The 111,798-nt window shown below is 67.7% G+C and carries 111 protein-coding genes and 2 pseudogenes (2 of these 113 cut by a window edge); 67 read left to right on the forward strand and 46 right to left on the reverse strand.

The features are described 5' to 3' along the window. The 4 genes in view from DFS13_RS22635 to coxB are tightly spaced (at most 13 nt apart) and all read right to left on the reverse strand, a layout consistent with a single transcriptional unit that may run on beyond the window. Window positions 1-243: the 5' portion of a cytochrome c gene (locus DFS13_RS22635; RefSeq protein WP_111442155.1), read on the reverse strand. Its footprint begins 1,341 nt before the window's first position; only the first 243 of its 1,584 coding nucleotides appear in the window; its start codon is at window positions 241-243; its stop codon lies off the left edge, out of view. After that, on the reverse strand, window positions 234-635 hold the full coding sequence (locus tag DFS13_RS22640; RefSeq protein WP_048987230.1) for a hypothetical protein: 402 nt from the start codon (window positions 633-635) through the stop codon (window positions 234-236). The genes DFS13_RS22635 and DFS13_RS22640 overlap by 10 nt, the downstream gene beginning before the upstream one ends. Further along, the gene (gene ctaD, locus DFS13_RS22645; protein ID WP_111442188.1) at window positions 632-3,271 is read right to left on the reverse strand and encodes a cytochrome c oxidase subunit I; all 2,640 of its coding nucleotides are present in this window, start codon (window positions 3,269-3,271) and stop codon (window positions 632-634) included. The genes DFS13_RS22640 and ctaD overlap by 4 nt, the downstream gene beginning before the upstream one ends. Window positions 3,272-3,284: 13 nt before the next feature. Continuing rightward, window positions 3,285-4,346, reverse strand: coding sequence for a cytochrome c oxidase subunit II (gene coxB, locus DFS13_RS22650; RefSeq protein WP_111442156.1), 1,062 nt, complete (start codon window positions 4,344-4,346; stop codon window positions 3,285-3,287). Window positions 4,347-4,638: 292 nt separating this feature from the next. Between coxB and DFS13_RS22655 the strand changes: the two genes are divergently transcribed. Together DFS13_RS22655 and DFS13_RS22660 are read left to right on the forward strand one after the other, a co-directional pair. Continuing rightward, window positions 4,639-5,622: an SDR family oxidoreductase gene (locus DFS13_RS22655; RefSeq protein ID WP_111442189.1), complete on the forward strand. Its 984-nt coding sequence runs from the start codon at window positions 4,639-4,641 to the stop codon at window positions 5,620-5,622. A 5-nt stretch (window positions 5,623-5,627) separates the two neighbouring features. After that, window positions 5,628-7,406 carry a glycoside hydrolase family 15 protein gene (locus DFS13_RS22660; protein WP_111442190.1) on the forward strand — a complete coding sequence of 593 codons (1,779 nt, stop codon included), beginning with the start codon at window positions 5,628-5,630 and terminating at the stop codon, window positions 7,404-7,406. Between the two features lie 28 nt (window positions 7,407-7,434). Here the strand turns inward: DFS13_RS22660 and DFS13_RS22665 are convergent, their stop codons facing one another. Further along, window positions 7,435-9,279: a thiamine pyrophosphate-requiring protein gene (locus DFS13_RS22665; protein ID WP_111442157.1), complete on the reverse strand. Its 1,845-nt coding sequence runs from the start codon at window positions 9,277-9,279 to the stop codon at window positions 7,435-7,437. Window positions 9,280-9,410: 131 nt separating this feature from the next. Between DFS13_RS22665 and DFS13_RS22670 the strand changes: the two genes are divergently transcribed. The 9 genes from DFS13_RS22670 to DFS13_RS22710 all read left to right on the forward strand — a co-directional run bounded on the left by DFS13_RS22670 (window position 9,411) and on the right by DFS13_RS22710 (window position 16,945). Further along, a complete protein-coding gene (locus DFS13_RS22670; RefSeq protein WP_111442158.1) occupies window positions 9,411-10,511 on the forward strand; it encodes an enolase C-terminal domain-like protein in 1,101 nt (366 codons plus the stop codon). A gap of 19 nt (window positions 10,512-10,530) precedes the next feature. Continuing rightward, window positions 10,531-11,382 (forward strand): hypothetical protein, encoded by an 852-nt coding sequence (locus tag DFS13_RS22675; RefSeq protein WP_111442159.1) that lies wholly within the window; start codon window positions 10,531-10,533, stop codon window positions 11,380-11,382. Continuing rightward, complete coding sequence (locus DFS13_RS22680; protein ID WP_006483455.1) at window positions 11,379-12,044, forward strand: gluconate 2-dehydrogenase subunit 3 family protein; 666 nt, start codon at window positions 11,379-11,381, stop codon at window positions 12,042-12,044. The genes DFS13_RS22675 and DFS13_RS22680 overlap by 4 nt, the downstream gene beginning before the upstream one ends. Then, window positions 12,031-13,701: a GMC family oxidoreductase gene (locus tag DFS13_RS22685; protein ID WP_084752633.1), complete on the forward strand. Its 1,671-nt coding sequence runs from the start codon at window positions 12,031-12,033 to the stop codon at window positions 13,699-13,701. The genes DFS13_RS22680 and DFS13_RS22685 overlap by 14 nt, the downstream gene beginning before the upstream one ends. Before the next feature lie 91 nt (window positions 13,702-13,792). Then, window positions 13,793-14,176: a DUF305 domain-containing protein gene (locus tag DFS13_RS22690; RefSeq protein WP_060214508.1), complete on the forward strand. Its 384-nt coding sequence runs from the start codon at window positions 13,793-13,795 to the stop codon at window positions 14,174-14,176. Window positions 14,177-14,298: 122 nt separating this feature from the next. After that, a complete protein-coding gene (locus tag DFS13_RS22695; protein ID WP_111442160.1) occupies window positions 14,299-15,039 on the forward strand; it encodes an FRG domain-containing protein in 741 nt (246 codons plus the stop codon). A 150-nt stretch (window positions 15,040-15,189) separates the two neighbouring features. After that, window positions 15,190-15,696 (forward strand): low affinity iron permease family protein, encoded by a 507-nt coding sequence (locus DFS13_RS22700; protein WP_006483457.1) that lies wholly within the window; start codon window positions 15,190-15,192, stop codon window positions 15,694-15,696. Between the two features lie 173 nt (window positions 15,697-15,869). Beyond that, complete coding sequence (locus DFS13_RS22705; protein WP_034204031.1) at window positions 15,870-16,349, forward strand: BON domain-containing protein; 480 nt, start codon at window positions 15,870-15,872, stop codon at window positions 16,347-16,349. A 113-nt stretch (window positions 16,350-16,462) separates the two neighbouring features. Further along, window positions 16,463-16,945 (forward strand): DUF1641 domain-containing protein, encoded by a 483-nt coding sequence (locus DFS13_RS22710; protein ID WP_111442161.1) that lies wholly within the window; start codon window positions 16,463-16,465, stop codon window positions 16,943-16,945. Here DFS13_RS22710 and DFS13_RS22715 read toward each other — a convergent pair. Both DFS13_RS22715 and DFS13_RS22720 read right to left on the reverse strand, forming a co-directional pair. Beyond that, on the reverse strand, window positions 16,920-17,393 hold the full coding sequence (locus DFS13_RS22715; protein ID WP_062886059.1) for an NUDIX hydrolase: 474 nt from the start codon (window positions 17,391-17,393) through the stop codon (window positions 16,920-16,922). The genes DFS13_RS22710 and DFS13_RS22715 overlap by 26 nt on opposite strands. Before the next feature lie 196 nt (window positions 17,394-17,589). Beyond that, window positions 17,590-17,793 (reverse strand): hypothetical protein, encoded by a 204-nt coding sequence (locus tag DFS13_RS22720; protein ID WP_006483461.1) that lies wholly within the window; start codon window positions 17,791-17,793, stop codon window positions 17,590-17,592. Window positions 17,794-17,960: 167 nt separating this feature from the next. On the opposite strand from DFS13_RS22720, the gene DFS13_RS22725 reads away from it, so the two are divergent. From DFS13_RS22725 to DFS13_RS22735, 3 genes are all read left to right on the forward strand, one after another. Beyond that, window positions 17,961-19,349, forward strand: coding sequence for an HlyD family secretion protein (locus tag DFS13_RS22725; RefSeq protein WP_111442162.1), 1,389 nt, complete (start codon window positions 17,961-17,963; stop codon window positions 19,347-19,349). 85 nt (window positions 19,350-19,434) lie between these two features. Next, complete coding sequence (locus DFS13_RS22730; protein ID WP_006486261.1) at window positions 19,435-21,027, forward strand: DHA2 family efflux MFS transporter permease subunit; 1,593 nt, start codon at window positions 19,435-19,437, stop codon at window positions 21,025-21,027. A 1-nt stretch (window position 21,028) separates the two neighbouring features. After that, window positions 21,029-22,678: an efflux transporter outer membrane subunit gene (locus DFS13_RS22735; RefSeq protein ID WP_111442163.1), complete on the forward strand. Its 1,650-nt coding sequence runs from the start codon at window positions 21,029-21,031 to the stop codon at window positions 22,676-22,678. A 67-nt stretch (window positions 22,679-22,745) separates the two neighbouring features. Here DFS13_RS22735 and DFS13_RS22740 read toward each other — a convergent pair whose 3' ends face one another. Next, a complete protein-coding gene (locus tag DFS13_RS22740; protein WP_006490672.1) occupies window positions 22,746-23,456 on the reverse strand; it encodes a response regulator in 711 nt (236 codons plus the stop codon). 588 nt (window positions 23,457-24,044) lie between these two features. Between DFS13_RS22740 and DFS13_RS22745 the strand changes: the two genes are divergently transcribed. Together DFS13_RS22745 and DFS13_RS22750 are read left to right on the forward strand one after the other, a co-directional pair. Next, window positions 24,045-24,377, forward strand: coding sequence for a hypothetical protein (locus DFS13_RS22745; protein ID WP_006498255.1), 333 nt, complete (start codon window positions 24,045-24,047; stop codon window positions 24,375-24,377). A 23-nt stretch (window positions 24,378-24,400) separates the two neighbouring features. Continuing rightward, the gene (locus DFS13_RS22750; RefSeq protein WP_006490674.1) at window positions 24,401-24,622 is read left to right on the forward strand and encodes a hypothetical protein; all 222 of its coding nucleotides are present in this window, start codon (window positions 24,401-24,403) and stop codon (window positions 24,620-24,622) included. A gap of 22 nt (window positions 24,623-24,644) precedes the next feature. Here the strand turns inward: DFS13_RS22750 and DFS13_RS22755 are convergent, their stop codons facing one another. From DFS13_RS22755 to DFS13_RS22780, 6 genes are read right to left on the reverse strand one after another with little or no spacing between them, the layout of a single operon-like run. Next, entirely contained in the window at window positions 24,645-25,184 is a 540-nt protein-coding gene (locus tag DFS13_RS22755) for a GNAT family N-acetyltransferase (protein ID WP_006490675.1), read from the reverse strand. Window positions 25,185-25,216: 32 nt separating this feature from the next. Beyond that, window positions 25,217-26,029, reverse strand: a complete 813-nt coding sequence (locus DFS13_RS22760) for a DeoR/GlpR family DNA-binding transcription regulator (RefSeq protein ID WP_012493748.1) — start codon at window positions 26,027-26,029, stop codon at window positions 25,217-25,219. A 34-nt stretch (window positions 26,030-26,063) separates the two neighbouring features. Next, the gene (locus tag DFS13_RS22765; RefSeq protein ID WP_059722945.1) at window positions 26,064-27,038 is read right to left on the reverse strand and encodes an N-acetylglucosamine kinase; all 975 of its coding nucleotides are present in this window, start codon (window positions 27,036-27,038) and stop codon (window positions 26,064-26,066) included. Further along, window positions 27,035-28,216: an SIS domain-containing protein gene (locus DFS13_RS22770; protein WP_080324494.1), complete on the reverse strand. Its 1,182-nt coding sequence runs from the start codon at window positions 28,214-28,216 to the stop codon at window positions 27,035-27,037. Before DFS13_RS22770 ends, DFS13_RS22765 begins: the two co-directional genes overlap by 4 nt. A 22-nt stretch (window positions 28,217-28,238) precedes the next feature. Then, the gene (locus DFS13_RS22775; protein WP_111442164.1) at window positions 28,239-29,534 is read right to left on the reverse strand and encodes a D-tagatose-bisphosphate aldolase, class II, non-catalytic subunit; all 1,296 of its coding nucleotides are present in this window, start codon (window positions 29,532-29,534) and stop codon (window positions 28,239-28,241) included. Next, on the reverse strand, window positions 29,531-30,433 hold the full coding sequence (locus tag DFS13_RS22780) for a DMT family transporter (RefSeq protein ID WP_012493745.1): 903 nt from the start codon (window positions 30,431-30,433) through the stop codon (window positions 29,531-29,533). The genes DFS13_RS22775 and DFS13_RS22780 overlap by 4 nt, the downstream gene beginning before the upstream one ends. A gap of 363 nt (window positions 30,434-30,796) precedes the next feature. Here DFS13_RS22780 and DFS13_RS22785 point away from each other — a divergent pair, with 363 nt between their 5' ends. The 3 genes from DFS13_RS22785 to DFS13_RS22795 all read left to right on the forward strand — a co-directional run bounded on the left by DFS13_RS22785 (window position 30,797) and on the right by DFS13_RS22795 (window position 35,242). After that, the gene (locus DFS13_RS22785) at window positions 30,797-32,932 is read left to right on the forward strand and encodes a glycoside hydrolase family 36 protein (protein WP_111442165.1); all 2,136 of its coding nucleotides are present in this window, start codon (window positions 30,797-30,799) and stop codon (window positions 32,930-32,932) included. A 125-nt stretch (window positions 32,933-33,057) separates the two neighbouring features. Continuing rightward, the gene (locus tag DFS13_RS22790) at window positions 33,058-33,939 is read left to right on the forward strand and encodes an endo alpha-1,4 polygalactosaminidase (RefSeq protein WP_080331479.1); all 882 of its coding nucleotides are present in this window, start codon (window positions 33,058-33,060) and stop codon (window positions 33,937-33,939) included. Window positions 33,940-34,114: 175 nt separating this feature from the next. Beyond that, window positions 34,115-35,242, forward strand: coding sequence for a porin (locus tag DFS13_RS22795; RefSeq protein WP_034204030.1), 1,128 nt, complete (start codon window positions 34,115-34,117; stop codon window positions 35,240-35,242). Window positions 35,243-35,261: 19 nt separating this feature from the next. Here DFS13_RS22795 and DFS13_RS22800 read toward each other — a convergent pair whose 3' ends face one another. Together DFS13_RS22800 and DFS13_RS22805 are read right to left on the reverse strand one after the other, a co-directional pair. Further along, complete coding sequence (locus tag DFS13_RS22800; RefSeq protein WP_006489160.1) at window positions 35,262-35,483, reverse strand: hypothetical protein; 222 nt, start codon at window positions 35,481-35,483, stop codon at window positions 35,262-35,264. 65 nt (window positions 35,484-35,548) lie between these two features. Next, window positions 35,549-35,812, reverse strand: a complete 264-nt coding sequence (locus DFS13_RS22805; RefSeq protein WP_227739741.1) for an HPr family phosphocarrier protein — start codon at window positions 35,810-35,812, stop codon at window positions 35,549-35,551. A gap of 351 nt (window positions 35,813-36,163) precedes the next feature. Between DFS13_RS22805 and DFS13_RS22810 the strand changes: the two genes are divergently transcribed. Then, window positions 36,164-36,517 carry a zinc ribbon domain-containing protein YjdM gene (locus tag DFS13_RS22810; protein ID WP_006498247.1) on the forward strand — a complete coding sequence of 118 codons (354 nt, stop codon included), beginning with the start codon at window positions 36,164-36,166 and terminating at the stop codon, window positions 36,515-36,517. A 67-nt stretch (window positions 36,518-36,584) separates the two neighbouring features. Beyond that, a complete protein-coding gene (locus DFS13_RS22815; RefSeq protein WP_062886054.1) occupies window positions 36,585-37,421 on the forward strand; it encodes a hypothetical protein in 837 nt (278 codons plus the stop codon). Window positions 37,422-37,481: 60 nt separating this feature from the next. Here the strand turns inward: DFS13_RS22815 and DFS13_RS22820 are convergent, their stop codons facing one another. After that, the gene (locus tag DFS13_RS22820; protein WP_006489181.1) at window positions 37,482-37,667 is read right to left on the reverse strand and encodes a ribbon-helix-helix protein, CopG family; all 186 of its coding nucleotides are present in this window, start codon (window positions 37,665-37,667) and stop codon (window positions 37,482-37,484) included. Between the two features lie 89 nt (window positions 37,668-37,756). Further along, window positions 37,757-38,515, reverse strand: a complete 759-nt coding sequence (locus tag DFS13_RS22825) for a YoaK family protein (protein ID WP_006489179.1) — start codon at window positions 38,513-38,515, stop codon at window positions 37,757-37,759. 242 nt (window positions 38,516-38,757) lie between these two features. Between DFS13_RS22825 and DFS13_RS22830 the strand changes: the two genes are divergently transcribed. Together DFS13_RS22830 and DFS13_RS22835 are read left to right on the forward strand one after the other, a co-directional pair. Then, a complete protein-coding gene (locus DFS13_RS22830) occupies window positions 38,758-39,108 on the forward strand; it encodes a hypothetical protein (protein WP_006489163.1) in 351 nt (116 codons plus the stop codon). Continuing rightward, entirely contained in the window at window positions 39,105-39,317 is a 213-nt protein-coding gene (locus DFS13_RS22835; protein ID WP_006489184.1) for a twin transmembrane helix small protein, read from the forward strand. The genes DFS13_RS22830 and DFS13_RS22835 overlap by 4 nt, the downstream gene beginning before the upstream one ends. A gap of 111 nt (window positions 39,318-39,428) precedes the next feature. Here the strand turns inward: DFS13_RS22835 and DFS13_RS22840 are convergent, their stop codons facing one another. The 6 genes from DFS13_RS22840 to DFS13_RS22865 form a co-directional block, all read right to left on the reverse strand. Then, entirely contained in the window at window positions 39,429-41,108 is a 1,680-nt protein-coding gene (locus DFS13_RS22840; protein WP_111442167.1) for an ABC transporter ATP-binding protein, read from the reverse strand. Further along, complete coding sequence (locus DFS13_RS22845) at window positions 41,105-41,974, reverse strand: ABC transporter permease (protein WP_006489166.1); 870 nt, start codon at window positions 41,972-41,974, stop codon at window positions 41,105-41,107. Before DFS13_RS22845 ends, DFS13_RS22840 begins: the two co-directional genes overlap by 4 nt. Window positions 41,975-41,987: 13 nt before the next feature. Then, window positions 41,988-42,998 (reverse strand): ABC transporter permease, encoded by a 1,011-nt coding sequence (locus DFS13_RS22850; RefSeq protein ID WP_006489154.1) that lies wholly within the window; start codon window positions 42,996-42,998, stop codon window positions 41,988-41,990. Between the two features lie 61 nt (window positions 42,999-43,059). Beyond that, entirely contained in the window at window positions 43,060-44,700 is a 1,641-nt protein-coding gene (locus tag DFS13_RS22855) for an ABC transporter substrate-binding protein (RefSeq protein ID WP_111442168.1), read from the reverse strand. A 77-nt stretch (window positions 44,701-44,777) separates the two neighbouring features. Beyond that, complete coding sequence (locus DFS13_RS22860) at window positions 44,778-45,353, reverse strand: GNAT family N-acetyltransferase (RefSeq protein ID WP_006489149.1); 576 nt, start codon at window positions 45,351-45,353, stop codon at window positions 44,778-44,780. Continuing rightward, the gene (locus DFS13_RS22865) at window positions 45,350-46,489 is read right to left on the reverse strand and encodes an MsnO8 family LLM class oxidoreductase (RefSeq protein WP_069352356.1); all 1,140 of its coding nucleotides are present in this window, start codon (window positions 46,487-46,489) and stop codon (window positions 45,350-45,352) included. Before DFS13_RS22865 ends, DFS13_RS22860 begins: the two co-directional genes overlap by 4 nt. A gap of 334 nt (window positions 46,490-46,823) precedes the next feature. On the opposite strand from DFS13_RS22865, the gene DFS13_RS22875 reads away from it, so the two are divergent. The 9 genes from DFS13_RS22875 (at window position 46,824) to DFS13_RS22920 (ending at window position 56,591) form a co-directional block, all read left to right on the forward strand. After that, on the forward strand, window positions 46,824-48,131 hold the full coding sequence (locus DFS13_RS22875) for an NtaA/DmoA family FMN-dependent monooxygenase (RefSeq protein ID WP_058903637.1): 1,308 nt from the start codon (window positions 46,824-46,826) through the stop codon (window positions 48,129-48,131). A gap of 177 nt (window positions 48,132-48,308) precedes the next feature. Next, complete coding sequence (locus DFS13_RS22885) at window positions 48,309-49,112, forward strand: transporter substrate-binding domain-containing protein (RefSeq protein ID WP_006498236.1); 804 nt, start codon at window positions 48,309-48,311, stop codon at window positions 49,110-49,112. 4 nt (window positions 49,113-49,116) lie between these two features. Further along, the gene (locus DFS13_RS22890; RefSeq protein WP_111442169.1) at window positions 49,117-49,851 is read left to right on the forward strand and encodes an ABC transporter permease; all 735 of its coding nucleotides are present in this window, start codon (window positions 49,117-49,119) and stop codon (window positions 49,849-49,851) included. After that, entirely contained in the window at window positions 49,848-50,615 is a 768-nt protein-coding gene (locus DFS13_RS22895) for an ABC transporter permease (protein WP_060214325.1), read from the forward strand. The genes DFS13_RS22890 and DFS13_RS22895 overlap by 4 nt, the downstream gene beginning before the upstream one ends. Window positions 50,616-50,641: 26 nt before the next feature. Further along, window positions 50,642-52,024, forward strand: a complete 1,383-nt coding sequence (locus DFS13_RS22900; protein WP_006498234.1) for an LLM class flavin-dependent oxidoreductase — start codon at window positions 50,642-50,644, stop codon at window positions 52,022-52,024. A 102-nt stretch (window positions 52,025-52,126) separates the two neighbouring features. After that, window positions 52,127-53,689 (forward strand): sugar ABC transporter ATP-binding protein, encoded by a 1,563-nt coding sequence (locus tag DFS13_RS22905; RefSeq protein ID WP_111442170.1) that lies wholly within the window; start codon window positions 52,127-52,129, stop codon window positions 53,687-53,689. Further along, window positions 53,686-54,747 carry an ABC transporter permease gene (locus tag DFS13_RS22910; RefSeq protein WP_111442171.1) on the forward strand — a complete coding sequence of 354 codons (1,062 nt, stop codon included), beginning with the start codon at window positions 53,686-53,688 and terminating at the stop codon, window positions 54,745-54,747. The genes DFS13_RS22905 and DFS13_RS22910 overlap by 4 nt, the downstream gene beginning before the upstream one ends. Window positions 54,748-54,914: 167 nt before the next feature. Next, a complete protein-coding gene (locus DFS13_RS22915; RefSeq protein ID WP_111442172.1) occupies window positions 54,915-55,985 on the forward strand; it encodes a substrate-binding domain-containing protein in 1,071 nt (356 codons plus the stop codon). A 60-nt stretch (window positions 55,986-56,045) separates the two neighbouring features. Beyond that, window positions 56,046-56,591: an OsmC family protein gene (locus DFS13_RS22920; protein ID WP_006498228.1), complete on the forward strand. Its 546-nt coding sequence runs from the start codon at window positions 56,046-56,048 to the stop codon at window positions 56,589-56,591. Between the two features lie 127 nt (window positions 56,592-56,718). On the opposite strand, the gene DFS13_RS22925 is transcribed toward DFS13_RS22920, so the two are convergent. Then, window positions 56,719-57,639 (reverse strand): AraC family transcriptional regulator, encoded by a 921-nt coding sequence (locus DFS13_RS22925; protein WP_060214315.1) that lies wholly within the window; start codon window positions 57,637-57,639, stop codon window positions 56,719-56,721. 139 nt (window positions 57,640-57,778) lie between these two features. Between DFS13_RS22925 and DFS13_RS22930 the strand changes: the two genes are divergently transcribed. Then, window positions 57,779-58,744 carry an SDR family NAD(P)-dependent oxidoreductase gene (locus tag DFS13_RS22930; RefSeq protein WP_111442191.1) on the forward strand — a complete coding sequence of 322 codons (966 nt, stop codon included), beginning with the start codon at window positions 57,779-57,781 and terminating at the stop codon, window positions 58,742-58,744. A 69-nt stretch (window positions 58,745-58,813) separates the two neighbouring features. Here the strand turns inward: DFS13_RS22930 and DFS13_RS22935 are convergent. Both DFS13_RS22935 and DFS13_RS22940 read right to left on the reverse strand, forming a co-directional pair. Further along, window positions 58,814-60,116 (reverse strand): annotated as a pseudogene (locus DFS13_RS22935) (HipA domain-containing protein). Continuing rightward, the gene (locus DFS13_RS22940; RefSeq protein ID WP_006489165.1) at window positions 60,106-60,390 is read right to left on the reverse strand and encodes a helix-turn-helix transcriptional regulator; all 285 of its coding nucleotides are present in this window, start codon (window positions 60,388-60,390) and stop codon (window positions 60,106-60,108) included. Before DFS13_RS22940 ends, DFS13_RS22935 begins: the two are co-directional and overlap by 11 nt. Before the next feature lie 493 nt (window positions 60,391-60,883). Here DFS13_RS22940 and DFS13_RS22945 point away from each other — a divergent pair, with 493 nt between their 5' ends. The 3 genes from DFS13_RS22945 (at window position 60,884) to DFS13_RS22955 (ending at window position 62,388) form a co-directional block, all read left to right on the forward strand. After that, the gene (locus tag DFS13_RS22945; RefSeq protein WP_034203575.1) at window positions 60,884-61,594 is read left to right on the forward strand and encodes an MgtC/SapB family protein; all 711 of its coding nucleotides are present in this window, start codon (window positions 60,884-60,886) and stop codon (window positions 61,592-61,594) included. A 72-nt stretch (window positions 61,595-61,666) separates the two neighbouring features. Continuing rightward, complete coding sequence (locus DFS13_RS22950; protein WP_006489155.1) at window positions 61,667-62,092, forward strand: CBS domain-containing protein; 426 nt, start codon at window positions 61,667-61,669, stop codon at window positions 62,090-62,092. Between the two features lie 26 nt (window positions 62,093-62,118). Next, window positions 62,119-62,388, forward strand: coding sequence for a DUF2934 domain-containing protein (locus tag DFS13_RS22955; protein WP_171984009.1), 270 nt, complete (start codon window positions 62,119-62,121; stop codon window positions 62,386-62,388). 61 nt (window positions 62,389-62,449) lie between these two features. On the opposite strand, the gene DFS13_RS40370 is transcribed toward DFS13_RS22955, so the two are convergent. Beyond that, window positions 62,450-62,596, reverse strand: a complete 147-nt coding sequence (locus DFS13_RS40370) for a hypothetical protein (RefSeq protein ID WP_006489171.1) — start codon at window positions 62,594-62,596, stop codon at window positions 62,450-62,452. 286 nt (window positions 62,597-62,882) lie between these two features. On the opposite strand from DFS13_RS40370, the gene DFS13_RS22960 reads away from it, so the two are divergent. The 7 genes from DFS13_RS22960 (at window position 62,883) to DFS13_RS22990 (ending at window position 69,782) form a co-directional block, all read left to right on the forward strand. Then, a complete protein-coding gene (locus DFS13_RS22960) occupies window positions 62,883-63,167 on the forward strand; it encodes a hypothetical protein (RefSeq protein ID WP_012493736.1) in 285 nt (94 codons plus the stop codon). A gap of 63 nt (window positions 63,168-63,230) precedes the next feature. Then, window positions 63,231-64,235 carry an SDR family oxidoreductase gene (locus DFS13_RS22965; protein ID WP_006498215.1) on the forward strand — a complete coding sequence of 335 codons (1,005 nt, stop codon included), beginning with the start codon at window positions 63,231-63,233 and terminating at the stop codon, window positions 64,233-64,235. Between the two features lie 218 nt (window positions 64,236-64,453). Then, window positions 64,454-65,380 (forward strand): TauD/TfdA family dioxygenase, encoded by a 927-nt coding sequence (locus DFS13_RS22970; RefSeq protein ID WP_006493985.1) that lies wholly within the window; start codon window positions 64,454-64,456, stop codon window positions 65,378-65,380. A gap of 49 nt (window positions 65,381-65,429) precedes the next feature. After that, window positions 65,430-66,461 carry an ABC transporter substrate-binding protein gene (locus DFS13_RS22975; protein ID WP_006487511.1) on the forward strand — a complete coding sequence of 344 codons (1,032 nt, stop codon included), beginning with the start codon at window positions 65,430-65,432 and terminating at the stop codon, window positions 66,459-66,461. A 67-nt stretch (window positions 66,462-66,528) separates the two neighbouring features. Then, window positions 66,529-67,518 carry an ABC transporter ATP-binding protein gene (locus tag DFS13_RS22980; protein ID WP_006498212.1) on the forward strand — a complete coding sequence of 330 codons (990 nt, stop codon included), beginning with the start codon at window positions 66,529-66,531 and terminating at the stop codon, window positions 67,516-67,518. Further along, window positions 67,515-68,402, forward strand: coding sequence for an ABC transporter permease (locus tag DFS13_RS22985; RefSeq protein ID WP_006487501.1), 888 nt, complete (start codon window positions 67,515-67,517; stop codon window positions 68,400-68,402). The genes DFS13_RS22980 and DFS13_RS22985 overlap by 4 nt, the downstream gene beginning before the upstream one ends. A gap of 162 nt (window positions 68,403-68,564) precedes the next feature. Further along, window positions 68,565-69,782, forward strand: a complete 1,218-nt coding sequence (locus DFS13_RS22990) for an acyl-CoA dehydrogenase family protein (RefSeq protein WP_006498211.1) — start codon at window positions 68,565-68,567, stop codon at window positions 69,780-69,782. A gap of 54 nt (window positions 69,783-69,836) precedes the next feature. Here the strand turns inward: DFS13_RS22990 and DFS13_RS22995 are convergent, their stop codons facing one another. The 4 genes from DFS13_RS22995 to DFS13_RS23010 all read right to left on the reverse strand — a co-directional run bounded on the left by DFS13_RS22995 (window position 69,837) and on the right by DFS13_RS23010 (window position 74,185). Beyond that, entirely contained in the window at window positions 69,837-71,024 is a 1,188-nt protein-coding gene (locus DFS13_RS22995) for an LLM class flavin-dependent oxidoreductase (RefSeq protein WP_048987293.1), read from the reverse strand. Window positions 71,025-71,100: 76 nt separating this feature from the next. Next, window positions 71,101-71,625, reverse strand: a complete 525-nt coding sequence (locus DFS13_RS23000; protein ID WP_111442173.1) for a c-type cytochrome — start codon at window positions 71,623-71,625, stop codon at window positions 71,101-71,103. Continuing rightward, window positions 71,618-72,874, reverse strand: coding sequence for a sulfite dehydrogenase (gene soxC, locus DFS13_RS23005; protein WP_111442174.1), 1,257 nt, complete (start codon window positions 72,872-72,874; stop codon window positions 71,618-71,620). Before soxC ends, DFS13_RS23000 begins: the two co-directional genes overlap by 8 nt. Before the next feature lie 126 nt (window positions 72,875-73,000). Beyond that, entirely contained in the window at window positions 73,001-74,185 is a 1,185-nt protein-coding gene (locus tag DFS13_RS23010) for a porin (protein WP_111442192.1), read from the reverse strand. Window positions 74,186-74,678: 493 nt separating this feature from the next. Here DFS13_RS23010 and DFS13_RS23015 point away from each other — a divergent pair, with 493 nt between their 5' ends. Beyond that, a complete protein-coding gene (locus tag DFS13_RS23015; protein WP_006481897.1) occupies window positions 74,679-75,023 on the forward strand; it encodes a DUF3088 domain-containing protein in 345 nt (114 codons plus the stop codon). 51 nt (window positions 75,024-75,074) lie between these two features. Then, window positions 75,075-76,064 (forward strand): ABC transporter substrate-binding protein, encoded by a 990-nt coding sequence (locus DFS13_RS23020; RefSeq protein ID WP_111442175.1) that lies wholly within the window; start codon window positions 75,075-75,077, stop codon window positions 76,062-76,064. 71 nt (window positions 76,065-76,135) lie between these two features. Here DFS13_RS23020 and DFS13_RS23025 read toward each other — a convergent pair whose 3' ends face one another. After that, entirely contained in the window at window positions 76,136-76,456 is a 321-nt protein-coding gene (locus DFS13_RS23025; RefSeq protein ID WP_062911637.1) for a hypothetical protein, read from the reverse strand. A 1,675-nt stretch (window positions 76,457-78,131) separates the two neighbouring features. On the opposite strand from DFS13_RS23025, the gene DFS13_RS41225 reads away from it, so the two are divergent. From DFS13_RS41225 to DFS13_RS23040, 4 genes are read left to right on the forward strand one after another with little or no spacing between them, the layout of a single operon-like run. Continuing rightward, entirely contained in the window at window positions 78,132-79,172 is a 1,041-nt protein-coding gene (locus DFS13_RS41225) for a hypothetical protein (RefSeq protein ID WP_249197006.1), read from the forward strand. Between the two features lie 44 nt (window positions 79,173-79,216). After that, window positions 79,217-80,374: a hypothetical protein gene (locus DFS13_RS39955; protein WP_134163159.1), complete on the forward strand. Its 1,158-nt coding sequence runs from the start codon at window positions 79,217-79,219 to the stop codon at window positions 80,372-80,374. Between the two features lie 37 nt (window positions 80,375-80,411). After that, on the forward strand, window positions 80,412-80,912 hold the full coding sequence (locus DFS13_RS39960) for a hypothetical protein (RefSeq protein WP_134163160.1): 501 nt from the start codon (window positions 80,412-80,414) through the stop codon (window positions 80,910-80,912). A 5-nt stretch (window positions 80,913-80,917) separates the two neighbouring features. Further along, window positions 80,918-81,283 (forward strand): hypothetical protein, encoded by a 366-nt coding sequence (locus DFS13_RS23040; RefSeq protein WP_077189025.1) that lies wholly within the window; start codon window positions 80,918-80,920, stop codon window positions 81,281-81,283. A gap of 47 nt (window positions 81,284-81,330) precedes the next feature. Here the strand turns inward: DFS13_RS23040 and DFS13_RS23045 are convergent, their stop codons facing one another. After that, window positions 81,331-81,543, reverse strand: a complete 213-nt coding sequence (locus DFS13_RS23045) for a hypothetical protein (protein WP_034203560.1) — start codon at window positions 81,541-81,543, stop codon at window positions 81,331-81,333. Between the two features lie 343 nt (window positions 81,544-81,886). Here DFS13_RS23045 and DFS13_RS23050 point away from each other — a divergent pair, with 343 nt between their 5' ends. The 3 genes from DFS13_RS23050 to DFS13_RS23060 all read left to right on the forward strand — a co-directional run bounded on the left by DFS13_RS23050 (window position 81,887) and on the right by DFS13_RS23060 (window position 84,832). Continuing rightward, window positions 81,887-82,717: an FkbM family methyltransferase gene (locus tag DFS13_RS23050; protein WP_034203559.1), complete on the forward strand. Its 831-nt coding sequence runs from the start codon at window positions 81,887-81,889 to the stop codon at window positions 82,715-82,717. A gap of 114 nt (window positions 82,718-82,831) precedes the next feature. Then, window positions 82,832-83,011, forward strand: a complete 180-nt coding sequence (locus tag DFS13_RS23055) for a hypothetical protein (RefSeq protein ID WP_034203558.1) — start codon at window positions 82,832-82,834, stop codon at window positions 83,009-83,011. A 231-nt stretch (window positions 83,012-83,242) separates the two neighbouring features. Beyond that, window positions 83,243-84,832 carry a tetratricopeptide repeat protein gene (locus DFS13_RS23060; protein WP_111442177.1) on the forward strand — a complete coding sequence of 530 codons (1,590 nt, stop codon included), beginning with the start codon at window positions 83,243-83,245 and terminating at the stop codon, window positions 84,830-84,832. Between the two features lie 53 nt (window positions 84,833-84,885). Here the strand turns inward: DFS13_RS23060 and DFS13_RS23065 are convergent, their stop codons facing one another. Genes DFS13_RS23065 through DFS13_RS23075 form a run of 3 tightly spaced genes read right to left on the reverse strand, consistent with a single transcriptional unit; the run spans window position 84,886 to window position 87,099 of the window. Further along, window positions 84,886-86,148 carry a glycosyltransferase family 9 protein gene (locus DFS13_RS23065; protein ID WP_052105983.1) on the reverse strand — a complete coding sequence of 421 codons (1,263 nt, stop codon included), beginning with the start codon at window positions 86,146-86,148 and terminating at the stop codon, window positions 84,886-84,888. A 40-nt stretch (window positions 86,149-86,188) separates the two neighbouring features. Beyond that, a complete protein-coding gene (locus DFS13_RS23070) occupies window positions 86,189-86,551 on the reverse strand; it encodes a hypothetical protein (RefSeq protein ID WP_060264581.1) in 363 nt (120 codons plus the stop codon). Between the two features lie 17 nt (window positions 86,552-86,568). Then, complete coding sequence (locus DFS13_RS23075) at window positions 86,569-87,099, reverse strand: hypothetical protein (protein WP_060264579.1); 531 nt, start codon at window positions 87,097-87,099, stop codon at window positions 86,569-86,571. Here DFS13_RS23075 and DFS13_RS23080 point away from each other — a divergent pair. Beyond that, window positions 87,077-87,415: a hypothetical protein gene (locus tag DFS13_RS23080; protein WP_034203555.1), complete on the forward strand. Its 339-nt coding sequence runs from the start codon at window positions 87,077-87,079 to the stop codon at window positions 87,413-87,415. The genes DFS13_RS23075 and DFS13_RS23080 overlap by 23 nt on opposite strands. A 371-nt stretch (window positions 87,416-87,786) precedes the next feature. Here the strand turns inward: DFS13_RS23080 and DFS13_RS23085 are convergent, their stop codons facing one another. From DFS13_RS23085 to DFS13_RS23095, 3 genes are all read right to left on the reverse strand, one after another. Further along, the gene (locus tag DFS13_RS23085) at window positions 87,787-89,484 is read right to left on the reverse strand and encodes a M4 family metallopeptidase (protein ID WP_006498196.1); all 1,698 of its coding nucleotides are present in this window, start codon (window positions 89,482-89,484) and stop codon (window positions 87,787-87,789) included. 606 nt (window positions 89,485-90,090) lie between these two features. Continuing rightward, a complete protein-coding gene (locus DFS13_RS23090; RefSeq protein WP_034203554.1) occupies window positions 90,091-90,822 on the reverse strand; it encodes a LytTR family DNA-binding domain-containing protein in 732 nt (243 codons plus the stop codon). A 1-nt stretch (window position 90,823) separates the two neighbouring features. Then, window positions 90,824-91,897 carry a sensor histidine kinase gene (locus DFS13_RS23095; RefSeq protein WP_034203553.1) on the reverse strand — a complete coding sequence of 358 codons (1,074 nt, stop codon included), beginning with the start codon at window positions 91,895-91,897 and terminating at the stop codon, window positions 90,824-90,826. Window positions 91,898-92,124: 227 nt separating this feature from the next. Here DFS13_RS23095 and DFS13_RS23100 point away from each other — a divergent pair, with 227 nt between their 5' ends. Continuing rightward, window positions 92,125-92,658, forward strand: coding sequence for a hypothetical protein (locus DFS13_RS23100; RefSeq protein ID WP_006498193.1), 534 nt, complete (start codon window positions 92,125-92,127; stop codon window positions 92,656-92,658). A 191-nt stretch (window positions 92,659-92,849) separates the two neighbouring features. Here DFS13_RS23100 and DFS13_RS23105 read toward each other — a convergent pair whose 3' ends face one another. From DFS13_RS23105 to DFS13_RS23120, 4 genes are read right to left on the reverse strand one after another with little or no spacing between them, the layout of a single operon-like run. Beyond that, complete coding sequence (locus tag DFS13_RS23105; protein ID WP_006498192.1) at window positions 92,850-94,112, reverse strand: hypothetical protein; 1,263 nt, start codon at window positions 94,110-94,112, stop codon at window positions 92,850-92,852. A 3-nt stretch (window positions 94,113-94,115) separates the two neighbouring features. Next, entirely contained in the window at window positions 94,116-94,901 is a 786-nt protein-coding gene (locus DFS13_RS23110; RefSeq protein WP_006498191.1) for an outer membrane lipoprotein-sorting protein, read from the reverse strand. Window positions 94,902-94,916: 15 nt separating this feature from the next. Then, a complete protein-coding gene (locus tag DFS13_RS23115; RefSeq protein WP_034203552.1) occupies window positions 94,917-96,317 on the reverse strand; it encodes an ABC transporter permease in 1,401 nt (466 codons plus the stop codon). Then, a complete protein-coding gene (locus DFS13_RS23120; protein WP_162838542.1) occupies window positions 96,314-97,021 on the reverse strand; it encodes an ABC transporter ATP-binding protein in 708 nt (235 codons plus the stop codon). Before DFS13_RS23120 ends, DFS13_RS23115 begins: the two co-directional genes overlap by 4 nt. Window positions 97,022-97,464: 443 nt before the next feature. On the opposite strand from DFS13_RS23120, the gene DFS13_RS23130 reads away from it, so the two are divergent. The 13 genes from DFS13_RS23130 to DFS13_RS23190 all read left to right on the forward strand — a co-directional run bounded on the left by DFS13_RS23130 (window position 97,465) and on the right by DFS13_RS23190 (window position 109,301). Next, complete coding sequence (locus DFS13_RS23130) at window positions 97,465-97,848, forward strand: hypothetical protein (protein ID WP_006498188.1); 384 nt, start codon at window positions 97,465-97,467, stop codon at window positions 97,846-97,848. Continuing rightward, on the forward strand, window positions 97,845-98,216 hold the full coding sequence (locus DFS13_RS23135) for a hotdog fold domain-containing protein (protein WP_006498187.1): 372 nt from the start codon (window positions 97,845-97,847) through the stop codon (window positions 98,214-98,216). Before DFS13_RS23130 ends, DFS13_RS23135 begins: the two co-directional genes overlap by 4 nt. After that, window positions 98,213-98,941, forward strand: a complete 729-nt coding sequence (locus DFS13_RS23140; RefSeq protein ID WP_006498186.1) for an SDR family NAD(P)-dependent oxidoreductase — start codon at window positions 98,213-98,215, stop codon at window positions 98,939-98,941. The genes DFS13_RS23135 and DFS13_RS23140 overlap by 4 nt, the downstream gene beginning before the upstream one ends. 25 nt (window positions 98,942-98,966) lie before the next feature. Continuing rightward, window positions 98,967-99,323 carry an acyl carrier protein gene (locus tag DFS13_RS23145; protein WP_006498185.1) on the forward strand — a complete coding sequence of 119 codons (357 nt, stop codon included), beginning with the start codon at window positions 98,967-98,969 and terminating at the stop codon, window positions 99,321-99,323. Window positions 99,324-99,395: 72 nt separating this feature from the next. After that, window positions 99,396-100,493 carry a beta-ketoacyl synthase N-terminal-like domain-containing protein gene (locus tag DFS13_RS23150; protein WP_034203549.1) on the forward strand — a complete coding sequence of 366 codons (1,098 nt, stop codon included), beginning with the start codon at window positions 99,396-99,398 and terminating at the stop codon, window positions 100,491-100,493. After that, window positions 100,490-101,764 (forward strand): beta-ketoacyl-[acyl-carrier-protein] synthase family protein, encoded by a 1,275-nt coding sequence (locus DFS13_RS23155; protein WP_006498183.1) that lies wholly within the window; start codon window positions 100,490-100,492, stop codon window positions 101,762-101,764. Before DFS13_RS23150 ends, DFS13_RS23155 begins: the two co-directional genes overlap by 4 nt. After that, window positions 101,761-103,227, forward strand: coding sequence for a class I adenylate-forming enzyme family protein (locus DFS13_RS23160; protein WP_006498182.1), 1,467 nt, complete (start codon window positions 101,761-101,763; stop codon window positions 103,225-103,227). The genes DFS13_RS23155 and DFS13_RS23160 overlap by 4 nt, the downstream gene beginning before the upstream one ends. 25 nt (window positions 103,228-103,252) lie before the next feature. After that, window positions 103,253-104,488 (forward strand): hypothetical protein, encoded by a 1,236-nt coding sequence (locus DFS13_RS23165; protein WP_006498181.1) that lies wholly within the window; start codon window positions 103,253-103,255, stop codon window positions 104,486-104,488. Further along, window positions 104,481-105,908, forward strand: coding sequence for an MATE family efflux transporter (locus tag DFS13_RS23170; RefSeq protein WP_006498180.1), 1,428 nt, complete (start codon window positions 104,481-104,483; stop codon window positions 105,906-105,908). The genes DFS13_RS23165 and DFS13_RS23170 overlap by 8 nt, the downstream gene beginning before the upstream one ends. 44 nt (window positions 105,909-105,952) lie before the next feature. After that, on the forward strand, window positions 105,953-106,624 hold the full coding sequence (locus tag DFS13_RS23175) for a class I SAM-dependent methyltransferase (RefSeq protein WP_006498179.1): 672 nt from the start codon (window positions 105,953-105,955) through the stop codon (window positions 106,622-106,624). Between the two features lie 14 nt (window positions 106,625-106,638). Continuing rightward, the gene (locus DFS13_RS23180; RefSeq protein WP_006498178.1) at window positions 106,639-107,811 is read left to right on the forward strand and encodes a citrate/2-methylcitrate synthase; all 1,173 of its coding nucleotides are present in this window, start codon (window positions 106,639-106,641) and stop codon (window positions 107,809-107,811) included. 47 nt (window positions 107,812-107,858) lie between these two features. Further along, window positions 107,859-108,728 carry a class I SAM-dependent methyltransferase gene (locus tag DFS13_RS23185; protein ID WP_006498177.1) on the forward strand — a complete coding sequence of 290 codons (870 nt, stop codon included), beginning with the start codon at window positions 107,859-107,861 and terminating at the stop codon, window positions 108,726-108,728. Between the two features lie 9 nt (window positions 108,729-108,737). Then, the gene (locus DFS13_RS23190) at window positions 108,738-109,301 is read left to right on the forward strand and encodes a GNAT family N-acetyltransferase (RefSeq protein ID WP_034203547.1); all 564 of its coding nucleotides are present in this window, start codon (window positions 108,738-108,740) and stop codon (window positions 109,299-109,301) included. 188 nt (window positions 109,302-109,489) lie between these two features. On the opposite strand, the pseudogene DFS13_RS23195 reads toward DFS13_RS23190, so the two are convergent. Then, window positions 109,490-109,756 (reverse strand): annotated as a pseudogene (locus DFS13_RS23195) (IS3 family transposase); the annotation flags it as partial. A 314-nt stretch (window positions 109,757-110,070) separates the two neighbouring features. Further along, window positions 110,071-111,798, reverse strand: partial view of a hybrid sensor histidine kinase/response regulator gene (locus DFS13_RS23200; RefSeq protein WP_241308529.1) — the 3' portion only. Its footprint extends 1,227 nt past the window's final position; 1,728 of the gene's 2,955 nt are visible here — the last part of the coding sequence; the start codon falls outside the window, past its right edge; the stop codon is at window positions 110,071-110,073.

Consider the following 111,798-nt stretch of genomic DNA (forward strand, 5'->3'; position numbering starts at 1 on the left):
CACGCGCGCGGACATCGACGCAGCGGCATCGGCCGCTGACGCACCGATCCGCACGAACCGCCAGCCCGACGCGGGCTCGGGCGCTTCCGCCGCCGACGCGGCGTCGGCCGCATCGCCCGGTGCGGCCGCGTTGTCGTCGCGCTGCATGTCGCATCCGCAGAGCGCGACGCACACGGCGAACGCGACGCGCGCGCGGCGGCCCGGAACCCGGAACGGCAACGAAGCGAGCGAGATCAGCGCCATGGACTGCAAGGCCCCACGAAAGCGGTGACGATCCCCGTGAATACGAGACCGATCACGAAGCCGAGCGCGGCGAGCATCCCGCAGCGCGCGAGAAAGCGGGTACTGTCGTCGCGGGTCGCGGCCGGCGCATCGGCATCGTGCCGGCGCCGCCACGCGCGCGTGAGCCACGTCGCGCAGGCCGCGGCCAACGCGAACGCGCCCGCGGCGATCAGCGCAAGCCATACGCCGACGTGCGCCCAGCGCGGCGCGGCCTGCGCGACGCCGAGCGGATAGCACGCGGTGGACGCGAGCGTCTCGGACACCAGCATCTGCGCGAACCACAGCGCGGGCGCGCCGACCAGGCCGGCGGCGATCGCGAGCAGCGGTGTCCACGTGCGTCGTGCATCGTTCATCCGGTGCTCCTCAGCCAGAACGGCGACACGTACAGCGCGGTGAAGATGAACAGCCACACGATGTCGACGAAGTGCCAGTAGAGCCCGCCGACCGTCAGCGCGACGCGCCGTTCGCGGCCGAAGAAACCGGCGGCCGTCCACCCGGCGAGCAGCGCGAGGATCGCGAGACCGGCGACGACGTGCGCGAGGTGGAACCCGGTGATCGTGAAGTAGAGGCTGCCGTATAGATGCGCGGTTGGGCCGTACGGATGGTCGCGCCATTCGTGGAGCTGGACCAGCGCGAACGCGGTGCCGAGCACCAGCGCGACGACGAGCATCGCGACCGCGCGCGCCTGCCGGTCGGCCTGCACCGCACGCTCCGCAAGCCACACGAACACGCTGCTCGACAGCAGCACGACCGTGTTGACGGCCGCGAGCCCGATCTTCGGCATCCCTTCGGGCGGCCACGGCGCAGGCCATTGCGACTGCAGGTAGAAGTAGCAGAACAGCAGGTAGCCGAATAGCCCGGCCTCGGTCACGATCAGCGTGAGCACGCCCCACCAGCCGCCCGCTCGCTCGCCGCAACTGCCGACCGGCAGCGGCTCGATGCACGCGGCCGGCGCGGCGGCCGGCGCCGTCGCCGACGGCGGCTCGTCCGGATGAAGCCCGGCGGCCGCGGCGGGCGCCTGCGTGTCGGCGCGAGCCGGCAGCCGCGCGCGTTGGCCGAGCGTGCGGCGCGGCCACAGCCACGCGGCGGTGGCGATCGCGCAACCGGCGACGGCCACGCAGACGAGCGTCGGCGAGCGCGCGAGCATCGCCGCGAACACGGCGGTCGCGAGCAGCGCGAGCACGAACGGCACGCAACTGTCCTCGGGCATTTTCAGGATCGCGCTCGGCGTCGCGGCGAGCGGCGTGACCGCGAGCGCCTCGCGCCCGTCCGCGAGCCGGTAGCCGACCCGCAGGCTGGTGCGTTGCGGATCGTCGCGCGTTTCCCACAGCGGATGCCGCGACGCGACGAGCGGCAGCACCGCGAAGTTGTACACGGGCGTCGGCGACGCGACCGACCATTCGAGACCGGCCGCGCCCCACGGGTTGTCGCCGGCGCGCACGCCGCGCCGCGCGCTCACCAGCGCGTTGACGACGAACATCACGATGCCGATCCCGAACACGAACGAGCCGATCGTCGTCAGCAGGTTCGACGTGTCCCAGCCCATCCCGGACGGATAGGTATAGATGCGGCGCGGCATCCCGAGCAGCCCGGAAATATGCATCGGAAAGAAGCCGAGGTTGAAGCCGACCAGCACGACCCAGAAGGTCCAGCGGCCGAACCGCTCGTTCATCATCCGCCCGGTGAATTTCGGGAACCAGTACGCGACGCCGCCGAGCACCGGAAACACGTTGATGCCGAGCAGCACGTAATGCAGGTGCGCGACGACGAAGTACGTATCGGTGAGCTGCCAGTCGAGCGGCACGGCCGCGGTCATCACGCCCGACACGCCGCCGACCACGAACATCAGCACGAAGCCCGCGAAATACAGGAACGGCGTGCGGAACACGGGGCGCCCGGTCCAGATCGTCGCGATCCACGCGAACACCGCGACCGCGCTCGGAATCGAAATCAGCATGCTCGCGGCGCCGAAGAACGCGAGCGCGAGCGGCGCGATGCCGGTCGCGAACATGTGGTGGACCCACACCTCGAAGCCGATCAGCATCGTCGCCACGGTCGACACCGCGACGGCCTCGTATGCGACGAGCGGCCGCCGGCAGAAGGTCGGCAGCGCGTCGGACACGATCCCCATCGCCGGCAGCACGACCACGTAGACCCACGGATGCGCGAACATCCAGAACAGGTGCTGCCACAACAGCGGCCGGCCGCCGTGCGCGACGTCGAAGAAGTGCGTGCCGGCATTGCGGTCGAGCCACAGCAGCAGGAACGCGAGGCTCACCGACGGCACCGCGACCAGGTTCGCGACCGACGCGGTCAGCGTGCCCCACACGATGATCGGCAGCCGGTCGATCGACATCCCGTGCGCGCGCATCCGCAGCAGCGTGACGACGAAGTTCGCGGCGCCGCCGGTCGTCGAGATGCCGAGCAGGATCATCCCGAGCGCATAGATGTCGATGTTCGCGCCGGCGCTGTAGTCGAGCGACGTGAGCGGCACGTAGTTGAACCAGCCGCCGTCCGGCACCGCGCCGAGCGGAAAGCTCGCATACAGGAACAGCCCGGCGAACAGGAACGCCCAGTACGAGAACGCGTTCAGCCGCGGGAACGCCATGTCGCGCGAGCCGAGCATCAGCGGCCACAGGTAGTTCGCGAAACCGGACAGCACCGGCAGCGCGTACAGGAAGATCATCGTGACGCCGTGCATCGTGAACAGCGAATCGTATTGCGCGGGCGTCAGCACGGTCGCGTTCGGCCGCGCGAGCTGGATGCGCATCACGAGCGCCTCGACGCCGCCGAGCAGCAGGAACACGAATGCGGTGACGATGTAGCGCAGCCCGATGCGCTTGTGATCGACGGTGCCGAGCCAGCCGCGCCAGCCGGGTGCCGATTCCCACAGCTCGGCCAGCGCGCGCTCGTGCGCGGAACCGGGCGGCGCGTCGCCGAGATCGGGTACGCGGCTGAGCGGGGTGGGCGTGTCGCGGGCAATGGCCATCGGCATCCTCCGTTCAGTGCAGCGTCGCGAGATACGCGGCGAGATCGTCGGCGTCGCGCGGCGCGAGCGCGATCGACGGCATCAGCGATTGCGGCTTGACCTGCTGCGCATGCGCGATCCAGCGGCGCAGGTTGTCGGGCGTGTTGTCCAGCGTGCCGGCCGCGAGCAGCCGGCGCGTGCCGACGTGCGTGAGATCGGGGCCCGCGTCGCCCGCGGCGTCGGTGCCGCGCACCGCGTGGCAGCCCGCGCAGCGCGCGGCGAACACGCGCTGGCCGCGGCGTTCGGCGTTGGCGCCCGCCGCGGGTGCCCGGGCCGGTTGGCGCTGCGCGGCGAGCCATGCGTGAAACGCGGCCGGCGGCTCGGCCACGACTTCGAACGCCATGTGCGCATGTTGCGCGCCGCAGTACTGCGAGCATTGGCCGCGATAGATGCCGGGCCGGTCGGCCTGCAGCCATTGGCGGTTGGTCTGGCCGGGAATCGTCTGGGTCTTGCCGGCAAGTTGCGGCACCCAGAACGCGTGGATCACGTCGGCGCTCTTCAGTTCGATCGCGACGGGCTCGCCTACCGGAATATGGATCTCGTTCGCGGTGACGAAGGCCGGGCCGCCCGCATCGTCCGGATAACGAACGGCCCACCACCAGTCTTGTGCGGTCACGGTGATCGTCAGCGCGGGCGGGCGCGGCGGTGCGGCGACCATGCCCAGCACGCGCAGCATGTACACGAGCGCGCCGAACAGCAGCAGGATCGAGATCGCGGAGCCCACGGTCACGATCGTCAGGCCGCTGCCGTGGCCGCCGCCTGCCCGTGCGCGACGACGAAACAGCGCGATCAGCAGCAGCACGGCGATCGCGATGCAGACGAATGTGCACAGCGCGAGCAGCGCCCAGCCGAGCACGAACACCGGCTGCGCGGCGGGGCCGGCCGCGTGCACGACGTACGCGAGCGGCAACGGCGCGGCCGGATCGCCGGGCGCCGCAGGCGCGGCGGCCGCGTACGCGACGCTTGGCGCGACCGCGCACGCGAACGGTGCGACGCGCGCGATATGACGCGTTTTGCGGGACAGCGGAACGAGCAACGAGACTCCTTGCCGGACGCACCGGCATGACGACAGCCGTTCGCGGCGGAGCAAATTTCGTGCGCGTGCGGCCGGCGCGGAGGCGGCCGCGAGGTGGCGGGATTGCGCGCACGACGGCCGGCGCGTTACAGCCGGCTTGTAAATTGGGCGACCGTTCACGGCTCGCGCCGAGGCCACACGGCCCCGGCGGCCGACGGCATGTCGTTTGCTGCGCCGATCGCGTTCCGGCACGTTGCGGCGCGAAAGCTTCGACGGCGTGCCGGCCATCATCGAAAAACGGGAGGACTCGACCGTGAAGACCGTCGCGATCACGGGTGCAAGCGCGGGCGTCGGTCGCGCGACCGCCCACGCGTTCGCGCGACTCGGCGCGAACGTCGCGCTGCTCGCTCGCGATCCGCGCGCGCTGCACGACACCGCATGCGAAGTGCGCGCGTATGGCGTCCAGGCGCTGCCGATTGCCGTCGACGTCAGCGATGCGGCTGCGCTCGACGCGGCGGCCGAGCGGATCGAACACGAACTCGGGCCGCTCGACGTGTGGGTCAACAACGCGATGGTGACCGTGTTCGCGCCATTCGACGCCATCTCGCCGGAAGACTATGCGCGCGTGACGGCCGTCACCTACCTCGGCTGCGTGTACGGCACGCGTGCCGCGCTCGCACGGATGGCCCCGCGCAACCGCGGCACGATCGTGCAGGTCGGCTCGGCGCTCGCATACCGGTCGATTCCGTTGCAGGCCCCGTACTGCGGCGCGAAACACGCGATCCGCGGCTTTACCGACGCGCTGCGCTGCGAGCTGCTGCATGCACACAGTCATGTGCGCGTGACGATGGTGCAATTGCCCGCGATCGACACGCCGCAGTTCGACTGGGCCGAATCCGTGCTGCCGCATGCACCGCGTCCGGTCGCGCCGGTCTATGCGCCGGAGGTGGCGGCCGGTGCGATCGTGCACGCCGCGCGGCATCCGTGCCGCGAGCGCTGGGTCGGCTGGTCGTCGCTCGCGGCGATCGTCGCGAACGGCCTTGCCCCCGGCTGCTTCGACCGCTATCTCGCGCGGACGGCCGTGCGCGGCCAGCAGCGCGCGGCGCGGGCCGGCCCGCGCCCGTCGAACCTGTGGGAGCCGGTGCCGGGCCGGCATGCGACGCGCGGCGCGTTCACCGACGAAGCGCGCCGCACCGGCGCCGAGGCCGGGCTCGGCGCGTCGCGCGCGCTCGCGTTCGGCGCGGCCGTCGCGGTGCTCGCGGCTGCCTTTTCCGCCGCGCGCAAATGGCATCGGTGAGCGCGATGCGGATCGAGGGTTACGCGCTTGTCGGCGACGGACGCAGCGCGGCGCTCGTCGCGCGCGACGGCAGCATCGACTGGCTGTGCTGGCCGGACTTCGATTCGCCGCCGTGCTTCGCCGCGCTGGTCGGTACGCCGGACAACGGCCGGTTCCGGATCGCGCCGCGCGAGCACGATGCCCGCGCCACGCGTCGCTATCTGCCGGGCACCGCGATACTCGAAACGACGTTCGACACCTCGTCGGGCCGCATCACGCTCACCGACTGGATGAGCTGGAACGCGCCCGATCCATGCCTGATCCGCAGCGTGAAGGGCGAGCGCGGGACGGTCGACGTCGATATCGACCTCGGCGTGCGCTTCGACTACGGCAGCGCGCTGCCGTGGTGCCGGCGTTTCGGCCGGCGCTGGCGGATGATGACGGGCGGCGATGCGATGTGGCTCGACACGGATGCGCGGCTCGACGTGCAGAGCGACCGGCTGGTCGGCACGCGACGGATCGCGGCGGGCGAGCGGGTGGATTTCTGCATCAGTTACGCGCGTTCGTTCGACCCGGCGCCGGCCGTGCCCGACGCGTACGCGTCGCTGCGCGACACGCAGGCGTTCTGGCGCGTCTGGTCGGATTGCAACGCCGCCGAGGGCCCGCATCGCGACGCGATCGAGCGCGCACTGATCACGGTGAAACTGCTGTCGAGCCTGCGCACCGGCGGCATCGTCGCGGCGCCGACCAGTTCGTTGCCCGAGCGCTTCGGCGGCAAGCGCAACTGGGACTACCGGTTCTGCTGGTTGCGCGATGCGAGTTTTACGCTGCGCGCGCTGGTGCGCTGCGGCTATCGCGACGAAGCCGCGCGTTGGCGCGACTGGCTCGTGCGCGCGATCGCCGATCATCCGTCGCAACTGCAGGTGCTGTATGCGGCCGACGGCGGCCGGCGTGCGGCCGAGTGGGAAGCCGCGCATCTGGCCGGTTACGAAGGCGCGCAACCGGTGCGCTTCGGCAACGCGGCAGCCGACCAGTTGCAGCTCGACGTGTACGGCGAGGTGCTCGGGGCGCTGTACCAGGCGCGCCGGCACGGGCTGCCGCCCGACGACGACGCGTGGACGCTCGAACGGCGCCTGCTCGAACATCTCGCGACGATCTGGCGCGAGCCGGACGAAGGGATCTGGGAGGTGCGCAGCGGCCGGCATCCGTTCACGTCGTCGAAGGTGATGGTATGGGCCGCGGTCGAAAGCGCGTACCGTTCCGCGCGCGCATTCGGCCACCACGCACCGCTCGACGTGTGGCGGCGCTGGGCCGACGCGGTGCGCGCGGAGGTGCTCGAGCACGGTTATCACGCGCAGTTGGGCCGCTTCGTCGATCGCTTCGACGGCGACGGCATCGACGTGAGCCTGCTGCTGATTCCGCTGACCGGGATGCTCGACGCGTCCGATCCGCGCGTGGTCGCGACGGTCGCCGCGATCGAGCGCGAACTGGTCGACGACGGCTTGCCGTTCCGCTATCGGCCGCCGCGTTTCGCGGACGGTTGCGAAGGCGACGAAGGCGCGTTTCTCGCGGCCGGCTTCTGGCTCGTGCAGGTGTACCGGATGCAGGGGCGCGACGACGACGCGCACGCGCTGTTCGAGCGGCTGCTCGGCTTGCGCAACGACGTCGGGCTGCTGTCCGAGGAATACGACGTGCACACGCGGCGCCTGTGCGGGAATTTTCCGTTCACGCTCGCGCAGGTCGGGCTCGTGAATGCGGCGCTCGCGCTGCAGGGCGACGGGCGGGACGACGTCGACATCGGCTAGGATGACGCGCCGTCCGCGCGTGCGTTGCCTACGATTCGCCTTTCCCGCCCTTGCTGCCTTTGCCGGCCTTGTCGCCGTGTTCGCCGTTGCCGGGCAGCACGGCCGACAGCACCTGCCGCGCGGTCTCGACGATCACGTTGGCTTCGCGCGCGTCGCCTTTCACCAGCGTTTCGGCGAAATGCTTCGCCTGCTGCAGCGTCACGTGCGGCGGCAGCGGCGGCACCTCGGGGTCGCTCTTCACTTCGAGCACGACCGGCCGGTCGGACGCGAGCGCTTCGTCCCATGCGGCGCCGAGCTGTTCCGGATCGTCGACGTAGATGCCCTTGAGGCCGAGCAGCGTCGCGAAGCGGTAGTACGGCACGTTCGGGATCTGCTGCGACGCGTCGAACTTCGGGTCGCCTTCCATCACACGCTGCTCCCACGTGACCTGGTTCAGGTCCTCGTTGTTCAGCACCATGCAGATCCAGCGCGGGTCGGGCCACTGGCGCCAGTATTTGGCGACCGTGATCAGTTCGGCCATGTTGTTCATCTGCATCGCGCCGTCGCCGACCATCGCGATCACCGGGCGCACCGGGTGCGCGAATTTCGCGGCGATCGCGTACGGCACCGCGGCGCCCATCGACGCGAGCCCGCCGGACAACGACCCCATCATCCCGCGCCGCATCATCAGGTCGCGCGCATACCAGTTCGCGCAGGAGCCCGAATCGCTCGTCAGGATCACGTCGTCGGGCAGGCGCGGCGACAGCTCGGTAAACGCGCGCTGCGGGTTCACGCCGCGCCCCGCGCTGGCTTTCGCGGCCGCGCGGGCGGCGAGCGTCTCGTGCCAGTCGTGGTTCCATTTCGCGATCCGGTCGCGCCATGCGGTGTCGCGACGCTCGTTCAAGAGCGGCAGCAACGCGCGCAGCGTCTCGGCGCTGTCGCCGACGAGGTTGACTTCCATCGGGTAGCGCAGGCTCAGCATGTCGGCCTTCAGGTCGATCTGCACGCCGCGCGCCTGGCCTTCCTTCGGCAGGAATTCCGAATACGGAAAACCCGAGCCGACCACCAGCAGCGTGTCGCATTCGGTCATCAGCTCGTAGCTCGGCTTGGTGCCGAGCAGCCCGATCGAACCGGTGACCCACGGCAGGTCGTCCGGCAGCGCGGCCTTGCCGAGCAGCGCTTTCGCGGCGCCCGCGCCGAGCCGGTCGGCCACCGCGATGACCTCGTCGGTCGCCTTCAGCGCACCGGCGCCGACCAGCAGCGCGACTTTCGATCCCGCGTTGAGCACGTCGGCCGCGTGCCGCAGGTCGTCCGCATACGGCACGACTTTCGGCGCCGTGTAGCCGACCCCCGAATGCACGGTGCCGTGCGCGCGCTTCGGCGGCGCGTAGTCGAGCTCCTGCAGGTCGTTCGGCAGCACGAGCGCAGTGACCGTGCGCGCGCCGAGCGCGGTGCGCACCGCGCGATCGACGAGGTGGCGCACCTGGCCGGGCACCGTTGCCAGCTGAACGAATGCACCCGCAACGTCCTTGTAAAGCGCCGGTAGATCCACTTCCTGCTGATAGTGGCCGCCGAGCGCCGCGCGCGCCTGCTGGCCGACGATCGCGAGCACCGGCATGTGGTCGAGCCGCGCGTCGTACAGGCCGGTCACGAGGTGCGCGGCGCCGGGGCCCGAGGTCGCGACGCATACGCCTAGCTCGCCTGTAAATTTTGCATGCGCGGACGCCATGAAGGCCGCCATCTCCTCGTGGCGCGCCTGGATGAATTCGATCTTGCCGTCCGCGCGGTTCAGCGCGCCGAAAAAGCCGTTGATGCCGTCGCCCGGGTAGCCGTAGATGCGGCGCACGCCCCAGTCGTACAGCCGCTCGACGATGAAATCCGCCACTGTCGCCATGCCGTTTCTCCTTGGTTCGGGATGAGCCGATGCGAGGCTGCCGCGCAAGGCACGTGCCGCGCCGCAGAAGCCGGGCACAGCGGTTGCACGCCGCATCCGCAAGCAACACGCAAGCTGACCGGAGCGCAACGATGGCACTTTCCGCCGCGCCGGCGATCGACGACGTGCGCGCCCGCGCGTACCGCGTGCCGACCGACCGGCCCGAAGCCGACGGCACCTACGCATGGACCGCGACGACGGTCGTCGTCGTCGAGATCGACGCGGGGCCCGTGACGGGGCTCGGCTATACGTACACGGACGCGAGCGCCGTGCCGCTCGTGACGTCGCTGCTGGCCGGCGTGCTGCGCAACCGGCCGGTGGTGGACCTCCCGGCCGCCGTCGACGCGCTGTGGCGCGCGGTGCGCAACGTCGGCCGCGGCGGAATCGCGGCGACCGCGATCTCGGCGCTCGACGCCGCGTTGTGGGACGCAAAGGCAAAACTCGCCGACGTGCCGCTCGCGCTGCTGCTCGGCCGCTTGCGCGAGCGCGTGCCGGTGTACGGCAGCGGCGGTTTCACGACTTACGATGCGCCGACGCTCGCCGCGCAGCTCGACGGCTGGCGCGCCGGGCACGTACGCGCGTGCAAGATCAAGATCGGCTTGGAGGATGCGCGCGATCCGTCGCGCGTGCGTGCGGCGCGCGACGCGCTCGGGCCGGGCGTCGACCTGTTCGTCGATGCGAACGGCGCGTATGCGCCGCGCACCGCGCTCGCGTTCGCGCAGGCCGCCGCCGATTGCGACATCCGCTGGTTCGAGGAGCCCGTCAGCAGCGACGACGTCGACGGGCTGCGGTTCGTGCGCGAGCACGTCGGCGCGCGGGTCGACATCGCCGCCGGCGAGTACGCGTATACGCCCGACGATTTCCGGCGCTTGCTGGAAGGCCACGCGGTCGACGTGCTGCAGGCCGACGCGACGCGCTGCGGCGGCGTCAGCGGCTTTCTCGCGGCCGCCGCGCTTGCCGATGCGCATCACGTCGACCTGTCCGCGCATTGCGCGCCCGCGCTGCACCGGCACATCGGATGCGCGGCGCCGCGCCTGCGCCACGTCGAGTGGTTCCACGATCACGTGCGCATCGAGCGGATGCTGTTCGACGGCGCGCCGCGGCTCGTCGACGGCGCGCTCGAGATCGACGCGACGCGCGCCGGGCTCGGCCTCGAATTGCGCGTCGCCGATCTGCTGGATCTCGCGCTTTGAATCCCGACCAGGAGGAACGATGCGACACCCCCGACATCGCGCCGCCGAGCGCGACAGGTTGCTCGCCGACGCCGCGCGGCTGCTGAACCGCAGCGCGCTGCTGCTGGCCGGCTCGGTGCTCGCGGACAGCGGCGTCGAGCACTATCGCGGCACCTTTCACAATCGCGCGATGCTCGCGCCGCTCGCGATGTCGACGCTGTCGGTGATCGCGAGCGTGCACGGCCACGCGGACGACACGCCCGCGCGCCACCGGCTGCGCGACGCGGTACACGTCGCAGCGGCCGCGGTCGGCGTCGCCGGTTCCGCGTTCCACCTGTACAACGTGACGAAGCGACCGGGCGGGTTCAGCTGGCACAACCTGTTCTATGGCGCGCCGCTCGGTGCGCCGTTCGCGCTGCTGCTGTCGGGCGCGCTGGGGGCGGCGGGCGAGCGGCTGCGCGAGAGCCCGGCCGACGCGCCGCGGCTCGCCGGACTGCCGGCCGGGCGCGCGCTGGCCGGGCTCGTCGCGGCGGGGCTCGTCGGCACGCTCGGTGAAGTCGGGCTGCTGCATTTTCGCGGCGCCTTCCAGCATCGCGCGATGTTCGCGCCGCTCGTCGTGCCGCCGGTGGCCGCACTGGCGACCGCGCAGCTCGCGCTGTCGCGTCCGCGCGCCGACCGGCGGTTCTGCCGCGGCTGGCTGCGCGCGACGGCCGTGCTCGGGCTCGTCGGCGTCGCGTTTCATGTGCGCGGCGTCGCGCGGCAGATGGGCGGCTGGCGCAACTGGTCGCAGAACCTGCTGTCGGGCCCGCCGCTGCCGGCGCCGCCGAGCTTCACCGCGCTCGCGATCGCGGGGCTCGCCGCGACCGCGCTCGCCGAACGGGAGGCGCCATGAGCGATACGAACCGCAACGCGGTCGCGCTGCCGCGCTATCCGGGCTACGACGTGCTCGCCAAGCGCGACACGCCATCGTGGAACGATGCGACGCGGCGCGCAATCGATGCGCGCCTGCGTGTCGCGGCCCATGCGCCACGCTATCTGGATGCCGAACGATTCGCGACGCTCGGCGCGTTGTGCGCGCGCATCGTCCCGCAGCAGCCGGGCGGCGCGGGCGCGATCCCGACCGCCGCCTTGGTCGACGCGCGGCTCGCGGCCGACGACGGCGACGGCTATCGCGATGCGCGCCTTCCGCCGCTGCGCGTCGCGTGGCAGACGGGTCTCGCCGCGCTCGACGCGATGGCGCGGCACGCGCATGGTTGCCCGTTCGCGGCGCTCGGCGCGCGCGACGCCGATGCGTTGCTGCACGCGGTACAGCAAGGCGACGTCGACCGGCAGCTGGAACCGGCGTGGGACGGCATGGACCCGCGCACGTTCTTCACGAAGCGCGTGCTGATGGACGTCTGCGGCGCGTACTACGGCCATCCGTTCGCGTGGAACGAGATCGGCTTCGGCGGACCCGCGAGCCCGCGCGGCTACGTGCGGATGGACTTCAACCGCCGCGACCCGTGGGAAGCGGACATGCGCATGGAGGAGGGCGATCGCGATGGCCGCCGATGAACCGCTGTCCGCCCCGACGCCGCGCGGCCGCGACGGCCGTGCGCCCGATCCGTTTCGGGTCGGCGGCTGGTCGCCGATGCGGATGTTCCGCGACGACGATGAGGTCGACTTCGTGATCGTCGGCACCGGCGCGGGCGGCGGCACGCTCGCGTGCAAGCTCGCCGAATACGGCTTTTCGGTTGTCGCGCTCGACGCGGGTGCATGGTGGCGGCCGCTCGAGGAATTCGCGTCGGACGAGACGCATCAGCACAAGCTGTTCTGGACCGACGAGCGGATCTGCGACGGCGCCGATCCGCTCACGCTCGGCACCAACAACAGCGGCCGGGCGATCGGCGGCAGCACGGTGCACTTCGCGATGGTGTCGCTGCGATTCAGGCCCGAGTGGTTTCGCTCGCGCAGCGCGCTCGGCTACGGCGTCGACTGGCCGCTCGACTGGCGCGAGATGTGGCGTTACTACCGCGAGGTCGAACAGGCGTTGAAGATCAGCGGGCCGGTGAATTACCCGTGGGGCCCGCCGCGGCCGCGCTATCCGTATCGCGCGCATGAACTGAACGCGGCCGCGCTCGTGCTCGCACGTGGCGCGGAGGCAATGGGCATCGACTGGACGCCGACGCCGCTCGCGACGCTGTCCGCGCCGCGCGGCCGCGCGCATCCGTGCGTGTATCGCGGCTTCTGCATCGCCGGCTGCGCGACCAACGCGAAACAGAGCGCGCTCGTCACGTGGATTCCGCGCGCGGTCGCGGCCGGCGCCGAGGTGCGCGATCTCGCGATGGCGCTGCGGATCGAGGCCGCAGGCGATCGCGCGACCGGCGTGCACTACCGGCGCGATGGCCGCACGCATTTCCAGCGCGCGCGCAACGTCGTCGTCGCCGGTTACGCGATCGAGACGCCGCGCCTGCTGCTGCTGTCCGCGAACGGGCGGCATCCGCAGGGGCTCGCGAACCGTTCGGGCCTCGTCGGCCGCTATCTGATGGCGCAGCTCAACCAGGCGTCGTGGGGGACGATGGACGACGAAGTGCGCTGGTACAAGGGCCCGCCGTCGCTGTCGATCACCGAGCACTGGAACTACGCGGACGAAGGCAAGGATTTCTTCGGCGGCTACTGCTGGATGAGCCAGGGGCCGCTGCCGATCGAATGGGCGCGCAAGGTCGCCGCGCGCGGGCTGTGGGGCGATGCGCTGAAGCGCGAGATGGCGCGCTACAACTTCCAGGCCGGCCTGAAGATCGTCGGCGAGACGCTGCCGCGCGCGGACAACCGCGTGACGCTCGCCGACGAACGCGACGCGTTCGGGCTGCCGGTCGCGCGCGTCACCTATTCGTACGACGACAACGATCGCCGGATGATTCGCCATGCGCTCGCGCAGATGGGCCGTTCGCTGGAAGCGGCCGGCGCGCGCGACATCTGGCACGAGGAGGACGACACGTGCCATCTCGCCGGCACCGTGCGGATGGGCGACGACCCGGCGACGAGCGTCGTCGATGCCGATTGCCGCAGCTGGGACATCCCGAACCTGTGGGTGTGCGACGGCTCGGTGTTTCCGACCGTCGGCGGCGTGAATCCGTCGCTGACGATCCAGGCGATCGCGTGCCGCACCGCCGACCGCATCCGCGCGCTGGTCGCGCGCGGCGACGCGCATGCGCGTGCGCGATGGCGGTGACGCGTGCCGCGCGGCCTCCGTCGTCGCGATGCATGCGAACGAGAGGAGAGCCGCACGCGAACCGTTCAATCTCTTAGCGAGGATTCGTCTCATGTCTGCATTCAACCGTTCATCCCTGCGCCGCGGTGCCGCCTGCATCCTGCTGGCCGTGTGTGCGTCGGCGCTGCCCGCGGCGGCGCAGTTGCGCCCCGCCAATCCGGCCAGCGTGCCGGATTCATCCACGCAGGCATTCAAGCGTGCCGACCGCAAGATGATGGAAGCGATGGAAAGCGCCCCGTACACGGGCGACGCCGATCGCGATTTCGTCTCGCACATGGCGCCGCATCACCAGGGCGCGATCGACATGGCGCAGGTCGAGCTGAAATACGGCAAGGACCCGACGCTGCGGCAGCTCGCGAGCCGGATCGTCGCCGCGCAGCGCGACGAGATCGCGCTGATGGAACGCTGGCAGAAGGAGCACGGCAAGACGCCGTGAATCGCGGGGCGGGACGGGATGCGCGGTCGGCCGTACCGGCGGCTGCGCATCCGGTCAGCGGCGACAGCGGACACGTACCGACGCGACGGCGGCGCGTACCGGCAACCGCGACAGGAGGGGTGATGGATGGTGAACGTGACGCGGCAGATCGCTCGATCGACAGCGTGGCCGACTACATGGCGGTGATCGGCGCGCAGCGGCAGACGATGGCGCTGCGCCTCTTTCGCGGCCAGTGCAATGCCGGCTGGCCGCTCGTGCCGGGCATCGCGCGACAACGCGCGTCGCCCGACGTCGAAGCGCGGATGCTCGACGAATTCACGCGGCGCGCGCTGCCGCACCTGGAACCCGGACAGAACCTCGATGCGTGCGACTGGCTCGCGCTCGCGCAGCAGCACGGGATGCGCACACGGCTGCTCGACTGGTCCGGCAACGCGCTCGCCGCGCTGTGGTTCGCGGTCAGGCGCGCGGGCGAAGCGGGCGGCGACGGCGTGGTGTGGTGCCTCGCGCACGACGCCGACGACGTCGCGACCGCCGCCGAGCGGCGCGCCCCGCTGGAAGTTACGCGCACCAAGGTGTTCCGGCCGCGTCACGTGATGCCGCGGATCACCGCGCAGGACGGCTGGTTCACGATTCACGGCTACGACACCGGCGCCGAGCGCTTCGTGCCGCTCGACGAGCATGCGGATTTCGCCGGCCGCCTCGTCCGCATCGTCGTGCCGGGCGCGCGGTTCGCGACGATCCGGCAGGAACTCGCCGGTGTCGGCGTGAGCGTCGCGACGATCTTTCCGGATCTCGACGGCATCGCGCAGCTGACCGACACGCGCTATTTCCCGGACGACGAGGACACGCACGCGCCGCGGTAAAGCCGCCGCCGCACGGGCACGCGCGATGCTTGTTTCGACGGCGCGCACACGGGACCGGCCCCCGGGCGGCCCTGCATGCGTCCGGTTCGCGGCGGGCGGCGACGCGGTTCATGCGCACATTCCAACCAACCATCGAATCCGGAGGCTGTCATGCGCGAACCCAACGAACCACCGAGCGACCGTCGCGACACGGCGTGCAAGCCCGGCGCCGGTTCCGCGCCGAGCGGGCACGCGGTCACCCGCGCGTTCGAACGTTTCGCGTCGGGCGTGACGACCTGGGCCGGCTCGCCTGTCGCGTTCGGCAGCGCGGTCGCCATCACCGTGCTGTGGCTCGTGAGCGGGCCCGTGTTTCACTACTCCGACGCATGGCAGTTGGTGATCAATACTGGCACCACGATCATCACGTTCCTGATGGTGTTCCTGCTGCAGCGCAACCAGAACCGCGACAGCGTGGCGCTGCACCTGAAGCTCGACGAATTGCTCGCGGTCACGCGCGCGGCGAGCGACCGGCTGATCGGGATCGAGGATGCGTCGGAGGAGGAATTGCGCGCGCTGGCGCAGACCTACGTCGAAATGGCGCAGCGCGCGGCCGAGCGCGGCGAGGACGAGCCGGGCGGCACACGCGCGGAAACGGCCGATACGCCGCCCGAATCCTGATCGCTTGATCGCTTGATCGCGCGATGCGCGGCCCGATGATTTTTCAAACGCTTGTCGTTTCCGGCGTCGCATCGCGGCAGACCGGCGTGCCCATGACGCTCGCAGCGGGGAACGGCACGTGCTGCAACCCGAAACGAAGCCCGGTCGTTCCGGGTATTGCCTACGGTGCTTCCATGAACTCCAGAACCCCTTCGAATCCGCTGTTGAATCTTGCGGTGGCCGTCGCCTGCGGCGCGGCCGCGATGTACTTCCTCGATCCGTCGTCCGGCCGGCGCCGGCGCGCGTATCTGCGCGACAAGGCGGTTGCGGGCCGGCACGGCGTGGCCGATTATGCGAATACGCAGGCGAAGCGGGCGGCCGACCATGCGCGCGGCGCGATCGCCGGCCTGCGGGCGGACTGGCTCGCGGGCGATGCGAGCGACGTGCAGGTCGCCGAGCGCGTGCGTGCGGCGCTCGGCCGGCTCGTCGGTCGCCCGCGCGACATCGACGTGAGCGTCGAGCGCGGCAACGTGTGCCTGACCGGACAGGTCGAGGAGGCCGAACGGCAGGCGCTGATCGACGGCGTCGCCGCGCTGCATGGCGTGCATCACGTCGAGGACGCGATGGGCGCGCGCAGCGAATACAAGGCGCCGCCCGGCGGCCATTCGCACTGACGCGGCCGCGGCTGCCCGCACCGGCGGGGGCCGGTGAACGACTACGACACGCATTCGGCGCACGCACGGCTGCCGGCACGACGGCAGCCTGGCGCCCCAACCGGAGCAAGCCCATGACCGACCGCCAGCCCCCCGATACGACGCCTCCGCATCCGGAGCCCGGCGCGCACGACGCGCTCGAACACCTGCTCGGCAGCCTGCATCGACACGGCTTCCTGCGTTTCGCGAACGAGGTCGTCACGGCGAACGCGCGGCTGGCCGACACGTTCGTCGACGTGCTCGACAAGCCCGGCATGCAGAGCGGCATGCAGAATCTCGCGATGCTCGTGACGGCGCTGTCGCGCATTCCGCCGGAACAGTTCGGTCGCGCCGCGTTCGCGGCGGCCGACGCGCTGCATCACGTGGGCGCCTGGCAGCCGGCGCAGCATGAGCAGGTCGCGCCCGGCGTGCGCGGCGTCTACCGGCTGCTGCACGACGAGGCGCTGTGGGAGGCGTTGACGCCGCTGCTCGAAGGACTGAAAGTCTTCGCGCAAGGGCTCGCGCGTGATGCGCAGCCGCCGGTCGCCGGGCTCAACGAGGCGACGAAAGACGCTTGACCGGCGCCGGTGACAGGCCGCACGCGGCGCACAGGTCCGCGAACTGGCGGATGATGCGCTGCGTCGGCGCGCTCGCCGGCCAGTGCGGCACCGCGTCGATGCCGACCCAGCGGCACAGCGCGATTTCCCGGCCCGGGCACGCGTGCGCGCCGCGCGGCAGGCTCGCGACGAACACGTGATGGCGTTTCACGCTGCCGTCCACGTAGAAGAAATACGCGAGTTCGAGATCGACGAGCCCCGTTTCCTCCCGAAGCTCGCGATGCGCGGCGTCGAGCGCCGATTCGCCGCGCCGAATCACGCCGCCCGGCAGCGTCCAGCGCGACGACGGCCGTCGGGCAACCAGCAGCACGCGCTGGTTGCGATGGCAGACGATCGTTGCGCGTTCTTTCGCCAGCGGCGCCAGCGGCACCGCGCGAACAGGGAAATCGGACGGGTCGGGGAGCGTCATGCAGGGCAGGCGACGGGTGAATGAAAGATCCATTACCCCGTACAGCAACCTGCATTCCTGCTTCGCCGCCGCGCCTGCCGGCGCGTGAGCGTTTCGGGGCTGCGTGCCGGCGGGCGTCCGCGATTTTTCAACGGCTTGTCATTTATGCCGCCGCCTGTCGCGGCCGACCGCGCGCGCGGTGCGGCGCAATGCGCGGCTATCGCGCGTCTTCGCGCTTGCGGGATGGTGCGCGATCCTGCGGCGTGCCGTTTTCCGGCTCGTCCGGCTTGCCTTCGGCGGGATCGTGCGCGCTGCGCGGCGGCGGCGTGGCCGTGCCGGGGCGTTTGCCTTCGGGGCCGGGCGTGCTGTTGCCGCGATCTTCGTCGCGCGTGTCGGTGTCGAGTGAGGTCGAGCGTGTCATGGTTCGCGAGTCCTGTCGGGGCCGTCGAAACGTACGCGTCGCGCATCGGGCGTGCCGGTCGGCTGGAACCAAGCCGAACCACGTTGCCGGGCCCGCTGTTTGCTTGATCGCGCGCTTGAGGTCCGTGCGGGCAATGACGCCCGCGGCCGCCGCCCGGAGTCCCGTTCATGCCCGATGCGATCCTGTGCCCGTTGTCCGTTCGTGAGCGATTTGGCGTCGCGGTCCGGCGCGCGCTGACGCCCGGACCGCGCGGCACCGGCGCGCCAGACGCGTTCGTGTCGGCGGCGGCCGGTGCCGCGCTGTCGACGCCGCTGCACGTGCGCTGGCCGACCGTGGTCGCGCGCGCAGGCGATGGGCCGTCCGGTGGCGGCAGCGGCGCGGGCCCCGCGCCGGGCCGCAACGACGGCGAGCATCCGACCGACGCGCCGGGCGGCGGCGGTGGCGACGACCATCCGCACGACGATCGCGGCGGTCGCACCGGCGGAGACGGAGACGGCAACGACGGCGAAGGCGAACGCAAGCGACCCGGCAAGAAAACGCTGATCATCCTCGGCGCGGTGCTGATCGTGCTGCTCGTCGGCGGCCTCGTCTGGTGGCTCGCGACGCGCAACCAGGAAAGCACCGACGATGCGTACACCGACGGCAACGCGGTCGCGGTCGCGCCGCACGTGTCCGGCTACGTGACGCGGCTGGCGGTCGACGACAACACCTTCGTGCGGCGCGGCGACGTGCTCGTCGAGATCGATCCGCGCGACTACCGCGCGCAGGTCGACGCGGCGCAGGCGCAGCTCGGTCTCGCCCAGGCCCAGCTGGATGCGGCGCGCGTGCAGCTCGACATCGCACGCGTGCAGTATCCGGCCCAGTACCGGCAGGCGCGCGCGCAGATCGAATCGGCGGAAGCCGCGTACCGGCAGGCGCTCGCCGCGCAGGCGCGGCAACGCGCGGTCGATGCGCGCGCAACCTCGCAGCAGACGATCGATGCGGCCGACGCACAGCGCGCGACCGCCGACGCGAACGTCGCGATGGCCCAGGCGCAGGCGCGCACCGCGAGCCTCGTGCCGCAGCAGATCCGGCAGGCCGAGACGGCCGTCGAGGAGCGCCGCCAGCAGGTGCTGCAGGCGCGCGCGCAGCTCGAGACGGCCAACCTGAACCTGTCGTACTGCGAAATGCGTGCGCCGTCCGACGGCTGGGTCACGCGGCGCAACGTGCAACTGGGCTCGTTCCTGCAACCGGGCACGTCGATCTTCTCGATCGTCACGCCGCGCGTGTGGATCACCGCGAATTTCAAGGAGTCGCAGCTCGAACGGATGCGCATCGGCGACCGCGTCGACGTGTCGGTCGACGCGTATCCCGATCTCGACCTGCACGGCCACGTCGACAGCATCCAGCTCGGCAGCGGCTCGCGCTTCTCCGCGTTCCCCACCGAGAACGCGACCGGCAACTTCGTGAAGATCGTGCAGCGCGTGCCGGTGAAGATCGTGCTCGACGGCCCGCTGCCGACCCGTCCGCCGCTCGGTCTCGGCCTGTCGGCCGTGCCGACCGTTCACCTGAAATGACCGGCCGCCGCGCCGCGGCCGGTGTCGACCGGAGCGATCCGATGCCCGATACCCGCACGTCATTCCCGTTTCGCGAGGCCCGCCGATGAACCGGCCGCCCGAGCGCAACGGCGCGTCCGGCGGCGCATGGCGACCCGCCGCGAACCCGTGGCTCATCGCGATCGTCGTCACGCTCGCCGCGTTCATGGAAGTGCTCGACACCACGATCGTCAACGTCGCGCTGCCGCACATCGCCGGCACGATGTCGGCGAGCTACGACGAGGCGACCTGGACACTCACGTCGTACCTCGTCGCGAACGGCATCGTGCTGCCGATTTCGGGCTTCCTCGGGCGCCTGCTCGGCCGCAAGCGCTACTTCCTGCTGTGCATCGCCGCGTTCACCGTGTGCTCGTTCCTGTGCGGCGTCGCGACCAACCTCGGCGAACTGATCGTGTTCCGCGTGCTGCAGGGGCTGTTCGGCGGCGGGCTGCAGCCGAACCAGCAGTCGATCATCCTCGATACGTTCCCGCCCGAGCAGCGCAACCGCGCGTTCTCGATCTCGGCGATCGCGATCGTCGTCGCGCCGGTGCTCGGGCCGACGCTCGGCGGCTGGATCACCGACCATTTCTCGTGGCGCTGGGTGTTCCTGCTCAACGTGCCGATCGGCGCGCTGACCGTGCTCGCGGTGATGCAGCTCGTCGAGGATCCGCCGTGGCGGCGCGATGCCGAACGCGGGATCTCCATCGACTACATCGGCATCGGGCTGATCGCGATCGGGCTCGGCTGCCTGCAGGTGATGCTCGATCGGGGCGAGGACGAGGACTGGTTCGGCTCGAACTTCATCCGCATCTTCGCGGTGCTGTCCGCGCTCGGGCTGATCGGCGCGACGCTGTGGCTGCTGCGCACGAAGAAGCCGGTGGTCGACCTGTCGTGCCTGCGCGACCGCAATTTCGCGCTGGGCTGCGTGACGATCGCGACGTTCGCGGCCGTGCTGTACGGCAGCGCGGTGATCGTGCCGCAGCTCGCGCAGCAGCATCTCGGCTACACGGCGACGCTCGCGGGGCTGGTGCTGTCGCCCGGCGCGCTGCTGATCACGCTCGAGATTCCGCTCGTGAGCCGGCTGATGCCGCACGTGCAGACGCGCTATCTGGTCGGGTTCGGCTTCGTGCTGCTGTGCGGCGCGCTGATCTATTCGCGCACGCTGGTGCCGAACATCGATTACACGCACCTCATGATGATTCGCTGCGCGCAGTCGCTCGCGATCGGCTTCATGTTCGTGCCGATCACGACGCTCGCGTACCTGACCGTGCCGCAGCGGCTCAACGACGACGCGTCCGCGTTGTTCACGATGTTCCGCAACGTCGCGGGCTCGATCGGCATCTCGGTGTCCACCGCGCTGATCCGCGAACGCACGCAGGCGCGCATGGCGCATCTGTCCACGCACATGTCGACGCTGTCGCAGAACTTCCAGGATGCGTTGCAGGAGAACGCACGCGCGATCGGCGCGTTGACGGGCGCGCCGCCGTCGGCCGCATTGCAGACGGCCGGCGGGCGGCTGTACGAGACCTTCATCGCGCAAGCGACGATCCTCGCGTATATCGACGTGTTCGCGATCCTCGCGGTGTTCTGCGCGTTCAGCATTCCGCTGACGTTCCTGTTCTCGCCGGCGAAGGCCGCGCGCGCCGCGGGAGGGCATTGAGATGAACGCACGTCGGGACAATCGCAATCGCCGCGTGATTCGCAGCCTCGTACGCCGCGCGGTGACGATCTTCACCGGATGCGCGGTGGTCGCAAGCTGCACCGTCGGGCCCGACTACCAGCCGCCGCACGCGGACGTGCCGGACACCTGGCATGCGATGCGGGCGGACGGACAGGCGGCGTCTCACGCGTCGGACGCGGCCGCACGGTCGTCGCCGACGGTCGACGCCGATCCCGATCCGCGCTGGTGGCGCGCGTTCGGCGATCCGCTGCTCGACCGGCTCGTCGAGCGCGCGGCGCACGACAACCTCGACGTGCAGGCGGCCGTGCTGCGCATCGCGCAGGCACGCGCGCAGGTTCGCGCGGCCGCCGCGCAAGGTTTGCCGGACGTGCGGGCGACCGCCAGCTATCAGCGCGAGCAGCTCGGCCTGAAAGGTATCGTCGAGGAGCAGGGCATCGACCAGCGGGTCGATCGTCTCGGCGCGCCGGGCTCGCCGCTCGACCGGTTCGGGCCGGGCACCGGCGCGCGCGTGCAGCAGGGCGCGCGTAGCGCGATCGATGCGCTCGAAGCGCCGGTCAACCTGTGGCAGGCCGGCTTCGACGCGTCGTGGGAGCTGGACCTGTTCGGGCGCGTGCGCCGCTCGGTCGAAGCGGCCGGCGCGCAGACGAGCGCGGCGATCGCGAGCCGCGACGACGCGCTGCTGTCGCTCGAGGCGGAGGTCGCGCAGACCTATCTGCAACTGCGCGGCGCGCAAGCCCAGCGCGCGCTGGCCGACGACCTGCAACGCGCGCAGCGCGAACTGCTCGACCTGACGCGCGAGCAGGCCGCGCACGGTCTCGCGAGCGATCTCGACGTGCGCAGCGCCGACGCGCGGCTCGCGCAGATCCGCGCGCAACTGCCGCAGTTCGACCAGCAGATCGTGTTGTTGCGCAACGGTCTCGCGTATCTGGTCGGCGGCGCGCCGGGCGCGCTCGACGACTGGCTTGCCGCCCCGCGCGCGCTGCCGGACGTGCCGCCGGCCGTGCCCGTCGGCCTGCCGTCGACGCTCGCGCGCCGGCGTCCCGACATCCGCCGCGCGGAGGCCGAGCTGCATGCGGCCACCGCCGACGTCGGCGTCGCGGTCGCGCAGTTCTATCCGGACATCTCGTTGACCGGGCAAGTCGGGTTGCGTGCGTCGCACGTGCGCGAGCTCGCGCACTGGTCGCACCTGTTCTATTCGTTCGGGCCGGCCATCTCGCTGCCGATCTTCTCCGGCGGGCAGCTCGTGTCGAACTTGAGGCTGTCGCAGGCGCGCCAGGCCGAGGCGGCGCTCGCCTACCGGCAGGCGGTGCTCGTCGCGCTGCGCGACGTCGACAATGCACTGGCCGTGTACCGCACCGACCAGGCGCGCGCGGCCGCGCTCGACGATGCGGTGAAGGCCGAACAGGGCGCGCTGGACCTCGCGCGCGATCGCTACCGGAAAGGCTTGTCGCCGTTCCTCGACGTGCTGGACGCCGAGCGGCAATGGTCGGAGGGGCGGCAGCAGGCGCAGCAGGGCGCGTTGCAGACGACGACCGATCTCGTCGCGCTGTACAAGGCGCTCGGCGGCGGATGGCAGGCGGAGCCGGGCACGCATGCGAATCCGGATGCCGGTACGGCCCGCGCGCAATAGCCGCGAACGCACGCCGGACATCGCGGGCCCCGCTCGCGCCACGCCGCTCGCCGGCCCGCACGCGGCGTCAATCCCACGCGTGCTTGCTGAACTGATAGCCCTTGGAGCGGATCGTCTTGATCCGTTTCGGTTCGGCCGCATCGTCGCGCAGCTTGCGGCGCAGCTTCGAGATGCGACCGTCGATCGACCGGTCGAGGCCGTCGAACGCGATGCCGCGCAGCAGCAGCGTCAGGTCTTCGCGGCTGACCACCTCGCCCGCGCGGCACACGAGCGCCCACAGCAGGTCGAATTCGGTCGACGTCAGGCGCGGCATGCTGCCGTCGGGAAGATGCACGCGGCGATCGGCCCGGTCGATCGAGAATTTGCCGAACACGTATCGCTGCGGCGAATCCGGCGCGGGCTCGCCCGCCGGCACGCGCGTGCGCCGCAACTGCGCCTTGATCCGCGCGAGCAGCAGCCGCGGCTCGACCGGCTTGCGGAGAAAGTCGTCCGCGCCGAGTTCCAGGCCGAGCAATTCGTCGAACGGTTCGTCGCGGCCGGTCACCATGATCACGATGCCGTCGTACTGCATGCGCGCCTCGCGGCAGATCTCGAAGCCGTCCTTGCCCGGCAGGTTGACGTCGAGCAGCACGAGGTCGGGGCGGTTGGCGACGATCGCCGGCACTGCGCCGGCGCCGTCGAACAGCGTGTCCACCTGGTAATGATGCTGGCGCAGATAGTCGGCGATCAGCGCGGACAGCGGGGCGTCGTCTTCGACGAGCAGGATTCGGATGGGCATCGCTAAACGAAGGGGGCAAAACGGGAAGGTGGCGAGCGGTCAGGCCCAGTCCGAACGCGTCGTAGCCGAAGCGACGTGGATGATACTGCGCAACATTCCGGTGGAATGTGGCGAAATCTGAATCGTTCGGTGAGCTTAGCTATGGGCCAATCGCCGCCGCCGGGCGGCAGGTACGGGAAGCGCGAGGCGGGGTCGCGCGCGGGGCAGAAACGGTTCGGGGCGAGGGCCGGCGCGGCGCTTGCGACGTTGCGCGGCCGCGCATCCTTCAGACGAAAACGTTTGCGCCAGGCCCCGGTCGCGAACCGCGCTCGCACCGGTCAAACCCAGGCCAGGCAAGGTTAGTCGACATATCATTACAAAATATTACCGACGTGGGCGGGTGCCGCTCCCTACAATCTGCGCAGCTGACTCGCGCGCATCGCGCACTGCGATGGCATCGTTTCCCGATCGTATCGACTGCCGGTTTCGACGACACGTCGAGCCATGTCGCTCGCGTGCGGAACCGGATGCGCGCGGGTCGGCGCGACGCCGCGCCGGCGCCTGACGGGCGGGCAAGCGGATGGTACGAACGATTGACGGGGAAATGAAATGACGCCGTTGCAAGTCGTCCAGCGTCTCGAGGCACTCACGCAGGCGATCGAAGCCGCGGTCGCGCGCGCCGACTGGAACGAAGCCGTCCGCGCGGCCGAGATGCGGTCGGCGTTCGTGCTTGCGCTTGCGCCCGATCAACCGGCCGAGGTCGTGTCGGCGTTGATGCGCATGCAGGAAATCGATGTCCGGATTTCCACCATCGCGCGCGACACGCTGGAGGCGCTCATCGCGGAGGGCTGGACGGCGTTGCACGCGACCCGGTTGGCCACCCACGCGCTGAGGGTGCGGCAGCGATCGCTCGACGCCGGCGCCGCGGCCACGCGACATTGAAATTCGTTTCTGCAGGTGACGGGATGAGATTCAGAAAACGCACCAGTCACGTCGATGCGACACGGTGGTTCGCCGACGGCGATCATGAACGGGTAGAGCGCCGTGACGGGAAGTGGGCGGTCGCGACGCCGGAAGGCTGGCGGCCGGTGCAGCCGGGCGACTGGATCGTGCGCGATGAAGGCGGCAACTGCTGGCCGATGGAAGACGGCCTCTTCGTGCGTTGCTACGAACCGGCAGCCGACTGACGCGGCCGCCGGCTCGCCGCGCTTATCGGCTCTTGCGCGAAAACATCAACGAATCGGCGTCGTTGAAACGGATAGGCCGCGGCTCGCCGTAACCGGCTTTCTCCGCGACCCGGATCGATGCGACATTGGTCGGCGCGATCAGGCACACGCTGCGCTCGAACCGCTGCTGCGCGTCGAGCCATGCGAGCGCGGCCGCGAGCGCCTCGGTCGCATAGCCGCGGCCCTGCGCCCACGTCGCCAGCGCCCAGCCGGCTTCCGGCACGCCGCGGATCGGCGGTTCGATGTTCCGGTGGAAATCCGCGAAGCCGAGATCGCCGACATAGCGGCCCGACGCCTTTTCGCGAATCGCCCAGTAGCCATAGCCGAGCAGCGGCCACAGCCCGCGATACGCGAGCATGCGCATCCACGAGTCGCGCGGCGCGGACGGCTCGCCGTTGAAGATGTGCGCGACGACGCCGGGTTCCGCCCACATGGCGGCGAGTGCGTCGAAGTCGCCGAGCGGATGGCCTTCGAGCACCAGGCGCGGCGTATCGAGAACGGGCGGGGACGAGACGGGTGGCATCGGGTGTCCGGAAAGAGGGGAAAGTCGGGCGGCTAGACCGTCAGCACGTCGATGCCGCGCTGGCGCAGGTCGTCGACCACGGCTGCGTCGGCGCCCGTATCGGTGATCAGCATGTCGAGCTGCTCGACGCTCGCGATTACCGAGAGATTGCGCTTCATCAGCTTCGACGAATCGGCGACCGCGATCACCTGGCGCGAGATCTTCAGCATCTGCGCGTTCAGTTGCGCTTCGAGCAGGTGCGGCGTCATCAGGCCGATCTCGGGATCGAGGCTGTCGACGCCGAGGAACAGCCGGTCCGCGTACAGCCCCTGCAGCGCGACGACGGCCTGCGGCCCCGACAGCGAATACGAGTTCGGCCGAAGCTGCCCGCCCGGCATGATCAGGTTGATGTGCGGCGCGGCCGCGAGCAGCACGGCCACGTTCAGCGCATTGGTGATCACGTTCAGCGATTGCAGCTTCATCGCGAGGATCTGCTTCGCGATTTCCTCGGTCGTGCTGCCGGAGTCGAGCAGGATCGTTTCGCCGTCGCCGATCAGCGCGGCGGCGGCCGCCGCGATCCGCACCTTCTCCGCGTGACGGAGCTTCTGCTTGACCGCGATCGGCACCTCGTCGCTTTCGCGCAGCACCAGCGCGCCGCCGTGGGTGCGCAGCACCGCGCCGGCCGCCGCGAGCGCGTTCAGGTCGCTGCGCACCGTGACGAGCGAGATGCCGAACCGCTCGGCCAGTTCCTCGACGGTGACCTTCTCCCGCTCGCGCACCAGCTCGCAGATCAGGCGGCGACGTTCTTCGACAAGCAGCGGCGCGTGATCGACGGCAGGCGACGGAGGCACTCGGTGAGCGGGCATGTCCATTTCGGCAAGACAGGGAGCCGAAATGATATCAAAACCCCTGGCCGGGCTGGAGCGCATGCAAGGCCGGCGCGTCGAGCGGCATGCCCGCCAGCCGGGCCGCGTGGACCGCCGCGCCGACGTGGGGCCCGAGCCGCGGCGCGGTGAGCACCGCATCCGGCACGCGGCGCGCGAGCGCGTCGCGCAGCGGCTCGAGCACGCGCGCGCCGGCGTTGAACACGCCGCCGGAATACGACACCGGCAGCGGTTCGCCGGGCGGCCAGCCGAGGGTGCGCGCGACGCCTGCCGCGAGTTGCGCGAGCTCGTCGGTCGCGCGGTCGATCAGCGCGTGCGCTGCGGGGTCGCCCGCGTGCGCCGCATCGATCACGAGCCGCGACAGCTGCGCGAAGCGGCTGCGCACCGCGCCCGCATTCACGGCCGCGCACAGGTCGAGATCGTGTTCCAGCGCGAAGTGCGCGCGCACGATGTCGAACAGCGGCCCGCGCGCGGCGCGGCCGTCCGCCATCCGCGAAAACGCGGCGAGCCCTTCGCGCGCGAGCCAGTAGGCCGAGCCTTCGTCGCCGAAGACCTCGCCCCAGCCGCCGCAACGTGCGGCGCGGCCTTCGCGTTGCCCGTACGCGATCGATCCGGTGCCGGCGACGATGCTGATGCCGTCGCCGCCGGCCAGCGTGCCGGCCCAGCTGCACACCATGTCGTTGCCGATCCGGTAGCGCTCGCGCGCGAACAGCGGCGCGAGCAGGCCGTCGAGCTCGGGCAGCAGGCGGCTGTCCTCGCCGTACGCGGGCAGGCCGGCGAATGCGTACGCGACGTCGTCGCGCGCGACGTTCGCCGCGGCCAGCACCGCATGCACGCCGTCGGCGAGCAGCGTGCGCAGCGCGTCCATGCCGATCTCGAGGTAGTAGCTGGTGGTCGTTTCGTGGCGCGCCCGCACGCGGCCTTGACGGTCGATCACCATGAACGCGGTTTTCGTGCCGCCGCCGTCGATGCCGAGAAAGAGTGGAGTCATGTGGGCTGCCCCGCGTACGGATGAATGGTGACGCCGGCCACGACGCGGTTGACGGTGCCGGACGCGCTCGGGTTGTCGGGCGTGAGCCCGAGCCGCAGCGACGCGAGCAGCGCGAAACACTGCGCGAGGACCAGCGCGACGGGCGCGAGCGCGAGATCGGGCAGGCCGGGCGGCAGCGGCACCGTCAGGTCGTCGCCGGACGGTGACGGCGTGCCGGTGTCGCCCGCGTCGTCGGCCGGCGCGACGCCGACCGACAGTATGCCGGCCGCGCGGTTTTCGCGCCGCAGTTCGCGCAGCAGGTCGAGGTCGTAGCGGCGCGTATGCGGATCGCCGGACAGCAGCACGACGACGAGCGTGCGTTCGTCGAGGAACGTTTTCGGGCCGTGCCGGAAGCCGAGCGGCGATTCGGCCATCGCGACGATCAGCCCGTCGGTCAGTTCCAGCAGTTTCAGCGCGGCTTCGCGCGCGAGCCCGAGCAGCGTGCCGCTGCCCAGATACACGACGCGCTCGGGCAACTGCCGCACGTGCGCGGCGAGCCGCGACGCGTGGTCGCGCAGCAGCGTGCGCGCGGCGTCGGCCAGCGGCCCGACCGGCATGCCGGCCACGCCGAACGCCCAGGCCGCGCCGAGCAGCATGCCGCTGAAACTGGACGTCATCGCGAACGCCTGGTCGTGCGTGGCCTCGGGCAACAGCACGACGTGCGCGCGCGGATGCGTGCCGAGGCGGCGGTTCAGCATGCCGTCGGCCGCGCACGTGAACGCGAGGTGGCGGCAGCCGTCGACGAGGCGATCCGCCAGTTCGACGGCCGCGACGCTTTCGGGGCTGTTGCCGGAGCGCGCGAACGACACCAGCAGCGTCGGCACGCCCGGCTGCAGCGTGTCGCCGGGGTTCGCGACGATGTCGGTGGTGGCCACCGCTTCGACGCGGCCGCCGAAGCGGTGCCGCAGCGCGGGCGCGAGGCACTGGCCGATGAAGGCCGAGCTGCCCGCGCCGGTCAGGACGATGCGCAGGCGGGGATCGGCGAGCAGCGGCGCGAGAAACGCGTCGAGCGCCGCGCGCTGCGCGTCGACGACGGCATGCACGTCGGGCCAGACGTCGGGTTGCTGGGCGATTTCGCGTGCCGTGTGGGCGGCGTGGCGGCGGTTGAGGTCGGCGGGATCGAGGTCGAAAAATTCCATGAGCAGATCTGAGGAGAGTCGGTCACGCGGCACACGCGTGGAGATACGGACGGACGGCCGCGGCCGTGCCGTCTTGCAACAGGGCGCCGGCGCGCAACGCGAGCCGTCCTTCGCGGACGGCCTCGTACTGGCGCGGCAGATGCTGGCTGACGAGCGTGAGCGGCGGCGGCGACGCATCGAGGCGCGCGAGCAGGTCGGCGCACGCGCGTTGCACGACGGGATGGGCCCAGTAGTAGCGGATGCGGTCGCTCAGGCTGTACGCGAGATCGAGTTCGAGTCGCGCGCCGGCCGGGTAGTAATCGCGCCAGTGCGCCGGTTCGTTGCGCATCACGCCGAGCACGGTCGCGATGAACCCGTCGTCGCCGCCGAGCCATTCGCGCTCGATCGCGGCGAGCGACCACAGCGTTTCGCGCATCGCGAAGGTCACGCCGGGGCCGACCTTCAGGATCGCGAAGTGGTCGCGCACGAGTTGCTCGAGGTTGTCGGGCGTCTGGTAATCGGTCGAATGCGCTTCGAACACGAGCGCGGGTTCCGTTTCGATGAATGCGCTCAGTTCACGCGCGTTGCCGGCGTCGTAGTCGATCACCTTGTGATGATCGAACTCGACGCCCGGCTGCACGACCATCGCGATCACGCGCGACCACGCATCGTCGAGGCCGGCGCGCGCGAACGCGTCGCGGTGCAGCGCGAGCGTCGAGCCGGCCGCTTCGGGCGTGGTGACCGCGACCGCGTCGAGCGTCTCGTGCGCACCGCCGGGCACCGGCACCTCGGTGCCGATCACGTAGACGGGCGCGTCGCCGCGCGGCGCACCGGCCGCCCACGCGGCCTCGGCGGCGCGGCACAGGCGCACCGCCCGCGCGGCGATCTCGGCTTCGGGCAACGGCTGCGGATCGTCCGCGCACGACATCGAGCAGTCGAGATGCAGCTTGCGGAAGCCGGCCGCCACGTACTGCGCGACCATCGTCTCGGCCTTGTCCATCGCGTGCGCGGCCGGCAGCCGGCGCCATGCGTTCGGGCCGAGATGGTCGCCGCCGAGCAGGATCGCATCGGGGCTCACGCGCTCGCGCGCGGCGATGTCGAATACGTGGCGACGGAAGTCGTGCGGCGTCATGCCCGTATAGCCGCCGTCCTGGTTGACCTGGTTGCAGGTCGCCTCGATCAGCGCGGGGCGTTCGCGCGCCGCGCATTCGCGCAGCGCGGCGGCGATCGCGACCGGATGCGCGGAGCACACGGACGGGATGCCGATCGCAGGTGTGCCGGGCGGCGCGTGACGCGACGATTGCTTGTGACGGCGGACGAGATCGAGCAGCGGGTTCATGCCGATTCCCCCGCCGTGTGGGTTGCCGCGGCGCCTTCCGGCTGCAGCGCGAGCAGCAGCGCGGCCAGCAGCGCCAGCGCGATGCCCGTGAGCTTGCTGCCGGTCGGCGTCGCACCGGTGACGATCATCGAGATCACCGACGTCAGCAGCGGCGCGCCCGCGTTGACGAGCGGCGACACGACGATCGCCTTGCCGAAGCGGAACGCATAGACGAGCGTCAGCGCGCCGATCGCATTCAGCACCTGGATCACGGCGGCGAGGCCCGGGCCGCCGATCCCGTAGTTGATCGTGCGGCCGAAGTCGGTCATCCACAACGCGAACGGCACGCAGAGCAGGCCCGTCAGCGCCATGTAGAAGAAGATCGATTCCGCGTCCATCGTCGCGTTCGCGATCTTGATGAAATACGCCTGCAGCCCCCATGCGACGAGCACCAGCAGCGCGAGCGCGAACCACAGCCCGAACCGCGCGGGGCCCTGGCCCGACTGGAAGTCGAACAGCGGCAGCGAGCACAGCGCGAGCACGATGCCGGCCACGCCGAGCTTGCCGGTGCGTTCGCGCAGCAGCAGGAACGACAGCGCGATCGTCAGCGCCGGCGACAGCGACACGATCGGGAACACGAGATACGGCGGCCCCGATTCGACCGCGCGGAACAGCAGCATCTGCCCGCCCGCGCCGAGCAGCCCGATCGCGAGCCCGAGCGCCAGCGAACGGCCATCGCGCCGCACACGCCAGCCGGCGCGGCCGAGCGCGACCAGCGCCGGCGGAATCATCGTGAACGCCCAGACCACGTAGATCAGCGTGTCGGGGAAGCCGTGTTCGGCGGGCAAGCCGGTGAATGCGCCCCACACGCCCCAGAGCAGGGTCGTGACGAGCGCGTGAACGAGCCAGTTGTTTTGCATCGGTCGCGTCTTTCGAAGTGGGTTCTGATCCGTCGAATGCTTTCGTTTGATGCCGTGCAAGGCGAAATCGGAGGCGTTCGGCGGGCGAGCCCGACGACGTTCCAGCAGAAATCGGCAGAAACGTGCGTCGGGAGCGGCCAATCTATGATCTTTCGTTTTCTTTCGTTATTAGTGTAAACCACAAACGAAAGAAATCGAAAGATCGACTAGATTGCCGATCTGCGCGAGACGGATGCGTCGGCGCACGGCCCTTCTTCACGAGGAATTCCGTATGAACGCTTGCTTTTCCTTTCGATTTCCACTGCCTGCCCGGCGTGCCGGCAGCGCGGCGCGCTGTGTGCCGTTGCGTCGCGAGGTGCGTCCATGACCACCCGGCGCGCGTTCGTGCAGTGGCTGGCCGCCGGTGCGGCGAGCCCGATTCTGGTCGGCGTCGGCGTGCGCGATGCCCGCGGCGGCGAGCCGTCGCGCGTCGCGCTGCGTGACGACCGGCTCGTGATCGAGTTCGATCCGGCGATGCGCAGCCGGCTGGCCGTGCGTCGCGGCGGCGGCACGCGTGCGCTGACCCGCTTCGATGCGAGCGAGACGCTCGAGCAACTGATCGGCCCGGCGCCGGCGCCGACCTCGGACGGCCCCGCGCCCGACACGCGGCCGGTGCGCACGATCGATCGCTTCGCGCTCGTCGACGCCGCGCATGCGGACGTCTCCACCGCCTTCGGCGCGGGCCGGCAACTGCGGCTGGTGGGCCGGTCGGCGCACGGCTTCGAGAAGACGGTGCGCATCACGTTGCTCGACGCGCGGCCGGGCGTCGCGCTGCTCGACACGCAGTTCCGCAACGTCGGCATGCAGCCGACCGACGTCCGCGCATGGAACGTCGCCGCGCACCGGCTGCTGCCGGCCGCGGCCGGCGCGGGCGGCTACTGGACCTATTCGGGCGCGAGCCACGCGGACCGGCGCGACTGGGTGCAGCCGGTCAAGGCCGGCTTCGATCAGCGCAATTTCATGGGCATGAACGCGTCGGACTATGGCGGCGGCACGCCGGTCGTCGACGTGTGGCGGCGCGACCAGGGCATCGCGCTCGGTCACCTCGACATCGTGCCGCGCCTCGTATCGCTGCCGGTGAAGGCGGTGCGCGACGAAGTCTCGCTCGGCCTGCGCGGCGAGCAGACGGTCACGCTCGCGCCGGGCGCGACGCTCGATACGCCGACCGCCTTCGTGATGCTGCACGACGGCGACTATTTCGTCGCGCTCGATACGTACCGGCAGATGATGGGCGCGCAGGGTTTCCATGCGCCGCGGCCGCCGGCGAGCGCGTACGAGCCGATCTGGTGCGCGTGGGGCTACGAGCGTCAGTTCAGCCTCGACTACGTGCGCGCGACGCTGCCGAGGGTGCAGGAACTCGGCTTCAAGTGGGCGGTGCTCGACGACGGCTGGCAGCGGCGCACCGGCGACTGGGTGCCCGACCGCGCGAAATTCCCGGCCGGCGACGCGGACATGAAGGCGCTCGTCGACGACATCCATGCGCGCGGCCAGAAGGCGCGGCTGTGGATCGCGCCGCTCGCGGTCGCGCCGGGCAGCGACGAACTGCACGACCACACCGACATGCTGCTGCTCGACGCGGACGGCGCACCGCAGGCGATCACCTGGTGGAACAGCTTCTATCTGTGCCCGGCCTACGAGAAGACGCAGGCGCACATCGCCGCACTGATGAAGAAGGTGATCGGCGAGTGGGGCTTCGACGGCGTGAAGATCGACGGCCAGCACCTGAACGGCGTCGCGCCGTGCTACAACCCCGCGCACCGGCATGCGCGGCCGGAGGATTCGGTCGAGCACCTCGCCGATTTCTACCGCGTGTTCCATGACGCCGCGCATGCGATCAAGCCGGATGCGGTCGTCGAAGTGTGCCCGTGCGGCACCGCGTACGCGTTCCACAACATGCGCTACATCGACCAGGCGCCGGCGTCCGATCCGCTGTCGAGCTGGCAGGTGCGCCACAAGGGCAAGACGCTGAAGGCGCTGATGGGCGCATCGTCCGCGTACGCGGGCGATCACGTCGAACTGAGCGACGGCGGCCGCGATTTCGCGTCGGCGGTGGGCGTCGGCGCGGTGATCTCGACGAAGTTCACGTGGCCCGTCGATCCGAAACCGAAGGACTCGTTCCTGCTGACGCCCGAGCACGAGCAGGCATGGCGGCACTGGGTCGAGGTCTACAACGCGCACCGGCTCGCCGAGGGCCGCTATCGCGGCGAGCTGTACGACATCGCGTTCGACAAGCCCGAGGCTCACGTCGTGGAAAAGGACGGCGTGCTGCATTACGCGTTCTACGCCGAGCGCTGGAGCGGCCCGGTCGCGCTGCGCGGCCTGCAGCCCGGCCGGGCGTACCGGATCGTCGATTACGCGAACGGCAATCGCGAGGTCGGCCGCATCGCGCCGGGGCACGACGCGATCGCATTGCGCTTCGAGCATGCGGCGCTGCTGCGCGCCGAGCCGCTCGACGCGTGAGCGTCACCCCGCAACACCGCGTACCACCGCCCGGGCCACGTGTCGTCGCGCATCACCGGGCAACCGGCAGTTCCGCAACGCGCAGTTCCATTCGTCATTCCGATCCCTCCACTGGAGATGCTTCGATGAAAAAAATTGCACGCAACCTTTCCGGTGTCGCGGCGCTCGCGCTGTGCGCCTCGATCCTGCAGGCCTGCGGCGACGGGTCGTCCGATCCGTTGTCGGCGAAGGCCTTTGCCGCGTCGCCGCCGGCCGTGGCGGCGCCCGCGCGCGCCGCGTCGCACTGGACGCCGGCGGTGGGCGATACGTGGCAATGGCAGCTCAAGGGCAAGCTCAATACGTCGTACAACGTGGCCATCTACGACATCGACCTGTTCGATACCGACGTGGCGACGATCGCGGCGCTCAAGCAGGCCGGGCGCAAGGTCGTCTGTTATTTCTCCGCGGGCAGTTCGGAGAACTGGCGGCCCGATTTCTCGAAGTTCAAGGCGTCCGACCAGGGCAACAAGCTCGACGACTGGGAAGGCGAGCGCTGGCTCGACATCCGTTCGAGCAACGTGCGCGAGATCATGACGGCCCGCCTCGACCGCGCGGTGGCGAAGGGATGCGACGGCGTCGAGCCGGACAACGTCGACGGCTATGCGAACGACACCGGTTTCCCGTTGCAGGACACCGATCAGTACGCGTTCAACGTGTTCATCGCGAACGAGGCGCACAAGCGCAATCTGGCGGTCGGGCTGAAGAACGACGTCGATCAGCTCGTGGCGCTCGAACCGTCGTTCGACTTCGCGGTGAACGAGGAGTGCAACGAGCAGAAGGAGTGCGACGGCTACACGGTGTTCACGTCGAAGAACAAGCCGGTGCTGAACGCCGAGTATGCGGGCAAATACCGGACGTCGAGCGGGCAACGCACGCTGTGCAATGCGGCGCGCGCGCTCAACATGCGCACGCTCGTGCTGGCGAAAAAGCTCGACGACAGCTACCGGTTCAGCTGCGACGGCGCCTGATCGAACCGCGCCCGTCGTGACGGGCGAACCTGTGTGACCGGTGTCCGCGCGCGCACGCTCCGTGCCCGGGCGTGCGCGTCGCGCGCATCGGATGCCGCGATCCGGCGCGCGATGCATGGCCGATGCCGCATCGACGTCCGTTCAAATCGATTCGCACTACTTATTCAACAATACGATGAAAAATTGCATGCTGATTGCAGGCGCTGCCGTGGCGGCCGCGCTTTCCGTCGCCGCGCGCGCGGAGGGTTCGGTCACGCTGTACGGCACGATCGATACGGGTGTCGCGTATCTGAACCACGCGGAAGGCGGGAAGTCGCGCGTATCGATGTCGTCGGGCGCGTTGTCGGCGAACGAATGGGGATTGACCGGCAGCGAGGCGCTCGGCGGCGACATGAACGCGATCTTCACGCTCGAGAACAATTTCGACGTCGGGACCGGCCAGCTCGACGGCGGCCGGCTGTTCGGCTCGAAAGCGTTCGTCGGCGTCGCGTCCGCGACGTGGGGCACGCTGACGCTCGGCCGGCAGAACGATCCGGTGACGGATCTCGTGCAGCCGATCACGGCCGACGCGTTCAGCGGGCTCTTCGCGCCGCCCGGCGACGTCGACAACTACGACAGCAGCGTGACGTTCAGCAACGCGGTCAAATGGACGAGCGCGGCGTGGCACGGCGTGACGGTTGCGGCGATGGTGTCGCCCGGCGGCGTGGCCGGCGCATCGGGGTCGGGGCTCGCGTATGCCGGCGCATTCGGCTATGCGGACGGTCCGCTGAGCGCGGCGGCCGGCTACCTGCACGTCGACAACGGCAACGCGCTCCGTTCGACGCGCGGCGCATCGTCGGCCGATTCGTTCTTCAACAGCGCGGTGAACCGCGCGTATGCGTCGGCGCGGTCGATCGAAGTCGCGCGCGCCGGGGTGCAGTATGCGATCGGCAACGTGACCGTCGGCGCGGCGTTCAGCTTCAGCGAATACCGGCCCGACGCGTCGTCGACGTTCGTGCACGCGCAGCGCTACCGGAACGGTTCGGCGTTCGCGCAATGGCAGGCGCTGCCGTCGCTGCTGACGATCGTCGGCTACAACTTCACGTGGTCGGGCGGCGATTCGTCCGCGCGCTATCACCAGGTCAATGCCGGCGTCGACTATCTGCTGAGCAAGCGCACCGATCTCTATACGACGGTCGGCTACCAGCACGCGAACGGCTTCAACGGAACCGGGCCGGCCCAGGCCGTGATCGGGTCGTACAACGTCGATGCCGGCACGAATTCGCAGTTGCTCGCGATCGTCGGCATCCGGCACCGGTTCTGAGCCCGGTTGCCGGCGCGCGTTATTTGCGGCTTTTCAGGAAGGAGCGTCCTTCGGCCGTGATCGATGCGCCGGAGCGGCCGTGCGCGGGATGGCTGACGAACCCGGCGCTGACGAGTTCCCGCGCGATCGACCAGCCGAGCGCCGGCGCGTCGCGGCCGTAGCGAACATCGGCGAGCCGTTCGAGCGCCCAGATCGCGGAGGCCGACAGGTTGGGGGTGTTGGACGTGAGATTGTCGTTCATCGCTTCCTCGGGAAATGGGGTGTCGGGGTGGACGGCGCATGGCCGCGGGATCGGCGGCGCAGGCGTCAGCTTGCCTGCAGCAACGGCAGCAGCGCCTGCAGCGCGGCCTCCTCGTCGGGGCCGGTGGCGAGCACCTGGGCCGACGTGCCGCCGTGAACCTGCAGCGACGCGATCGCGCCGCCGTCTTTTGCGTTGCTGCTGTGCCCGTTCGCGATCAGCTGGATGTCGCTGTCGAAACGGCGTGCCGCGGCGACGGTCGCGTCGCGCGCGGCGCGGCCGCGATTGCGGTTCCATGCGGGGCCGATTTGAACGTACACAACGATTGCCACGATGCTGGAAAGCCTCCGGACAGGTGGGCGGGGCGGTGCGCGCCATGCACGGTTGCGCACGTGTTGCGGACATCGGACGGCCGGTATTCACGATTTCTCCCGCAGGGTCGCGGGCACCGGCCGGGCGGAGTGCGCGCGCCATCCGGCGCGAACATGCCGACATCCGCTGCGAAGGCGCATTCAAGTGCGCGGATTGTCGGGAAGTGCGTGATTATAATGCATCGGCCAGATCATGTGAATTGCATTATAATGCGGTGTGCGCCGATGCCGGCCCGCGGCGTTGCCGGCGGGCGTGTCGCCCGCATCCGGGCGCGCAACCTGCTCGCCCGGCATCATCGAACTCCTCCCCGAATGGAAGCCGCAATGAATGCCCCCGCCTGCCCGCAATGTGCAATGGAAAACACTTACCCGGACGGTGCGCTGACCGTCTGCGCGGACTGCGGCCACGAATGGTCGGCCGACGCCGGCGCCGAGGCCGGTGACGAACCGGCGGGCGACGTCGTCAAGGACGCGAACGGCAACGTGCTGTCGGACGGCGATTCGGTCGTGCTGATCAAGGATCTGCGTGTGAAGGGCTCGTCGATCACGCTGAAGATGGGCACCAAGGTCAAGAGCATCCGGCTCGTCGGCGGCGATCACGAAGTCGACTGCAAGACCGACATGGGCGGCTTCATGCTGAAGGCGTGCTACCTGAAGAAGGTCTGAGCACGCGGTTCAGGCGACCGTTGCCTTCGCGTTTTCATCCGCCGCGTTTTCATCCGACTACCCGCACATGGCCGAGGATCGAACTTCCTATGACGCGTTCGTCAGGTTCCTGGCGACGCCGCTGAACGACGGCCGGCCTTTCGTGCTGCGGACGCAGCACGCGGTGTCGCTGCACTTCGATCATTTCGGCACGCAGAGCTTCATGTCGCTGCGCGATCCGATGCGGCTGGAGCTGGGTTATACGCGCGTGATGATGGGTTTCCTGCTGCTGCAGCCCGAGCCTGCACACATCTGCATGCTCGGGCTCGGCGGCGGTTCGCTCGCGAAGTACTGCTACCGTCACCTGCCCGGCACGACGATCGATGCGGTCGAGATCAATCCGGACGTGATCGCGCTGCGCGACGTGTTCAGGATTCCTGCCGATGATGCGCGGTTCTGCGTGGTATGCGCGGACGGCGCGGATCATCTGGAGCGGGCGGACGTCCGGACCGACGTGATCCTGCACGATGCGTTCGTCGCCGACGGTATGCACGGCCGCTGTGCCGGCGGCACGTTCCTCGACGCGTGCCGCGCGCGCCTGAGCGCATCCGGCGTGCTAGCGATCAATTTCATGGACGACGATCCGGCGTTGCCGCAGCACCTCGAGCAACTGCGGTCGGTATTCGGTTCGTCGTATGCGCTGCTGCCGTGCGGCGACGACAACAACTTCGTCGCATTCGCATGGAAGGACGGCAGCCGGCTGCCGTCGTTGCGTATCCTGCTGGAGCGGGCGCTCGCGTGCCCGCAGGCCGGCGAACTGAAGCTGGCTGCCACCGCGAGGCGCATGAAGCACGGCGAGGGCATCGATCCGCGGCGGCTGGTCTGGCGCGCGCAGTCGCACGAACGTTGGGAGATCGGCGCGTAACAGTACCGGGCGGTACCGGGCCGGCGAGGCCGGCGCCGCGCGCGGCCGGTGCGGCCGCGCTTACTTCACGCGCTTGCCGATCGCGCTCCGGGTCTTGTACGTGACGCCGTGCCGGTCCAGATATTCGCGGATCAACTGCCGTACGACTTGCGACGGCGTAAGATCCTGCTCCGCGCAGAGCATCTCGAAGGCTTCCTTCTTCGCGGGATCGATCAGGACGGTCAGGCGGGCGGTTTTCGTTTCCATGACGGGGCGAGGGTGGTCGATATGTTAATCAAATTATAATCGATCCGCTTTCGGCGTTACCGCGCGCGAGCGCTGCCTGTCGCGCACGATCAGCGTTTGCTGCGCAGCAGCGCGAGCAGGTCGTCGATCACCGGCACGATGGCGAGCGTGACGAGCACCGCGGCGAGCGGCACGGTCGACACGTAGCCCACGCGCTTGAAGCCGATCGCGCCGGCCAGGCCGCCGACGAAGAACGACGAGAGCATCGTCGCGTGAATCCGCAGTTTCGAACGGTTGGCGATCACCGCGTGCGCGTCGACGTCGATGGCCGACCGGTTCCAGTAGAACAGCTTGCCGAGCTCGATGCCGAGGTCGGTCACGATGCCCGTCATGTGCGTCGTGCGGATCTCCGCGCCCGACAGTTTCGTGATCGTCGCGTTCTGCAGCCCCATGATGAAGCACAGCAGCGTCACGGTCACCGGCACGAAGAAGGTTTCCCACAGGGCCAGATGGCTGCCGAGCAGCCCGAACAGCAACAGCAGCGCGGCTTCGACCAGCAGCGGCAGCATGAACTGGCTGTGCAGCCCGCGGCGGCGCCCCCAGTTGACGAGGACCGCCGAGCACGCGGCGCCGATCAGGAACGACCCCAGCGAGCTGATGCCGGCGAGCGCGAGCCGCACGTCGCCGAGCGCCGTCTGGTCGGCGATCGCCGACACGATGCCGCTCATGTGCGACGTGTACTGCTTGACCGCGAGAAAGCCGCCGGCATTGGCCGCGCCGGCGACGAACGCGAGCGAAAACCCGAGCTGGCGGTTCGCGGTCGCGCTGCGGTGTTTTCCCGTCAGGTTTCGAAAGTACTGCGCTGGCATAAGGGTGTCGCTCGATCGTCGCGGATTCGCGGTCACAGGCCGAAACCGGTGCCGGACGCCGCGACGGGCACGCCGCTTGCACCGGATACCGGGGCTGTCGAATCATGTGATGAACATGATAATGTCATTATCATACTCTGTTGGCCGGATGGTGCTTTCAGTACAATGATGGAAGGCGCCGCCGGCTGGCTGTTTCGCCGCTGCGCGGCGCGCGCTTGCGATTCCCTTCTGCCCACCGCTTCATGACCCCGATCAAGTTCATCCTGCGCTACACGGCGATCCCGTTCACGGCCATCGTCGCCGTGGTGATCTGGACTGTCATACCATCGTCGAAAGAGATCGATGCGAGACAATATGCGGCGCTGTCGCGCGCGTACGCGAGTTTCCCGCTGCCGTTCCGGCGCGAGATCTCGGACACGATGGAGCACGGCACGATCAACGACCGGCGCTATCAGGCGCTCGTGCGCGATTCGCTGGGCAACGGCGTCGCGCTGGACTGGCCGGCGTCGGGCGTCGGCGGCGTCGCCGACGAGCGGCAAAAACTGGCCGAACTGATTCAGGCCGATTCGGATCTTCAAAGGCAACGGCAATGAAAACCCTGCTGGTTTCTGTGGCATTCGCGATGATCATCGCGAGTTTGATCTTCGCGCTGTACTTCATGAATCACGATCGCGGCAAGTCCAAGCGGATGGCGTGGTCGCTCGCCGCGCGCGTCGGGTTGTCGGTCACGCTGTTCCTGTCGCTGCTGATCGCGTACAAGCTCGGCTGGATCGAACCGACCGGGTTGCCGATCGGGCGCTGACGCGCGATTGCCGCGCGGTACGATCCCGCGTGATCGCGCCGAAGTGGACTTGACGGCGAGAATCGGCGGTCGATCAGCCCGTGACGGCGGTTCGACGGGGGCAGGCAGCCGTCATGCGAGCGCGGTGAGGGTTGGGGCGATGACCGCGCTGCCGGGCAGCGTGGGCAGTGCGTCGAGGAGCGACGCGGTATACGGGTGCGACGGCGCGTCGAATACCTGCGTAACGGGCCCGCTTTCGACCACGCGGCCCCGCCGCATCACGAGAATCCGGTCGGCCACGTGATGCACGACGCCCAGGTCGTGCGAGATGAACAGCATCGCGGTGCCGTGTTCGGCCTGCAGATCGGCGAGCAGGTCGAGCACCTGCGCCTGGATCGACACGTCGAGCGCGCTGACCGGTTCGTCCGCGACGAGCAGCGCCGGGTTGGACGCGAACGCGCGCGCGATCGCGACGCGCTGGCGCTGGCCGCCGGACAATTCGCGCGGGTAACGGTCGAAGCACGCCGCGCCGAGCTGCACTTCGTCGAGCAGTTGCAGTACGCGGCGGCGGCGTGCGTCGCCGTGGAGTCCGGCCACCTCGAGCCCTTCGCCGATGATCCGGCCGACCGAATAGCGCGGATCGAACGAACTGTACGGGTCCTGGGCGATCAGTTGCAGCCGCGCCCGGCGGGTGCGCCGCGCGGCTTCGGGGATGCCGTTCCATGGCCGGCCGTCGAGCGTGACGGTGCCGGCGTCGGGTTCGACGAGCCCGAGCACGATGCGTGCGACCGTCGATTTGCCGGAACCGGATTCACCGACGATGCCGAGCGTCTCGCCGCGCGCGAGGGAGAACGACACGCCGTCGACGGCGGCAGGCGCATCGCGCTCGCCGTAGCGTTTCGTCAGCGCGTCGACGGCCAGCACCGGTGCCTGCGTGTCGATGCGCTTCGGCGGCAGGGGGACGCGCTCGGCGCTCGCCAGCCGGAATCCGCGCGACGCGGCGGTGGGAATTGCCGCGAGCAACGCACGCGTGTACGGATGCGCCGGTGAGCTCAGCACGTCGCGTGCCGGCCCCTGTTCGACGACCTGTCCCGCGCGCATCACGAGCACGCGGTCGGCCAGATCGGCCACGACCGCGAGGTCGTGGCTGATCAGCAGGATCGCGTCGCCGGCGTCCCGGCGCGCACGCAGCAGCGACAGGATCTGGCGTTGCACGGTCATGTCCAGCGCCGTGGTCGGCTCGTCGGCAATCAGCAGCGATGCACCGCCCGCGATCGCGGTGCCGATCAGCACGCGCTGCCGCAAGCCGCCCGACAACTGATGCGGATACTGCGGCAGCCGCCGCTCGGGATCATCGATGCCGACCGCGCGCAGCAGGTCGGCGCTGCGCGCGGCGACATCGTGCCGGCGCGTATCGTGCAACGCCTCCGCGACGAGGTCGCGCACGCGCCACAGCGGGTCGAGCGACACCAGCGCGTCCTGCAGCACGTAGCCGATCCGGCGGCCGCGTATCGTGCGCCAGTCGCGCTCGCGATGGCCGCGCGCATCGATGCCGGCGATCTCGAACCGGGCGGCATCGATCACCGCGTGCGGACCGCTCAGTCCGACGAGACTGCGCGCGGTGACCGACTTGCCGGAGCCCGACTCGCCGACGAGCGCGACGCATTCGCCGGCATGCACGGCCAGGTCGAGCGGGCCGACGACGGCCTGGGTGCCTCGCGGGCCGCGAAACCCGATCGTCAGACGCCCGATGCGGACCAGCGGCACGGCGGCGTCGGTCGTTGCGCTCGCAACGGTATCGCGCGTGCTCATGCTGTCTCCCGGTGCTCGAAGCGCGCCTGCCAGTAGCCGCCGAGCGCATTCACGGCGATCACGGCCGCGGTGATCGCGAGGCCGGGCCACACCGCGATCCACCACGCGTTGTACAGATAGTTGCGGCCCTCGGCGAGCATCAATCCCCATTCCGCCGCGGGCGGCTGCGGCCCCATTCCGAGAAAGCTCAACCCCGACGTGCCGATGATCGCGGTGCCCAGCCCGATCGTCGCGAGGACCGGCACCTGCGCGATCGCATGCGGCAACACGTGCCGCCACACCAGTACCGCCGGCGCGAGGCCGAGGGTGCGCGCGTGCTCGACATAGCCGGACGCCGCGACGACGAAGGTCTGCGCCCGCACCACGCGTGCGAAGCGCGGCACCGACGCGATGCCGAGCGCGAACACGAGGTTGACCGCGCCGGGGCCGGTGAACGAGATCAGCATCAGCGCGAGCAGCAGGTCGGGGAAGGCGGACACGACGTCGAGCACGCGCGTGATCAGCTCATCGAGCCAGCCGCGCGCGAGGCCGGCGCACAGCCCGAGCGCGGTGCCGAACAGCGTCGCGACGCCGATCGCGGCCGCGCTGATCGACAGCGAGTAGCGGGCGCCATGCACGACCCGCGAGAAGATGTCGCGGCCGAGCTGGTCGGTGCCGAGCCAGTGCTCGGCGCTGCTGCCGAGCTGCGCGGACAGCGGATCGGCCGCCAGCGGGTCGTAGTGCGCGAGCCAGCCCGGTGCGACCACGGCGATCGCGTTCAGCAGCAGATACACGGCGGCGAGCGCGAGGCCCGGATGGCGGCGCAGCCAGCCGGCGGCGGCGAATGTGGCGGGCGTGCGCAACGTGAAGTCGATGGGCGTGGACATCGAAGTCTCCGGTTCAGCGCGCTGCGCGGCGGTCGCGCAGGCGGGGATCGATCAGCAGGTACAGCAGGTCGACGGCCGTGCTGAGCGTGACGTAGATGGCCGCCGACAGGATCGCGATCGCGAGGATCACCGGCATGTCCTTCGACAGCACCGCGTCGACCGTCACCTTGCCGAGGCCCGGCCGGCCGAACACCTGCTCGGTGATCACCGCGCCGCTCAGCAAGCCGCCGACGAGCCAGCCGGCGAGCGTGACGGCCGGCAGCGCCGCGTGGCGCAGCGCATGGCGCACCCGCAGCGCGAGCCCGCCGATGCCCCACGAACGCACCGTCAGCGCGTACGGCTCGTCGAGCGCGCGCTCGATGCCTTGCCGCAGCACGCGGCCGATCACCGCGCCCTGCGCGAGCCCGAGCGACAGCGCGGGCAGCACGAGCGACGCGAAGCCGCGATCGCCGGCCACCGGGAACAGCTTCAGCGTGAAGCTGAACACGAACAGCAGCATGATGCCGAGCCAGAACGACGGCGTCGACGCGAGCAGCAGTTCGACGCCCGATGCGGCGCGGCCGGCCCAGCGTCGGCCGGCGGTCAGTACCGCGAGGCCGACCGCGAATACGATCGTCACCACCAGCGCCGCGCCCGTCAGTTTCAGCGTCGGCCATAGCTGGCCGAGCACGAGCGGCGCGACGTCGGTGTTGAGGATGTACGAGCGGCCGAACTCGCCGTGCAGCACGCGCCACAGGTAATGCAGGTATTGCAGCGCGAGCGGCTCGTCGAGCCCCCATTCCTGGCGGATCGCGGCCTCGATCTCCGGCGTACTCAACTGCTCGCCGATCAGGATGCCGACGATATCGCCCGGCGCGAGATGCACGGCCGCGAACGACAGCGTCACCGCGGCCCACAGCACGAGCGCGCCGGTGGCGAGCCGCGTCGCGACCGGCGAACGCAGCCAGCGGCGCCACGCAGCCGGCGGCGCAGCGGCAGGCCGCGCGTCCGGGACGGCGACGAAAGCGGACGACGGACGGTTCATGGTCGATTCTCCTGTCGGGGCGGCGCGATGGGCGAGGCGAAGCAGGCCGGCACGCGTCGGCTTACTTCTTCACCCACACGTCGTACGGGTTCTCGGGCATCTGCGCGAACGAGCGGAAGCGCAAGCCCTGGACCGCCTTCGCGGCGGCGATCTGGTCTTCCGGCTCGTACAGCGGCAGCGCGTACGCCTGTTCGTCGATCGCGAAGCGCTGCAACTCGCCGTACAGCTTCTTGCGCTCGGCGACGTTCTGCGTGCGCGCAGCCGCCTGCAGCCAGCGCGTCAGCTCGGGCGCCGCCGCACGGCTGTAGTTCAGCGCGCCGCCGCGGTCGACGGGCAGGTAGTGGCCTTCGATGTCGATGCCGTCCGGCGGCGTGTTCGAGTTCGCGATCGAACCGAACTTGCCGCTCTTGCGCGCCTCGACGTACGTGCCGTCGTCGACGTACTGAATCTTCAGGTCCACGCCCAGTCGTTGCCGCGCTTGTGCCTGCAGCGCCTGCAGCAGCACGTCGCGCTGGTCGCGCACGGTCGCCTGCGCCTGGACGACCGCGATCGTCAGCCGCTCGCCGTGCTTCGTGCGATAGCCGCCGCTGTCGCGCGCGCTCCAGCCGGCTTCATCCAGCAACTGGTTCGCGAGCTTCGGGTTGTTGCCGTAGGTCTTTTCGATCGACGCGTCGTAGAACGGATCGATCGGCGACGTGATGCCCCAGGCGCGCGTGCGCTCGCCGCGGTAGATCGACTGCACGATGCCGGTCGTGTCGAGCCCTTCGAGCAGCGCGCGGCGCACCTTCACGTCCTGCGTCGGGCCGTAGCCGACGTTCAGGAACAGCGAGTACGGCGTGCCGGTATTGAGCGCGCGGCGGTAGGTGAAATCGGCGTTCTTGCGGATCAGCGCGGCGTCGTTGCCGGACACGCCCTCGATCACGTCGACCTGGCCGGACAGCAGCGCGCCGGTGCGGACCGACGATTCGGGCAGGAACCGGTAGACGACCCGGTCGAGATACGCGGGGCCTTGGTGGCCCGCGGTCGGCGGCGCCCAGCGATAGTCGGGATTCTTCGCGAACTCGATTTCCTGGCCCTTCACGTAGCGGCGCAGGATGAACGGGCCGGTGCCGGCGATGTCGGGGCCGCCGGATTTCAGGCCGGGCCGGTCGAACGCGTTCGGCGACAGCAGCGGCAGCCGGCCCGCGAACGTCAGGAACGGCGCATACGGCGCGTCGAGCGTGATGACGACGGTGTGCTCGTCCGGCGTCTTGACGTCGGCGACGTGCGAGATCAGCCGCGCAAGCTGGCTGCCGGCCGCATACGACAGTTCGCGCGCGTTCAGGAAATTGCGGGCGACGGCCTTCGCGTCGAACGGCGCGCCGTCGGTGAACTTCACGCCGTCGCGCAGTGTGAACGTGTAGGTCTTGCCGTCGGCGGAGACCTTGTAGCCGGTCGCGAGCCACGGGACGTAGCTGCCGTCGGGCTTCTGCGCGAGCAGGCTTTCATACGCGTTGCGCAGCAGCAGCTCGACCTTGTCCTGGCCGTTCAGTTGCGGGTTCAGCGTGCGGGGCTCGGTTTCGACGCCCCAGGTCAGCGTGCCGCCCGCGACGGGCGCGCCCTGGGCGAACGCCGCATGCGGCAGCGCGAGCGCGAGCAGCAGCGCAGCCGATACGATGCGGCGCGACGCGTGCGGCGCGGAATCCGGAAATGCGAATGTCATGCGAGAAAGCCTTTTACGAGGTGGATAGCGGTGGATGCGGTTCGCGTCGTTTATGTGGGCCGGCGCGGCACGTCACGTCATGCGTTCGCGTGGATGCGCTCGTGGTCCCGGGCGGTATCGTCCGCTGTCGGGGCCGGGTAGAGATCCGGGATCAGGATTTTTCTCAGCCAGACGAGCGGCGTGCCGAGCGCATTCGTCGAGCGGTCGAACGGCTGATAGCCGCTGCGCTCGTAATACGACGGCAGCCATGGATGGTTGGTCGCGGTCGCGAGATACGTCGCCGGCGCCTTCACCTGCGACGCCAGGAACTGCGTCTCGACGTGCGCGATCAGCGCGTGTCCGAATCCCTGCCGCTTGAACGCTGGGGCGACCGCGAACCAGTGCAGGAACGGATAGGGCGTGCGATGGCGTTCGCCGGATACCCACGGAAACCGCACGGTCAACGTGGCCGCGAGGGCGGTACGGCCGTCGGGTGTCGCGTGTTCGAGCACGAACGTCGTTTCGCGCGCGATGGTCTGCGCGACGCGTTCGATCGGCGAGCGCGTGATCGTGAAGTGCACGCCCTGCGCCGCGAGCGGCGCGTAGGCGTTCTGCAGCAGCGCATAGACGGCCGGCACGTCGTCCGCGCCGGCGATGCGGATCGTATCGGTCATGGCGCGGTGCCTTCGAAGTGCGGTTGATGCGTGGTCGTGCGCGCGTTCCACCCGTCGCGCGCCGTCGCGGCGTCGTGATCGTCGGCGGGCGCGCCGGCCAGCAACCGCAGCGACGCAATCCGCGGTGCGGCATCGGCGAGTGGCGTGTCGACGACGAATTCGGCAATCCCGTGACGACGATGCAACGCGTCGAACTCGCGCAGCACGTCGTCGCGCGTGCCGTGCACGATGCGCGTTTCGCGCGGGTCGATCCGGTGCGGGCCGCCGCCGGCCTGACGGATGTACGCATGCGCCTGTTCGACGCTGCCGACGTTGACGGCCGGCGTGTCGCCCACCTGCACGCGAAAGCCCTGATGGCCGCTCGCGAGCCGCGCGGCCGCGTCGCGGGTGCCGGCGACGATCGCGGAGACGGCCAGCAGCGGCGTGCGGCCGCCCGACGCTTCCCGATAGGTATCGAACGTTCGCGCCAGATCCGTTGCCGATGCGTTCAGGTGCGACGCGTAGACGAACGCCCAGCCGAGCCGTGCGGCGAGCGTCGCGCTTTCCGCGCTCGCGCCGAGCAGGAACGGTTGCGCGGGCGTTGGCGGTCGCGGCGTCGCATGCAGCGTGGCCGCATCCTCGCCGGTCGCATCGGTTGTCGCATCGTCACCGTGGAGATGGCGATTCAGCGCGTGGGCCAGATCGGCGAAGGGCGCGCGTCGCGCCGGATCGTAGCCGTCCTGCAGCGCGCGCGTCGACAGCGGCAGGCCGCCCGGCGCCTTGCCGATGCCGAGATCGACGCGGCCGGGCGCGAGCGACGCGAGCAGGTTGAAGTTTTCCGCGATCTTGTACGGACTGTAGTGCTGCAGCATCACGCCGCCCGATCCGACCCGAATGCGCCGCGTCTGCGCGAGCACGTGCGCGATCAGGATTTCCGGCGACGGGCACGCGAGCGCGGCCGTGTTGTGATGCTCGGCGAGCCAGTAGCGGTGATAGCCGGCCGCATCGGCGAAGCGCGCGAGCGAGACGCTGCGCGCCAGCGCGTCGGCGGCGGTTTCTCCGGGCGCGACGGGGCTCTTGTCGAGCACGCTCAAGCGGAACGGCAACGCGGACAAAGCGGACGAATCGGTGTGGGAGCGGATGGCGTCGAACGTCATGATGAAGCGATCGGCGCGGGTCGAAACGGCCGGATCAGCGGGTTTGGCATGCCGAATTATTTTGCGTCGTCGTTCGCACGGTCAAACAATCAAGAAGAATATCGAAAGCCGAAAATATTCGTTCCGGCCGACCGGGGGGCTTGCGTTATGGTCGTTGGCTGCGCGCCTCGCGGCGCGTGCGTGGAGCCTGCCCGACGATCTCCGGCGCGAGTACGCTCGCCGTCGCGATGGCCGCAGGCATGCCCCGATTCTCCGACCGAACGGAATCACGAGGAATCCGAATGAATGAGCAACGCGAACGACGTACGGCCTTCACGACGACCGGAGCCGCGTCATGAGCGGCGCACGCAGACGGCTCAAGACGCTCGTCGGCGCGGCGAGCGTGCTGTACGCGCCCGGCGATGCGGATGTCGGGCAGGGCGTGCGGCGCGCGGCGTCGCTCGCGCGCAAGGCGGAAGCCGAGAAGATCACCGGCCTCTTTACCGCCGATCTGCTGCAGGCCGATGCGGCCGGCCTCGCCGGGACCACCGGCAGCCAGGAGCCGATCGTCGCGCTGGCGGCGCTGAGTCAGGCGACCTCGGCCATCGGGCTCGTCGCGACCGTGTCGACGACGTATCACCATCCGTACAACCTCGCGCGGCTGATCGGCACGCTCGATCACGTGAGCGGCGGCCGCGCCGCGTGGAACGCGGTCACGTCGTCGGTCGGCGAGGAGAATTTCGGCGATGCCGCGCTGCCCGACCCGGAGCAGCGTTATGCGCGCGCGGCCGAGTTCATCGAGGTCGTCAACGCGCTGTTCGATGCGAACCATCCGCGTGCGACGCGTCGCGGGCCGGGTGGCGGCATCTCCGTCGATCCGCTCAAGCTCGGCGCGATCGACTATCGCGGCGCGCATTTCCAGGTACAGGGGCCGTTGAACGTACCGCCTTCGGCGCAACGGCGGCCCGTGCTGTTTCAGGCGGGGCAGTCGGCAGGCGGCGTGGCGCTCGGCGCGCGGTATGCGGAAGTCGTCTACACGTCGCAGCCGACGCTCGACGATGCGCGCGCGTTCGTCGCCGAGCTGCACCGGCAGGCGGCTGCATTCGGCCGCGGCGACCGGCCGCCGCTCGTGATGAACTCGTTTCATTCGGTGATCGGCGAATCCGATGCCGACGTCGCGCGGCGCTTGCGCGACAAGCATGAGCGCATCGACTACGAACAGGGCAGGCTGAAGCTTGCCGACATGCTCGGCGGCGGTGTCGACCTGCGCGGCCTGCCGCTCGACCAGCCGTTGCCGGCATCGCTGCTGCCGGCGATCGACAGCGTGCACCGCCGGCGCGGGCGCGTGGCGATCTTCGTCGGCTATGCGCGCCAGCGGCTGACGCTGCGCGAGCTGATCGTGCGTGCGCAGGAGACCGGGCACTGGTTCGTCGCGGGTACGCCGGAGCAGCTCGCCGATGCGATCGAAACGCGCTATCGCGCGGGGCTCGTTGACGTGCTGTCGCTGCACGGGCTCGGCCAGCCGGATCAGGAGGACCTGCTGCTCAACGGCTTGCTGCCCGAATTGCGGCGGCGCGACCTGCTCGATACCGACTATGTAGGCGGCGATTTCCGCGCGAACCTGGAACTGCCGGCGTTGCGGCGCGAGGCCGTGGCAGCGTGAACGGATGACCCGCGCACCGGGCGAGGACGTTGGCCGGTGCGCGGCCCGGCGCATATCGCGCGATCAGATATCCATCGAAAAAATAACCATTTGGTACACGCTTCGGCGCGCATTACAGTCTCGCCTCCTGCCGGCCGCCACGCCGGTCGTTCCGACGTTATTTCAGAAATGCGCCACATGAATCGTTTGATGCGTTCCAGGGTCCGCCGTGCCGCGGCCGCGCTGTTCGTGCTCGGCCTCGCGCCGGTTTCCCATGCGGCCCAGCCGACGTTGCGCGTCGGCATCGACGCCGAATCGTACCCGCCGTTCTTTTCGAAAGATGCCGGCGGCAAGTGGAAGGGCTGGGAAATCGACGTGCTCGATGCCGCGTGCGGCAAGCTGAACGTGCGGTGCGAGCTCACCGACATCGCGTGGGACGGCCTGATTCCTGCGTTGCAGAACCGCAAGATCGACGTGATCTGGTCGTCGATGACGATCACCGGCGAGCGGCAGAAAGCCATCGATTTCAGCCGTGCGTATTACGAATCGCCGACGGTGTTCGTCGGCGCGAAAAGCGACCGGCGCCGCGTCGACTGCGCGGTGCCCGCGACCTTCAAGGGCAGCGTGATCGGCGTCGAGGCCGGCACCAACTTCTCCGCGTTCCTCGATGCCCGCTTCAAGCAGGACGCGCAAGTCAAGGCGTTCGACAAGTTCGACAATGCGCTCGCGGATCTGGTGTCCGGCCGCGTCGACTACGTGCAGGAAGGCAAGGGGCTGTTCACGGCGTTCCTCGCGTCGCGCGACGGCAAGGACTTCGAGATCAAGGCCACGTGCGCGGACAATCCGGTGCTGGGCCTGGGCATCGGCGCGGGCGTGCGCCATGGCGATGCGCTGCGCGGCAAGCTGTCGACCGCGATCGCGCAATTGCAGCAGGACGGCACGTGGGATGCGATCACCGCCCGCTATCCGAACCTGAAGGGCACGATCGAGAAGGGGCGTTGAGCGCATGGCCGCGGACGATTCGCTGCTCGCGTTGCTCGCCTTCGGCGACGGCGGTTATGGCCGCGTGTTCGCGGGCGCGTTCGCGCTGACGTTCGGCGTCGCGGCCGCGTCGTTCTGCACCGGCGTGCTGCTCGGCATCGCCGGCGCGCTCAGCAAGCTGTCGCGATACGCGGCGCTCGTGTGGCTGGCGCGGCTCTACACGATGCTCGTGCGCGCGCTGCCGGAGTTGTTGTGCCTGCTGCTCGCGTTCTACGCGGTCGCACCGGCCATCGAGAACGCGTTGCGCGGCAGCCGCATCGTAGCCGGCGACTTCGCGTTCGACCCGTTCGTCGTCGCCGCGCTGTCGCTCGGTTTCATCCAGGGTGCGTATCTCACCGACATCTTGCGCGCGGCGCTCGTCAACGTGCCGGTCGGGCAGATCGAAGCCGCGCACGCGTACGGGATGACGCCCTGGCAGACGTTCACGCGTATCCGGCTCCCGGCCGCGGCGCGGCTCGCGCTGCCGGGCGTCGGCAACGTGTGGCTGAACGCGACCAAGGACGCGTCGTTCATCAGCGTACTCGGATCGTTCACGGATCTGCTGAAGGCGAGCCAGCTCGCGGCCGGTGCGACGCGGCACTACGTCTTCTTCTATCTGGTCACGGCCGCGCTGTTCCTGCTGCTGAGCATCACGTCGACGGGCATTTTCGCGGCGCTCGAGCGGCATGCGAACCGCGGCACGACGCGCGCGACGACATGATCTTCTCGCTGCCTTTCCTGCTCGACACGGTGATGCCGAAGCTGCTCGCCGCGGTGCCGACCACGCTCGCGCTGACGCTCGTATCGGGTGCGGCCAGCGTGCTGCTGGGCGTGCCGCTCGCGCTCGCCGCCGGTGCGCGCCATGCGCCGCTGCGCTGGTCCGCGCACGGCTGGCTGATGCTGATCCGCGGCACGCCGCTCCTCGTTCAGCTCTATCTGCTGTACTACGGATTCGGGCAGATCGTCCCGCGCGAATGGATGCGCGACAGCTGGGCGTCGCCGCTGCTACGCGACGCGTTCTGGTACGCGATCGTCGCGCTGAGCGTGAACGAGAGCGCGTACGTGGCGACAATCCTGCGCGGCGCGATCGCCGGCGTGCCAGCCGGCGAGATCGAGGCCGGCCACGCATACGGGATGACCCGCGTGCAGGTGCTGCGCCGCATCGTCGGCCCGCGTGCGTGGCGGCTTGCGCTGCCCGCGCTCACCGGCGAGGCGATCCTGCTGCTGAAATCGACCGTCCTCGCGTCGACCGTGACCGTGTTCGACGTGATGGGCACGGCCAATACGCTGCGCTTCGAGACGTTGCGCGTGTACGAACCGCTGGCCGGTGCGGCGATCGTCTATGTCGTGCTGGTCGCGTTGCTGACCATTCCCGCCGCCCGCGTCGAGCAGCGCATCAATCGCTACCTGACGCGCCAGCCCGACGAACGGGTGCCCGCACGGCGCAGCCGCGCGTCGTCGGGCGCGTGGGCGGCCCCCAACTGATTCCTGCCTTGGTACCGATTTCGACGATGTCCGATCCTCGCCCCTTGCTGTTTTCCCTGTATGAACAAGCCAGCGTCGGCTGCGGCGGCGCGCCGAGCCTGTGGACCCATCCGGCCGACGAACGGCTGCGCGCGAATACGCTCGCGTTCTGGTCGAATCTCGCGCGCACGGCCGAGCAGGCCGATCTCGACATGCTGTTCTTCGCGGACGTGCTCGGCCTGTACGACGTCTATGGCGGGTCGGCCGACGCGGCGGTGCAGTGGGCGGTCGAGGCACCCGCGAACGATCCGATGATGCTGATTCCGGCGCTCGTCGCGCAGACCGAACGGCTCGCGTTCGGCGTGACGGCGAGCACGACCTACGAGCATCCGTTCGCGCTCGCGCGCCGCTTCAGCACGCTCGATCATCTGAGCAACGGCCGGATCGGCTGGAACATCGTGACGTCCTACCTGACGAGCGCGGCGCGCAACTTCGGGCTCGACCGGATGATCGGCCATGACGAACGCTACGCACGCGCCGAGGAATTTCTCGACGTCGTATACAAGCTTTGGGAAGGGAGCTGGGCGGACGACGCGGTCGTCGCCGACAAGCACGCGCCGCGCTATGCGCGTGGCGAGCGCGTGCGGCCGATCGCGCACGAAGGCACGCACTACCGCGTGCAGGGGCCGCACGTCTGCGCGCCGTCGCCGCAGCGCTCGCCCGTGCTGGTCCAGGCCGGCTGGTCGGGGCGCGGGCGCGCGTTCGCGGCGAAGCACGCGGAGGTGGTGTTCGTCGCGAAATCGGATCCGCACGAGATTCGCGCGGGCCTCGACGAGATTCGGCGGCTCGCGGCCGAACGCGGCCGCGCAGCGGACGACGTGAAGTCGCTGACGGTGCTGCGGATCGTCACGGCGCGCTCGTCGAGCGATGCGAAGGAGAAGTATCACGCGCTGCAGCAGCACTATCACCAGCACGCGCAACTCGTCAGCTATGCGGGCGACACCGGCATCGACATCGACCGCTATGCGGACGACGAACCGCTGACGACGCAGACGGAAGGCCTGACGTCCTACGTGGTGCGGCCGGACGGCAGCGGCAAGCCGCTCACCGCCGGCGACGTGCGGCGCAAGTTCGCGAGCGTCACGCGCGGCACCGACCTGATCCTCGTCGGCGCGCCGGACGAAGTCGCGGACCAGCTCGCCGAGCATGCGCGGCAGTCGACGACGAGCGGCTACATGATCAACCCGCTGATCAGCCCGGGCACGCTCGACGATTTCGCCGAACTGATCGTGCCTGAGCTGAAGAAGCGCGGCCTGTACCGGACGACGCCGGCGAGCGGCACCTTCCGTTCACGGCTGGGCGGCCGCGACCGCCTGCCGGACACGGCCTATGGCGCGTCGTTCCGGTTTCCCGTGCCGGAAGCGGGCTGACCAGCCGACCAATGCCGAACGACTTTCATCGGAGGGGCGTGACATGAGCGATGACGTACTGTTCCTGCCGCAACTGCATCGTACCGACCGGGATCTCTCGGCATGAATCGCGCGACGAACGAAACCATGGAGGCGACGCGGCGCGAAGCTCGACCCCGTCGATCGGCATCGCCGCCCGTCCTGAGCGCCACGGGCATCGCGAAACGCTTCGACGCGACCGTCGCGCTGGCGGCGCTCGACCTGTCGATCGGCGCCGGCGAAGTCGTCGCGCTGATGGGCGCGAACGGCGCGGGCAAGTCGACTTTCGTCAAGATCCTGAGCGGTGCGCTGCAAGCGGACGACGGCACGCTGACGCTGCGCGGCGAACCGTATCGGCCGGCGTCGCCGCACATGGCCAAGCGGCTCGGCGTCGCGACCGTGCACCAGTCGGTGGCCGACGCCGTCGTGCCGACGCTGTCGATCGCCGACAACCTGCTGCTGGACCGGCTGTGTGACCCGACGTCGCCGTGGCGCGCGCCGCCGGCCGCGCGGCGTGCCGCGGCGCGTTCGCTTGCCGAGCGGGTCGGGCTCGACGTCGATCTGGCGGCGCCGCTCGCATCGCTGTCGCTGGCCGACCAGCAGCGCGTGACCTTGGCGCGTGCGCTGGCCGGGCAGCCGTCGTTGCTGATTCTCGACGAGCCGACCGCCAGCCTGTCGGCGACGGAGGCCGAGCGGCTGTTCGAGCTGGTGGACGCATTGCGTCGCGATGGCGTTGCCATCCTGCTGGTGTCGCATCGGCTCGGCGATCTGCGTCGCATTGCCGATCGCGCGGCGATCGTCCGCGACGGCCGGATCGTCGCGGATCTGGCCGCGCCGATCGATTTCGACGCCGCGGTGGAAACGATGATCGGCCGGCCGTTGCCGCGTACGCGTGCCGTGGCGCCGGAGCGGGTCGCACCGGCCGAATCCGGGCCCGGATCAGGCTTCAGCGTGCGGCAGATCCGGCTGACACCGACCAGCACGCCGTTCGACCTCGAGGTCCGGCGCGGCGAGATCGTCGCGATCGCGGGCCCGGTCGGCGGCGGCAAGTCGCGTTTCGCGCGGACGATCTTCGGCGCGGTGCGGGCGGCGGCCGGCGAGATGACGCTCGACGGCCGGCCGTGGCGGCCACGCTCGCCGGCGGACGCGATTCGCGCCGGCGTCTTCCTGGCCGGCGAGGATCGCTGGCGCACGTCGTTGTTTCCCGACAGCGTGCCGTTTGCCTCGATCGCGGGCACGATCGGCTTTCCGTTCCTGTCGCGCTGGTTCGCGGGCGGCGCGGTGCGCCGAGCCCGCGAACGCACGGCCGCCGCGGCCGCGATCGCGCGGTTCGGCATTCGCTGCGAGGGGCCGGACGATCGCGTCGCGCACCTGTCCGGCGGCAACCAGCAGAAGGTCGTGCTCGCGCGCTGGCACGCCGAGCCCGCGCGGCTGTTGCTGCTCGACGAGCCGTTCCAGGGCATCGATGCGGGCGCGCGCGCCGATATCGTCGATACGCTGCGGCGTCATGCGCATGAACGTGCGACGCTCGTGTTCGTCAGCGATCTCGAGGAAGCGGCCGAGATCGCCGATCGGATCGTGCGGTTCGATCGCGCGACGCTCGATTGTCCGCCTCCCACCTCTTCCATTGTGGGTGCCCACTCGTGAAACCCGTGACTTCTTCTTCCGCTGTGCGTCAGGCCGCATCCGTCGAACGGTCCTCGCGCCGCGGGCCGGCGTGCATCCGCGATGCGCTCGAACGGACGGGCATCCTGCTCGTGCTGGCCGTCCTCGTGGTGGTGTTCGCGCTCAGGGAGCCCGCCTTCCTGAATCTCGACAATCTGTTCAGCATCCTGCAGGCCGTGTCGATCGTCGCGTTGCTCGGCATCGGGGTAACGGTCACGCTCGCGGCCGGCGGTTTCGACCTGTCGGTCGGCAGCGTGGCCGCGACCGCGCAGATGGCCGCGAGCTACGTGCTGGTCGTCTGGCACGGCAGCGCGTGGGCGGCCGTGATCGCGTGCGTCGTGCTCGGCGTGGCCGCCGGGTTGTTCAACGGCTTGCTGATCACGCGGCTGCGCGTGCCCGACCAGCTCGCGACGCTCGGCACGCTGTTCCTGCTGGCCGGCCTGCAGTTGATCCCGACCGGCGGCCGTTCGCTCGCTACCGGCTCCGTGCTGCCCGACGGCACGGATGCGACGGGCGTGTTCCCCGACGCGTTTCTCGCGCTCGGCCGGCTGCGCGTATTCGACGTCGTACCGTTGCCGGTGCTGGTGCTCGCGGCCGTGACGGTGCTGGCCTGCATCACCATGGAAGCGACGCGCTGGGGGCGCGTGATCTATGCGATCGGCGGCAACGAAACGGCTGCGCGGCTGGCCGGTGCGCCGGCCGCGCGCTATCGCGTCGCCGCGTATGTCGTGTCGGGCGCGATCGCGTCGCTGGGCGGCGTGTTGATCGCCGCGCGAGTCGGCCGCGGCGACGTGAGCGCGGGACACTCGCTGCTGCTCGACGCGGTGGCCGCCGCACTGATCGGCTACGCGGTGTGGGGCGCGAAGCGGCCCAACGTGTTCGGCACGGTCGTCGGCGCGGTGTTCGTCGGCGTGCTGCTCAACGGACTCACGATGCTGAACGCGCCCTACTATATGCAGGATTTCATCAAGGGCGTGCTGCTCGTGCTGGCCTTGGCGTTTACGTTCGGCATCGGTCGCCGGGCGGATGCCCGGGCGTGACGGGTGAGGTCGCCAAGCGTCGGCTCGGGAATGGACGGGTTCGAGGCACGCCCGGGCTGAACCGTTTGTTATCCAAAGTAATATCGATTGCCGAATCGGTCGGTTTGAGTTCGCGTGCCGCGCTGATAGATTGAGCCGATATCGTCCTGTACGGAGACAGACACGCCATGCGCTCGTTGCTTCGCCGAAAGTCGCGCCTCGAACCGAAACTCGGTGCACTCGTATTGGGCGCCGCACTCGCGCTCGGTGTGCCCACCGCGCACGCCGGCCCGCTCAAGGGCGCGCCCGCGCCGTTCGACAAGGGCGGCGTGAAGATCGCGCTCGTCAACTACCTGTCGACCGGCGATTTTTTCCAGGCCTACGAAGCCGGCGCGCAGAAGCAGGCGCGCGCGCTCGGCGTCGATCTGCGCATCTACGAAGGCCGGCAGGACGCGGCCGAGCAGCGCGAGCAGATCCAGCAGGCGATCAGCATCGGCGTGTCCGCGATCATCGTCAATCACGGCTTGCCGGAATCGCTGAAGGACGTCGTTCAGCGTGCGCTGGACAAGGGGATCAAGGTCGTCGCGTTCGACGTCGATCTCGCCAATCCGAAGGTGCCGCAGATCGAGCAGAACGATCGCGACCTCGCGAACCTGCTGCTCGATCAGGCCGTGAAGGACAACGGCGACGCGTTCTCCGCCGGGTACGTGTACGTGGCAGGATTCGCGCCGCTCGACCGCCGCGATGCCGCGTGGCGCGATTTCAAGCGCGCGCATCCGAAGGTGCAGGAAAAGGCGCGCTGGGGCACCGTCGACAACCCGATCGCGCAATCGGTCGCGAACCAGGCGGCGGCCGTGTATCGCGCGAATCCGGACATTCGCGTGGTGTTCGCGCCGTACGATGAATTCGCGCGCGGCGCGAAGCTCGCCGCCGACGAGGCCCGGCTGTCGTCGAAAATCCGCATCTACAGCGCGGACGTGTCGACGGCCGACATCGAGGCGATCCGCGCACCGAACAGCGCGTGGGTCGCGACGGCCGCGACCAATCCGGCGGTCGTCGGCGCCGTGTCGGTGCGGGCCGCGGCGCTGCTGGTCGCCGGGCAAAACCCGGGCGCGCGCATCGCGGTCAAGCCGACGCTGATCACGCGCGACGATCTCGTGAAGAACGACATTCATACCGTGGCCGAACTCGGCGCGAAGTTTCCGGCGTTCCGCGCGAGCGACGCGGCAACCGCCCCCTGGATTCCGGCGATCGACTGATCGCCCCGGCACGCAGCGAACCGATCGGTCGCGTGCGTGCCGCTTACCCGTGACTTGACCATGACGACCCTGAACGACTATCTCGCCCACAAGCGCGATGCGTGGCACGCGAAGCAGCAGGCTGCCCGCAACGATCCCGATTTCAAGGCGACGCCACTGAAGGCGACCGTGCGCGCGCTTGGCCGCAGCGGTGTGCGCGAGATCCGGATCCGCGACTTCCAGGTGATCAGCGACAGCCCGCCCGATTTCGCGGGCTACAACCTCGGACCCGCGTCGCCGGAGCTGCAGCTCGGCGTGCTCGGCAGTTGCCTCACGCACATCACGTTGATCCAGGCCGCGGAGCGGGGCCTGAAGATCGATGCGATCGAAGTCGAAGTCACCGGCGACCAGCATCCGCTCGCGCAGCAGCCGGGGTTCGAGCATGTTCCGGTATTCCCGCACAACATCCGCTATACGCTCGACATCGTGTCGCCGGAGCCGCCGGAGACCATCCGCGCGTTGCATCAGGCAGTCGAAGCGGTGTGCCCGATCTTCAACCTGCTGAGGCTGCCGCAGCACATCGACGGGGAATTGCGGCATACCGGCGGCAGCGCACCGGCGCAGTGATACGCGGCCGAGTTTTGAAAATAAATCGGTGCATTGTGATAAGAATACTTATCCCGACGATCGTGATACGAACGCATGGCGTTGACGGAGTCGCGCCATCGCGAGCCCGACGAAGGCAGTCACGACGCTAGTTGCCCGATTCCTTCGTCACGTCATGACGATAGGCGCGCGGCGAGCAGCCCACGATCCGCTTGAACGCATGGCCGAACGCGCTATCCGAGTCGTAGCCGAGCCGTTGCGCGATCGTCGAGATCGACGCGTTCGAGCGGCGCAGTTCGCGCATCGCCAGCTGGATCCGCCAGCGCAGCACGTATTCGAGCGGCCCGAACCCGAGCCGCCGCTTGAAATGCAGCGCGAACGTCGAACGCGACACGTGGCAGCAGGCCGCCAGCGCGTCGACGGTCCAGCGCCGCTCGGGCGCCGCGTGAATCGCGGCCAGCGCCGCGCTGACCCGCGCATCCGCGAGCCCGGCCAGCCACCCGACATCGCCGTTCGCGCCGGTGTCCACGTAGCGCCGCAGGATCTGCACGAGCATCATGTGTCCGAGATGCCGGATCATCAGCGACCCGCCCGGCGACGACGCGCCGAATTCCCGTGCGAGTTGCTGCAGCGACCAGCGCAGCACCGCCGCCGGTTCGGAATCGCCGCTCACGATCACCACGGGCGGCAGGCTGCCGAGCAGCAGCGGCATGCGTTCCTCGTACGCGAAGCGGCCGCCGATCAGAAAACAGTCGGCCGGCTCGCCATAGTGCGCGATACCGCGGTCGATATGCCGATAGATTTCCGCGGCCGGCACCGGCGCGACCGACGGATCGCTCGCCAGCGAAAATGCCCGGGGCGCGGCGAGCAGGAAGCAGTCTCCCGTACGCAGCCGAACAGGTGGCCCCGCACCGTCGACGGTCAGCCAGCAACTGCCTTCGACCACCGCGTTGAACTTGATTCCGTCGGGCGGGGGCAGGTCGACCGCCCACGGGCCGCCGGCCCGCAGGCCGGTGAAAAACGAGTCGCGCGTTTCCAGCAGCGACAGCACTTCCGATAGCGGGTCCACGCGCAATCCCCGGACGATCTCGACGAAAAACCGGATTCTATTGCATTCACAGTCCGGATGCGCGGCCGGAGAATGGGTTCGTGCAGTGACGCGGCCGATGGGCGGCCTCGAGCTTCGCACCCCGTTCCTGGAGCCTTCGATGACGAGCAGGCAGCATCCCCTTCATTCCGGATTCGACGCCGCCTCGACGGCGAGCGACGTCCTGGCCGGCCTCGACCTGCACGGCAAGACCGCCATCGTCACGGGCGGCCATTCGGGTCTCGGCCTCGAAACCACGCGGGCGCTGGCGCAGGCCGGTGCGCACGTCGTCGTCGGCGCACGGAGCGTCGCGGCCGCGCGCGAGGCGACGCGCGACATCGACGGCGTGGAAATCGCGACGCTCGATCTCGCGGACGCCGCGAGCGTGGCCGCATTCGCCGCGCGGTTCGTCGACGCGCGGCGCGACGTGCACATCGTCATCAACGGCGCGGGCATCATGGCGTGCCCGGAGACTCGCTTGGGCGACGGAAGGGAAGCGCAGCTGGCCGTCAATCACCTCGGTCACTACGCGCTCGTCAACCGGCTGTGGCCGGCGATCGCGCACGGCGACGGCGCGCGCGTGGTCGCGGTGTCGTCGCTCGGGCACCGGCTGTCGCCGATCCGCTGGGACGATATCGATTTCACGCGCGGGTACGACAAATGGCTGGCGTACGGGCAGTCGAAAACGGCCAACGCGTTGTTCGCGGTGCAGCTCGACGTGCTCGGCGCGCCGTTCGGTGTCCGCGCGTATTCGCTGCATCCCGGCAAGATCGCGACGCCGCTGCAGCGTCATCTGACGCGCGAGGAAATGATGGCGCAGGGCTGGGTCGACGAACACGGCGTGCCTATCGATCCGACTTTCAAGACGCCCGCGCAGGGCGCGGCAACCCAGGTATGGGCGGCGACGTCGCCGCGCCTGGCCGGTTTCGGCGGCGTCTATTGCGAGGATTGCGACGTCGCGACGGTGATGCGCGGCCACGAGGAATCGGGCGTGCGGCCGCATGCGATCGATCCGGAGGACGCGGCGCGGCTGTGGGCGTGGTCCGCGGCGGCGACGGGCGTCGATGCCTTTGCGGGGCGGGGCTGACGCCCAGGTATTCGCCGGGCCGGGCGGCGCGCGGGTATCGGCGGCGGTACGACACCCGCGCGCGGCAACCTATCCGCGCGCCTGCCGCAGCGCGCGCCCCATCGCCGCGATCGGCATCGCGGCGATCGAATTCAGCAACCGCATTTCCCCGGCGTCCGGATGCGCGATGTTTCGCACTTCATCGAGCGTCTCTCCGACGTGACGATCGAGCGGCTCGAGAAAGCGCTGCAGTTCGCTGGTGGCCGCTTTCTCCCTGAGCCCTAGCGCATGACCGAATGCGACCAGCGCATTCGTGTCGATATCGGCGAACCGCGTCGCATTCCCGAGCGGCATCGTCAGCTCGCAGTGCGGCCAATGATCGCCGCGGTGGTCGGGCCGTTGCGTCGGCGTGTGATACACGACCGTGCTGACGATGTCGTAGAACGGTGCGAGCCGGTAGCCGCGCGCGTCGACGAAGAACGACAGATTCTTCAGGTGCGCGTCGGCATTGCCGACCACCACGTTGAACACGGTCCAGCGGAACACCGACAGACGCGTGAGCGCGCGCGTGCTGGTGCGGTCGATCGCGCGGGCCAGCTCCTGCGCATTCGCTCGCTGGTACTTGAAACCGCGGTCGTAGTTGAGCAACTGCATCGCGTCGATCGTATGCACGCGTGCGGCCCGTTCGGACGCGACGTCGCGGTCGAACCGGTCGATCACGTAGCAGGCGGACGGCGCGCGCAGGAAATGCACGTCGGGCACGTCGAGCCCCATCTTCTTCGCGAGCCGCATGCAGAAGAACTCGTTGATCGCCGAATGCGGATAGCCGGCCGCGCATGTTGGGTTTGAGCAGGTGCATCGACGGTTCGCTGCCGACCGGCTCGAACAGCGCGTGGTCGGGCGCGTCGCCGCGCAGCACCAGTAGCAGTTTCTGCTGCGCGCCGGCCGCCGACATGCGCTTGGGCGCGGTGGCCGTCAGCGCGCGCTCGGGCATCGCCTGGATCCGGTGCTCGAGCTCGTCGAGCGGCAGCGGTTGCAGGTCGCCGGGCGTTTCCTGCTCGCCGTCGGTCAGCAGCGTCAGCGCGCCGGCCGATTCGCGGCCGAAGTACGCGAGCAGGCCCCACGCGTCGGCCGCATCGACCTTCGCCTCGCGCGCGAGCGACGTGCGCATGCCTTCCTCGGGCAGCAGATTGTCGAAGAACCACTGGACCGGGCGATCGGTGGACGTGTCGGTGAACACGTCTGCGCGGAGCGGGAACGCCGGCGACAGCGGATACGCGGTGGGTGACGCAAGCCATTGCGGGTCGTACGCAAACGACCAGATCCCCTTGTCGTCGGCCAGCGTGCCCATGCGCACGCCGTTAGCGGACGCGATCAGCGTTCTAGCCGCCATGGCTGCTCCTGCGGCGTTGGGTGGCCTTCAGCGCGGTCGCTTCGGAAATCTCGATCGACGACTCGGCGTACAGCCGCACGCCGAGCTCACTCAGCAGCAGCATGACCTTGCCGATTTGTGCGGTCGGCTTGCCGGCTTCCACCTGGCTGATGAATTTCGGCGACAGCCCGGTCGCGTTCGCGAGTTCGTCCCGGGTGAACCCCTGCTGGATTCGCGCCGCGCGAATGAAATGGGCGAGCGCGCCGATCGTGTCGACGGATTGGGACTCCGACATGACATTCTCCGTGCTTCGTATCCGAACGGGAACAGTATTGCATAACTCGCCGGCTTGGACCGTGATTCGTATTCGTGCGGGAACGAATGGAGTGTTCCGATAAGCGGCGGCGTGATTTCGTTCCCGATTGGGAACGGACGGTGAGAAAAGGAGGGTGGAGGCGAGGTCCGTATCTGATCGGATACGGAGAAAGACGGCGTCGGCGCCTGCGTGCGCGCGTCCGACGGGCACGCCGGACAGGGCTCCGATGGATGCCCGCAGCGGCAATCCGTCCGCCGCCGTTCCGCGCCTCGAGCAGCGGCAGGCGATCCCGCGCACAGCTCCGGCACCTTCGCCGCTGACGCACAGTGTGCGCAGAACGCCCCTTTCTACAATCCCATCCGACTTGCTACACCCGCCGCCTACCCGGAAAGCAGGCCCGAGCCTTGCGACCGGCAAGCGTCGTCGGCGGCGTTCGCGCCCCGACACATGACGATTCGCACGGGAGGCGCGCATGGAACCGATGCCGGTCGTACTGCAGTGGCACGACGTTCTCGTCAGGATCGGGCTGGCGCTCGTCGCGGGTGGCCTGATCGGCTTCGATCGCAGCGAATCCGGCAAGACGGCCGGACTGCGCACGACGATCCTCGTCTGTCTCGCCGCGTGCCTGTCGATGCTGCAGGTCAATGCGCTGCTGCTGCAGGCGGGCAAGCCGGAGGGCGCGTTCTCGGTGCTCGACCTGATGCGGCTGCCGCTCGGCATCCTGACCGGGATGGGCTTCATCGGCGGCGGCGCGATCCTTCATCGCGACGGCCTGGTGTCCGGCGTCACCACGGCCGCGACGCTGTGGTTCGTGACGGTCATCGGGCTGTGCATCGGCGGCGGCCAGTTGTCGCTCGGCGCGCTCGGGCTGGTGCTCGCGCTGCTGGTCGTCTGGCCGCTGCGGTTCGTCGAGCGGCGCTTGCGGGGCGTCCGGACCGCGCTGGTGACGGTCGAATATCCGCTCGGCTCGGCTGCACGTGAACAACTGGCCGCGAAGCTGCGCGACGCGGGTTTCACGTGCCGGACGAAGAGCTTCTGCGAAACGACCGCGCGCGCGGTGCGCCAGGAAGAACTGTTCGTGCAGTGGCGCGAAGCGGCCGGCGCCGACGTGATGCTGAAGCAACTGATGCGGATCGTCGAATCGGCCGGCCTGACGTCGGTGCGCTGCTCGACGGAGAACTGACGCGCGCGGCGGCCGGAACGCGCGATGCTGCATTGCGCAGGCCGCCGTGGGCGGCTTATCAAGGAGCGAAACATGACATGTGTATCGGAAGTGATGACGCGCGACGCCGCGACCATCGGCCCGACGCAGAGCCTGCGCGATGCGGCCAAGCTGATGAGCGACCTGAACGTCGGCGCGCTGCCCGTGTGCGACGGCACGCGGCTGATCGGCATGCTGACGGACCGCGACATCGTCGTGCGCGCGGTGTCGATGGGCGTGCCGCCGAACGAATCGATCGAGGGCGTCGTCAGCGGGCCCGCGAACTGGTGCTACGAGGACGACGACATCTCGGCGGTGCAAAAGAAGATGGAAGACGCGCAGATTCGTCGCGTGCCGGTGGTCGACCGGCAGAAGCGGCTGGTCGGCATCGTCGCGCTGGGTGATCTGGCGACCGCCGCGGACGGCGCGATGTCGTCGACGCTCGGTGCGGTATCGGCGCCGTCGCGCCCGGATCGGTGATGGCCATGGCAGACACGGAGAACGACATGGACGAAGACAGGGAAACGCAGATTCGCGAGCGGGCGTACCAGCTGTGGCAGGCGGACGGCGCGCCGGACGGCAGGGCCGACGAATACTGGCAGCGGGCCGAGCAGCAACTCGATGCGCAGGGCAGCAGCGCGGACGGGCGCGCCGAGCAGACGGCGGATTTGCCGGCCGACCAGGCCGCGAAGCGCCGCGTTCCGGGCGAGCCGCTGCAGGACGTCGATGCGTTGCCGACCAGCGAGGTCGCGCACGAAAGGCGGCGCACGCGGTGAAGCGCGGGCCGCCGGCCGGCGGTGTCGAAAATCAGGCAGGCGGCACGGTTCGCGCGATCGGTTAGCCGTCCTCGCCCACTTCGGTCGGGTCCGGCAAGTCGGGCAGGTCGTCGTGGCGCTCGTCGTCGGGCTCCGGCGGCGGAATGTCCGGCGTGTCGGTCATGTCTTCGTCGTTCGGTGTCGCGTTCGTCGCGTGCGTCGCGCTCATGATCGTCCTCCTCGGCATCGAAAGGGTGCCGGCGTGCAGCCGGCATGCCGCTTTCGAGCATCGTGCGTGCCGCGTTTCGTTTCCGCATCGGCACGGCCGCGTGCGCTGTCCTGACTGCGCCGGATGACGCGTCGCTTGTAATTTCTGTAGCGGATCGACTGGCTGGCGGTGCGCAGACGCAGCCCGATGACGGCATGTCGCTTGCTGAAAGCGGTGCAGGCTGCCGCATCGCCCGTCGCGGCGTGGTGCGGCGCAACGCAGTCCTCATCCGGACAGGGAGTCATTCATGACCGAGCACAGTCAACGGCAGGATCCCGCGTCGCCCGACGCGGCGCGTGAGGCGGCCGACGCGCCGCAGCGGCGCAACCCGACCCCCGGCGGCGGCGAATCGACCGCGCGCCCCGGCCACGCGCCGGGCGGCGGCGAACTCGACACGATTCCGGACGATCAGGCACGCAAGGTCGTGCCGGACGACCCGCGCCAGACCGAGGTGCGCGATCCGGCCGGCCAGCCGTGGCCGGACGAGCACGACGCGCCGGACGATTCTGGAAATCGGCCGCGGCCGCTGTAGCGCGCGCGTCGGCCGAATGGTCGCGTCCGGTTCCACACCGCCAACCACGCACCGGAGTCCATCATGTCATCAGACGAAGTTTCCGAATCCCGTCGCAAATGGGTGCAGGGCACGACGGCCGGACTGGTCGCCAGCGTCGCCCTGCCGACGATTGCGCAGACGGGCGGCCCGGCCGACGCCGGCGACCCTGCGCCGCGCGATCCGCGCACGCTTTATCCGCATGCGCCGTTTCCGCAGCAGCACCAGCCGTGGCCGGGCCTCGCGGGCCGGATGACGCCGCGCCCCGATCACGGCGAGCGCAGCTATCGCGGCAGCGGCCGGCTCGACGGCCGCAAGGCGCTGATCACCGGTGGCGACTCGGGCATCGGCCGCGCGGTCGCGATCGCCTGTGCACGAGAAGGCGCGGACGTCGCGATCGTCTATCTGCCCGACGAGGAGCCCGATGCGCGCGAAGTCGTGGACCTGATCCGCAGCGCGGGGCGCAAGGCCGTGCCGCTGCCGGTCGACATCCGCAGCGAAGGCGCGTGCAACGGGCTCGTCGAGCGGGCCGTCGCCGCGCTCGGCGGGCTCGACATCCTCGTGAACAACGCGGCCCGCCAGCAGAGCCACGAATCGATCCTCGACATCAGCACCGAGCAGTTCGACTGGACGCTGCGCACCAATCTTTATGCGATGTTCTGGATCACGCGGGCCGCCATTCCGCACATGCCGGCCGGTTCGGCGATCGTCAACACGACGTCGGTCAATGCGTACGATCCGTCCGCGAACCTGCTGGACTACGCGATGACGAAAGCGGCGATCGCGAATTTCACGAAGGGGCTCGCCAAGCAGATGATCCAGCGCGGCATCCGCGTCAACGGCGTTGCGCCGGGGCCATTCTGGACGCCGCTGCAGGTCAGCGGCGGACAGACGACACACAACGTCGAGAAATTCGGCGAGCAGGTGCCGATGGGGCGGCCGGGACAACCGGCCGAGATCGCATCGATCTATGTCGAACTGCTTTCGTCGCGTTCGAGCTACGTGACCGGGCAGATCTATGGTGCGTCGGGCGGTGCAGGGCAGCCATAGTCGGCTCGCGGTGCAGGGCGATGCGGCAGGGTGCGGGCGGACCCTTTGGTCATCGGCGCCGGTCGGACGACTCCGCGCCCATTTTACGCCCGATCGGCGCCGTATGCGCGAGCAGCCATCTTTATCACCGCAGCAGATAAACGTATCCGAATCGCTTCGTTGACGCACGCCGGCACGCACTCGTAGATTCGCGTTTTGACCGAATCAGGGGCCGTGCCGTGACGACTACCGCCATCCGCGACGCCGCAACGCTTTCCGCCGGGCATCCCGCCTTGCGGCCGGACGGCGCGGCGCAGCATTTCGACATCGTGCCGTTCGACGCGCCGCTCGGCGCCGAGGTGATCGGCCTCGACCTGTCGCAACCGCTCGACGCCGACGATTTCGCGCGCATCCATCGTGCGCATCTCGATCACCACGTGCTGGTGTTTCGCGATCAGCGCATCACGCCGGACGAGCACATCGCATTCAGCCGCCGCTTCGGCCCGCTGCAGATTCACGTGCTGCACCAGTTCGCGCTGGCCGGTCACCCGGAAGTGCTGATCGTGTCGAACATCGTCGAGAACGGCAAACCGGTCGGGCTCGGCGATGCCGGCCATTTCTGGCACTCCGACCTGTCGTACAAGGAAAAACCGAGCCTCGGCTCGCTGTTGCACGCGCAGGAGCTGCCGGCCGAAGGCGGCGACACGTTGTTCGCGAACATGCATCTCGCGTGGGACACGCTGCCGGCCCACCTGCGCCGCGCGGTCGAAGGGCGGCGCGCCGAGCATACGTATCTCGCGCGCTATGCGGAACTGCAGGCGCGCAGCCCGTGGCGGCCCAACCTGTCGCCCGAGCAGATCGCGCAGGTCGCCGCGGTCGTGCATCCGGTCGTGCGCACGCATCCGGAAACCGGCCGCAAGGCGCTGTTCGTCAGCGAGCATTTCACGACGCGCATCGTCGGGCTGCCGGAAGACGAAAGCCGCGCGCTGCTCGACGAACTGTTCACACACAGCGTGCGCGCCGAGCACCTGTATCGGCACGCATGGCGCGACCACGATCTGGTGTTCTGGGACAACCGTTCGCTGATGCATCTCGCCGCCGGCACGCCCGACCACCTGCGCCGCAAGCTGTACCGCACGACGATCGAAGGCGACGCGCCTTTCTGAACCGCACGCCCCCGTCATTCATTTCCGCCCCTTCCTGACCGGAGTTCCGATGTCGTTCTCGTTCTTGCCGGCGCGTCGCGCGCTGGCGGCCACGCTCACCGCCGCGCTCGCCTTCGCGGGCGCGGTCATCCCGCAAGCCGCGCACGCGGAGGGCCGCATCCGCATCGCCGAGCAGTTCGGCGTCGTCTACCTGATGCTGAACGTCGCGCGCGACCAGCAACTGATCGAGAAGGAAGGGCGCAAGGCCGGCCTCGACATCAAGGTCGACTGGGTGCGGCTGTCGGGCGGCGCGGCCGTGAACGACGCGCTGCTGTCCGGCGCGGTCGACGTCGCGGGCGCGGGCGTCGGGCCGCTGTTGACCGTGTGGGACCGAACGCGCGGCCGGCAGAACGTGAAGGGCGTCGCGTCGCTCGGCAATTTCCCGTACTACCTCGTCAGCAGCAACCCGAACGTGAAGACGATCGCCGACCTGAGCGCGAAGGACCGCATCGCGGTGCCGGCGGTCGGCGTGTCGGTGCAGTCGCGCGTGCTGCAGTACGCCGCGGCGAAGCAGTGGGGCGACAAGCAGTTCGACAAGCTCGACGCGTTCACGCAGGCGATCCCGCACCCCGATGCGACGGCCGCGATTCTTGCGAACAGCAACGTGATCACCGGCCATTTCGGCAATCCGCCGTTCCAGGAACAGGAGCTCGCCGGCAACCCGAACGCGCACATCGTGCTGAATTCCTATGACGTGCTGGGCGGCCCGAGCTCCGCGACGGTGCTGTACGCGACCGAGAAATTCCGCGACGACAACCCGAAGACCTACCGCGCGTTCGTCGCCGCGCTGGCCGACGCCGCACGGCAGATCGCGGCCGACCCGGAGCGCGCGGCCGATACCTATATTCGCGTGAACGGGTCGAAGATCGATCGCGCGCTGCTGCTGAAGATCCTGCGCAATCCGCAGGTGCAGTTCAAGACCGCGCCGCAGAACACGCTGCCGCTCGCGCAGTTCATGCATCGCACCGGTGCGATCCGCAACGAACCGAAGTCGTGGCGCGACTACTTCTTCGACGATCCCGCGACGGCCGGCGGCAGTTGAGCGGCGTCGACGCTGCGACGCCGCGATCGACGCTTATGCGGCGGCGCGGTTTCGATATGCGCAATCGATGGTTGGTCCGCACGACGCCTGGCCGTATGTTGATGCTTTTCCCGCAAGAGATTCGATCGTGAACGCCACTTCTCCCCGAACCTGGTTTCCGCCGTATACGGCACGCAGCGGCGCGTCGCCGGCCGCGTCCGCCGCATCCGATGCAGGTGCCGCCGGGCGGCCGGCGGCGCATGCCGCGCAGGCCGGCGCGCACAGCGAACGCCTGCTCGCCATCGACGAGGTCAGCCTCGAATACCGCAGCGGCGCGCGGATCGTGCGCGCGACGCATCAGGTGAGCTTCGACGTGTACGGCAGCGACCGCTTCGTGCTGCTCGGCCCGTCGGGGTGCGGGAAGTCGACGTTGCTGAAGGCGATCGCCGGCTTCATCGAGCCCGTCTCGGGTTCGATCGCGCTCGACGGCCGGCCCGTGCGCGGGCCGGGGCCCGACCGCGTCGTCGTGTTCCAGGAGTTCGACCAGTTGCCGCCGTGGAAGACGGTCGTCGAGAACGTCGCGTTTCCGTTGCGCGCCGCTGCGAAGCTGTCGCGCGCCGAAGCCCGCGAGCGCGCGCTGCACTATCTCGACAAGGTCGGCCTGAGCGCGTTTGCCGATGCCTATCCGCATACGCTGTCGGGCGGCATGAAGCAGCGCGTCGCGATTGCACGGGCACTGGCGATGCAGCCGCGCGTGCTGCTGATGGACGAGCCGTTCGCCGCGCTCGACGCGCTCACGCGCCGCAAGATGCAGGAGGAACTGCTGCGGCTGTGGGACGAATTCCGCTTCACGCTGCTGTTCGTCACGCACTCGATCGAGGAGGCGCTCGTGGTCGGCAACCGGATTCTGCTGCTGTCGCCGCATCCGGGCCGCGTGCGGGCGGAACTCAACAGTCACGAGCATTCGCTCGACAACGTCGACACCGGCGACTTCCGCGACCACGTCGCGCGGATCCACCGCCTGCTGTTCGACACCGACGCACCGCACGTACCGACGACGGAGGACGCCGCATCATGAGTACGATCGATCCGGTCCTGCCGCCGCTGCCGCCCGTGCGCGCCGAATACACGCGTCCGCTCGACCCGCTGCCCGACGCCGAACGCGCGGCGCCGGCGCCGCTGTCGCGCCGCATCGCCGGTGCCACGTGGTTTCGCCGCGGCGTCATCGCGCTCGTGCTGATCGCCGTGTGGGAGATCGTCGCGCGCATCGTCGCGAACGATCTGCTCGTCCCGACCTTCGGCGCGACGCTGGCCGCGTTCGTGCAGGGCATCGAGTCGGGTGAACTGCTGGTCAAGACCGGCATCTCGATGTCGGTGCTGCTGCGCGGCTATGCGCTGGGCGTGCTGCTGGCGTTCGCGCTGACGTCGCTGGCGGTATCCACGCGCATCGGCCGCGATCTGCTGACGATGCTCACGTCGATGTTCAATCCGCTGCCGTCGATCGCGTTGCTGCCGATCGCGCTGCTGTGGTTCGGGCTCGGCACCGGCAGCCTGCTGTTCGTGCTCGTGCATGCGGTGCTGTGGCCGCTCGCGCTCAGCATCTATACCGGTTTCGTCGGCGTGCCCGCCACGCTGAAAATGGCCGGGCGCAACTATGGGCTCACGGGCCTGCGCCAGATCGCGCTGATCCTCGTGCCGGCCGCGCTGCCGTCGATCCTGTCGGGCCTGCGCGTCGGCTGGGCCTTCGCGTGGCGCACGCTGATCGCGGCCGAGCTCGTGTTCGGCGCGAGCGCGGGGCAGGGCGGCCTCGGCTGGTACATCTTCCAGAACCGCAACGAGCTGTACACGGACCGCGTGTTCGCGGGCCTCGCGGCCGTCATCGTGATCGGGCTGCTGGTCGAGAACCTCGTGTTCGATACGCTCGAACGCGCGACCGTGCGGCGCTGGGGGATTCAGCACTGACGCGCCCGTCCGCGATCAATCCCGGCGCGGGCATAACGTAAGCTGAAATCGGCTTTTCACGCGCGCCGGGTGCGTCCCTATACTCAGCGGACGGCGTGTAACGTACGCCCCGTCGCGCGCTGCCGCGACATTCCCCGATCTGCCCGAACAAGGACCTGCCGAATGACTGCCCGTGATGCCGTCGATCCGCGCGACGCATTGCGCGACGCGCTTGCCGCGCTGCCCGATCTCGCGACTGCGATCGGGCAGGATGCCGCCCAGCGCGAGGCGCGTCGCGAACTGCCGTTCGACGGCTTCGCGCTCTTCCGGCGCTCGGCGCTGGGTGCGCTGCGGATTCCGGTCGCGCGCGGCGGCCTGGGCGGCACGCTGGTCGACCTGTTCGATGCGATCGCGACGCTGGCGGCCGCCGATTCGAATCTCGCGCATGCGCTGCGCATCCACTACGACCAGACCGAGACGCTGCGGCTGTCGCCGCGTACGGCGTTCAACGACGTGCAGCTCGAGCGTGTGCTGGCCGGCGCGATCTTCGGCGGCGCGTCGACCGAACGCGGCACGTCGCGCCCGGGCGAGAACACGACCGTGCTGCGCCGCGACGGCGATCACCATCGCGTGACGGGTCGCAAATACTATTCGACGGGCACCGCGTTTGCCGATTTCGCGCGCATCAACGTGGAGAACGAGCAGGGCGACGCGCTCGCCGTGATCGTTCCGGTGGCGCGCGACGGCCTGCAGGTGCTCGACGACTGGGACGGCATGGGCCAGCGCATGACCGCGAGCGGCAGCCTGGTGCTGAACGACGTGCAGGTGTTCGCGGACGAAGTCGCTCCACGCGACGGGTCGACGCTCGTCGGCCGGCATTGCGGCGCGCTGCGGCAGTTGCATCTGGTCGCGACCGGCGCGGGCATCGTGCGCAACGTGGTGGCCGATGCGCGCCGCTACGTGCTCGCGCATGGTCGTCCCGCGCTGCACAGCCCGGCGGCGACCGCGCGCGACGATCACTTCATCCAGCAGATCGTCGGCGAGCTGTCCGCGCACAGCCATGCGATCGACGCGCTCGTGCGAGAAAACGCGCGTGCGCTCGACCGTTCCGCCGATGCGATCGAGGCGGGCGCCGCCGATGCGGATACGCTCGTGCTCGACAGCGCCCTCGCGACCGCACGCACGCAACTGATCGTCAGCAAGCTCGCGCTGCATGCGGCCGAGCGGCTGTTCGAAGTGGGCGGCGCGTCGGCAACGGCGCGCGAGCACAACTTCGATCGCCATTGGCGCAACCTGCGCACGATCTTCAGTCACAACCCGTTGCTGCACAAGGCGCGCGTGGTGGGTGATTACGTGTTGAACGGCGTGACGACGCACCTGACCGAAGGGCGCGTGTTCTGACGACGGCCGCGGGCGGTTGCTGCTACGCCGTCGCGCCGCGTTGCAGCGCCGACTTCAACGCCGCAAGCCGGCTTCGCGCAGCAGCGGCAGCACGCGCTCGCCGAAGAAGTCGAGATCGGGCTTGAAGTCGTAGAAACTCAACTGGATGCCGTCGATGCCCGCGCGGTGCAGCCGCACGATGGTGTCGGCGACTTCCTCAGGCGAGCCGGTGATCGAGATGTTGCCGCCGATCGCGCGCGCGGCGGCCTGCGCACGCTGCTCGAACCCGCCGCGCCACGCGTGCGCGTCGCTGTCGAAGCGGTGGAAGCTGCCTTCGTCCGCATGCGCGACGATCGCGTCGCGGTACGCGCGTGCTTCGGCCGCCGTCTCGCGGCAGATCACGAGCGGATTGAGCAGCGTGCGGATCGTGCGACCGCGCGCGGCGGCGGCCGCCTTCACGCGGGCGGTATGGGCGGGCAGCGCGTCGATCGCGCGTTCGGCGTCGGGGCCGGCCGGGCTCGTGACGAACACGATGTCCGAATAGCGTGCGGCGAACGCGATACCGGCGTCGGAACCCGTCGCGTTGATCAGCAGCGGGCGGCCGTAGCGCGGCTTCGGCGTCACGAATGCGCCGCCGAGCCGCCAGCTCGACAGTTCGGGCGTATAGCTGAAATTGTCCGGTTGCGCCCACAACTGCTGGACCGCGTCGAGGAATTCCGCGGCCATCTCGTAGCGCCGGTCGTGTTCGATCCGGTTCCAGCCGAACATCTCGTGTTCGATCGCGCGGTGGCCGGTCACCACGTTGATGCCCCAGCGTCCGCGCGAAATGTGGTCGAGCGTCGCGGTGAATTTCGCGAAATGCAGCGGATGCCACGGCCCGTAGAGCACGTGGCTCGTCGCGACGAGGATGATCCGCTCGGTGCGCGCCGTCAGCGCGGCCAGCGTCATGAACGAGTCGAGCGCGTGGCCGTCGAACACGCCGCCGTAGCCGCCTTTGGGCAGCCATTGCGACAGCGCGAACACGAGATCGAAACCGAGCGCCTCGGCGCGCGCGACCAGCTCGGCGTTGTAGTCGAACGTCCAGTCGGTCGAGCGCGGCAGCGTCGACGCGCTCCATCCGCCAGCCTGGATCGGCAGGAACAGCCCGAGCATCAGCGGCTGCGAGAGGGTGCGCGACACGGGGCTGTCGGGGAAGTCCGCCGGCGAACGAACGTCGACGAACGGCGACGATGCGAGCGGGGCGGCGACGGAGGGATCGCTCATCACGGGGTCCTTGCTGAAAAGCGCGACGCGACTCGCGCGGGTGGGCCGCTCGATCGGGCAAGCGAAGCGGGACACGTCATAGCTTGCCCGGCCTCGGATCGGGCACGAAGCCGTCACGGTTCGGCATCCGCACGCGCGGCAGCGTGCGCGCGTCGAGCCGGGCGTCGCTGGACACGATGCCGTTCAGGTGGAGGACGTATGCGGTGACCGCATAGACGTCGTCCGCGCTCAGCGATTGCGGCGCGTTGTACGGCATCGCCCGGCGAATGTAGTCGAACAGCGTCGTCGCGTAGGGCCAGTAGCTGCCGACCGTCTTCTTGGGCTTCGCGCTCGTGAGCGAGCCGGCGCCACCGACGAGCGGATCGCCGACGCCGCCTTCGCCGCCGACGCCGTGACACATCGCGCATTTGTCCGCGAACACGCGGCCGCCGCGTGCGACCGTGCCCGCGCCGGGCGGCAGGCCGCCGCCGTCCGGCGCGACGTCGATGTCCCACGCGGCGAGCGCCGCGCGGTCGATCGGCTGTCCGAGGCCGAAGCGGGCGCCGAACGCGCCCGACGTCATCGCGCCGGTCGCAAGCAGGCAAGCAAGCAGCTTACGCATTGCGCACCTCGCCGTCCGCGCCGATGCGCCAGTTCTGGATGCCGTTGTAGTGGTACTGCGAGTTCAGCCCGCGCGCGGCGACGAGCGCGTCGCGGGTCGGCTGCACGTAGCCGGTGTCGTCGGTCGCACGGCTTTGCAGGTCGGCCGGCTCGCCGCGCCATACCCAGTCGGCCTCGAAGCGCGTCAACGCACGGTCGCGGACGTCGCCGGCGAGCCGTGCGGGGCGCCAGGTGCGACCGCCGTCGGTCGACACGTCGACGGCGCGAATCCGGCCGCGGCCCGACCACGCGTAGCCGCTGATCGGGTAATAGCCGTGCGCGGGGAGCCGATGGCCGGCCGACGGCCGCGTGATGACCGACTTCGCATCCATCTCGAACACGAACTGGCGCGCACAGCCATCCGGCAGCAGATTCGTGTATTTCGACGTTTCCTCGCGCGTCATCTCCGGCGCACGCACCAGTTTCAGCCGTCGCAGCCACTTGATGTTCGTGTTGCCTTCGAATCCCGGCACGATCAGCCGCACCGGGTAGCCGTTCTCCGGACGCAGCCGTTCGCCGTTCTGCGCATAGACGACCAGCGCGCGCTCGAGGATCCGGTCGAGCGGCAGGCTGCGCGTCATCGCCGCGCCGTCCGCGCCTTCGGCGAGCAGCCAGCGTGCGGCGGGATCGATGCCCGTCTCGTCGAGCAGCGTCGACAGCCGGACGCCGGTCCATTCGCAGCACGACAGCAACCCGTGCGTGAACTGAACCGGCAGCCCGCTCGGGCCGTTCCATTCGCTGCCCGTGTTGCCCGAGCATTCGAGGAAGTGGATTCGCGATTCGGACGGGAAGCGCAGCAGGTCGTCGACCGTGAAGACGCGTGGCTCGCGCACGAGGCCGTGCACGACGACGCGATGGCGTTGCGCATCGATGTCCGGCACGCCCGCGTGATGACGCTCGTAGACGAGCCCGTTCGGCGTGATGTCGCCGAACAGGTCGGCGAGCGGCGTCATCGACGAGCCGGAACCGGGCAGCGCCGGCGTGCGGGCGCTGCGGCGAATCACGTCGCGTTGGTGCGGCCCCGGCACGCCGTACGGCGGCGACAGCAGCGGCGCACCGGGCGCGCGCGTCCACGGCGGCACATCGAGCGGCGGGCTCGCGAGCGCGCCGCCGGCCGGCAGCAGCGTCGCCGCCCAGCCGCCGGCCAACTGGCGTAGCGCCGCGCGCCGGCCGGGGCGCGGCGCACGGGGAGGAAAACGGGAATCGGTCATGGTCGAACGCGTGTGGCGCGCGGGGAAACGATCATTCTCGGCAACCGGGCGGGGCGCGGCAAACAACGATTCCCGCTTTGCTTATCGTGACGATTGCGCCGCGCCCGCCGCCCGCCGCGCGTGTCGTCAGAACTTCACGCGCAGCCCGCTGACGAACGCAAGCTGGCGGTTCGTCGACGACGCGCTGCCGATGTTCGAGATCGCCGCGATCTTGCGATAACCGCCCGACGTCGCGGTGCTCGCATCACCGGCCGCGAGCTGGTAGATGCCCGACACATAGATGTCGGTGCGCTTCGACAGCGCGTAGTCGAACCCGAGCGTGAACTGGTGCCAGCGCGGTTTCAGCGTCTGGCCGCTCGTGCCCGGCAGGCCGCTGGCGCGCCCGTCGGTAAACGTATAGACACCGATCAGCGTGGCCGCCGGCGTGATCTGGTAGCGCGCGTTCACGTCGTAGTTGTTGAACTTGCGCGACGAGCCGTCGAGATAGTCGAGCTGCGTGTGGCTCCATGCGAAGCCGAGCGTCGTGCGGCCCAGCGAGTAGTTCGCGCCGACCGCGCCGATCTGCTGCTTCAGTACGCCGCCGTTCAGCCCGTAGAAGAACGCGCCGCTGTAGTCGTTGCCGGTGGTCGAGGTCGCGCCGCCCACCGCGCCGCTCGTGTTCGACGTCGCATTCGGGTGATTGAGCCGCACATAGCCGCCACCGACCGACAGCGGACCGTTCACGTAGTTCGCCGATGCGCCCCACGCGTTGTTGTTCGAGAAGCCGGTGCCCGCGCCGCCATTGGCCTGGTTGCTGAATGCATAGAGCAGGTCGGCCGTGAAGCCGGCGATCGTGTCGCTGCGGAATTTCACCGCGTTGTTCAGCCGGAAGCTCTGGTTCAGGTTGTCGTTGTCGCCCACGTGCGTGGCCGGCGACCAGAAACCGGCTCCCGAATACTGCGCGACGAGATCGGTGATCGGCTCGTACTGACGGCCGAACGTCAGCGTGCCGAGGCCTTTCTTGCCGAGACCCACGTACGCGGAGCGGCCGAACAGGCGGCCGCCCTGGCCGAGCCCGCCGTCGCTCGGCCGGAATCCGCCTTCCAGCGTGAAGACCGCCTGCAGGCCGCCGCCGAAATCCTCCGCGCCTTTCAGGCCCCAGCGGCTGCCGCTCAGCTTGCCGCTCGTCTGCTGGATGTTGCTCGCGCCGCCCTGGTTGTTCGTATACGCGATGCCGGCGTCGACCACGCCGTACAACGTGACCGAACTCTGCGCATGCACACTGACCGAACCGATCGACACCAAACCCAGTACCACCGTTTTTTTGATCATGACCATCCTCTGTTGTTATCAGTACGTTTGTGAGGATCACGATGCTATTGACGACGGCCGCGTCGATGAACGGCCGATCCGTGGTTTGTAATTCGCTGTGCGGCCGATTTGTAATGTGCGTTGCCGCCGGCCCGGCAGGTGCGCCGCGATCGCGTCCGGCGCGCCTGCTGCGGCGAACGCATCGCGCGGACTGCGAACGTCGCGCGCTGGAAATGCCTGCGCGCGGTCATATCGATCGATGAAATGGTTCGATGTGCGGACTGGCAGTCGTTCGCATGACGATGCGTTTACGCAACGTCCGGCTAGGCGACGACCGGCCGATACGCTATGCGCGTTTGCATATCGATTCCGCAAAACGTTGGTAGGGCCGTGCGAGGTGCGACGGTAGAGTCTGGCATCCGGCCGGTGGCCGGCATGACGCGGGAACAGCAGCGCGTACAGGTGTACGAATGCTTCCCGATCGGGACGATCGACGAAAAAGGAGCCGTTTGACATGAGTCGCGATGTGCTGTTTCTGCTGGAACCGGGCTTTGCCGATCCGAAGCATCCGGGCCAGCGCTTCGTGTGTCCGCATGGATTGCCGATCGAGGGGCTGCTGGCGAGCGCGCCCGATCTTGCCGCGCGTCTCGACGTGAAGCGCGTTGGTTTCGAGCGGCCGCGGCCCGCGGTGATCGACGCACTCGACGACGCACACCAGGGCCTGCCGGTGCTCGTGCTGGGTCGCGACCGGCCCGCGCCGGACGACGCGCAGACGCTCGGCGACGTGCGCTTCGTCACCGACGCGCGCCGCATCCTCGAACTGCTGGCCGAGCGCCACGGGTTTCCGGCGCTGCATTGACGCAGCGGTTCCACTTCCGATCCCATTCCATCCGATCGACAGGAGCATCCGATGTCGTCAATGTCGGCGGCACGTCGCCGTCTGCTGCTTGCCGGCGCCGCGATCGTGGCGCACCCATTGGCCGCGTTCGCCGCGCCGGCCGCCGACGCCGATCTGGCCGGCGCGACGTTGCGCGTCGCAACCTACAAGGGCGCCTGGCGCGCGCTGCTGCAGGCGGCCGGGCTCGCCGATACGCCGTACCGGATCGACTGGCGCGAACTGAACAACGGCGTGCTGCATATCGAGGCCCTCAACGCCGATGCGCTCGATATCGGTTCGGGTAGCGAAATTCCGGCCGTGTTCGCCGCACGCCAGAAAGCCAATGTGAAATTCATCTCGCGTGTGCGCGAAGACCTGAACAACCAGGTCACGCTCGCGCGCAAGGACACGCCGATCCGCGGCATCGCCGACCTGAAGGGCAAGCGCGTCGGCTACGTGCGCGCGACGACGTCGCACTATTTCCTGTATCGACAGCTGGCGGAAGCCGGCCTGACCTTCGACGACATCCAGCCGATCAACCTGTCGCCGACCGACGGGTTGTCCGCGTACGACCGCGGCGATATCGACGCGTGGGCGATCTACGGCTACAACGGCCAGCTTGCGCGCAATCGCTACGGCGCCCGCGTGCTGAAGACGGGGAAGGGCTACCTGTCGGGCAATTTCCCGGTGTACGCGAATCCGCGCACGCTCGACGATGCACGTCGCCGCGCGGCGACGGCCGATCTGCTGCTGCGGTTTCGACGTGCGTATGCGTGGGCGAACGGGCATTTCCGCGACTATGCGCTCGCGCAGAATCGCGAGACCCGCGTGCCGGTCGCCGATCTCGTCACGATGTTCGACCAGCGCAGCGAGGACTACGCATTGCTGCCGGTGACGCCCGACGTGGTCGCGCAGCACCAGCAGGTCGCGGACGTGTTTGCCCGCATCGGCGTGCTGGACGGGCCGGCCCATGTCGCGCCGTTGTGGGACACGTCGTTCAATTCGGTGGTTGCGGCGGGGTGATGCGATGAAGCGGAAGGCGCGGGCGGGTCAGCGGTGATGCAAATTTCGTCGGACGATCAGGCTCGACCGGATCAGGAGAACGTCGTCGCGACCATGATGCCGAATACCACGCCGAGCGCGATCCCGCAGAGCCGGCCGTAGATCGATGCGCGAACGTTGTCGTCGAGTTCGAAAGGCGAGCGCTTGTGCTTCCAGACCGTGCTGAATGCGACCGGCCGCGTCAGCAGCGCGAGGCACGCGATCAGCACGGGCGTGGCGATGAGCATCGCGACGCGCGGGCCGTTCCAGTCGACGCCGTGCATCGCCAGCGAAACCAGCGCGGCAAGCGGCACCTCGACGCACAGGCCCAGCAACGAGCCGTTGACGAAGGAATCTCCCGGAGTCTGGAACATGGTCGGTCCTGGGGGCGAGTGAAATCGGTGGCCGGATGGGCCTCCGGCAGAAAAATCATCGGCGCGATACGCGACGGTCGGTCGACCGTGTTCGACACGAACCGATATGACGGCCGGATGTTAAGGCAAATTGTCGGTCCGTTGGCGGTTATTCAAGCTATTTAACAAATGTTCGGCGGTGAGCCTATTTCGACTTTACTCGACCTGTTTGTAACAAAATGTAACTTTTTGGACGGATCGCTAAACGAATTTCTCTCGCTTCGGATAACTCCCGCATGAAAGCCGTATCCGGCCCATCCGGCCACGCGGCAACCACACCGAATACGGGAGAACAAGCGCATGGTAGCGATCGTTAACTTCGTCGCCGATCCCCACTTACGAGGAAAGCAGCCGCGCCGGTTTCCTGGCCGATGCGTCCGGCAGCTACATCTGGACGTCGCCACAAACCCTGAACCTCTATTCGGTGCGTGATTCCGCGCTGCATCTGGCCGACCACATCGTCGTGAAGATGCGTCCACAGGGCGGTGCCACATGGAACGAAGAGCGAACGCTCTGGCGCGATCCGGCCACGGGCGCATTCTCGATCGACCTGTCGGGATACGCGCCGGGCAACCTCGACGTGGAGTTCGACCTGTACAACGCAGCGGGTCAGAAGCTCGATGCCGTGCTGAGCTCGGTCGGATTGCCGGGAGGGAATGGCTCGCCGTCGTTCAGCACGAACTACCTCGCCGATCTGAAATCGACGATCGTGTTCCATTCGCAACCTGCCGACACCGATTACATCATGGTGTCGTGGGTGCAGGATGGTACGACACGCTATTCGCGCGTGACCCGTATGGGTAATGGCGAGTTCACGTGGGACGTCCAGGCCGGCGGGTTGATTCCGCAACCTGGCCAATCATATGCCTACGCGATCAAATACACCGCCTACGACGCTGCTGGCATTCCGCTGGCGATGGGCGCCGGCGACATCACCGTCGGTACGGTAGGCAATTCCCAGGTCACGTTGACGGGTAGTGAGCGCCCGAGCATTTTTGAGTTCAAGCCGGTCGGTGCGGACGGTCAGCCGTTGACGAACGTCAACACGATCACGTTGTACTACCGTCAATCCACGGCGAAGGACCAGGCATTCGATCGTCCGTTTACTGAAGTAACACTGACGCGTGACGCACTGGGGCGTTTCCTGTTCGACGCATCGGCGCTGCCCACGCGAGCCGAGTTCGAATATCGCTACCTGGCCAAGGATGCGAACGGCACAGTGTTGACTGAACGCCAGAGCTATTTCCTGACGGGTACGCGCAACAACCCGGTGACGAACGTTGATATCGTCGGCGTGATCGACGAGACAGCGAAGGACATGACGATCGACCGTTTGCAGCAGCACAACGCATTCGGCGAGGTGTCGGCCGAACGTGACGGCCGCGGCAACTGGACGACCTCGTCATACAACACGATGGGGTATCTGACGCTCAAGCACGAGCCGAAGGTCAGCGTGACGCTCGCGAATGGCGCACAGGTCGAAGTCGAGCCGGACACGCGCTTTTACTACGACCTCACCGGCAACCTGGTCGGGTTGAAGGATGCCAACGGCAACCTGACTACCCAGCAGTGGAACTACGGGTCTGCCAAGGCCACGGTCGCCCGGACATGGGATGCACTGGGGTTCAGCAAGGTGATGCAGTACGACGTATTCGGCAATCTGCGAACGACGATCGATGAGCTGAATCGTCGGACGGACTACCGTTACGACAAAATGAACCGCCTGATCGAAGTCGATCGGCCGGCGCTGGCGGATGGCCAACGGAGCATCGACCGCTACGAATACGATGCACTGGATCGGCGTATTGCACATACCGATGCGCAGGGCGGCCGCGAGCGTACGTTCTACGACGTCGATGGGCGGGTGGTAAAGACGATCAGCGCAGCGGGTCGCGAAGTCAAGTATGACTATAAGTGGGCCACGAGCATGGGCTCGGCCGAAGCGGCGACCGCGGGCGGCTGGATTCGCACGACGACCAACGCCAACGGCATGACAACGGTCGACGAGAACGACCAGTTCGGTCGCTTGATGAAGCACACGGACCTCGGTGGGCACGTGTTCCAGTACCAGTACAACTGGGCGGGCCTGCTGACGAAACAGTCGGGAACGAGTGGCCAGGACGTCGACTACACGTACTACTCGAACGGGCTGGTGCGCTCGATCCAGGATAACGCGACGAAGACGCAATCGCTGTACGAATACGATGGTGACGGCAATCGCACGGCCGAGTACTTCTCGAATTTCGGCGATGTATTTGTGTTCGCGCAATCTCGCGTGAAGTACGACGCGTTGAACCGGGTGACTGCGATCGAGGATGACGCGTACAAGGTGTACTACGAGTACGACGCGGTGGGCAATCGCCGCCGGATGCTCGCGAAGTACACCGACATGGTCGGCTATCAAGACCGGGAGCAGGAGTACTGGTACGAATACGATGCGCTGAACCGATTCACAGTGTCGATGGGCAGCCTGTCGGGTGCGCGTGCAACGGATCCGAACGATACGAGCGTTTCGATCGCGAAGGGAACGCTCGGCGGAGACGGCATACAACTTGGCTATAACGCCGCGGGTGAACGGGTGTTGGCTGTGTACGCGAAAGACGGCCGGACTGAGCGTTACACGTACGACGCCAACGGCTATACACCGCCGGCGCGGCGTCCGAATTGCTGGGTGTGACGGCAACCGGGGCCGGTGCAACGGCAGGTGGTGGATTGGGTAGCTTGGGCGTGGCGACGTTGTCGGGCAGCGTGACCGGTGGCACGCTGGGTGCGACGTCCGGGGCGGTCGCTGCGGGTATTGGTGGTGCAGCGGGTGCGCTGGCAAGCCAGGGCGTGATGATCGCCGGTGGTGAACAGCACGGCTTGAATTTTGCAAGCATCACGTTGGGCGCTATATCGGCAGGCGTCACTGCGGGCATTGGTGCCGCGGCAGGTGCGCCGGGTAGCGCGTGGAGTGCAGCGGCTCAAGGTGCCGTAAGGTCAGCTGCGACGCAGGGCATCGGGGTAGTAACGGGGCTGCAGGAACGATTTGACTGGAAAGGCGTGGCGGCCAGTGCGATTGCGTCTGGTGTAGGATACGGCGTAGGCGAGCAGGTCGGGAAGACGGTGATCGGGGCAGGTGTCGGTGCTGACTTGGGCCGGTTTGCGAGTGGTGTAGCGGGCGGGTTGAGCGCGGGGGTTGCAAGTACTCTGGTTCGTGGTGGGAGCCTGGGGCGCAACATTGGGGCAATCGCCGCAGACGCGGTGGCCAGCACCGTTGGCAATATGGTTTCGGAGGAGATGGCGAGCCGGCCGACTTCGAGCGCAAGCTCGTTGTATGGTCCAGGTAGCGACGTCAATGCGATGACGGCCAACGCGGTCCGCGCCTATGGCGGGGATCCCGGACAGCAGTTTGCGAATCAGGCGAACTGGAATCTGCAACTGGATGCAGGGCTCCGGGAACAGGCCTTCGTTGGTGGTTTGCAAGATCAGTTTGGTCAACTGGCCAATGACGCGCTTGCCGCCTCGCGTGCTGAAAATGCAGCGCTCAAGCAGCGACTCGGATCGGAGTTTGCAGGATCGGCGAACTGGGCCCTGGCTCAGCAGCGAGCCGAACACGCGGTGGCCGCACGTCAAGCAGCAGCGACTCGCAGCGGTCTGGCTGGGTTCGATTTGGGTCGCGGAGCGAACGACTGGTCGGACGATGCGGGCGGATTTGATCCGGGGCGTGGTGGCTGGAGCAACGATTCAACGCTGAGCCGAGCTGCGCAGTGGCTTGATCGCCCAATTCAACCGCTGCAAGCGCTCGCCGATACTGTTCGACGCGGCAACGCGATGATGGCCGACGGGCTCGACGCTGTTGGGCTCAGTGGCTTAGCCGGTGCGCAGCGCTTTGGGTGATGTGATTTCTGGTGCGGTGCCGACGAGGCCGTGGGAGGTGGCACTCAGCGCTGCGCCGCTGGCTGCTAAGGCACCCGGTGCGCTGCGATTCGCAGGCGAGGCATTTGGGCCGCAAATTGATCAATTGGTTGTGCGCGCGACGCCGGGCCTTAGGTTTGGCATTGTGCCTGACGGTCCGGTTGCCGCTAGAACATTCAGCAATCTATTCCCTGAAGACATTCCCCAAGCTGCAAAGATTATTCCGAATGAACAACTGGCAACAATGAGCCAGCGAAGACTGGCATATGTCGTTACTCAGGATGGATCGCTCGTCGTTGGACGAAACAATATCAATCAAGGCCATATCGATCTGGCGGGTGGTCAGCCAGTCTTGGCCGCCGGTGAATTTGGTGTACATGGTGGCCAGCTTAAATTTATTGATAATTTCTCGGGCCACTATCGTCCGAGTGGAGCTGCAGCGCAGAGTGCTGCGGAGCAGGCGTTTAGAAGCCTTGGTTTCAATGTCGATGGGCTGTACATTGAACGTACCTTCAAGTGAAGCAGATGAACACGACCATTGACGAATTCTTCAAACTTGCGGCACATGCGGAATTCATAGCTGAGAATGCCATGGACCAACCACTTGAGCCAGCTTTGGAGGTTGTGCTGAGCTTTGTGCAGAGCCATCTCGATCAACGTTTCGAGTTCGCAACTGCATTCCTCGACGTGCTCCGCGACCCGGAGAAAGGGCCGCCGGAGTTAGTCGAATATTGCATGCACGAGTTGAAATGGCCTGAGGTGCGTGAGGCTATTCAAGCTTGGTTAGATAGTGAACGTAGTGAACGGGTGCGCCACGTTCTTCGCAAGCAGTTGCTCGCATTTGACGAAAATTGGTATGACGCGAACTTCTATGATCGCTTCAAGCCGTAGAGAAAGCGCCCGCGCAAGCGGGCGTTGTTGCATCTGAGCTCAATGCGTCAGAAAAGCCTCTCCGCGACGCGCCGGCGCTCGTCGTCATTGAGGTGCATTACGCGGATTCCGTCGATTGCGCGACGCAGCCAGTCGTCGGCGATGACGCGATGTTCCTCGTTCGTGGTGGCCGTCGTCGAGGATGGTAATTGCCGAATTCGAGTACCGGCCGTCGCGCCGTCGTCGACCGTGTTTGCAGCGTAAATCTCGTGTTGGTCCAAAACGCACCACTCCTTGGAAATTGCACAGACATGACGCACGTACCAAACCGCGTGCGAAACGGCGCTCAGCCAAGCGTGGCGCGGGTTTGAGGCGCACCACATTCCCGAGCGGAGAAACGAACTGCGGCGGCTGCGGATCGCGCTGAGCCAATACGGACGGAGCTTTGCGGCATGGTGCAGATTGCACCACATCGAGCGCGCGCCGACGACCGTGTCACCTTGCTGTCGCGCATGTGCGCGGCGGCTAGTCGGGAACGGACAGCCATACTTGCTCGTTCACCTAAGACTTCGACACCTCCGACTCGAGCTGTGTTTAAATCACCGGATTCGACAGGAGGCCACCATGTTCTCGGAGCAGCGCCCTACAGCGTTCATTCTTGCTGCGACCAACCACGGTCCGCTAATCGTCAATCGCAACGATTATGCGATGGTCGACGGACGACCTTGCTATGGCGTCGGTTTTAACCTGCTCGAAACGGGCTCGTTCGACGGATCGGAGGTTGAATTCTTACTGTCGCTCCTGCGCGTGCAGCGACAGAGGTTAGGCGACGGTGTTGTATTCCTCGATTGCGGGGCTAATATCGGCGTATTTTCAATAGAGGCCGGTCGCATGATGACGCATTGGGGGACAGTGCACGCCTTCGAGCCGCAAGACTTCATTTTTTATGCCCTTGCCGGCAACATTGCCCTAAACAATCTTTTTAATGTTCAGGCGCACGGAGTTGCGCTCGGCGCGGCAGATGAAGTCATCACGATCCCGAGTGTGAACTACTCTCAGCCGGGTTCGTACGGCAGCCTAGAGATCAAGGAGCCTGCGACGTCGATGTTGTCGATTGGGCAATCCGTCGATTACACACCGGAGACGGGACGACAGGTTCGTCAGATCACCCTCGATGGTTTGAACCTGAAGAGGGTCGACCTGCTGAAGATCGATGTTGAATCGATGGAGATCGATGTATTGATGGGAGCGCGCTTAATCATCAAGACATTTCGGCCATTGATCTGGGTGGAGACGCTCAAGACTGACGCGCAGCGCATCAAAGATCTGCTCGGTGAGTACGATTACCGCTTTTTCGACGCGGGCCTCAACATGCTTGCGGTACCAGCCGATGATAGCGAATTACTCAAACGTTTCTGGGTGAATGAGGAAAACGTTCTGTTTGTTACTGTGTGACGTTGGTTTCTCACTGTAGAGGAGCGGCGCAGTTGAGAGGGAAATCAGGCGTAGCGACGAAGTGACGTCCATGTTTTCGACTTAGGCGATATGAATGGACGATGGGCGCGCAAAATGGATATCCCTCGCGACATCCTCAAAGGGGCGGCCGAACGATTTATCGAGGAGCAACGCACGGAACTGCGCAAGGTCTGCACGCGCGCGAGGGCGGTTGCGATCTGTTCTACCGACTATTGCGTGGGCTTCATCGTCAACCTCCCGTTCCTGTTGGGAAAATTGCCTCCGAAACACTAACCCTCGTTTGTGTCCAGGATTTATGGAGCCGATCAGTCACGCGCTGTCGATAACCAGCAGTTGGATTTAACAATAATTTACTGGGATGTGTCGATCCGAGCGGGCTGCGGCATCTAGAATTCAAGGCGGGAACAACCGGCGAGCGCGTAGCGTCGTCGCAGACGAATTGGCTACTACAGAATAACCTGATGTCGAGGCTAGTTTTAGTTCGACTGCCGACCGGATCATGAGATGTCGTTTGATGACGAATTCAGTATCGTCGCCGCACAGGCGCGCGAAGCAGAAGCCGCTGGGCAGTTCGACAAAGCGGCGGATCTTCTTCAGGTTTTTTGCGAAAAGCATCCCCATGACGACAGAGTCCTCCTGTCCTGCGTCGATGTGCTACTGCGCGCGGGCCGTGCTGGAAAAGCGCTGGAGGTCTGCGACCGCGCGATCGCTGCGACGCCTAAATCGGCCATTCCGTGGCGTACCAAGGCGCTTGTTTGCTTCAATCACCTGAATGATCGTGCAGCCGCCATCGCAAGCCTGAAAGCAGGGGTGGCGGCATTTCCTTCGAACGCCGAGTTGCATCTGATGCTGGCCGACGCAAGTTTTCAAATGCTCGATTTCGATGCGTCCCGTGAACATGGTGCGAAGGCGGCTGAATTTGGCGATCCGGGGATCGTATTGAGGGCACGCCATCGATTTCTCGACGATCATGAAGGCGCAGTCCAGATCGCGCGCGCCATCCTCGAGCAGTACCCTGCAGATGTCGGCACGCTCGTGCAAGGCGGGATCTCGCTTTACCTGTTGGGGCGCCCGGAAGAGAGTCTCAGCTATCTGTATCGAGCCGCCGAACACGATCCATACCGAGGCGATGTCCTCTTTCCGCTTGCGAATCTGCTTTTGTTGCTGGGCGACACGAAAGCAGGGTGGCGCCGCTATGAAATGCTCGCGGATATTGAGCCGCTGCGTAGCGGTCCCCCGGCAATGACCACCTATCATGATCGCTTATGGCGCGGGCAGCCTCTCCAGGGCAAGCGCCTTCTGGTGATCAGCCATCTCGGCCTCGGCGATTGCCTGATGTACGCACGTTACGCCCGGAACTTGAAGGCAGCGGGTGCCCATGTCACGCTCTGCGTCAAACCGGAACTGATGCAACTGCTGCGTGATCTCGAGGGCGTCGACGAGCTTTTGGGGGCCTGGCCTGTCGAGATTTGGGGCAACTACGATTACTGGATCTTCGAAAACTTGCTGCCCGCGAGACTGGGGGCGGTAGATGGAGAGGTGCCGGTCTACCGTGACGGCTATATCAAGCTGAAAGATCGGGATGTCGCCAACGCCCTGGCCGACCGCCGTCGGGCATCGGGCCGTCTGCGCATCGGCTTGTGCTGGGACACGTCGCCCAATTATTTTGCGGGACGGGCGCGCAGCCTTGCACCGGAAGATCTCCGTCCATTGGCCGAAATTGAGAACGTCGACTGGTTCGTGCTGCAGAAACATCCAATCGAGCCGGATTTTGCGGCACGGAGCGGATTGTCGGTCCTCAACCTATCCGGTGAATGGAACGATCTTTACGACACGGCCGTATTTGCGACGTCCCTGGATCTAACCATCTCGATCTGCTCGGCGCCCGTGCATCTGGCGGGCGCCTTGGGTTTGCCTGCGTGGGTCATGCTTGGGGCGCCGGAGTGGCGTTGGGGCGCGAAAGGCGACGTAGGGCCTTGGTATCCGAATGTCCGTATTTTCCGTCAGGCGGCGCCCGGAAACTGGCGGAGCGTCACCGAGGCTGTTCGTGACGCACTGCGATCGGAGCGGGAAGTTTTGCGTCGCATGGAATGACGGCCAGCACGCCATCGTCGAGGCGGGACATCAAAAAGATTCACGCACAGCGATCACCCTATTGCGTCATCGCCAGCCAACGCATCCGCCATCTCTGTTACCGGTCTGCTCCAGTCGCCCAATCTTGCTTGCCGATATAGCTGCATGGACCTGTACCACGGCGTATCGCGATGGCTGTTGTACCAGCGCTCGTCGCATGCCGCCGACAGCAACACCCATACTGGCCGCCCAAGCGCCCCAGCGAGGTGAGCCGGGCCCGTATCCACCGTGATCAATAAATCGAGCTCATTGAGAATGACGGCCGTATCGCCGAGATCGCGCAGCTCGTGACCGAGGATGCCGATGCCGTGTTGATCCAGCAGCCTATGCTCGTCGTCGGTGATCTTGCCGAACTGTAGCGCATGAAAACGACATTCCGACGAACTGAACAACGGTGCGAGCTGCTCCAGCGAGATAGATCGATACGGCTCGTGCCGCACCGCAGTATTGCTGCGCCAGATCAAACCTATCTCGCGAACGCCATGGCGTCGATTGCGGAAAGTGGCACTCGCAAGGGGCGCCATTTCCCGTCCAGCCGGCGCTTGTACGTACGGCTCCCCCCAGCTCGGGAAGTACGGCGTTTTTTGATACCGGACAAAGAGATCGAAGGTGCAGATGATGCAATCGCTTTGATCGATTGCATCGCCGGCATTCTCGACCAGCGTGACCCAGTGATAGGTGGCGAGTACCGGAGCGAGTATGGCTGGCGCCTGCAACACGATACCCGCCGCACCTTCATCCCGTAACGCGTACAGGTACCGGGAGAACATGAGCACGTCGCCAAGGCCGCCCTCCTGGATGATGAGGACACGCTTGCCGGTGACAGATTCGTCGCATCGAAGCAGTTTGTTGACAATCCGCTGATACTCGCTGGTATGAGACGGATAAATATTTGAAACCACGCCGGCTCTCCCCCAAGCATCGCGCGAGCGCCGATTCAGCGTGTGAGCTTCGCGAAAACGGCCTTGAGCGTACTGCGAGATCAGGAGTTCAGCTGTCAAGGCTCGCCGATCAGGTTCGTGGTGAAGCACCGAGAGCGATTGACTCAATAGAGGTTCGGCCTGCGAGAAAAGACCGAGAAGGTTCATGTCGATACCGATCTGCGCGCGAAAAAACGGATCGTCAACGCTGTCCGCGAGTTCTTTCAACACCCGTATGGCTTCTTCCGCGTGACCGGAGAGTCTGAGCGCCCGACACAGCGCGAGTCCGGCGCTCGGGGATTTGTCGCGGAGATAGATCTCGTATGCGCTGTCGAGCACGGTGTAGTCGCTTGTCACTTTACCCCCGGTGAAGTGCGTTCGCTCAGTTTGACGAGCATTACTTGCGGCGTGCAAACGCGGCCATCAGGTCGTCCTTGAGGCTGTCATCTTCCAGGATGGCTTGCGCCACCCGGTTCGCAATCGACTGAAACGTCGGATCGTTGACCTGCTCGTCGCCGAATTGCCGGTGCAGCACATGCTCGACCGCGGCGCGCGTCAACTGGAACTCGTCGGTCACGCCCGCTGCGAGCAGCTGGTCGATATGCGCCCGGAGCGTTTCGCCCAACGGGCGCGGGCCACCTTTCGGTGTCGTACTGCCGGCCGACGTCGCGCCTGCGGCGCCCGGCCGCGCACGGGCCTTCTTGTCGAGCTCGCTGCGCAGTATCTCGGTGAGCTGGTCGAGCGTGGTGCGGGAAATCATGGCGATGGAAAAGCCTGTCAGCGGGGCGCGGAATACGCCGGATCGATTTCCAAAAGGACACCTGTCTTTTCGGATGGTGCGTGGCTGGCAGGCGCCGCACCGACGATCGACTCGACATGCTGTAGCACGTCAACAATATAGCGATTGATCAGCGGGTATTTCGTATTCGATGCGATGCCCGCACGCAGTTGCTCGCCGGCCAGCGCGAAGCGGTCGTCCACGAGATTCAGCAAGCCGGTTTTCAGCACGCGCAGCGTATCGTTAGCTGGCAGCGCGTCGAGCGGCCGCCATGCCTCGACTGCACGATCGACGTGACCGTGAGTCAAGTGGAGAAAGTCGAGCATGAAGCCCGCGATCGGGAAATCGGGCGTCAGTTGCTGCGATGCATCGAAATCGCTTCTTGCAGCCTCGTAGTGCTGCGATCCGGCATGAACCGCGCCACGCAGGAACCACAGGCGATAGTCGTCGGGCCAGCGCTCGAGTGCGTTGTTCAACGCGTGGAGCGCCGCCTCGTCGCTGGATCGCATGGCTTCCACCGGCACGGCCATCCGGATTCGCATCGTGTTCGGCGAGTGCGCGGAAATCGGCCAGTGCGGCTTCAAATCGACCTTCGGACATGGCCGACAGGCCCCTCGTATTGACGAGCGACGGCGAGAGCGGCTGAATCGCTTCGTAACGCGACAGCAATTCATTGCAGAGGTGAAACTGGCCGGCGTCGAATGCAGCCGCCGCGGTATCGGCAAGCAGGCTGAGATTACGCGAATCCTCATCCAGAAAACTCAAGAGACGATCGAGACGCGCTTGAAGAGATTGAGACGCCTGCAGATCGACGGCCATAAATCTGGAATCCTTTGGTATGGATGAGTGAGGTACGAACGATTTGGGAGTGCAAGTTATTTATGACGAATGCACTTGAAATCGACCGATTTCGAATTTTCCGGAAACAATCCGCATGACGGGCAGTAAATGTCAGGCAGTGTAGCAAAGCGGTTCGACGATCGAGCGGGTTTTGTAGAAACGTGTTGAAACCGATGTAGCACCAAAGGCTCGGCTGTCGGTTGAGCGCGGAAGCAATTACGCACTAACTGCCGCTCGACCGCCTGCTCGTGCAGGCGGTCGGCCGGCCCCTTCTCGTCATTCACCCGAACGCCGCGTGACCACGACCGAATCGCTTTCCTCCGAAACGAAATCCCGCCACGCGACTGCCGGCGTCCGACGCGTTCATACACGCACGGTCAATTCACCCCGACCGCACTCCACGCGCGGGCGACCGTCGCGCTTTCGGCCGAGTTCGCGCCATACAGGTCGTTCGCGGCCTGGATCGACGCACGCCGCGCGTTCGGGTAGCTCGAGTTGGCGTTCAGGTACACGGTCAGCGTCCGGTACCAGATCTTGCCGGCCTTGTCGCGGCCCAGCCCGCTGAAGGTCGTGTCGCCGTTGCAGACCAGTTGCGTCCTCGACAGGCCGGTGTCGGTCGGCGGCACCGACGGGCCTTCCGACAGCAGGTAGAAGAAGCGGTTGCCGACCCCCGACGTGAAATGCGGATCGTGGCGCGGATTCGACCACGAGAAGCCGCCGGACGGGTAGCAGCTGAACGACCGGCCGTCGAGATCCTGCTTGTACATCTTGCGCAGGCCGCCACTCACCACGCGCGCGCCGATCACGTAGTTGCCGGGATCGTTCGGGTTGTTCGCGTAGAACTTTACGAGCGTGCCGAAAATGTCGGACGTCGATTCGTTCAGGCCGCCCGCATCACCCGAATAGTTCAGGTTGGCGGTGGCCTCGGTCACGCCGTGGCTCATCTCGTGCCCGGCGACGTCGACCGACACCACGGGTTTCGGCAGGCGCGTGCCCGGCTCGCCGTCGCCGTACGCCATCACGCGCGACGACAGCCATGCCGCGTTCGCGCCCGTCGTGCCGCTGCCGGTATTGAACACCACGTGCGCGTAGCTCTTCACACCGCGGCCGTCGTTGAAGATGCCGTTGCGGTTATGCGTGGTCTTGTAGTAGTCCCAAGTCAATGCGAGCCCGTAGTCGATGTCTGCCGCGACGGTCTGCCGGTCGGTGGTCGTGTTGTTGCCCCACACGTTCGTGCTGCTCGTGAAGATCGGCAGGTCGGTCGCTTGCTCGACCTCGTCCGAGCTGAGACCGCGACCATCGTAGACCGAGCCGCCGCCGCGGCTCGGATCGAGCATCCGGTACGCGTTCGTACCGGTCTGGTCCGTCGTGAGCGTCAGGTTGCCGTAGTACAGCGAGCGGCCGGTGCCGGTCGCGGCGGCGGTCTTGATCAGGTCCTGTGCATCGAGCAGGGTGCCGGTGCGAGCATCGACGTAGTAGAGCACGGCGTCGCCGTGGGTCTCGGTCGCCTTGCCGTAGACGCGCACCGCATAGGCCAGCGTCGGCGTGACGTCGCGTGCGAACACGACGAGTTCCGCGTCGTCGACGCGGCGCACGTCGGAGTTGAAGCGCGCGGCCGCGATGTGCCTGGCGCGCGTCGCGCCTACGTCGGGTGCGTTGCGGATCACGGCGCGGTTTCCGACCTTGCCGATCGAGCCGGCGAGATTGATCGGCGCGAGCTGGGTCACGCTTGCCTGCTTCAATTGCCCCTTGCTCGAATGGACGACCACGTCGCCGCCGATCACGGGCAGGCCTGCATGGAAGCGGTCGAAGCGCACGTGCTCGGTGCCGTCGGGATCGACGATCACGTCGCGTACCTGGAACTGGTCGCCGTCGGTCGGTGCGCCTGCTTGTGGCCCGGCGAACTTCAACGTGCGTGCCGTGCCGCCGGCAGCCAGACTGAAGGCGGACGGGTTCTGCTGGATCAGTTGCAGTGCCTTGTCGACCGCGGCCGGCTGGTCGCCGGCCTGGGCAAAAGCGCTGAGACTCGCGAGGGTAATCGCGGTGATGGGCAGCAGTCGAGACAGTTTCTTCATGTAATTCCCCAGGTTATGAATGGGTTTGTTCGAGGAATGCATCAAGTGATGACTTTTAAACAAGACGTGTCGCGAACAGCAGAGGGATGCTAGAAGGTGATTTTTATAATTACAAGATATTTTCTGTTTGATTAATTTTTCATGTCGCCACTGTTAATCAAGTCGGGGTTTGGTGAGGGATTTGAAATGATCGTGTCGGGTGTGGCGGCCGCGTCGGGAGCCGCACATCGAGGTGTGGGGATTGGGCCGTGATGTACGTGCCGCGACGGGGCGGGGCGCAGTGCGGGTCGAGTGGACGGGGAGCGAGTGACGTGTGATCGAGTTGACGGAATGACTGGAATTGGTTTCATTAAATATTGTTTTTTATTATTGTCATTTAATGTATGGCGGCATCGTTAAGTTGCGTGCAGTTTTCCGTCGACTGATCTTGATTGGGGTAAGGGCGCTGAATTGTGACCCCGAACATTTTGATTTAAATCAGTACCGGCCAGCCTCACGGACCCTGCAGTGACTCCAGCAGCCCCGTTCGTTTCTGCCGAAGCAGCAGGTAACGCATGCATGCGGTGAATGCGAGCGCTCCAGCGCCCGGCGGCGAGTGCACTGCCTTCACATCTGTTTGAAGAGACCGGCGCTCGCGCGACTGACGGGCAGAACGTCGGAGCTGCCACGCAAATGGATGCGCAAGCGACCGAGCAGATCGCGCTCGATGTGATCGATCGCCGCATAGGCAACGATCACGCCGCGATGCACCTGTGCGAAACGCTCGGTATCGAGCCGTTGCAGCATTTCCTTGAGGGGCGTGCGGATCACGTGCCGGTCGTTCGTAGTCACGACCTCCGTGTATTTGTCGGCTGCCTGGAAATACAGCACCTCCTCGATCGAGACGAGCCGGGTCGTGTCGCGGAGGCCGACGGTCAACCATCGAATGGGCGCGGCATCCCGCTGCTCCTGCGCGCCGGCCAACTGCGCGGTGTCGGCCGGTGCCGGGCCGCCGCGCTGCAGCTTGACGATGCAGCGGAGGAGGCGATCATCGGTCAGGGGTTTCAGCAAATAGTCGATCGCCGACTGGTCGAATGCCTGAACCGCGTACTCGTCGTAGGACGTTACGAATACGACATGCACGTGCGGCACGAGGCTCGCGATCTTCAGCCCGTCGATACCGGGCATCCGGATGTCGAGGAAAGCGAAATCCGGGCGCTTTGCATTGAGCTCCGCGAGCGCGTCGACGCCGTTGCGCGGCATCCCGACGATCTCCAGTTCGGGCCACAGCGTACCGAGGCGCGCGGCAAGTTCGGCGGACAGGTTGGGTTCGTCGTCGGCGATCAGGGCTGTCGGCATGTCAGGCAATCGGAATCTGCAAGGTTGCGGTTACGCCCCGCATGGCTTCGGCATTCGTGCCGACCGACACGCGGCCGCGCTCGCCATGGAGACTGATAATTCGGGCACGAATGTTTGCGAGCCCCACGCCCCCGTGGAGCTTCGTGCCGCCGTTGCCGAGGCCCACGCCGGTATCGCTCACGCTCAGGACGAGCAAATTGCCGTCGCGCGTGCCGCGAACACGCACTTCACCGCCGTCGACCGACGGCTCGATGCCGTGCAGCAACGCATTCTCGACGAGCGGCTGCAGCAGGAGCGGCGACAGCGGCAAGGCCCGCAGCGCCTCCGGGACGTCGATTGAATAGCGCAGGCGTTCCTCACCGAGCCGGATCGTCGCAATCTTCAGCAGCGCCTCGACCAGCTCCAGTTCCTCGCCCACCGTGGAGGTGGCCTTGCGCGTGCGCCCCAGGCTCGCGCGCAGATAGCGGTTCAGGCTGTCGAGCATCGTCGTGGCGCGAGCCGGATCGCGCTCGATCAGGCTCTGCACGTTCGCCAGCGTGTTGAACAGGAAATGCGGCTCGATCTGGGCCTGCAGCAGCGCGAGCCGCGCGGCCGTTTCTGCCTGGCGCGCCTCGGCGGCCTCGCGCCGCTGCGTCTCGAGCGACGTGCGCATGCGGGCGGCCTGCACGAACACCGACACGAACGCGCAGGCGGCGCCGGCGACAATGAATGACGAGCCGTAGGCCAGCCAGACCTTGATGCCTGCATGTCCGATCAGGTGCGGGACGTGGCCGACGGTGGAGGCCGCGACTTCGAAACCGATGAACACGCTGGCCGGCGCGACGATCAGGATCTTTGGAACCAGCGCGAGTTTGCCGCGCACGAGCCGGTCGATGGCGACGCCGAGCAGGGTCGCGCTGAAACCGATGCCGTTCGCGACGACCAAGTACGGCAGCAGCGCTTCGTTGCGGCGCGTCGCCCAGAAGATCAGTCCGACCGCCGAGTTGAAACACAAAAGCCCCACCAGCGAGCGGCCTCGATGTGCGGGGCCGACGTGCGGTTCGGACGACAGAAAGGCGAGCGGCTTGCTTGGCATGGCAGCGAGCGGGGAGGTTTGCGGAGATGGTAGCGTAATTCGCGACGGCATTGCCATCGGCGATCGGCTGCGACGCTCAGGTGACGATCCGCCAGGACGTTCGCCGGACCCGAGGGCCGTTCATCCGGCGATTTCGACCGTTCATCGCAACGTGCGGCGCTCGATGCGGCCGGCCGCTAAAGTCGCTGACATTCCGCCGGTTGCGGCGCTTCCGAACGAGGTACCCCTTGGCCCACCTGCCGACCTACGTGTATGTATTGTTCTGCGCGCTCGTCTATATCGGCGTGAAGCGCTGCTTCGTGCGCGAAGTGCGTCCCGTGCGTCCCGTCCTGTTTCCGGTCGTATTCGTCGGCCTCGGCCTGTCGAGCCTCGGTCACCTGTTTCCAAAGGCGGGCGTCGATGCGTACGCGGCGGCCCTTGCGATGCTGGTGGTCGGCTCGACAGGCGGCTGGTTCCACGCGCGCCGCTGGCGCCTGCAGTTCAGGATCGGGCCGGATGGCATGTTCGTCCGCCTGCCGGGCGACGCGAGCCTGCTGGTCACGCTGCTCCTGACCTTCGTCGCCGAAACCTTCATTCATGACTCGATCGCGACCGCGCAGCCGTGGGCGGCCACCGACGCCTTCGCAGTTCTGTCGTTCGCGGTCTGGGGCGGGCTCGTCGGCTTGCCGTTCGGACGTGCGATCAACGTGGTGACGCGCTGCGTCCGTCATTCGAACGGCGTGCTGGAGGACGGCGGCGGATCGGCGCTCGAATCGCGCTGAACGAGGCAGCGTCGCCGGCGAGGGCGGACGTCTGGGTCCGCCGCGATCTCGGCGACCCGGGCGGTTGCGCCGCCCGCTCCCGCGGGCTCGCGATCCGTGCGCCGCTACGCCGCCTTCCGCGCCCGACGCATCGCGTCGGGCGCGTCTTGCATGATGTGCATCGGCGGCCGCGCTTTCCCCTGTTTCCGCGCTCAAAAGAAGAACGTCGCGATCGCCTGCACGATCTCGCTCTGCGCCTGCGCGCCATAGACGCTGCGCGCCGAGCCGTGGTTGCTCTGCCATTGCACGGCGCAGTCGGTGCGCGGCCAGTGATAGCGCGCTTCGAGCCACGTGAAGTAGCTGTGGTCGTCGAGGTTGTAGCGCGCCATCGCGGTCAACGCCAGATGCTGGACGAAGACGTCGGGCATCGATGCGTAGACGAACAGCGAGCGCCGTGTCATCAGTTCCTGCGCGGTGCCGGCCATGTCGCGATAGCGCCAGTATCGCGACGGGTCGCCTTGCAGTGCCCGCCATGCGGCGCCGCTCGCGCTGGCGCCGTCGTAGTCGTATTCGAGCGTCAGCGACAGCTTGCTTGCGAAGGTATGGGTGACGCCCGTCGCGAGCTTCGAGACCCAGGACGATGCGGTCTGCGCGAAATCGCCGACCGCGCTGCCGCGGCCGATCGCGTATTCGACGAACCCGACCGTCGCATCGTCGATCAGCGTGGTGGCGTTCACGCCCAACTGCGGTGCGATACCTTCGCCGCCGTACAGCAACCACTGAGGCGAGAAATTGCCGAACAGGCGCTGCGACCCGCTCAGCATGTAGCGGGTGCGTGCATTCGTCGCACCGAGATCGGGATTGAAGGTCGCATCGTTCGGATGCGTGTCGAGCCGCGGCGACACCAGCGCGGTCATCGAGCCGCCGCTCCAAAGCAGTTGCCCGCGCATCATCACGCTGCCGAGCCGGTTTTCGCGCAGGCTCTCGGGGTCGATCGAGACGACGGAGCGCAGTGCGCCGACCTTGAAGAAGTCCGTGGGATTGAAGCCCGACGCGACGCCTTCGCGCAGGTTCACGCGGCCGAGGTCGACGAGCGCGTTCGGGCTCGCCTGCCAGCTCACGTATGCCTGTTTCAGCGTGTCGACCGCGTTGTACCGCGACGCGCCCGCTCGCCATCCCGCATCGAAGCGATTCGAAACGATCGCCCGCCAGTTGCCGAACGTGCCGTCGTACGACAGCGTGTTCGATACGCGCGCGTTGTCGTTGAGCGTCACGGACGCGGCCTGGTTCGCAGCCGTGTAGTTCGCGAAGGCCGCCTCGAAGGTGCCGCGCCAGTTGCTCGGCGTCACGGGAGCCGCTGCCGCCGTATCGGCGAGCCGCAGCGCGTCGCCGTCCGCGTCGTCGGCCGCGAGGGCCGGCTGCGCGGTCGCGACGCCCGCCGCACAGATCAGTATCGCGACCCGGGATCGCGCCATCGTCTAGTCGGCCTTGAAGCGGGCCAGGTACGCGCGTTGCAGCCACGCGTCCGGAATGTCGCGCCACGCGTAGTCGGAGTAGCGCATCACCGTGACCCAGCCGGGATCCAGCCCATCGATGATGACGGTTTCCGTCGGCCGCGCCGCGCCCAACCGGTCCTGGTAGTGCCGGTAGTACGCAATCTTCAGCACGCTGCCGCTCGCCGCGAAGAAGCGCGCCTTGACCGGCCGCTTCGTATCGTTCGCGATCCACAGGTCGATCGCGTGGTACGTGACGTCCGCCGCGCGCGCCGTCAGGTGCAGCCGGTAGCAGTGCCGGGTCTGGTGCTCGCCGTCCGCCACGTTCTCCTCGCCCGCCAGCGACGCGTCGTAGTCGTTCGCCCAGTTGACGGTCACGACGTCGCCGTTCGCGGCCTGGCCGAGCAGGCGCTGCTGCGGCGAGATTCGCACGCTGGCCTGGCTCGACGGATCGTAGAACCACAGATCGTTGCCGTTCTTCAGCATCAGCTTGTTCGCGTCGCGGGCCGGGGCGACGAACTGCACCAGCGTGCGGAACTGGCTGGTTGCCGGGTCTGCCTTCGAGTAGATCTTCAGCACCTCGCTGTCCGTCTGCTGTCCATTGCGAAATTCGAGCAGGGTCGTTGTCAGGCCGAATGGTTTGTCGGGATTGCGCACCGCGTCGCTTTGCGCGAGGAGCTGTTGCGCCGACGGCTCCGCCGCCACGGCTGCGGTGGCGGCGAACGCGAGCAGCATCGCGGCGGCGCGCAGGATCCGGATGGGAACGATCATGGTAGAGGCTCCTGGTCAGGCGAAACGCAGCGCATCGACGATCGGCAGGCGGGCAGCGCGGTGCGCGGGCAGCCAGGCCGAGAACGTCGCGACCACCGTCACGCCGAGCGCGTAGCGCGCGATCATCCCGAACTCGCCCCACACGCGTACCGACAGCGCGACCGGATCGGTCTGTCCGGGCGGCGTCCAGTGCAGGCCGGCGCGGTTGATTGCGACACCCGCCGCAAGTGCGAGGACGGTGCCTGAAATCGCACCACACATACCGAGCAGGCAGCCTTCGCAGACGAACAGACGGCGAATGCCTGCGCCACGCAGGCCGAGCGCGCGCAGCGTGCCGATCTCGTGCGTGCGCTCCATCACGGCCATGTTCATGGTGTTGCCGACCGTGAATAGCACGATTGTGGCGATCAGCACCGCGATGAAGCCGAAGATCGCGCCGAACATGCCGGTGACCTGGCCGTACTGCGGATTCAGCGTCGCGAAGCCGAGCACCTCGAGCGGCTCGCCCGCGAGCCGGGTGCGCAGCAGCGTCTGGATGCGGGCGCGCGCGGCTGGCAGATCGGCCGTGTGTTTCAGCTGCACGACGATGGAGGTCACCTTCGCATTCGGGCCGGCCCCGTAGACGAGCTGCTGCGCCTGCGGCAGATGTACCTGCACGAACATGTCGTCGATCTGCTTGACGCCTTGCTTCTGAGCCGAGATCACCGACAGTTCCGCGACGTTCGGTGCGCCGTACGCATTCGACGTCAGCAGTTCGAGACGAGCGAGCCCGCCGTGCCGCACCGGCTTCGCCGCAGCCTCGGCCCGCGTGAGCGACGCGATGTCGTCGGGCAGGTCCGACGCGCCAGCCGGGGCCGCCGCCGTCGCCGGATCGCGACAATCGGGTACGCGCAGTGCATCGCAGAGGCGCAGCACGCGCGCGACGCCCGTGCCTATCACGGCGGCATTCGCGGCGCTGCCGGTCAGCGCGACGGGCGTCGCGCGGTCGGCGAAGCCGTAGTCGTTCCACTGTCGCATCCGGTTCTGGTCGGCCACGACGATCCCGCTGCCCGAGACGGTGCGTGATACGCCCGCCGCGAAGTTGCCAGCGATGCCGTTGATCGTCAGCACCGGCGTCACGACCGTCACCTCGCGCGCTAGCTCGGGATCACCGAGCAAGGTGTCGATGATCTTCCGGTAGTCGGCGATCCCGTACGAGACGGGGTCGCCGCTGCCGTACAGGAAATAGTCGCGGTGCTGGATCTGCAGATGGCCGCCCTGACGCACGTAGCTGGTCTGGAGCCCGTAATTGATGTCGCGTGCATAGCCGCCGAACAGCAGGATGGCGGTCAGGCCGACGACCATCGCGAGCAGCGTGGTGGACGAGCGGCGGCGGTTGCGCAGCAGGTTGCGGAAGGCGAGAACCCAGGTGCTCATTGGCAGGCCTCCTCGTGCACGGCTGCGGAGCGGGTTTCGACGACGCATCCGTCGCGAATCATCGCGACGTCGTCCGCGGCCGCGATCACCTGCGGGTCGTGCGACGAAAACACGAACGAGGTCGCTCGCTCGCGCTGCATCGTGCGCATCAGCGCGATGATGGTCGCGCCCGTCGCGCTGTCCAGGTTGGCGGTGGGCTCGTCGGCCAGCACGAGTGCCGGCTCGGTGACGAGCGCGCGCGCGATCGCGACGCGCTGCTGCTGGCCGCCCGACAACTGGCCGGGCCGGCGATTCGCCTTGTCGCCCATGCCGACGGCATCAAGCAGCGCAAGCGCCCGCTCGCGTCGCCGCGCGCGGGCGACGCCCAGCAGGGTCAGCGGATATTCGACGTTCTCGAACGCGCTGAACACGGGCAGCAGGTTGAACGACTGAAAGACGAACCCGACGTGACGCGCGCGAAAATCCGCCAGCGCATTCTCGCGCATCGCGTCGATCCGCTGGCCCGCGACCGTGATGGCGCCGCGCGTTGGGCGATCGATGCCGCCGAGCAGGTTGAGCAAGGTCGTCTTGCCGCTGCCGGACGGGCCCGACAGCACGGTGAGGCGGTTCGCGAGAATATCGAGCGACGCATCGTCGGCTGCCGCGACCGCGAGCGGGCCGGTTCCATATGTTTTCGTGACATGACTCAAGCTGGCCGCCAACACGGACACCTCCCAAGGTATTCCATCGATGCTGCCACCTTATCGGGAACCGTGCCCCCGTATTGCGCAGTGCGACGAACGGCGGAACGCGCGGACGAACGGCATTCCGTCGCGACGAACGGCGGCCGTCGGCGAGCGCTTCCGCGCCCGGGCGCCGCGAGCCATGCGCGGCCCGCCGTCGGTCGTGCGTCCGCGTTGCATTCCGTCGGCTCCATGCGCGGTTCGTCGCTCGTTTCTGCAATTGGTCGCATGATCGTTTCTTTCGGCGACGAATCGATACACTCGCAGCCGATCAGTACTTGATCCGCACGACATCGGCCGACGTGAGAGCGGTCACCGGGGTGCGAGAAGCCAAAACACAGACATAACAAGGCATAAAAATGAGACATACCAGGTTTGAGAGGGGGGGCGAGACGGCGCGGCCTGGCTTTCTTGCCCTTTGTCGAGTGATCCGCGATCCGTCCGATCCCGCGCGTTTCGCGGGCGACGCGGATCCGCGTCGGTATGGCGACTGGTCGAGCGCACGGCCGGCGTTGCTCGTCATCGAAGCGCTGCATCAATTCGCGGTCAAGGCTGCGCGCACGATGCACGGCGAGCCGGCGCTGATGGTGCCGGCGCAATTGCGCGAGGTGACGCTGCACCGCGTCGACGGCTATCCGCGGCTGGCGCTGGCCGGCACCGTCGCGAAACACGGTGACGGATACCGGGTCGAGGTGTCGGTACGCGACGCCGATGCCGGTATGTATCCGACCGTGGCGTCTGGTACCGTGTTCGTTGCGCTGATGCCGCTTCGCCTGCCCGCGTTGGCCGTGTCGGGAGAACGGCCATGATGCCCGCCACCGCGACACCGGCGGCCACGATCACCGGCGACCGGTTCGGCGTGATCGACGTGGCGAGTGCCGCACCGCTATTCGACGAGCATTTCGAGCAGTTTCCCGTGCTGCCCGGTTCGTTCAGCCTCTGCCTGGCGATCGCGATGCTGTTCGACGCGCTCGGCCTCGCGACGGACCAGCCGCCCCCGGCACTCACGCTTCGCAAGATCAGCTTCATTTTCCCGGTACGGCCCGGCGAACGTCTGACCGCGAGTCTGCGGCGCCTGCAACAGGACGGGGCGCGCACCACCGCGCACGTCGAGTTGCGCAATGCGAACGGCCAGAGCGTAATGGACGGCATTCTCGGCTGGGAGCACGACGCATGACGAAGCTCGCCATCGTCACGGGCGGCACCCGTGGGATCGGGCGCGCAATCGTCGACGCGCTGATCGCTGACGGCCACACCGTCTACTTCACCTATCGATCGAATCCGGCGTTGGCCGACGCCCTGGAGCGCGCGTACGACGGCGCGGCGCTCGGCTTTCGGGTCGACGGTGGCGACTGGGACGCCGTGCAGGCGTTCGCCAACCACGTGAACGCGGAAGCGGCCGTCGACGTGCTCGTCAACAACGCGGGCGTCAACGACGATGCGCTGCTGATCGGCAGCCCGTTTGCGCGCTACTGGGAAACGTTACGGCTCAACCTCGGCGCGACGATGGCGTTTTGCCATGCGTTCGGCGAAGGGATGCAGTCGCGCCGGCGCGGCGCGATCGTCAACGTGTCGTCGATCGCCGCGCGCAAGCCGAAAACCGGCAACGGCGCATACGGCGCGTCGAAGGCGGCGATCGAGCGCTTTACGAAAACGCTCGCGCTCGAGATGGCGCGCTTTGGCGTGCGCGTCAACGCGGTGGCGCCGGGGTTTGTGCGCTCCGACCTGTTCGAGCGCTTTCTCGCGTCGCAGGACGCGGCGGCGTTCTATCGTCAGATTCCGATGCGCAAGATCCTCGAGCCCGAGCAGGTTGCGCGCACGGTCCTGCTGCTCGCGAACGGCGCCCTCGAAACGACCGGAAGCGTCGTCGATCTCGGCAATGGCGAAAACATCAGTGGCTGACCCAGTGACTCAAGGAGAGTGGAGCATGAAGGAAGACATCAAGAGCATCGTCGCGCAAATCCTTTATCTGAGCGGTCCCGAACAGGTGGCCGACTCCGCGTCGCTGTTCCGCGAGTTGAATATGAGTTCGATCGACTACGTGGACCTGTGCTACGAGCTCAAGGACAAGGTGGACAACCGCATCAGCCTCGAAAACCTGTGGCCGTTCAACCGGATGCTGCTCGATCCGCAATGTCACACCGGCACCGAGTGGACCGACGCCGGCTGGCGGCAGGTGTGCGACGTAATGAGCTGGAACAGCCGCGAGAAATGCAGCCTGCAGGATCTCTACGAGCACTTCTCGGTGAACTACATCGAGCGCCGCATCGCGCAGTTCAACTGACCCGGGCGTGCCGTCCGGGTGGCAGGCGCGCCGTACCGCGCGGTTTTCGATTCACGTGAATGGGGACTTGCCATGTCGTACATCACCGGCCTCGGCATCGCGACGGCCGCCTTTCCCGACATCGCGTCGCTGCTGGACGTCGACTTCGCCGCACGCGCGCCGCTCGTGCCGGCCGCGAGGCCCGGCGACTACGCGCGCGCCAACCTGCCGTTTCCGCTCGTGCAGCGCATGGCGCGCGAGGATCGTTCGCTGCTGAACCCGGGTTCGCGCCTCGCGCTACAGGTGGCTGCCGAGGCGTTCGACGCGGCATCGGCCGGCCGGCCGTACACGGCTGAAGAGCGCGAGCGGTTCGCGGTATTCACGGGGGTCGAAGGCGAGGACGCGACGATGGCTGTGCTCACGCCGCTGCACGCGCGTCACGGCCTCGACGGCTGCGGCTATTTCGGCGAGATCAAGGCGGACCTGAACCCGCTCGACATGCTGCGCCTGCTGACCACCAACGCGCTGTACCAGATCTCGAAGCTGTTCGAACTGCGCGGCGAAGGCTATCCGCTGCAACGGATGTCGCTGACCAGCCTGTGCGCGCTCGAGGAGGCGCACCGGCAGATCGAGGGCGGCGCGATCGACCGCGCGGTGATCGCGGCCGTCGGCGACATGACGTCGGCCGACAACGTCGCCGCATTCGAGAAGATGGGGTTGTTGCGCACGACGTCGCACCCGGTCGGCATCGTTCCAGCGTTCGGGGCCGTCGGGGCCGTCGTCGAGCGCACGCCGCGCGACGGGCGCTCACCGTGCGCGCAGGTGCTCGACGTTCATTCGCTGTACAAGCCCGATACCGCCGTGTCGAGCGACGACTGGTCGAGGCTGTTCGCCCGCTTTCCCGGCGAGGCCGCGCTCGGCGTGCCGCACGTCGTGCTGTACCAGAACGGCGAACCGTCGCTGGGCAAGGCGGAGCGCAACGCGGTGCAGCATGCCTGGCCGAATGCCGTCGTGCACGCGTACAAGCCGCACGTCGGCTATACCGGGCGCGCGAACAACCTAATCGACCTGGTCCTGGCGATCGCGGATCCGGCCATTCCGGTCGGCGCGCCCGTGCTGGTCAACGGCATCGGCGTGTCGTCGGGCCTCGGTGCAATCCTGGTGCGCAAGCTGAGCGGGGTGGGGCGATGAATTCGCGATCGGACGCAATCGTCATCAGTGCCTTCGGCGCCGTCACGCCGCTCGGCGGCAGCTACGACGAACTGCACGCCGCGCTGCGCGAAGGCCGCTCCGGCATTCGCAGGATCGAGAAATTCGATTGCTCGACCTATACGACCCAGCACGCGGGCGTTCCCGACGAAGGCAACGAGCGCGTGCGCTGGCCTTCGGCGCGGCGAATCGGGACCGAACAGCTGTACGGCGATCTCGCCGCGGCGCGGTTGCTCGCACAGGCGCCGTTCGTTGTGCGCGACTACGCGCCGGAGCGCATCGGCTGCCTGGTCGGCGTCGACGTGCCGGCCACCGACGTGCAGAGCGCGCTCGAACTCGTCGACAAGGTCAACGGCGACAAATCGCGCGACGCGCTGCTCCGTGTGCTCGTGTCGCACATGCGCATGAGCGAGTTCGTGAGCGGCGACGCGACTTCGGTATTCGGCGCGATTCATCGCCACATTCCGTTCAGCGGCTGCGCGCTCGCACATGTGGGCCTGTGCTCGGCGTCGCTGCAGGCGATCGGCATGGGCATGCTCGCGCTGCGCCAGGGGCGGGTCGACGCGGCCATCGTCGGCGGCGTGTCCGGCAAGGTCAATCCGCTCAATCTCGCGCGGCTCGAATCGCTCGACGTGATCTCGACCGACCTGAATCTCGATCCCCGGCACCGTTCCCGGCCGTTCGACGTGCGCCGCTCGGGTTTCGTGCTCGCGGAAGGCGCGGTGCTGTTCCTGATCGAACGCGAATCGGCCGTGCGCGCCCGTGGTGACAAGCCGTTCGCGCGCGTGGTCGGCTATGGAGCGAGCCTGGCCGCCGAGCACATCGTCATCCCGCACCTGCAGTCGCTCGAGATGCGGCTCGCGATGCAGCGGGCGCTCGACGATGCGGGATGCGCGCCGGCCGATATCGACTATGTCAACGCGCACGGAACGTCGACGGTGCTCAACGACAAGCACGAATCGGAGGCGATCCGCGCGATCTTCCCGACGCGGCCCGCGATACCCGTCACCGCCAACAAGTCGCAGCACGGCCATCTGATCGCGACAGCGGGTGCGATGGAAGTTCTGAACACGGCGATCGGACTGCGGGAGCGCTTCATTCCGGCGACCATCAACCTCGACGAGCAGGCGCAGGAGTGCCCCGTCAACGTGGTGCGCGCCGCGACGCCGAGCGATGCGCGGCGTGTGCTCAAGAATTCGTTCGGCATGGGCGGCCTCGCGGCCTCGCTCGTGCTGGAAGGAGCGCCCGCATGAAGTTCACGTCGTTGCTTGCCCGCGATGCGCGCTGGCAGATCGTGTTGCACGGGGCGCGCCTGACGGCCGCAGACCTGCGCGCGCGGCTGAGGGCCGCCCGGCGCGCGCTCGGCAGGCTGGAGCCGCATTTGCTCGGGCGCGGCTGCCTGATCGCCGTCGGCTTCTCGGGGTTCGACTATTTCCTGTTCACGTTGCTCGCGTCGACGCTCGGCTGCCGGATCGTCCTGTGCGACCCGAAGATGCTGTCCGCCGCGCTGCGTCAGTACCGTCTCGATGCGCTCGCGGTCGTCGCGACCCGGTCGATCGCGTGCGACGGACTGCCGGTCGTCGTGCTCGACCCGACGATGGCCGATGCCGAAGCGTCCGGGCACGACGCGTGCGCGTGGGCCGACGCCGGCTCGCCGCGTGCGCAGATCGTCTTCATGACGTCGGGCACGACGAGCGCGCCGAAGCTGGTCGTCTACGACGAAGCACAACTCGTCGAGAATGCGCTGGCGGTCGGTCGCTATCTGGGCGTGCAGCCCGGTGACGGCGTGCTGTGCATGTTCCCCACGCACTACATGTACGGCTTCTCGACGATGATGAACGGCCTGCTGGCCGGCGCGACCGTCTGGCTCGAACGGGCATCGCTGACCGCGCACGAGGTGCTCGGTTACCTGGGCAGCGGCCGAATCCGCTTCGTGCCGCTGATCCGCAGCATCGCCGAGCGCGTGTGCGATCTGGCCGAGGGGACGCCGGGCATGCGGTTCGACGGAATCGTCGTGCTCAATGCATCCGACCGCATCTACGCGACCCAGGTGCGCCGCTTGCTCGCGCTCGGCGCGTGCGTGTGGAACAACTTCGGCCAGACTGAATCGGGGCCGCGGATTTTCGCGTTGCCACTGACGCCGGACGACCTGCCGCACGTCGATTCGTACTGCTTCGAGGGCGTCCTCGCGCCGGGGCGCCCGATCGATCCGCGCATCGAGCTGTCGATCGTCGACGCGCAGGGCCAGCCGTGCGCACCTGGCGAGCCCGGCCATCTGCTTTACCGTACGCCGTATGCGATGCACGGCTATCTGCTGCCCGACGGCAGCCTGCGGCGGTTCACGACGCTGGAATCCGGCGACCTGGTGTTCCGCCGCGACGATGGCGTCGTATTCTGGGTCGGCCGCCGCGACGAGACGGTCAAGTGTAACGGCCGGCTCATCAACGTCAGCCTGCTGCACCAGCACTTCGATGCGTTCGACGACATCGCGAAGAGCTATTTCCTCGCCGATCCGCAGACCGGCGCGCTGACGGTGTTCGTCGTGCCCGGCCGGACGCCAGCCAGTGCGGACGCGAATTTCAAGGCGCGCATCCTGAGCCGCTACCGGGCCGCATTCCCGCTGTATCCGCGCATCGCCGACGTGCTGTTCGTCGACGACCTTCCGGTCACGTGCACGGGCAAGATCTCATTGCGTCTCCTGCGCGAAAGCGCGTGACCGCGGCCTGAACCTGGAGCACACGATGTCCGAGCGCACGACCCGCTTCGATTCCTCCGCCGTGAGCGAAGCGCTTTCGTACGATGCCCGCTATGCGGATTTACTGCCGACGGGCGTGGCCAGCTACGCGGCCTTCCGCGCGCTGGTCGGGATCGAGACGGCCGACGACCTGAAGCGGCGCGTACTGGAGCGCCTCGAGCACGGCGATCTCGCCGGCGCGACGTTTTACACCACGTCGGGCACGAGCGGCGAGGTCAAGCTGCTGCTCAATGCGCCGGCCCGCAAGCGGCCCGACGCGACTTATGGCCGGGCGCTCGCGAATGCGCTGGCGGGGACAGCGATCGCACCGACGGACCGGGTGGCGAACCTGTTTACCGCCGGCGGCTTTTCCACGCTGTACGACGGCGTGAACCGGTTGCTGGAAGCGATCGGCGCGAACGTGCTTCCGATCGGGCGGCTGGACGCATACGGCGCCGATCTTCCCGCCATGCTGAACCTGATCGGCCGCGTGCGCCCCAACGTGCTGGTCGGCACGCCGACGAGCGTGCTGCAATGCCTGCGGCTGCTCGACGCGTACGGCGTGGATCTCGACGTGACGACGATCCTCTACACCGGCGAAGCATTCTCTGGGCACAAGCGCGAGATCGTGCGGCGGCGCTGGCGCGATGCCGCATTCTTCGGACTGTACGGCGCCACCGAAACGGGGTTTCTCGGCTATCACACGCCGCGCTGTGCGGAAGGGCATTACCACGTGCTCGACGACTGGTTCTTTCTCGAAGAGGAGGACGGGCAACTCCTCGTGACGAGCCGTGCCAACCCGGGCCTCGCGATGCTGCGCTACCGGATCGGCGATCGCGTGCGCGTCGGTCCGGCGGTGCGCTGTACGTGTGGCGAGGGCGGTTCCGTCGTCGTGCTGCAGGGCCGCACGGATCAGCGCTTCAAGTTCGCGGGCAACCTGATCAGCACGGAGCTGCTTGCGCAGCGGCTCGCGGCGTGCGCCGGCCGGCCGCTCGACAGTCAGTTTCGCCTGGCCGCCGACGCGCATGGACGCGATTGTCTGACGGTCGCGCTGGACCTGGACGACGATGAATTCGCGCCGCTCGGGCCACGGCTCACCCGTACGCTGCTCGAGATCGAGGACGTGCGCGAGTGCATCGACAAGGGCGAGGGGCGCCTCGACGTGCGCGGCCGCGATGCCTTGCGCTTCTCCGCACGCCAGAAGCTGCCGCGCCTGATCGACGAGAGGCACGCCCATGTGTGACGATAGCGCCACCGTCGCGCCTGCCACGTCGGCCTCGACGCGCGCGTCGCGCGCCGACCGCATGCGCCAGTTCGCGGCCGAGGTTCGTGCGACTTGGCTGATGCTCTATCCGATGGTGCTGTCGTCGATTTTCGGCTACTGCATGACGCTGTTCGACTACCGCTGGATTCGCGATCTGCCCGCGGAGGACATGGCGCTGCTCGCACTCGTCAACGGCAGCGTGGCGACATTCCTGTTCCTCCTCGGCAAGAGCTTCGAGGAATCGTTCGTCGCGGTGTTCGCGAAGGCGCCCCGCGAGGACCAGGGCCGGCTGTTCGTGCAGAGCCTGGTGTTCGCGGGCGGGATCGGCGCGCTGGTCGTGTTGGTGCTGATCGGCACGCGGGCGCCGCTGATGACGTTTATCTCCGGTGGCCAGTTCCGCGGCGAGCGCATGTTCGGCTACTACGCGCTCGTCATCGGCAGCTTTCCGCTCACGCTGCTCAGTACCGCGCTTTCGGCGGCGATGCGCACGTACGGCGACACCAAGTCGCCCGCCCGCATCAGCATCGCGTGCGGCGTGGTCAACAACATCCTCGATCCACTGCTCGTGTTCGGGCTGTTCGGCCAGCATCCGTCGTTGCAGCTGTTCGGCCTCGCATTGACCTCGTGGATCACCAAGAGCCTGTATCTCGGCTGGTGCATTCGTTGCATCCGCCCGCGGCTGCGCCGCGAGCAGGTCGCACTGCCGCACCCCGGCGTGGAATGGCCGACGCAGCGACGGCTGCTGCGCATCTTTCTGCCTTCGGCCGCGCTCGAGGCGCTGACCTTTCTCGCGAATACGGCCGTCTATTCGCTGATCGCCCGCTACGGCGTGCGCGCGATCGGCGGGTACGGCATCGGCTTCGAGCTGATGACGATCGGGTTCATTCTCATCAAGGGCCTGAGCATGGTGTTCATGATCCGGATCGGCCATCTCGTGCGCAGCCGGGCGCCGTCCCGCGCGGTACTGCAGTCGGTGATGCTGCTGGGCGTGCTGTTTACCGCGGCAATCAGCGTCGCGTTCTTCCTGCTGCGCTCGCTCGCGCTGCGCTTTCTCGCGTCCGACGCCGGTGTGATCGCGGCGGCGACCGCGTTGCTCGACTACGTGCCGCTGTTCGTTTTCAGCTATCTGCTGACGAACCTCGTGACCGGTTGCTTCCAGATTCTCGAGCGCCCGGCGCGCGCGATGGCGCTCGGACTGTTCTTTTCCTGGATCGTCACGCCGGGCGTGATCTACCTCGGCGTCACGCACCATCTGGCGCTCGCGCAGCTGTTCGCGCTGCTCGCGGGCGTGAGCGTCGTGCGCCAGGCCGTGTACCTGACGATTTTCCTGCGGCTCATGCGCAGGCTCGGCGCCGCGCCGGCTGCGCCACCGGCCGGCGCGCGCCCCGCGGCCGGATGATTTCACGACCGTTGTACCCCTGGACCTCACGACTGGAGACCTGCATGCGTACGAACACCCCCGCCGAAGTCAACGCCGATACATACGATCACTACGTCGACACGTTTACGCTCGAATGGAACCGCAACCTGGTGCAGCGCGTCGAGCACGAGATCGCGCAGCGGCTCATCGCATCGGGCCGGTTGCTCGATGTCGGCACCGGCACCGCGCGGACGCTGATCGAGCTGGCCCACGTCCCGTCGCTCGCCCCGCTGGCCTTCGTCGGGGTCGACTACTACGAGGACATGGTGCGGCGCGCCGAGCAGAACGTGCGCGCGGAAAGGTTGGAAGGACGTATCGACATCCGCGCGGGTGACGTCCATGCACTGCCGTTCGACGACGGGACGTTCGTCGCGGTGATCGGCCGCTCCGTCGTGCATCACTGGGCCGACCCTGTCGGTGCGTACCGGGAGATCTTCCGCACGCTGGCGCCCGGCGGTTTCGCGCTTATTCACGAGCCCTGCAGCGATCCCGCACCGGACGCGCTCGCGTTCTTCAACGAACGGCGCGCGGCCGCGGGCGTTCATCCGGTCCATCTCGACGGCAAGTTCACGGTCGCTGAGTCGGTCGAGCACCTGCACGAAGCCGGCATCGGCGGGCACGCCAGTGTATCGAAGGGATCGGGGATGCTCGCGATCGGCTTCGAGGTGCTGATCGCGAAACCGGCGCGGCAGTGAGCGGGGCATCGCCGATGCGAACCGCTCACGACTTGCCGGCGCCGGACGCCGCCCGTTCGCGCGCCGCACGCGACGAAGGCGAGATCGATGCGGTGTCGATCTCGCCCGACCGGCTTGCCGTACGCGGCGTCGATCTGCTGCAACTGATCGATTCCGTCGAATTCACCGCCGCGATCCTGCACGTGCTCGCGGGCCGGATGCCGGATGCGGACGACGTGCGTGCACTCGATCGCGCACTGGCCGCGCGGCTTGTCGACGATGGGCTGCCCGACGACGGCTTGCTCGCCGCACAGCTGGCCCGCCGCCAGCGGCGGCCCGAGGTGTTCCTGGTCGCGGCGGTCGCGGCCGGGCTGGCCACCGGCCCGCAGGCTCGGCCGGTCGCGTGGCCCGACGCGTTGTCGGGCATCGGGCAGGACGACGAGGTGGCGACGGGCCTGTGCATCGTCGCTGCGTTGCCGCGCCTGCTGGCGGTGTGGCGCACGACACACGACGAGGTGCCGGCCCGGCAGCGGGCGACGGACGTTGCACGCGGTTTCAGCGCGGCGGCGCTCGATTGTCTGTGCGGCGGCGAGGCGCACGACGCCCAGGCGAGCCTGTTCGACGTTCTGCTGGTGGCGCTGCACGGCGGCTTCGGTCTCGTCGCACCGACCATCGCGCTGCCGCGCTTCTCGGCGAGCACCCATGCGAGCATCGACCTGAACCTGATCGCGGGCCTGACAGGCAGCGGTGCCGCGCACGTGGGCGCCTGCAGCGACGCAACGCGGTTTTTCGCGAGCCTCGTCGGCCGGTCGCCCGCGGAGATTCGCGATCGTGTCGCGCAGCGCGTGCAGGCAGGCGAGCGGATTCCCGGCTTCGGCCATCCGCTGCTCGAGCGTGATCCGCGGCCGGCCGCGCTCGAGCGCCACGCCGTGCGGCTGGGTGTCGACGGCGCGGCGTTCGACGCGTACCGGGCCGTATGCAGTGCGATGCAGGACCTGCGCGGCCTGCCGCCGAACATCGATTCGGCCGCCGCGGCGATCCTGCTCGAACTGGGCGTGCCCGCCGTGCTTGCCACGCCGGTGTTCCTGTTTGCACGGATGCCGACGATGCTCGCGCACGCGTTGCAGAAGAGGGCACACCCGCCGTTCGGCCAGACCAGGCCGGTCGCGCGCGAACGCCTCGCCGCGCTGCCGAAGGCCTGGATCTGACGCCGGCTCGCCGGCGCCCCTCAACCCGAGATTGGATCGACACCGACATGCTGACCAACCCGCCGCTTGCGCCGCATTGCGCGGCCAACGATACCCAGCACCGCATCGACTTCGTGAAGACCCAGATTCATCGCTGGATCGACGAGATGTTCGTGTCGCCCGACCGGCACGATCTGCGCGCGTGTTTCGCGAAAACGCTGCTGATCCGTAACTACCTGCTGTCGCCGGTGCTCGATGCGAACGAGACCGAGCGCTTCCTGCGCGACGCGACGGTGCGCGAGTACATGAAGCGCTTTCAGGCGCTGTCGCTCGACAACGAGGTCCGCTTCGAGCGACAGATGAGCGACGTGCTGCGCGCCGGACCGTCGAGCGAAGGGCTGCTCCTGATCATCAAGGAATACTACGCGGAGATCTACCGGCTGCTCGCGCGAACCGAGATGTTCCTGTCGGACATGTCCGCCGATTCGACGGTGGCGATGGTCGGATCCGGCGGGATGCCGTTGTCGCTGCTGTTCATGCAGTCGTTCAGCGGTGCCCGCATCGTCGGACTGGATCTCAGCGAGGAATCGCTCAGGACCGGCGAGCGGTTCGTCGATCACCTGTGCGCATCGAACCCCGCGCGCTATCGGCGTGCGGCGATCGAGATGGTTCACGCGGACGGCGCAGCGTACGACTACGGTGCGTGCGACATCATCATCCTGTCGATTCATATCGAGAACAAGGCGGAGATCGTCGAACGGATCATCGAGACGGCGCCGCGCGACCGCCGCGTGATCGTGATCGAGCGACAGGTGCAGGGGCTGGGCCAGTATTTCTATCCGAACTACGGGTTCGATCCGGCCCGGCTGCCGCTTGTGAAGCTGGCCACGCTGTGCTCATCGCTGCTGGTGAGCACCGCTTATCAGCTCGACTGGTAGGAGGGCGGGATGACGACGAACGAGATTCGTTCCGGCGGCATCGGTCTGTTCCATGCATGGGAGCGGCAGGTGCTCGCGCTGTATATGGACGCGTTTACGACGGGGCCGTATGCCGGTCATTACCTGGACGAGGCGGCGGAGCGCGACTGGCTCTACGGACTCTTCACCGGGCATGCGGCGCGTTGCCATCTGTGGGTGGCCGGCGACGCGGTGGCGGGCTTCCTGCTGTCCGCCGATGCGGGCTACGACCGTAAGTTGCCGGCGTCGCTGCGCGCGACGCTCGGCGACGGGCCGGTGATGTCGATCGCCGAACTGGCGGTCGCTCCGCACTGGCGGTCGCGCGGGATTGGCGAAGCGCTGGTGCGGCGCTGCGTCGGCGAGGCGGCGTCGGACTATCGCGACATCATCGTGCGCAGCAACGGCAATGCGCTCACCGCGCACCGGCTCTACCGGCGGCTCGGGTTCGAGCCGCTCGGTTCGGTGCGGGTGCCCAACGCGATGCTCGACGACGGGCGGCGTGGGGTCGAGTGGGTCGACAAGCAGTATTTCCGCTATAGAGTGAGTAGCGGGTGATGGCTGGCAGGAATGGTCGAGGCAGGAACAAAAAGACCGGCACGCAGCGATCTGGGTATCACGCACGCAGTACGCCTTGCGGGGCCCTGCATTCTGTATTTTACATAATGCTGATTATCGCCAAATTGAATTGTAGTAGCTAGATTGAAATGTCCGCTTTGGGGGTGCGGCGGAATTCTTGGACTGGTTTATGTGGTCAGCCCGAGGCTTGCTCGGTATTCGATCGGACTGCGTGCACCAAGCGAGATCTTGATCCGTTTCTCGTTGTACCAACGAATGTACGAGTCAACGACCTCAATGAATTGGTCGGTGCTGACGGTCTGCCAGTCTCGAGGGTAAAACAGTTCCGTCTTCAGCCGTCCAAAGAAACCTTCGCACGCCGCGTTATCGGACGAGCACCCCTTGCGCGACATTGAGCGCGTCAGATTGGCCTCGCGTATCCGAGTAAGCCAGCCTCGCACGTTGGGCGGCTCACGCCAATCTTTTTGGCAACTTCGTCTGCGCTTCCTCGTCGGGTGCACAGATCGATGACCGCTGTTTGCCTGAGCTCTGGTGTATGCCGAATACCCGAAGCCTTACCGAGCACGCGTTTCTTTCGCTCGGGATGCAGCTCATCAAGCCATGTGACGACCGTCCCGCGTCCCGGATACCCCAAGGCCTTCGTCGTTGCTTTCGCTCAGTACCGCATGGCACAAGGTTTTCGCGCTTCGCGCATGGCCTTGTGGTTGCAAGTCCGGCCGATATGCCTGATCAATAAATCGCAATCGATCTAAATCTGCGAGGGCTCTCTTTCTCCGGCCGAGTCCTCTGGCATTTTGAGGGCTTCAAGTAGCTCGTCGCGTAGCGATAGCCAAAGCGTTGAAAACGCGTGCACTCCTTCCTGGCGGACGACCTGCTCGAGACCCGAACACAGATCACCGAGTACCCGCTGTCCGACGGTCGCGAATCCTCCAGCAAGTGAATGAAGTTCGCGGACGACGACATCAGTATCGTTGGTTGCCAACGCCAGGTCTATCGCGCTGATCGACGATAGAGTGACGCGCCGCATCGCGACTTTTTGATCCTCTGCCAACGCACTCCACGTAATGTTCGCCGTGCCCGAACCGGCCACGCCATTATCGGTACCGCTGGCAAACCATTCCGTGCCACGTATTCCGAGCGCTTGCGATAACGTGCCAAGCGTCACCGGCTTCCGCAGCAACGCTCGGATACCTGCGGTTACGCAGCGCTGTTCGTCATCGGAACTTATATGTGCGGTCATTCCGACGACGGGGATGTTAGAGCCCCCCGCCTTCATCGCTTGCGCAAGCGACCATCCGTCCATATCGGGCAACCCGAGATCGGTAAGTACTACATCGAAGCTGCAATGCATGATCGCGTTGAGCGCCTCGGTCCCCGTTTCGACCAGTGTTGCATCGATACCGATTTCGCGACACTGATCGGCCAGAAGCAAACGGGTCGCAGGATGGTCCTCTACAACCATTACCTTCAAAGGGGTATCGCGCTCAACAATCACCTCCCGCCCGTCGACGCAGTTTTCCACGTCGGTAACCGGAAGCGGAATGCGAACCTTGAACACACTCCCGCTCCCGCTCACGCTTTCGACCGTAATCTCGCCGCCCATAGCATCCAGCAACCGCCGGCAAAGTGCGAGGCCCAAGCCTGTTCCACCGTACCGACGATGAATCGAATCGTCCGCTTGCCGATAGAACTCGAAGATTGCCGATTGGGCAAGCTCGGATATCCCTATGCCGGTATCCGAGACTTGAATTTCCACGTCGTCCTGATGGCCTCCTTGCGCCATGCCGGTGGTTACCGTAATACCGCCCGCCTCTGTGAACTTGATTGCATTGCTTAGCAAGTTGGATACGACCTGTCGGATCCGAACCTGATCGCCGATACGGTAAGGCGGAAGATCTGGCGCAATATCGCAATCGAAGCTCAGGCCCTTGTCCTCCGCGAGCGGTCGAAACGCTTCTGTCACTTCGCGCACGACGGCAGCATAGTCGAACGGCACTGCATCGATGCGTAGCTCCCCCGCCTCGACTCTCGACAAATCGAGCACGTCATTCAAAATATGCAGCAACGAAGAAGACGCCGAGTCAGCGATCTCCAGTCGTTTCCGCTGTATATCAGACAACTCGCCCCGTCGCATCAATTCAAGGTTACCAATCACTGCATTCAGAGGTGTACGGATTTCGTGGCTCATCGCCGCGAGAAAAACCGATTTCGCGCGATTCGCTTGATCCGCTGTGCGACGCGCTGCGTCGAGCGACTGTTCGGTCAGCTTTCGCGCCGTGATGTCAACCAGCGTGCCGAGCAATGCGGCGGTCCCCTGATACTTGACGCGCGTAACGTTGATAAGCAGATGTGTCGCGCCGGCCACTTCGCCTTCTTCGCCGAGTGTTAGCTCCTTGCAGAAGACTTCCGGCCCCTCGCCAATCTTGCCGGACGATGCGAACGCCCAAATCCGTGCCGATAACGTACGACGAGGATC

The organism is Burkholderia sp. 28_3 (assembly GCF_003253915.1).
GTDB lineage: Bacteria > Pseudomonadota > Gammaproteobacteria > Burkholderiales > Burkholderiaceae > Burkholderia > Burkholderia cenocepacia.

Coding starts and splice junctions, on each gene's coding strand:
- DFS13_RS22640 (WP_048987230.1), bottom strand. CDS start 635: ATGAACGATGCACGACGCACGTGGACACCGCTGCTCGCGATCGCCGCC.
- ctaD (WP_111442188.1), bottom strand. CDS start 3,271: ATGGCCATTGCCCGCGACACGCCCACCCCGCTCAGCCGCGTACCCGAT.
- DFS13_RS22660 (WP_111442190.1), top strand. CDS start 5,628: ATGCGGATCGAGGGTTACGCGCTTGTCGGCGACGGACGCAGCGCGGCG.
- DFS13_RS22665 (WP_111442157.1), bottom strand. CDS start 9,279: ATGGCGACAGTGGCGGATTTCATCGTCGAGCGGCTGTACGACTGGGGC.
- DFS13_RS22670 (WP_111442158.1), top strand. CDS start 9,411: ATGGCACTTTCCGCCGCGCCGGCGATCGACGACGTGCGCGCCCGCGCG.
- DFS13_RS22675 (WP_111442159.1), top strand. CDS start 10,531: ATGCGACACCCCCGACATCGCGCCGCCGAGCGCGACAGGTTGCTCGCC.
- DFS13_RS22680 (WP_006483455.1), top strand. CDS start 11,379: ATGAGCGATACGAACCGCAACGCGGTCGCGCTGCCGCGCTATCCGGGC.
- DFS13_RS22685 (WP_084752633.1), top strand. CDS start 12,031: ATGGCCGCCGATGAACCGCTGTCCGCCCCGACGCCGCGCGGCCGCGAC.
- DFS13_RS22690 (WP_060214508.1), top strand. CDS start 13,793: ATGTCTGCATTCAACCGTTCATCCCTGCGCCGCGGTGCCGCCTGCATC.
- DFS13_RS22695 (WP_111442160.1), top strand. CDS start 14,299: ATGGATGGTGAACGTGACGCGGCAGATCGCTCGATCGACAGCGTGGCC.
- DFS13_RS22700 (WP_006483457.1), top strand. CDS start 15,190: ATGCGCGAACCCAACGAACCACCGAGCGACCGTCGCGACACGGCGTGC.
- DFS13_RS22705 (WP_034204031.1), top strand. CDS start 15,870: ATGAACTCCAGAACCCCTTCGAATCCGCTGTTGAATCTTGCGGTGGCC.
- DFS13_RS22710 (WP_111442161.1), top strand. CDS start 16,463: ATGACCGACCGCCAGCCCCCCGATACGACGCCTCCGCATCCGGAGCCC.
- DFS13_RS22715 (WP_062886059.1), bottom strand. CDS start 17,393: ATGACGCTCCCCGACCCGTCCGATTTCCCTGTTCGCGCGGTGCCGCTG.
- DFS13_RS22720 (WP_006483461.1), bottom strand. CDS start 17,793: ATGACACGCTCGACCTCACTCGACACCGACACGCGCGACGAAGATCGC.
- DFS13_RS22725 (WP_111442162.1), top strand. CDS start 17,961: ATGCCCGATGCGATCCTGTGCCCGTTGTCCGTTCGTGAGCGATTTGGC.
- DFS13_RS22730 (WP_006486261.1), top strand. CDS start 19,435: ATGAACCGGCCGCCCGAGCGCAACGGCGCGTCCGGCGGCGCATGGCGA.
- DFS13_RS22735 (WP_111442163.1), top strand. CDS start 21,029: ATGAACGCACGTCGGGACAATCGCAATCGCCGCGTGATTCGCAGCCTC.
- DFS13_RS22740 (WP_006490672.1), bottom strand. CDS start 23,456: ATGCCCATCCGAATCCTGCTCGTCGAAGACGACGCCCCGCTGTCCGCG.
- DFS13_RS22745 (WP_006498255.1), top strand. CDS start 24,045: ATGACGCCGTTGCAAGTCGTCCAGCGTCTCGAGGCACTCACGCAGGCG.
- DFS13_RS22750 (WP_006490674.1), top strand. CDS start 24,401: ATGAGATTCAGAAAACGCACCAGTCACGTCGATGCGACACGGTGGTTC.
- DFS13_RS22755 (WP_006490675.1), bottom strand. CDS start 25,184: ATGCCACCCGTCTCGTCCCCGCCCGTTCTCGATACGCCGCGCCTGGTG.
- DFS13_RS22760 (WP_012493748.1), bottom strand. CDS start 26,029: ATGCCCGCTCACCGAGTGCCTCCGTCGCCTGCCGTCGATCACGCGCCG.
- DFS13_RS22765 (WP_059722945.1), bottom strand. CDS start 27,038: ATGACTCCACTCTTTCTCGGCATCGACGGCGGCGGCACGAAAACCGCG.
- DFS13_RS22770 (WP_080324494.1), bottom strand. CDS start 28,216: ATGGAATTTTTCGACCTCGATCCCGCCGACCTCAACCGCCGCCACGCC.
- DFS13_RS22775 (WP_111442164.1), bottom strand. CDS start 29,534: ATGAACCCGCTGCTCGATCTCGTCCGCCGTCACAAGCAATCGTCGCGT.
- DFS13_RS22780 (WP_012493745.1), bottom strand. CDS start 30,433: ATGCAAAACAACTGGCTCGTTCACGCGCTCGTCACGACCCTGCTCTGG.
- DFS13_RS22785 (WP_111442165.1), top strand. CDS start 30,797: ATGACCACCCGGCGCGCGTTCGTGCAGTGGCTGGCCGCCGGTGCGGCG.
- DFS13_RS22790 (WP_080331479.1), top strand. CDS start 33,058: ATGAAAAAAATTGCACGCAACCTTTCCGGTGTCGCGGCGCTCGCGCTG.
- DFS13_RS22795 (WP_034204030.1), top strand. CDS start 34,115: ATGAAAAATTGCATGCTGATTGCAGGCGCTGCCGTGGCGGCCGCGCTT.
- DFS13_RS22800 (WP_006489160.1), bottom strand. CDS start 35,483: ATGAACGACAATCTCACGTCCAACACCCCCAACCTGTCGGCCTCCGCG.
- DFS13_RS22810 (WP_006498247.1), top strand. CDS start 36,164: ATGGAAGCCGCAATGAATGCCCCCGCCTGCCCGCAATGTGCAATGGAA.
- DFS13_RS22815 (WP_062886054.1), top strand. CDS start 36,585: ATGGCCGAGGATCGAACTTCCTATGACGCGTTCGTCAGGTTCCTGGCG.
- DFS13_RS22820 (WP_006489181.1), bottom strand. CDS start 37,667: ATGGAAACGAAAACCGCCCGCCTGACCGTCCTGATCGATCCCGCGAAG.
- DFS13_RS22825 (WP_006489179.1), bottom strand. CDS start 38,515: ATGCCAGCGCAGTACTTTCGAAACCTGACGGGAAAACACCGCAGCGCG.
- DFS13_RS22830 (WP_006489163.1), top strand. CDS start 38,758: ATGACCCCGATCAAGTTCATCCTGCGCTACACGGCGATCCCGTTCACG.
- DFS13_RS22835 (WP_006489184.1), top strand. CDS start 39,105: ATGAAAACCCTGCTGGTTTCTGTGGCATTCGCGATGATCATCGCGAGT.
- DFS13_RS22840 (WP_111442167.1), bottom strand. CDS start 41,108: ATGAGCACGCGCGATACCGTTGCGAGCGCAACGACCGACGCCGCCGTG.
- DFS13_RS22845 (WP_006489166.1), bottom strand. CDS start 41,974: ATGTCCACGCCCATCGACTTCACGTTGCGCACGCCCGCCACATTCGCC.
- DFS13_RS22850 (WP_006489154.1), bottom strand. CDS start 42,998: ATGAACCGTCCGTCGTCCGCTTTCGTCGCCGTCCCGGACGCGCGGCCT.
- DFS13_RS22855 (WP_111442168.1), bottom strand. CDS start 44,700: ATGACATTCGCATTTCCGGATTCCGCGCCGCACGCGTCGCGCCGCATC.
- DFS13_RS22860 (WP_006489149.1), bottom strand. CDS start 45,353: ATGACCGATACGATCCGCATCGCCGGCGCGGACGACGTGCCGGCCGTC.
- DFS13_RS22865 (WP_069352356.1), bottom strand. CDS start 46,489: ATGACGTTCGACGCCATCCGCTCCCACACCGATTCGTCCGCTTTGTCC.
- DFS13_RS22875 (WP_058903637.1), top strand. CDS start 46,824: ATGAGCGGCGCACGCAGACGGCTCAAGACGCTCGTCGGCGCGGCGAGC.
- DFS13_RS22885 (WP_006498236.1), top strand. CDS start 48,309: ATGAATCGTTTGATGCGTTCCAGGGTCCGCCGTGCCGCGGCCGCGCTG.
- DFS13_RS22890 (WP_111442169.1), top strand. CDS start 49,117: ATGGCCGCGGACGATTCGCTGCTCGCGTTGCTCGCCTTCGGCGACGGC.
- DFS13_RS22895 (WP_060214325.1), top strand. CDS start 49,848: ATGATCTTCTCGCTGCCTTTCCTGCTCGACACGGTGATGCCGAAGCTG.
- DFS13_RS22900 (WP_006498234.1), top strand. CDS start 50,642: ATGTCCGATCCTCGCCCCTTGCTGTTTTCCCTGTATGAACAAGCCAGC.
- DFS13_RS22905 (WP_111442170.1), top strand. CDS start 52,127: ATGAATCGCGCGACGAACGAAACCATGGAGGCGACGCGGCGCGAAGCT.
- DFS13_RS22915 (WP_111442172.1), top strand. CDS start 54,915: ATGCGCTCGTTGCTTCGCCGAAAGTCGCGCCTCGAACCGAAACTCGGT.
- DFS13_RS22920 (WP_006498228.1), top strand. CDS start 56,046: ATGACGACCCTGAACGACTATCTCGCCCACAAGCGCGATGCGTGGCAC.
- DFS13_RS22930 (WP_111442191.1), top strand. CDS start 57,779: ATGACGAGCAGGCAGCATCCCCTTCATTCCGGATTCGACGCCGCCTCG.
- DFS13_RS22940 (WP_006489165.1), bottom strand. CDS start 60,390: ATGTCGGAGTCCCAATCCGTCGACACGATCGGCGCGCTCGCCCATTTC.
- DFS13_RS22945 (WP_034203575.1), top strand. CDS start 60,884: ATGGAACCGATGCCGGTCGTACTGCAGTGGCACGACGTTCTCGTCAGG.
- DFS13_RS22950 (WP_006489155.1), top strand. CDS start 61,667: ATGACATGTGTATCGGAAGTGATGACGCGCGACGCCGCGACCATCGGC.
- DFS13_RS22955 (WP_171984009.1), top strand. CDS start 62,119: ATGGACGAAGACAGGGAAACGCAGATTCGCGAGCGGGCGTACCAGCTG.
- DFS13_RS40370 (WP_006489171.1), bottom strand. CDS start 62,596: ATGAGCGCGACGCACGCGACGAACGCGACACCGAACGACGAAGACATG.
- DFS13_RS22960 (WP_012493736.1), top strand. CDS start 62,883: ATGACCGAGCACAGTCAACGGCAGGATCCCGCGTCGCCCGACGCGGCG.
- DFS13_RS22965 (WP_006498215.1), top strand. CDS start 63,231: ATGTCATCAGACGAAGTTTCCGAATCCCGTCGCAAATGGGTGCAGGGC.
- DFS13_RS22975 (WP_006487511.1), top strand. CDS start 65,430: ATGTCGTTCTCGTTCTTGCCGGCGCGTCGCGCGCTGGCGGCCACGCTC.
- DFS13_RS22980 (WP_006498212.1), top strand. CDS start 66,529: ATGGTTGGTCCGCACGACGCCTGGCCGTATGTTGATGCTTTTCCCGCA.
- DFS13_RS22985 (WP_006487501.1), top strand. CDS start 67,515: ATGAGTACGATCGATCCGGTCCTGCCGCCGCTGCCGCCCGTGCGCGCC.
- DFS13_RS22990 (WP_006498211.1), top strand. CDS start 68,565: ATGACTGCCCGTGATGCCGTCGATCCGCGCGACGCATTGCGCGACGCG.
- DFS13_RS22995 (WP_048987293.1), bottom strand. CDS start 71,024: ATGAGCGATCCCTCCGTCGCCGCCCCGCTCGCATCGTCGCCGTTCGTC.
- DFS13_RS23000 (WP_111442173.1), bottom strand. CDS start 71,625: ATGCGTAAGCTGCTTGCTTGCCTGCTTGCGACCGGCGCGATGACGTCG.
- soxC (WP_111442174.1), bottom strand. CDS start 72,874: ATGACCGATTCCCGTTTTCCTCCCCGTGCGCCGCGCCCCGGCCGGCGC.
- DFS13_RS23010 (WP_111442192.1), bottom strand. CDS start 74,185: ATGATCAAAAAAACGGTGGTACTGGGTTTGGTGTCGATCGGTTCGGTC.
- DFS13_RS23015 (WP_006481897.1), top strand. CDS start 74,679: ATGAGTCGCGATGTGCTGTTTCTGCTGGAACCGGGCTTTGCCGATCCG.
- DFS13_RS23020 (WP_111442175.1), top strand. CDS start 75,075: ATGTCGTCAATGTCGGCGGCACGTCGCCGTCTGCTGCTTGCCGGCGCC.
- DFS13_RS23025 (WP_062911637.1), bottom strand. CDS start 76,456: ATGTTCCAGACTCCGGGAGATTCCTTCGTCAACGGCTCGTTGCTGGGC.
- DFS13_RS41225 (WP_249197006.1), top strand. CDS start 78,132: ATGCAGTACGACGTATTCGGCAATCTGCGAACGACGATCGATGAGCTG.
- DFS13_RS23040 (WP_077189025.1), top strand. CDS start 80,918: ATGAACACGACCATTGACGAATTCTTCAAACTTGCGGCACATGCGGAA.
- DFS13_RS23050 (WP_034203559.1), top strand. CDS start 81,887: ATGTTCTCGGAGCAGCGCCCTACAGCGTTCATTCTTGCTGCGACCAAC.
- DFS13_RS23055 (WP_034203558.1), top strand. CDS start 82,832: ATGGATATCCCTCGCGACATCCTCAAAGGGGCGGCCGAACGATTTATC.
- DFS13_RS23060 (WP_111442177.1), top strand. CDS start 83,243: ATGTCGTTTGATGACGAATTCAGTATCGTCGCCGCACAGGCGCGCGAA.
- DFS13_RS23070 (WP_060264581.1), bottom strand. CDS start 86,551: ATGATTTCCCGCACCACGCTCGACCAGCTCACCGAGATACTGCGCAGC.
- DFS13_RS23080 (WP_034203555.1), top strand. CDS start 87,077: ATGGCTTCCACCGGCACGGCCATCCGGATTCGCATCGTGTTCGGCGAG.
- DFS13_RS23075 (WP_060264579.1), bottom strand. CDS start 87,099: ATGGCCGTGCCGGTGGAAGCCATGCGATCCAGCGACGAGGCGGCGCTC.
- DFS13_RS23085 (WP_006498196.1), bottom strand. CDS start 89,484: ATGAAGAAACTGTCTCGACTGCTGCCCATCACCGCGATTACCCTCGCG.
- DFS13_RS23090 (WP_034203554.1), bottom strand. CDS start 90,822: ATGCCGACAGCCCTGATCGCCGACGACGAACCCAACCTGTCCGCCGAA.
- DFS13_RS23095 (WP_034203553.1), bottom strand. CDS start 91,897: ATGCCAAGCAAGCCGCTCGCCTTTCTGTCGTCCGAACCGCACGTCGGC.
- DFS13_RS23105 (WP_006498192.1), bottom strand. CDS start 94,112: ATGGCGCGATCCCGGGTCGCGATACTGATCTGTGCGGCGGGCGTCGCG.
- DFS13_RS23110 (WP_006498191.1), bottom strand. CDS start 94,901: ATGATCGTTCCCATCCGGATCCTGCGCGCCGCCGCGATGCTGCTCGCG.
- DFS13_RS23115 (WP_034203552.1), bottom strand. CDS start 96,317: ATGAGCACCTGGGTTCTCGCCTTCCGCAACCTGCTGCGCAACCGCCGC.
- DFS13_RS23135 (WP_006498187.1), top strand. CDS start 97,845: ATGATGCCCGCCACCGCGACACCGGCGGCCACGATCACCGGCGACCGG.
- DFS13_RS23140 (WP_006498186.1), top strand. CDS start 98,213: ATGACGAAGCTCGCCATCGTCACGGGCGGCACCCGTGGGATCGGGCGC.
- DFS13_RS23145 (WP_006498185.1), top strand. CDS start 98,967: ATGAAGGAAGACATCAAGAGCATCGTCGCGCAAATCCTTTATCTGAGC.
- DFS13_RS23150 (WP_034203549.1), top strand. CDS start 99,396: ATGTCGTACATCACCGGCCTCGGCATCGCGACGGCCGCCTTTCCCGAC.
- DFS13_RS23155 (WP_006498183.1), top strand. CDS start 100,490: ATGAATTCGCGATCGGACGCAATCGTCATCAGTGCCTTCGGCGCCGTC.
- DFS13_RS23160 (WP_006498182.1), top strand. CDS start 101,761: ATGAAGTTCACGTCGTTGCTTGCCCGCGATGCGCGCTGGCAGATCGTG.
- DFS13_RS23165 (WP_006498181.1), top strand. CDS start 103,253: ATGTCCGAGCGCACGACCCGCTTCGATTCCTCCGCCGTGAGCGAAGCG.
- DFS13_RS23170 (WP_006498180.1), top strand. CDS start 104,481: ATGTGTGACGATAGCGCCACCGTCGCGCCTGCCACGTCGGCCTCGACG.
- DFS13_RS23175 (WP_006498179.1), top strand. CDS start 105,953: ATGCGTACGAACACCCCCGCCGAAGTCAACGCCGATACATACGATCAC.
- DFS13_RS23180 (WP_006498178.1), top strand. CDS start 106,639: ATGCGAACCGCTCACGACTTGCCGGCGCCGGACGCCGCCCGTTCGCGC.
- DFS13_RS23185 (WP_006498177.1), top strand. CDS start 107,859: ATGCTGACCAACCCGCCGCTTGCGCCGCATTGCGCGGCCAACGATACC.
- DFS13_RS23190 (WP_034203547.1), top strand. CDS start 108,738: ATGACGACGAACGAGATTCGTTCCGGCGGCATCGGTCTGTTCCATGCA.